This window comes from Aeromonas sp. R9-2 (assembly GCF_040908025.1).
GTDB lineage: Bacteria > Pseudomonadota > Gammaproteobacteria > Enterobacterales > Aeromonadaceae > Aeromonas > Aeromonas veronii.
The window spans coordinates 56,703-172,045 of record NZ_JBFOCX010000034.1; the positions used below are offsets into that span (position 1 = coordinate 56,703).

General features: G+C 60.0%; 97 protein-coding genes (2 of these 97 cut by a window edge). 42 read left to right on the top strand and 55 right to left on the bottom strand.

The window, feature by feature from the left end:
* On the top strand, window positions 1–484 hold the 3' portion of the coding sequence (locus tag AB5Y71_RS18595) for a DMT family transporter (RefSeq protein ID WP_100654282.1). The gene continues 416 nt to the left of window position 1, outside the view; the window shows 484 of its 900 coding nt (coding positions 417–900); its start codon lies off the left edge, out of view; it ends in the stop codon at window positions 482–484.
* Between the two features lie 76 nt (window positions 485–560).
* On the opposite strand, the gene AB5Y71_RS18600 is transcribed toward AB5Y71_RS18595, so the two are convergent.
* From AB5Y71_RS18600 to AB5Y71_RS18620, 5 genes are all read right to left on the bottom strand, one after another.
* Complete coding sequence (locus AB5Y71_RS18600) at window positions 561–1,256, bottom strand: response regulator (protein WP_111805413.1); 696 nt, start codon at window positions 1,254–1,256, stop codon at window positions 561–563.
* A 3-nt stretch (window positions 1,257–1,259) separates the two neighbouring features.
* Window positions 1,260–2,828: a sensor histidine kinase gene (locus AB5Y71_RS18605; protein WP_069526286.1), complete on the bottom strand. Its 1,569-nt coding sequence runs from the start codon at window positions 2,826–2,828 to the stop codon at window positions 1,260–1,262.
* A 17-nt stretch (window positions 2,829–2,845) separates the two neighbouring features.
* Window positions 2,846–4,396, bottom strand: a complete 1,551-nt coding sequence (locus tag AB5Y71_RS18610; protein WP_368172202.1) for an NAD-dependent malic enzyme — start codon at window positions 4,394–4,396, stop codon at window positions 2,846–2,848.
* A 23-nt stretch (window positions 4,397–4,419) separates the two neighbouring features.
* Window positions 4,420–5,736: a 2-hydroxycarboxylate transporter family protein gene (locus tag AB5Y71_RS18615; RefSeq protein ID WP_127008161.1), complete on the bottom strand. Its 1,317-nt coding sequence runs from the start codon at window positions 5,734–5,736 to the stop codon at window positions 4,420–4,422.
* A gap of 517 nt (window positions 5,737–6,253) precedes the next feature.
* Window positions 6,254–6,424: a hypothetical protein gene (locus AB5Y71_RS18620; protein WP_162838752.1), complete on the bottom strand. Its 171-nt coding sequence runs from the start codon at window positions 6,422–6,424 to the stop codon at window positions 6,254–6,256.
* 298 nt (window positions 6,425–6,722) lie between these two features.
* On the opposite strand from AB5Y71_RS18620, the gene AB5Y71_RS18625 reads away from it, so the two are divergent.
* The 5 genes from AB5Y71_RS18625 to AB5Y71_RS18645 all read left to right on the top strand — a co-directional run bounded on the left by AB5Y71_RS18625 (window position 6,723) and on the right by AB5Y71_RS18645 (window position 10,817).
* A complete protein-coding gene (locus AB5Y71_RS18625) occupies window positions 6,723–7,235 on the top strand; it encodes a MarR family transcriptional regulator (RefSeq protein WP_005349886.1) in 513 nt (170 codons plus the stop codon).
* A 1-nt stretch (window position 7,236) separates the two neighbouring features.
* Window positions 7,237–8,292: an HlyD family secretion protein gene (locus tag AB5Y71_RS18630; protein ID WP_368172203.1), complete on the top strand. Its 1,056-nt coding sequence runs from the start codon at window positions 7,237–7,239 to the stop codon at window positions 8,290–8,292.
* Entirely contained in the window at window positions 8,282–9,379 is a 1,098-nt protein-coding gene (locus AB5Y71_RS18635; RefSeq protein ID WP_204375403.1) for a DUF2955 domain-containing protein, read from the top strand. The genes AB5Y71_RS18630 and AB5Y71_RS18635 overlap by 11 nt, the downstream gene beginning before the upstream one ends.
* Window positions 9,380–9,589: 210 nt before the next feature.
* A complete protein-coding gene (locus AB5Y71_RS18640; protein ID WP_234898496.1) occupies window positions 9,590–10,318 on the top strand; it encodes an ABC transporter substrate-binding protein in 729 nt (242 codons plus the stop codon).
* Window positions 10,319–10,460: 142 nt separating this feature from the next.
* Window positions 10,461–10,817, top strand: coding sequence for an MliC family protein (locus AB5Y71_RS18645; RefSeq protein ID WP_069554536.1), 357 nt, complete (start codon window positions 10,461–10,463; stop codon window positions 10,815–10,817).
* A gap of 56 nt (window positions 10,818–10,873) precedes the next feature.
* On the opposite strand, the gene AB5Y71_RS18650 is transcribed toward AB5Y71_RS18645, so the two are convergent.
* From AB5Y71_RS18650 to nrdD, 4 genes are all read right to left on the bottom strand, one after another.
* Window positions 10,874–11,266 (bottom strand): TonB family protein, encoded by a 393-nt coding sequence (locus AB5Y71_RS18650; protein WP_005358848.1) that lies wholly within the window; start codon window positions 11,264–11,266, stop codon window positions 10,874–10,876.
* A 176-nt stretch (window positions 11,267–11,442) separates the two neighbouring features.
* Window positions 11,443–11,613 carry a YqaE/Pmp3 family membrane protein gene (locus tag AB5Y71_RS18655; RefSeq protein ID WP_005338440.1) on the bottom strand — a complete coding sequence of 57 codons (171 nt, stop codon included), beginning with the start codon at window positions 11,611–11,613 and terminating at the stop codon, window positions 11,443–11,445.
* A 64-nt stretch (window positions 11,614–11,677) separates the two neighbouring features.
* Window positions 11,678–12,187, bottom strand: coding sequence for an anaerobic ribonucleoside-triphosphate reductase-activating protein (gene nrdG, locus AB5Y71_RS18660; RefSeq protein WP_216979291.1), 510 nt, complete (start codon window positions 12,185–12,187; stop codon window positions 11,678–11,680).
* 100 nt (window positions 12,188–12,287) lie between these two features.
* Window positions 12,288–14,405, bottom strand: coding sequence for an anaerobic ribonucleoside-triphosphate reductase (gene nrdD, locus AB5Y71_RS18665; protein WP_021229151.1), 2,118 nt, complete (start codon window positions 14,403–14,405; stop codon window positions 12,288–12,290).
* A gap of 444 nt (window positions 14,406–14,849) precedes the next feature.
* Between nrdD and AB5Y71_RS18670 the strand changes: the two genes are divergently transcribed.
* Entirely contained in the window at window positions 14,850–15,824 is a 975-nt protein-coding gene (locus AB5Y71_RS18670) for an ABC transporter substrate-binding protein (RefSeq protein WP_005338444.1), read from the top strand.
* Between the two features lie 81 nt (window positions 15,825–15,905).
* On the opposite strand, the gene ligA is transcribed toward AB5Y71_RS18670, so the two are convergent.
* The 3 genes from ligA to AB5Y71_RS18685 form a co-directional block, all read right to left on the bottom strand.
* Window positions 15,906–17,912, bottom strand: coding sequence for an NAD-dependent DNA ligase LigA (gene ligA, locus AB5Y71_RS18675; protein WP_368172204.1), 2,007 nt, complete (start codon window positions 17,910–17,912; stop codon window positions 15,906–15,908).
* 99 nt (window positions 17,913–18,011) lie between these two features.
* Complete coding sequence (gene zipA / locus AB5Y71_RS18680) at window positions 18,012–19,181, bottom strand: cell division protein ZipA (RefSeq protein WP_368172205.1); 1,170 nt, start codon at window positions 19,179–19,181, stop codon at window positions 18,012–18,014.
* A gap of 15 nt (window positions 19,182–19,196) precedes the next feature.
* Complete coding sequence (locus AB5Y71_RS18685; protein ID WP_368172206.1) at window positions 19,197–22,571, bottom strand: AAA family ATPase; 3,375 nt, start codon at window positions 22,569–22,571, stop codon at window positions 19,197–19,199.
* 213 nt (window positions 22,572–22,784) lie between these two features.
* On the opposite strand from AB5Y71_RS18685, the gene cysZ reads away from it, so the two are divergent.
* Both cysZ and AB5Y71_RS18695 read left to right on the top strand, forming a co-directional pair.
* The gene (gene cysZ, locus AB5Y71_RS18690; RefSeq protein WP_005338455.1) at window positions 22,785–23,549 is read left to right on the top strand and encodes a sulfate transporter CysZ; all 765 of its coding nucleotides are present in this window, start codon (window positions 22,785–22,787) and stop codon (window positions 23,547–23,549) included.
* A 146-nt stretch (window positions 23,550–23,695) separates the two neighbouring features.
* A complete protein-coding gene (locus AB5Y71_RS18695) occupies window positions 23,696–24,310 on the top strand; it encodes a trimeric intracellular cation channel family protein (RefSeq protein ID WP_005338456.1) in 615 nt (204 codons plus the stop codon).
* A gap of 85 nt (window positions 24,311–24,395) precedes the next feature.
* On the opposite strand, the gene AB5Y71_RS18700 is transcribed toward AB5Y71_RS18695, so the two are convergent.
* From AB5Y71_RS18700 to AB5Y71_RS18715, 4 genes are all read right to left on the bottom strand, one after another.
* The gene (locus AB5Y71_RS18700) at window positions 24,396–24,647 is read right to left on the bottom strand and encodes a DUF3862 domain-containing protein (protein WP_139399564.1); all 252 of its coding nucleotides are present in this window, start codon (window positions 24,645–24,647) and stop codon (window positions 24,396–24,398) included.
* Between the two features lie 47 nt (window positions 24,648–24,694).
* A complete protein-coding gene (locus AB5Y71_RS18705; RefSeq protein WP_005338458.1) occupies window positions 24,695–25,240 on the bottom strand; it encodes a DUF882 domain-containing protein in 546 nt (181 codons plus the stop codon).
* Window positions 25,241–25,404: 164 nt separating this feature from the next.
* Window positions 25,405–26,889: a murein L,D-transpeptidase gene (locus AB5Y71_RS18710; RefSeq protein WP_368172207.1), complete on the bottom strand. Its 1,485-nt coding sequence runs from the start codon at window positions 26,887–26,889 to the stop codon at window positions 25,405–25,407.
* 92 nt (window positions 26,890–26,981) lie between these two features.
* The gene (locus AB5Y71_RS18715; protein WP_064337050.1) at window positions 26,982–27,746 is read right to left on the bottom strand and encodes an ABC transporter substrate-binding protein; all 765 of its coding nucleotides are present in this window, start codon (window positions 27,744–27,746) and stop codon (window positions 26,982–26,984) included.
* Window positions 27,747–28,062: 316 nt separating this feature from the next.
* Between AB5Y71_RS18715 and AB5Y71_RS18720 the strand changes: the two genes are divergently transcribed.
* The 5 genes from AB5Y71_RS18720 (at window position 28,063) to AB5Y71_RS18740 (ending at window position 33,557) form a co-directional block, all read left to right on the top strand.
* Window positions 28,063–28,608, top strand: a complete 546-nt coding sequence (locus tag AB5Y71_RS18720) for a hypothetical protein (RefSeq protein ID WP_041202288.1) — start codon at window positions 28,063–28,065, stop codon at window positions 28,606–28,608.
* 55 nt (window positions 28,609–28,663) lie between these two features.
* On the top strand, window positions 28,664–29,683 hold the full coding sequence (locus tag AB5Y71_RS18725) for a glycosyltransferase family 2 protein (RefSeq protein ID WP_088869916.1): 1,020 nt from the start codon (window positions 28,664–28,666) through the stop codon (window positions 29,681–29,683).
* Window positions 29,680–30,051, top strand: a complete 372-nt coding sequence (locus AB5Y71_RS18730) for a GtrA family protein (RefSeq protein ID WP_005338463.1) — start codon at window positions 29,680–29,682, stop codon at window positions 30,049–30,051. The genes AB5Y71_RS18725 and AB5Y71_RS18730 overlap by 4 nt, the downstream gene beginning before the upstream one ends.
* Window positions 30,051–31,217 (top strand): hypothetical protein, encoded by a 1,167-nt coding sequence (locus AB5Y71_RS18735; protein WP_005338464.1) that lies wholly within the window; start codon window positions 30,051–30,053, stop codon window positions 31,215–31,217. The genes AB5Y71_RS18730 and AB5Y71_RS18735 overlap by 1 nt, the downstream gene beginning before the upstream one ends.
* A 228-nt stretch (window positions 31,218–31,445) precedes the next feature.
* Window positions 31,446–33,557: an alpha-amylase gene (locus tag AB5Y71_RS18740; protein WP_106842415.1), complete on the top strand. Its 2,112-nt coding sequence runs from the start codon at window positions 31,446–31,448 to the stop codon at window positions 33,555–33,557.
* A gap of 75 nt (window positions 33,558–33,632) precedes the next feature.
* Here the strand turns inward: AB5Y71_RS18740 and AB5Y71_RS18745 are convergent, their stop codons facing one another.
* Window positions 33,633–34,259 carry a glutathione S-transferase gene (locus tag AB5Y71_RS18745; RefSeq protein WP_128836269.1) on the bottom strand — a complete coding sequence of 209 codons (627 nt, stop codon included), beginning with the start codon at window positions 34,257–34,259 and terminating at the stop codon, window positions 33,633–33,635.
* 170 nt (window positions 34,260–34,429) lie between these two features.
* Here AB5Y71_RS18745 and AB5Y71_RS18750 point away from each other — a divergent pair, with 170 nt between their 5' ends.
* From AB5Y71_RS18750 to AB5Y71_RS18765, 4 genes are all read left to right on the top strand, one after another.
* Window positions 34,430–35,074 carry a response regulator transcription factor gene (locus tag AB5Y71_RS18750; RefSeq protein ID WP_005338467.1) on the top strand — a complete coding sequence of 215 codons (645 nt, stop codon included), beginning with the start codon at window positions 34,430–34,432 and terminating at the stop codon, window positions 35,072–35,074.
* Between the two features lie 113 nt (window positions 35,075–35,187).
* On the top strand, window positions 35,188–35,784 hold the full coding sequence (locus tag AB5Y71_RS18755; protein ID WP_058059041.1) for a TetR/AcrR family transcriptional regulator: 597 nt from the start codon (window positions 35,188–35,190) through the stop codon (window positions 35,782–35,784).
* Window positions 35,785–35,866: 82 nt separating this feature from the next.
* Window positions 35,867–36,745: an alpha/beta hydrolase gene (locus AB5Y71_RS18760; protein ID WP_201947428.1), complete on the top strand. Its 879-nt coding sequence runs from the start codon at window positions 35,867–35,869 to the stop codon at window positions 36,743–36,745.
* A 112-nt stretch (window positions 36,746–36,857) separates the two neighbouring features.
* On the top strand, window positions 36,858–38,003 hold the full coding sequence (locus AB5Y71_RS18765) for a patatin-like phospholipase family protein (protein ID WP_005347843.1): 1,146 nt from the start codon (window positions 36,858–36,860) through the stop codon (window positions 38,001–38,003).
* A gap of 28 nt (window positions 38,004–38,031) precedes the next feature.
* Here the strand turns inward: AB5Y71_RS18765 and AB5Y71_RS18770 are convergent, their stop codons facing one another.
* Complete coding sequence (locus AB5Y71_RS18770) at window positions 38,032–39,984, bottom strand: monovalent cation:proton antiporter family protein (RefSeq protein WP_201947426.1); 1,953 nt, start codon at window positions 39,982–39,984, stop codon at window positions 38,032–38,034.
* A gap of 118 nt (window positions 39,985–40,102) precedes the next feature.
* Between AB5Y71_RS18770 and AB5Y71_RS18775 the strand changes: the two genes are divergently transcribed.
* Window positions 40,103–41,005 carry a GGDEF domain-containing protein gene (locus tag AB5Y71_RS18775; protein ID WP_005347848.1) on the top strand — a complete coding sequence of 301 codons (903 nt, stop codon included), beginning with the start codon at window positions 40,103–40,105 and terminating at the stop codon, window positions 41,003–41,005.
* Window positions 41,006–41,093: 88 nt separating this feature from the next.
* Here the strand turns inward: AB5Y71_RS18775 and tilS are convergent, their stop codons facing one another.
* Window positions 41,094–42,452 (bottom strand): tRNA lysidine(34) synthetase TilS, encoded by a 1,359-nt coding sequence (gene tilS, locus AB5Y71_RS18780; protein ID WP_368172208.1) that lies wholly within the window; start codon window positions 42,450–42,452, stop codon window positions 41,094–41,096.
* 180 nt (window positions 42,453–42,632) lie between these two features.
* Here tilS and AB5Y71_RS18785 point away from each other — a divergent pair, with 180 nt between their 5' ends.
* Together AB5Y71_RS18785 and AB5Y71_RS18790 are read left to right on the top strand one after the other, a co-directional pair.
* On the top strand, window positions 42,633–44,666 hold the full coding sequence (locus AB5Y71_RS18785) for a M13 family metallopeptidase (RefSeq protein ID WP_368172209.1): 2,034 nt from the start codon (window positions 42,633–42,635) through the stop codon (window positions 44,664–44,666).
* Between the two features lie 58 nt (window positions 44,667–44,724).
* Window positions 44,725–45,162 carry a PliI family lysozyme inhibitor of I-type lysozyme gene (locus AB5Y71_RS18790; protein ID WP_075115704.1) on the top strand — a complete coding sequence of 146 codons (438 nt, stop codon included), beginning with the start codon at window positions 44,725–44,727 and terminating at the stop codon, window positions 45,160–45,162.
* A gap of 76 nt (window positions 45,163–45,238) precedes the next feature.
* On the opposite strand, the gene pdxY is transcribed toward AB5Y71_RS18790, so the two are convergent.
* The 6 genes from pdxY to AB5Y71_RS18820 form a co-directional block, all read right to left on the bottom strand.
* Window positions 45,239–46,099 (bottom strand): pyridoxal kinase PdxY, encoded by an 861-nt coding sequence (pdxY, locus tag AB5Y71_RS18795; protein ID WP_158112075.1) that lies wholly within the window; start codon window positions 46,097–46,099, stop codon window positions 45,239–45,241.
* Between the two features lie 93 nt (window positions 46,100–46,192).
* Window positions 46,193–48,325 carry a lysine decarboxylase CadA gene (locus AB5Y71_RS18800; protein WP_368172210.1) on the bottom strand — a complete coding sequence of 711 codons (2,133 nt, stop codon included), beginning with the start codon at window positions 48,323–48,325 and terminating at the stop codon, window positions 46,193–46,195.
* A 77-nt stretch (window positions 48,326–48,402) separates the two neighbouring features.
* Window positions 48,403–49,737 carry a cadaverine/lysine antiporter gene (cadB, locus tag AB5Y71_RS18805; RefSeq protein ID WP_368172211.1) on the bottom strand — a complete coding sequence of 445 codons (1,335 nt, stop codon included), beginning with the start codon at window positions 49,735–49,737 and terminating at the stop codon, window positions 48,403–48,405.
* Between the two features lie 755 nt (window positions 49,738–50,492).
* Window positions 50,493–52,046, bottom strand: a complete 1,554-nt coding sequence (gene cadC / locus AB5Y71_RS18810; RefSeq protein WP_368172212.1) for a lysine decarboxylation/transport transcriptional activator CadC — start codon at window positions 52,044–52,046, stop codon at window positions 50,493–50,495.
* 392 nt (window positions 52,047–52,438) lie between these two features.
* The gene (gene yjeH / locus AB5Y71_RS18815; protein WP_236285291.1) at window positions 52,439–53,719 is read right to left on the bottom strand and encodes an L-methionine/branched-chain amino acid transporter; all 1,281 of its coding nucleotides are present in this window, start codon (window positions 53,717–53,719) and stop codon (window positions 52,439–52,441) included.
* A 101-nt stretch (window positions 53,720–53,820) separates the two neighbouring features.
* Window positions 53,821–54,720 (bottom strand): LysR family transcriptional regulator, encoded by a 900-nt coding sequence (locus AB5Y71_RS18820; RefSeq protein ID WP_368172213.1) that lies wholly within the window; start codon window positions 54,718–54,720, stop codon window positions 53,821–53,823.
* Window positions 54,721–54,875: 155 nt separating this feature from the next.
* Here AB5Y71_RS18820 and AB5Y71_RS18825 point away from each other — a divergent pair, with 155 nt between their 5' ends.
* Both AB5Y71_RS18825 and AB5Y71_RS18830 read left to right on the top strand, forming a co-directional pair.
* Window positions 54,876–55,898 carry an MBL fold metallo-hydrolase gene (locus tag AB5Y71_RS18825; RefSeq protein WP_368172214.1) on the top strand — a complete coding sequence of 341 codons (1,023 nt, stop codon included), beginning with the start codon at window positions 54,876–54,878 and terminating at the stop codon, window positions 55,896–55,898.
* A gap of 91 nt (window positions 55,899–55,989) precedes the next feature.
* On the top strand, window positions 55,990–56,709 hold the full coding sequence (locus tag AB5Y71_RS18830) for an ABC transporter substrate-binding protein (RefSeq protein ID WP_021229181.1): 720 nt from the start codon (window positions 55,990–55,992) through the stop codon (window positions 56,707–56,709).
* A 91-nt stretch (window positions 56,710–56,800) separates the two neighbouring features.
* Here the strand turns inward: AB5Y71_RS18830 and AB5Y71_RS18835 are convergent, their stop codons facing one another.
* Complete coding sequence (locus tag AB5Y71_RS18835) at window positions 56,801–58,093, bottom strand: HAAAP family serine/threonine permease (RefSeq protein ID WP_368172215.1); 1,293 nt, start codon at window positions 58,091–58,093, stop codon at window positions 56,801–56,803.
* Window positions 58,094–58,591: 498 nt separating this feature from the next.
* Between AB5Y71_RS18835 and AB5Y71_RS18840 the strand changes: the two genes are divergently transcribed.
* Together AB5Y71_RS18840 and AB5Y71_RS18845 are read left to right on the top strand one after the other, a co-directional pair.
* Window positions 58,592–59,530 (top strand): LysR family transcriptional regulator, encoded by a 939-nt coding sequence (locus AB5Y71_RS18840; RefSeq protein WP_064341744.1) that lies wholly within the window; start codon window positions 58,592–58,594, stop codon window positions 59,528–59,530.
* Window positions 59,531–59,603: 73 nt separating this feature from the next.
* Complete coding sequence (locus AB5Y71_RS18845) at window positions 59,604–61,016, top strand: MATE family efflux transporter (protein WP_139746490.1); 1,413 nt, start codon at window positions 59,604–59,606, stop codon at window positions 61,014–61,016.
* A gap of 116 nt (window positions 61,017–61,132) precedes the next feature.
* On the opposite strand, the gene alsS is transcribed toward AB5Y71_RS18845, so the two are convergent.
* Together alsS and budA are read right to left on the bottom strand one after the other, a co-directional pair.
* Window positions 61,133–62,803, bottom strand: a complete 1,671-nt coding sequence (gene alsS / locus AB5Y71_RS18850) for an acetolactate synthase AlsS (protein ID WP_005338504.1) — start codon at window positions 62,801–62,803, stop codon at window positions 61,133–61,135.
* A gap of 18 nt (window positions 62,804–62,821) precedes the next feature.
* Window positions 62,822–63,616, bottom strand: coding sequence for an acetolactate decarboxylase (budA, locus tag AB5Y71_RS18855; protein WP_005338506.1), 795 nt, complete (start codon window positions 63,614–63,616; stop codon window positions 62,822–62,824).
* A 108-nt stretch (window positions 63,617–63,724) separates the two neighbouring features.
* Between budA and AB5Y71_RS18860 the strand changes: the two genes are divergently transcribed.
* Entirely contained in the window at window positions 63,725–64,660 is a 936-nt protein-coding gene (locus tag AB5Y71_RS18860) for a LysR family transcriptional regulator (RefSeq protein ID WP_368172216.1), read from the top strand.
* 25 nt (window positions 64,661–64,685) lie between these two features.
* Here the strand turns inward: AB5Y71_RS18860 and tyrS are convergent, their stop codons facing one another.
* Window positions 64,686–65,885: a tyrosine--tRNA ligase gene (tyrS, locus tag AB5Y71_RS18865; protein WP_236347329.1), complete on the bottom strand. Its 1,200-nt coding sequence runs from the start codon at window positions 65,883–65,885 to the stop codon at window positions 64,686–64,688.
* Window positions 65,886–65,994: 109 nt separating this feature from the next.
* Between tyrS and AB5Y71_RS18870 the strand changes: the two genes are divergently transcribed.
* Both AB5Y71_RS18870 and AB5Y71_RS18875 read left to right on the top strand, forming a co-directional pair.
* Window positions 65,995–67,320 carry a peptidoglycan DD-metalloendopeptidase family protein gene (locus tag AB5Y71_RS18870; protein WP_368172217.1) on the top strand — a complete coding sequence of 442 codons (1,326 nt, stop codon included), beginning with the start codon at window positions 65,995–65,997 and terminating at the stop codon, window positions 67,318–67,320.
* Window positions 67,321–67,633: 313 nt separating this feature from the next.
* On the top strand, window positions 67,634–68,755 hold the full coding sequence (locus AB5Y71_RS18875; protein ID WP_368172218.1) for an anhydro-N-acetylmuramic acid kinase: 1,122 nt from the start codon (window positions 67,634–67,636) through the stop codon (window positions 68,753–68,755).
* A gap of 21 nt (window positions 68,756–68,776) precedes the next feature.
* Here AB5Y71_RS18875 and AB5Y71_RS18880 read toward each other — a convergent pair whose 3' ends face one another.
* On the bottom strand, window positions 68,777–69,649 hold the full coding sequence (locus AB5Y71_RS18880) for a hypothetical protein (RefSeq protein ID WP_368172219.1): 873 nt from the start codon (window positions 69,647–69,649) through the stop codon (window positions 68,777–68,779).
* Between the two features lie 1,174 nt (window positions 69,650–70,823).
* Between AB5Y71_RS18880 and AB5Y71_RS18885 the strand changes: the two genes are divergently transcribed.
* Entirely contained in the window at window positions 70,824–72,089 is a 1,266-nt protein-coding gene (locus AB5Y71_RS18885; RefSeq protein ID WP_368172220.1) for a RidA family protein, read from the top strand.
* Between the two features lie 72 nt (window positions 72,090–72,161).
* Here the strand turns inward: AB5Y71_RS18885 and AB5Y71_RS18890 are convergent, their stop codons facing one another.
* From AB5Y71_RS18890 to AB5Y71_RS18900, 3 genes are all read right to left on the bottom strand, one after another.
* Window positions 72,162–72,884: a PA1136 family autoinducer-binding transcriptional regulator gene (locus AB5Y71_RS18890; RefSeq protein ID WP_081042825.1), complete on the bottom strand. Its 723-nt coding sequence runs from the start codon at window positions 72,882–72,884 to the stop codon at window positions 72,162–72,164.
* Window positions 72,881–73,744: a glyoxalase III HchA gene (hchA, locus tag AB5Y71_RS18895; RefSeq protein WP_151286718.1), complete on the bottom strand. Its 864-nt coding sequence runs from the start codon at window positions 73,742–73,744 to the stop codon at window positions 72,881–72,883. The genes AB5Y71_RS18890 and hchA overlap by 4 nt, the downstream gene beginning before the upstream one ends.
* A 145-nt stretch (window positions 73,745–73,889) precedes the next feature.
* Entirely contained in the window at window positions 73,890–74,762 is an 873-nt protein-coding gene (locus AB5Y71_RS18900) for a LysR family transcriptional regulator (RefSeq protein ID WP_368172221.1), read from the bottom strand.
* Between the two features lie 135 nt (window positions 74,763–74,897).
* Between AB5Y71_RS18900 and AB5Y71_RS18905 the strand changes: the two genes are divergently transcribed.
* Window positions 74,898–75,926: an NAD(P)H-quinone oxidoreductase gene (locus AB5Y71_RS18905; RefSeq protein WP_368172222.1), complete on the top strand. Its 1,029-nt coding sequence runs from the start codon at window positions 74,898–74,900 to the stop codon at window positions 75,924–75,926.
* A 177-nt stretch (window positions 75,927–76,103) separates the two neighbouring features.
* Here AB5Y71_RS18905 and AB5Y71_RS18910 read toward each other — a convergent pair whose 3' ends face one another.
* Window positions 76,104–76,679: a hypothetical protein gene (locus AB5Y71_RS18910; protein ID WP_368172223.1), complete on the bottom strand. Its 576-nt coding sequence runs from the start codon at window positions 76,677–76,679 to the stop codon at window positions 76,104–76,106.
* A 147-nt stretch (window positions 76,680–76,826) separates the two neighbouring features.
* Window positions 76,827–78,818: a transketolase gene (gene tkt, locus AB5Y71_RS18915; RefSeq protein WP_005338517.1), complete on the bottom strand. Its 1,992-nt coding sequence runs from the start codon at window positions 78,816–78,818 to the stop codon at window positions 76,827–76,829.
* Between the two features lie 349 nt (window positions 78,819–79,167).
* Here tkt and metK point away from each other — a divergent pair, with 349 nt between their 5' ends.
* The 7 genes from metK (at window position 79,168) to ruvX (ending at window position 84,771) form a co-directional block, all read left to right on the top strand.
* Window positions 79,168–80,319, top strand: a complete 1,152-nt coding sequence (gene metK, locus AB5Y71_RS18920) for a methionine adenosyltransferase (RefSeq protein WP_033116068.1) — start codon at window positions 79,168–79,170, stop codon at window positions 80,317–80,319.
* A 68-nt stretch (window positions 80,320–80,387) separates the two neighbouring features.
* Window positions 80,388–80,915, top strand: a complete 528-nt coding sequence (locus tag AB5Y71_RS18925) for a SprT family zinc-dependent metalloprotease (protein WP_368172224.1) — start codon at window positions 80,388–80,390, stop codon at window positions 80,913–80,915.
* A gap of 74 nt (window positions 80,916–80,989) precedes the next feature.
* A complete protein-coding gene (locus tag AB5Y71_RS18930; RefSeq protein WP_368172225.1) occupies window positions 80,990–81,694 on the top strand; it encodes an endonuclease in 705 nt (234 codons plus the stop codon).
* A gap of 120 nt (window positions 81,695–81,814) precedes the next feature.
* The gene (rsmE, locus tag AB5Y71_RS18935) at window positions 81,815–82,546 is read left to right on the top strand and encodes a 16S rRNA (uracil(1498)-N(3))-methyltransferase (protein ID WP_019445235.1); all 732 of its coding nucleotides are present in this window, start codon (window positions 81,815–81,817) and stop codon (window positions 82,544–82,546) included.
* A gap of 51 nt (window positions 82,547–82,597) precedes the next feature.
* On the top strand, window positions 82,598–83,548 hold the full coding sequence (gshB, locus tag AB5Y71_RS18940) for a glutathione synthase (RefSeq protein ID WP_040066605.1): 951 nt from the start codon (window positions 82,598–82,600) through the stop codon (window positions 83,546–83,548).
* Window positions 83,549–83,750: 202 nt separating this feature from the next.
* On the top strand, window positions 83,751–84,305 hold the full coding sequence (locus tag AB5Y71_RS18945) for a YqgE/AlgH family protein (RefSeq protein WP_005349793.1): 555 nt from the start codon (window positions 83,751–83,753) through the stop codon (window positions 84,303–84,305).
* A 43-nt stretch (window positions 84,306–84,348) separates the two neighbouring features.
* A complete protein-coding gene (ruvX, locus tag AB5Y71_RS18950) occupies window positions 84,349–84,771 on the top strand; it encodes a Holliday junction resolvase RuvX (protein ID WP_005343821.1) in 423 nt (140 codons plus the stop codon).
* A 60-nt stretch (window positions 84,772–84,831) separates the two neighbouring features.
* Here the strand turns inward: ruvX and dtpB are convergent, their stop codons facing one another.
* The 3 genes from dtpB to AB5Y71_RS18965 all read right to left on the bottom strand — a co-directional run bounded on the left by dtpB (window position 84,832) and on the right by AB5Y71_RS18965 (window position 89,211).
* Window positions 84,832–86,337, bottom strand: a complete 1,506-nt coding sequence (gene dtpB, locus AB5Y71_RS18955; protein ID WP_139440042.1) for a dipeptide/tripeptide permease DtpB — start codon at window positions 86,335–86,337, stop codon at window positions 84,832–84,834.
* A 720-nt stretch (window positions 86,338–87,057) separates the two neighbouring features.
* Window positions 87,058–88,020, bottom strand: a complete 963-nt coding sequence (yidZ, locus tag AB5Y71_RS18960) for an HTH-type transcriptional regulator YidZ (protein WP_368172266.1) — start codon at window positions 88,018–88,020, stop codon at window positions 87,058–87,060.
* A gap of 18 nt (window positions 88,021–88,038) precedes the next feature.
* Window positions 88,039–89,211: an MFS transporter gene (locus AB5Y71_RS18965; RefSeq protein ID WP_368172226.1), complete on the bottom strand. Its 1,173-nt coding sequence runs from the start codon at window positions 89,209–89,211 to the stop codon at window positions 88,039–88,041.
* A gap of 364 nt (window positions 89,212–89,575) precedes the next feature.
* On the opposite strand from AB5Y71_RS18965, the gene AB5Y71_RS18970 reads away from it, so the two are divergent.
* From AB5Y71_RS18970 to AB5Y71_RS18980, 3 genes are read left to right on the top strand one after another with little or no spacing between them, the layout of a single operon-like run.
* Window positions 89,576–90,496 carry an AAA family ATPase gene (locus tag AB5Y71_RS18970; RefSeq protein ID WP_368172267.1) on the top strand — a complete coding sequence of 307 codons (921 nt, stop codon included), beginning with the start codon at window positions 89,576–89,578 and terminating at the stop codon, window positions 90,494–90,496.
* Complete coding sequence (locus AB5Y71_RS18975; protein ID WP_368172227.1) at window positions 90,496–91,491, top strand: DUF58 domain-containing protein; 996 nt, start codon at window positions 90,496–90,498, stop codon at window positions 91,489–91,491. Before AB5Y71_RS18970 ends, AB5Y71_RS18975 begins: the two co-directional genes overlap by 1 nt.
* Complete coding sequence (locus AB5Y71_RS18980; RefSeq protein ID WP_368172228.1) at window positions 91,478–93,493, top strand: DUF3488 and DUF4129 domain-containing transglutaminase family protein; 2,016 nt, start codon at window positions 91,478–91,480, stop codon at window positions 93,491–93,493. The genes AB5Y71_RS18975 and AB5Y71_RS18980 overlap by 14 nt, the downstream gene beginning before the upstream one ends.
* A 62-nt stretch (window positions 93,494–93,555) precedes the next feature.
* Here the strand turns inward: AB5Y71_RS18980 and AB5Y71_RS18985 are convergent, their stop codons facing one another.
* Window positions 93,556–94,986 (bottom strand): sodium:alanine symporter family protein, encoded by a 1,431-nt coding sequence (locus tag AB5Y71_RS18985; protein ID WP_064338541.1) that lies wholly within the window; start codon window positions 94,984–94,986, stop codon window positions 93,556–93,558.
* Window positions 94,987–95,687: 701 nt separating this feature from the next.
* Between AB5Y71_RS18985 and tal the strand changes: the two genes are divergently transcribed.
* Together tal and AB5Y71_RS18995 are read left to right on the top strand one after the other, a co-directional pair.
* Window positions 95,688–96,638, top strand: a complete 951-nt coding sequence (gene tal / locus AB5Y71_RS18990) for a transaldolase (RefSeq protein ID WP_139409993.1) — start codon at window positions 95,688–95,690, stop codon at window positions 96,636–96,638.
* A 160-nt stretch (window positions 96,639–96,798) separates the two neighbouring features.
* Window positions 96,799–96,981: a DUF3545 family protein gene (locus tag AB5Y71_RS18995; RefSeq protein ID WP_005338547.1), complete on the top strand. Its 183-nt coding sequence runs from the start codon at window positions 96,799–96,801 to the stop codon at window positions 96,979–96,981.
* A gap of 287 nt (window positions 96,982–97,268) precedes the next feature.
* Here the strand turns inward: AB5Y71_RS18995 and accA are convergent, their stop codons facing one another.
* The 16 genes from accA to tsf all read right to left on the bottom strand — a co-directional run.
* The gene (gene accA, locus AB5Y71_RS19000; protein ID WP_005338549.1) at window positions 97,269–98,219 is read right to left on the bottom strand and encodes an acetyl-CoA carboxylase carboxyl transferase subunit alpha; all 951 of its coding nucleotides are present in this window, start codon (window positions 98,217–98,219) and stop codon (window positions 97,269–97,271) included.
* A 15-nt stretch (window positions 98,220–98,234) separates the two neighbouring features.
* On the bottom strand, window positions 98,235–101,714 hold the full coding sequence (dnaE, locus tag AB5Y71_RS19005; RefSeq protein ID WP_368172229.1) for a DNA polymerase III subunit alpha: 3,480 nt from the start codon (window positions 101,712–101,714) through the stop codon (window positions 98,235–98,237).
* Between the two features lie 38 nt (window positions 101,715–101,752).
* Window positions 101,753–102,343 carry a ribonuclease HII gene (rnhB, locus tag AB5Y71_RS19010; protein WP_368172230.1) on the bottom strand — a complete coding sequence of 197 codons (591 nt, stop codon included), beginning with the start codon at window positions 102,341–102,343 and terminating at the stop codon, window positions 101,753–101,755.
* Between the two features lie 119 nt (window positions 102,344–102,462).
* Entirely contained in the window at window positions 102,463–103,602 is a 1,140-nt protein-coding gene (gene lpxB / locus AB5Y71_RS19015; protein WP_040098041.1) for a lipid-A-disaccharide synthase, read from the bottom strand.
* A complete protein-coding gene (gene lpxA, locus AB5Y71_RS19020; protein ID WP_201932693.1) occupies window positions 103,595–104,386 on the bottom strand; it encodes an acyl-ACP--UDP-N-acetylglucosamine O-acyltransferase in 792 nt (263 codons plus the stop codon). The genes lpxB and lpxA overlap by 8 nt, the downstream gene beginning before the upstream one ends.
* A gap of 5 nt (window positions 104,387–104,391) precedes the next feature.
* Window positions 104,392–104,853: a 3-hydroxyacyl-ACP dehydratase FabZ gene (fabZ, locus tag AB5Y71_RS19025; RefSeq protein WP_005338559.1), complete on the bottom strand. Its 462-nt coding sequence runs from the start codon at window positions 104,851–104,853 to the stop codon at window positions 104,392–104,394.
* A 24-nt stretch (window positions 104,854–104,877) separates the two neighbouring features.
* Window positions 104,878–105,897 (bottom strand): UDP-3-O-(3-hydroxymyristoyl)glucosamine N-acyltransferase, encoded by a 1,020-nt coding sequence (lpxD, locus tag AB5Y71_RS19030; RefSeq protein WP_005338561.1) that lies wholly within the window; start codon window positions 105,895–105,897, stop codon window positions 104,878–104,880.
* Between the two features lie 3 nt (window positions 105,898–105,900).
* A complete protein-coding gene (locus AB5Y71_RS19035; RefSeq protein WP_005338563.1) occupies window positions 105,901–106,413 on the bottom strand; it encodes an OmpH family outer membrane protein in 513 nt (170 codons plus the stop codon).
* Window positions 106,414–106,562: 149 nt separating this feature from the next.
* The gene (bamA, locus tag AB5Y71_RS19040) at window positions 106,563–109,094 is read right to left on the bottom strand and encodes an outer membrane protein assembly factor BamA (protein WP_368172231.1); all 2,532 of its coding nucleotides are present in this window, start codon (window positions 109,092–109,094) and stop codon (window positions 106,563–106,565) included.
* Between the two features lie 34 nt (window positions 109,095–109,128).
* Complete coding sequence (gene rseP / locus AB5Y71_RS19045; protein ID WP_236367483.1) at window positions 109,129–110,481, bottom strand: sigma E protease regulator RseP; 1,353 nt, start codon at window positions 110,479–110,481, stop codon at window positions 109,129–109,131.
* On the bottom strand, window positions 110,481–111,677 hold the full coding sequence (gene ispC / locus AB5Y71_RS19050; RefSeq protein ID WP_368172232.1) for a 1-deoxy-D-xylulose-5-phosphate reductoisomerase: 1,197 nt from the start codon (window positions 111,675–111,677) through the stop codon (window positions 110,481–110,483). The genes rseP and ispC overlap by 1 nt, the downstream gene beginning before the upstream one ends.
* Entirely contained in the window at window positions 111,677–112,534 is an 858-nt protein-coding gene (locus AB5Y71_RS19055) for a phosphatidate cytidylyltransferase (protein ID WP_026034918.1), read from the bottom strand. Before AB5Y71_RS19055 ends, ispC begins: the two co-directional genes overlap by 1 nt.
* A 27-nt stretch (window positions 112,535–112,561) precedes the next feature.
* Window positions 112,562–113,338, bottom strand: a complete 777-nt coding sequence (uppS, locus tag AB5Y71_RS19060; protein ID WP_005338574.1) for a polyprenyl diphosphate synthase — start codon at window positions 113,336–113,338, stop codon at window positions 112,562–112,564.
* A gap of 72 nt (window positions 113,339–113,410) precedes the next feature.
* Window positions 113,411–113,968: a ribosome recycling factor gene (gene frr / locus AB5Y71_RS19065; protein ID WP_033137948.1), complete on the bottom strand. Its 558-nt coding sequence runs from the start codon at window positions 113,966–113,968 to the stop codon at window positions 113,411–113,413.
* A 101-nt stretch (window positions 113,969–114,069) separates the two neighbouring features.
* On the bottom strand, window positions 114,070–114,804 hold the full coding sequence (gene pyrH / locus AB5Y71_RS19070; protein WP_005338577.1) for a UMP kinase: 735 nt from the start codon (window positions 114,802–114,804) through the stop codon (window positions 114,070–114,072).
* A 71-nt stretch (window positions 114,805–114,875) separates the two neighbouring features.
* A protein-coding gene (gene tsf / locus AB5Y71_RS19075) for a translation elongation factor Ts (RefSeq protein WP_005338578.1) crosses the window boundary here: on the bottom strand, window positions 114,876–115,343 show its 3' portion. Its footprint extends 414 nt past the window's final position; the window shows 468 of its 882 coding nt (coding positions 415–882); the start codon falls outside the window, past its right edge; the stop codon is at window positions 114,876–114,878.

Consider the following 115,343-nt stretch of genomic DNA (forward strand, 5'->3'; position numbering starts at 1 on the left):
TGGCAAAGGCGAACCGCTTGCCCTGCTCCATAACGGCATCAACCCGGGGGATGGCATGATGCTGCTGGGCTCCGCCAGCTACGCCCTTTACGGCCTCTTGATCCGCCGCTGGCAACTGCCGTTTGGCCCCTGGCTCAACCTCTACATGCAGATCCTGCTGGCGGTACTGCTGCTGGTACCGCTCGCTCTCAGCGCAGACTCGATGGCGGTGCCAGCCGAAGGATGGGGACTGGTGCTCTTCGCCGGGCTCGCCTCCTCCCTGCTGGCGGCTTACTGCTGGATGCGCGGCCTCGCCTGCATGGGCGCCGAGCGCACCTCGGTCTTTATGAACCTGATGCCGCTCTGTACGGCGCTGATCGCCGTCGTCGGCCTGGGCGAGCCAATCCACGGCTATCACCTGCTGGGTGGCGGGCTGATCCTAGGCGGGGTGATGGCCTCCCAGCTGAAGGGGCGTGCGCCGGTAGCCGAACGGGAAGCCGCCTGAAAACGTACATCATCCGGAAACAACAAGGGAGCCCATGGCTCCCTTGTTGTTTCTGCAATGTACACCAGTGCGCATCTCAACCGGCCCGGCGCCAGCGGTAGCGCCGCTCCGGTCGCCCCCGCTGACCATAGTTGAGATCCACATCCACCCGATCTTCCGACTCCAGATACTCCAGATAGCGGCGCGCCGTGGTGCGGCTGAGGGAGAGTCGCAACGCCACCGTGTCGGTGGAGAAGACGTTCTCCGGCTCGCCCGCCAGCAGATCCAGCACCTGACGCAGGGTGATGCTGTCGATCCCCTTGGGGGTGACGCGCATCTCCTTGATCTGGGAGCGCCCTCCCTTGCCCAGCAGCTTGTCGAGATCTTCCTGCTCCAGCCGACCCCGCTCGCACAGACGGCTGTGCAATTGCAGGATCTCATCCAGACTCTGCTGGATGCGAAACAGCCGCAATGGTTTGATGACGTAGTCATGAACCCCCAGATTGAGGGCCTGCTGGATGGTCTCCACATCCCGCGAGGCGGTCACCATGATGACATAGGCTTCGCGGTTGTGGCTGCGCAGGCGGCTCACCCACTCAAGGCCGGAGCCATCGGGCAGGGAGACATCCACCAGCAGCAGTTGGGGCACCACACCGGCCATCATGGCATCGGCCTGGGCCAGGGTGCCGGCCCGCCCCAGCAGGGAGAAACCGGATGTCGCCGCCACCAGTTCTGACAAGATGGCACCGATCCGATCGTCATCTTCAATAACAAGCGTGATTATTGGGTCCATGGCTCACATTAATTGGTTTTTATTCAAGTAGATACCAAACAGGGTGGTCTGCTCGGCGGTTCGCCGCCATTCTATCACACCCTCGTGCCGACCCACGGTCTCCTTGACCAGGAACAGACCCACCCCGTGATCGCCGCTCTGGCGACTCACCCCGTAATCGAACAGATGATCGGCCAGCTCCTCGTCGACCCCCTCGCCGCTATCCTCCACCTCGATCACCAGCCGCCGCCCTACATCGCACAGAGAGAGCAGCACCCGCGGTGGCCGCTGCTGGCGGTTGCGCCAGGCCGCCTGTAGGCCGTTGTCCAGCAGGTTGCCAATGAGGGTGATGAGATCGGCCGAGACCGAGGCCGGATACTCCGCCAGCGCCGAATCGGGATCTAGCTCCAGGGTCACCCCGAGCTCGCGGGCCCGGCTGAACTTGCCGAGAATAAGCCCCGCCACCGGCTTGTTGTCGATCAGCCGCAGCAGCTCCTGCAGCATGGTCTGGCACGCTTCGTTCTCCTGCTGGATCAGCTCCACCGCCTGATCCACATGGCCCAGCTGCAACAAGCCGGAGAGGCTGCTCAGCTTGTTGGCGAACTCGTGGCTCTGCATCCGCAGCATCTCGGCATACTGGCGCAAGTGGGTCACCTGCACCCCCAGACTGGCGGCCACCTCCGGACGGCTGAAGATCAGCAGCCGCCCCGGCGCCTTGCCCTGCACCGCCTGCCAGCGACCGACAAAGGACTCCCCCTGAATGGTGAAGCTCACCTCGCCCCCCTCCTGCTCCAGACAGGGGGCAAGGGGCGGCACCAGCTCCGCCAGCGACTGTCCCTGCAGGGCGTGGCGCCCGGTAACAGGCAGCCGCAACTGATAGCTGGCGGTACTGTTGATCATATTGATATTGCCGCGGCCATCGAGGGCGATGACCCCTTCGGTAATGTGCTCCAGTACCAGATCCTGCAGGGTAAAGCGGCGCACGATCGCCTCCGGCTCCAGATCGAGCAGGGTCTTGCGCAGCAGGTATTGCACCCAGAGCGCCAGCAGCAGGCCGCACCCCAGCACAGCCACGATGGCGCAGATGAGCAGGGCCACCCGCTCCATATAGATGCCCTCCACCTGCTGCATCAGGTAGCCCACCACCACGGCCCCCATGACCCGCCCATCCCCGCCAACCACCGGGGAGAAGCAGCGGATAGCCGGCCCCATGGTGCCCCGATCCTTGGAGCAGTAGCTGCGCCGCTCCTGCAGCGCGGGCCAGATATCCTCGCCGCGAAACTTCTGCCCCACCAGCTCGGGGTTGGGGTGGCTGAGGCGGCGACCATGCTCATCGGTCACCACCATATAGGTGGCATCGGTGCGGTTGCAGACCGCCTCCACGTAGTCGCGCAGGGTAGGATCACTCCCCTGACGCAGAGCTTCGACCACTCGGGTATCCGCCGCCATCACCCGTGCCAGATCGCTTCCCTTATCCTGCAGATTGCTCTCCAGCAGATGACGGATAAAGAGGGCCAGCAGACTGCCCAGAATGAGGATCAGCAGCAGGGAGAGCCCGAGAGAGAGGGTGACCAACTGGTGGCGAAGTTTCATGCACATACCTTAAAACGTCAGGACGCTGCCCAATAGTGCGGATGCCACCAGGTCTGGTCAATCAAAGGAGCCGGATCGCCGACAAAATCGGCCAACCCCTCCTCGCGGGCACAGAGTGCCACCGCTCTGGCGACGGCGCGGGCCACCTCTCCCACCTGCTCGATGGGGGGCAACAGCCGGCCCGCCACCAGCGGATAGGCGCCGACAGCCCGCACCGCGGCCAGCAACATGCCATCGCTGATGCGGCGCGCCTTGACCGCGCAGGCCCCGAGACCAATCCCCGGGAAGACATAGACGTTGTTGCACTGAGAGACCACCCGCCGCTCCCCGGCCACCGTTACCGGCGCAAAGGGGCTGCCGGTGGCCAGCAGGGCGCGGCCATCTGTGGCGGCCCACACCTGCTCGGGGGTAGCCTCGGCACTGCGGGTCGGGTTGGAGAGTGGCAGGATCACCGGCTGATCGCACACCTCCCCCATCGCCTGCAACACCTCGCCAGTAAAGAGGCCGCCCTGACCGCTCACCCCGATCAGCACCGCCGGGCGCACCTGACGGATGGTTTCCAGCAGTGAACTGCTCCCCTCCTCAACGGCGCGGGCAAACGGCTGTTGGGCGCGAGTCAGGTTGGGACGATCGCAGCAGACCACCCCATCCTGATCAAACAGCCAGACGCCATCGTGACTCCCTGCCAGCTGGGCCAGCATGGCGGCGATGCCGCAACCGGCAGAACCCGCGCCGACGATCAGTACCGGGGCATCGCACAGGGCGGTACCCGCCTGCTGCAACCCGGCCAGCACGCAGGCGGAGGCGACTGCCGCCGTGCCCTGAATATCGTCGTTGAACATGCAGAGCTCGTCCCGATAACGGGTCAGCAAGTTGGCGGCATGCTTGCCGGCAAAGTCTTCAAACTGCAGCACCACCTGCGGCCAGCGCTTGCGAATGGCGGCTACCACCTTGTCCATGAAGTGGTAATAGCTCTCGCCGTCAATGCGCGGGGATTGCCAGCCGAGGTAGGAGTCATCCTCCAGCAGCTCGGGGTTGTTGGTGCCCACATCGACACAGAGCGGCAGGGTGCGCGCCGGATTGATGCCGCCAGCAGCGGAGTAGAGCGCCAGCTTGCCGATACAGATCCCCATGCCGCCGATACCGAGATCGCCGAGCCCCAGCACCCGCTCGCCGTCAGAGATGACGATCACATCCACCTCCTGCTCCACCGACTCAAGGATGTCATCGAGATCGTCCCTGTCATGCCAGGAGAGATAGAGGCCGTGGCTGCGCAAATAGAGGTCGCTGTGGCGCTGACACGCCTCCCCCACCACCGGGGTGTAGATGATCGGCAGCAGCTCCGGCAGGTGGTGGCGCACCAGATCGTAGAAGAGCACCGGGTTGTCCTCCTGCAGCTGGCGCAGCAGCAGATGCTGGTCAAACGGACTCTGCATGGCACTGACCAATCGGTAGATCCGGCGCCGCTGCTGGGAGAGGGACTCCTCCTTGTGGGGCATGCGACCCCGCACCCCCTGACGCTTGCGTTCTGCATAGGGCAGGCTGGTGCCCATCATGATGTCGTTCATCTTGTTTGTTCCTCAATCCGGTATCAGGCAAGCAGGGAGATAAGAGCGGTCGCCAAAATCAGCATAACGGCGCCGCCGAGACGGGAGGAGATCTGGGCAAAGGGCATCAGCTTCATCCGCTGGGCCGCCGAGAGCACGGCTACGTCGCCGGTGCCGCCCATGTTGGCCATGCAGAGCCCGCCGGTGATGGCCGCCTCGATGGGATAGAAACCGATCATCCGACCCACCAGCGCCGCACCGAGTGCGCCACCAATCACGGTGACCATGACCAGCACGAAGTAGCTGATGGAGAAGGCGCTGATGAGCTCCGGAATACTGGTGTAGGCGACGCCTATCCCCACCAGCAGGGAGGGGGTCAGGTTGCTCACCACAAACTGATACCAGTCGGCTGCCGCCTGCTCATAACGGCGCGGCAGCAGGCCACTCACCTTGATAAAGGCGACAGCCAAAATCATCAGGGCGAAGGGGTGCATGGGGATAAAGTTGCCGAGCAGGGAGCCCAGCACAAACATGCTGGAGCTGATAAAGAGCCCCATGCCCAGACTCTGCAGGGTCGGTGCCTCGGCCTGCTCCTCGGCGATATTCTGGCTACTTTCCTTGACCATCAACTTGCCGTTGCCGGTCAGGGAGGGGTAGTGGCGGCCGAGCCGTGCCAGCAGGGAGCCCACCAGAATCGCCAGGGTGTTGGCGATCACCACCGCCGGTACCATGCGCGACAATAGATCCGCACTGGACATCTGCATCGGGCCGGAGAGGATCTCCACCAACGGCACCGCACCGGCGCCCATGCCACCGCCCATGATGGGCAGGCCGATCAGCAGCACCGCATTCTTGAAGCCATACCCCATCAGGGAGCCGACCAGACCAACGCTCAGCAGCGCTAGTGCGACGCCACCAAGAATGACCGGCAGGTAGCGCATGGCGGCATTTTTCAGCAAAGCGCCGCTCATACCGAACACGGAGCCAGTCACCAGACTGGCGATAAAGAAGTTGAGAAAGCCCCCCTCCTTCATGAAGTTGGTGATGACCTGCCCCGCCTGCACCGGCAGCAGCTGATATTCGAACAGGGCGGCGCCGCCGAAAATGGCGAGGATGGTGCCGCCCCCCAGATATTCACGGATCGGCATGATCCGCTCACCCAGCTCGGTCAGCAGGGTGCCCAGCACAAACATCAGTGCCAGCGCACCGACCATGCCCAGCGGCAGCGAGCCATTCCAGCCGGAAAAGAGAACGCAGGTCGCCAACCCCAGAAATATAAAGAGCGGCATACCGGCAATTTGTTGGCCGCCCATAAAGGCGGCCTTTTCTTGTGTGGTTTGTAGGGGTGAGAGGTTTTTCATTGTTATGTACTCTGCGTGTGATTGTGACCGCTACTTTATTGATCCCCCTCTCCCCTGTCGGTTAGCCAGACTGCAAAGCCATATAAAAACATTAAAAACTTAAACATCATGGTGCCGCCAACGAGCGCAGCACAATAGAACACCAGACATCCGATACCCGACCAAGTCAGGAAATAGGGTGATAAAACGAGCGAGCCCAATGGCGGATATTTGGGTGATCAGCAGTAATAACGATGCGATGATCTCCCCCCTTCGGGGAAATAACAGAGCCAGATGACAAGCTCTGCGACCATTTATCGCCACAGCTCCTGTGAGTGATAATCAGCGGGCAATGTCATCGCCATAACGCAAGTGCCACGGCGTGCCACACCAGGGTTTGAGTCGGCGTGCAGGAAGCACGCACGATGAAAAATGGTGAGGAGAAAGATGCAAAAAGGGGAGATTGAAATAGTGATGAGTCAAGCCAGCGAATACCAGAGCACTGGCTTGAACTCACAAGGATCACACACGGTCAGGTCTATTCTGCCAACAGCAATGGAATATTGGCGGGGTCAAAATCATGACTGATATCGGTACTTCTGATTGCGCCTTCCCGATTCACGCCATGGTGTGACTCTGCACCATATTCCCCATCACTCAACAGCGCTTCAATTGCCAGATACACACATCCACTGTCATATCCATCCACAACCCGTTTCCCCCTTGTTTTATAACCTCATCAATATTAGCGGATAAAAAAAGAGCTGCTCGCTGAAGCTGAAAATTTCATGAAAATAATCGCCAGATATCCTCCATTCACGGCGCAATATCCGAAGCGGCAAAAGAGTCTCGAGTGGATCAGCCCCGAAAATAATATCAGGGTCTCGAATGCTGCCAACTCGCACCAGCGAAAGATCCGACCAGAAACATGATCCGCATCACACTATTTACTTAGCCTGCTAAACAAGTATGATACTTAGCAGGCTAAGTACATTGAGGATGAGAAGATGACGGATCTGGAAAGGTTGCGCGAGCTGTCGCTCGCCGAGCAGATAGCGCGGATGCACCGGCTATGGCGTACTGCCGCCGACCTGGAGCTGGCTCCCCTTGGCCTCACCCATCCCCGCTGGACCGCGCTGTGGAAACTCTCCCGCATGGGAAACCATGTCAGCCAGAAGACCCTGGCCGAAGCCCTCGAGATAGAGCTTCCCTCCCTGATGCGCACCCTGGGCCAGCTGGAAGAGCAGGGACTGATTGAGCGCCACTGCTGCAGTCAGGACAAGCGGGCCCGCATCGTCTGCGTGACCCCGGCCGGCCAGACCCTGCTCGATCAGATCGCCGACCGCATCATGAATATCCGCCGGGAGCTGCTGGGGGGCATCGACGAGCAGACCCTGCAGCTGTTTGAAGCCACGGTGCAGCGGATCTCGGCCAACGCCCTCAGTAAAATTGAACAACACCACGACCGACAAGCCGGAGGCGATACAAGCCCTCCCGAGACCGACACAGAGAGAGAATAAGATGACCCCGGATCAACAATTTACCCGCTGGATCAAATGGTCCATGGCTGGCTTTGCCACCCTGTTTGCCTATTTTCTGATAGCCGACCTGCTGATGCCCCTCACCCCTCAGGCGATGGTGACCCGGGTGGTCACCAAGCTGGCCCCCCAGGTGAGCGGCAAGGTGATCGAGGTCGCCGTTCACAACAACCAGCAGGTCAAGAAGGGGGATCTGCTGTTCAGGCTGGATCCGGCCCCTTTTGAACTGGCAGTGGAGCAGGCCCGCCTTGCGCTGGCGCAGGCAGAGCAGCAGAACAGTGAACTGGATGCCGCCCTGACCGCTGCCGTTGCCGAGATCAACGCCAAGGAGACCCTGGCCAGCCAGAAGTGGCGCGAGGCTGAGCGGATCGATGCGCTGTACCAACGTCACATGGTTTCGCTGCAACAAAAAGATGAGGCTGACAGCGCCCTGCGCAGCGCCCAGGCCAACCTGCGCGCCAGTCAGGCCAAACTGGCCCAGATCAAGGCCAGTCGTGGCGTGACCGGTGAGGACAATCTGTTGCTGCGCCAGGCCCGCAACAAGCTGGCGCAAGCGCAGCTGGCCCTCTCTTACAGCCGGGTCCACGCGGATCAGGATGGCACCATCACCAACCTGCAGCTCAAGCCAGGCAGTATCGCCAGCGCGGGCAGCCCGCTGCTGGCGCTGGTGTCGGAACAGGTGGACGTCATTGCCGATTTTCGGGAGAAGAGCCTGCGCCATGTTGGCGAGCAAACCCGCGCACTGGTGGCCTTCGATGGCGAGCCGGGTCAGCTATATCCTGCTCGGGTGAGCAGTCTGGATGCCGGGGTGAGTGCCGGTCAATTTGATGCCAACGGTCGACTGGCGGCGCCGGTGGAGTCGGATCGCTGGGTACGGGATGCCCAGCGGATGCGACTGCACCTCGAGCTGGAGCAGCTCCCCGACCATCTGCCAGCCGGGGCGCGGGCCACGGTACAACTGCTGCCGGACAATGCCCTGACCGCCATGCTGGCACGGGGCCAGATCCACCTGCTCAGCCTGCTCCATTATGTCTACTAACCACGCCACTCACCCGTCGGCCAATACCGCCCCAGCCCACCCCGCCGGTGGTGCTGCCACCCACCTCTGGTATCGGCCCCTCACCGGCAACGAGCTGCGCCAGTGCTTGCGCATCGCCTTTGGCTGCACCACGGGCTTTCTGCTCTGCAAGCTGTTTGGCTGGAGTTATGGGGTCTTCTATACGGTCACACCTGTGCTACTGCTGGGGATGGTGCCTGTAATGAATGGTCATGCCGCGCGCCAGCTGATCGCGGCGGCGGTGGTCTGTGGGGTGGAGGTCGGGCTGCTGGGTGGGCTGTTTGGCAGCCATCCGGCGCTGATGACCCCCATCGCCTTCATGCTGTTTCTCTACCGTTTCGCCGCCATGTCGCGGGGCAGCCTGTTTCTGTTCGGGGCCAACGGGGTGCTGAGCCTCAGCATCATGCTGCACTTTGCCAGCTATCCGCAGACCGACCTCAACGACCTGATCCTCAACAATATCTGGGCCAGCGTGCTGTCGGTGCTGATCGCTTACCTGATGACCATGCTGATCCCGGATGTGGAGGCCAGACCCAAGCCCGCCTCGCCCCCCAAGGCACCGCACCGGATGCGCCATGAAGCCCTGCTGGGTGCCACGGTGGCCACCCTGTCGTTTCTGGTATTTCAGGTGTTTGACCTGCGCGACTCCATGTCTGCCCAGGCCACAACCCTGCTGGTGCTGTTCCCCATGCACTGGAACGGCGCGCTGAGCTATGCCCGCAAACGGGCGATGGGCACCTTGCTGGGTGTCACCTTCGGCTTGCTCGGCCAGCTGCTGCTCTATGACTGGTCAGGGCAACTGCTGCTTGTCGCCCCGTTACTGTGGCTCGGCGCCATGCTGTTCAGCCATGCCCACGTCAAGGAGGCGGGTGGTTCGGGTGTAGGCTTTGGCGCCCTCACTACCCTCGGCATCCTGTTTGGCCAGTACCTCACTCCGGGCAACGATCTGGTGTTCAGCGCCCTCTACCGGGTGAGCAGCATCCTGTTTGCCATTGTGGTCACCCTGTTGGCCTGCTACCTCGTCCACCGGTTGCTCAATCGCTTCGAGGCGACCCGCTTCGGTTATTGATTTCCTGTTGTAAGCACTGTTGTCAGCCCATGGATGAGCTCTCTTTCGCCCCGTCGCCTGCCGGGGCGTTTTTTCTCGCCCTCGTTTACCTCCCTCACCAATACTCCTGCCACTACAAGTCAGCGCAGAAGTGTGGCTATGCTTGTAAGGCTGCTGTCGATGAGGTGCACACTTATGGTTCCGTTGTTAAAAAAATGGCTGGTTTGTCTGATGCTGTTGGCTACCAGCCCGCTCGGGGCCACCCCGCTTGTCATTGGTGCCGAAGATGACTGGGCCCCCTACTGCGAGCGCGACAAGGACAATGAGGATGACCAGCCCCGCGGACTGGCGCCTGAGCTGGTCAAGGCGGTGTTCGCCGCCGAAGGGATCGAGATTGTCTTTCGCACCCTCCCCTTCGCCCGCTGCATGCACGATGCGAAAAGCGGCAAACTTGCGGGGTGCTTCAACGCTACTATCACCGAAGAGAACCGCTACCAGTACCACTGGCACGATACCCCCATGTTCGAGGAGGATCTTGCCATCTTCGCCCTCGCCAGCGAGCCGCAACGGGATCTCAAGCTCACCTCGCTGGAGGGCAAGCGGGTGGGTATCACCCTCGGCTACACCTACCCCACCGATTTTATGGAGAACCCCAGAATCACCCGCTTTCAGGCCAAATCCGATGCCCAGATCCTCGAGATGCTGGTACGTGGCCGGGTCGACTACATCCTGATGAACGGCATGCCGGGCTATCTCAAGATCCAGCAAAAACAGCTGACCGGCAAGGTGGTCAAGGTTGGTAAGCTCTCCACTGATGGCTTCTGGCTCGCCTTCTCCCGCCACCACCCGCAAGGGGAAGCGCTGGCCAAACAGTTCGAACAGGGGCTGCAGAAGATCAAGAACAACGGCATCTATGAGACGCTGATCCGCCAGTTTGAAACCAGACTTGGCCTCTACTGATTGACGATGCCTTCCTGATAGCGCCCCCTCATACTCGCGCGGTATGCCGGACAGCCAGCGACGCACCGAATGGCCCCGCGGATTGCACAATAACGGCAACCTGTTAGGCTCACGCCCGTATGACACCAATGGAGCTGTAATCATGAATAAGGCACATATGATGGCCGCTGGTGCGCTGGCCCTCGGCCTGCTCGCCGGCTGCAATCAGGGCAATACCCTCTCAGTCACTGGTGGCGAACCGGTCAGTTACCAGTGTGAGCAGGGCAAGAAGGTGCAGGTGCGCTACTTCTCTCTCTCCGACGAAAGCCTCAGCTTTATCAAGCTGTCACTGCCGGACGGCAAGGATTACACCCTGCCCCAAGCCATTTCGGCCTCCGGCGCCCGCTATACGGACGAACATGAGGCCGTTTGGTGGAACAAGGGGGATGAGGGCTTTGTCGAGCTTCGGGATCAGGATGGCGAGTGGCAGACCGCCTACAACGACTGCAAACAGCAATAAACGTGACCCCGGCCTGGCCGGGGTCTCTCTTTCTCTGGCATCAGAGTGGTGGGGGATCAATTGATCTCGATTTCGAAGCGGTTGGTCACCTCGACCGGAATGGCATCCGGGTTGCCCTCTGCCGGGCTGTAGCGGATCCGCGAGAGGGTCGCCAGCGCGCTCTGCTCCAGCTCGCCGGGGGGCTCGGCCGCCACCACTTCCGGCTTGACCGGCGTGCCGCTGGCGTCGATTTGATAGCGAACTTCCACATACCCCTTGACCGGTTTGGCCGGCAGGGCGGGCTCGTCATTGCCAAGCCATGACCACTGCTTCTCCTGAACCCAGTAGCTGGACAACTGCTCGAGAGGGATAGCGATCGGAGCGCGTTCGTGCGCTACCTCCTGACGGGATGAGCACCCCAGCAGCAGTGTCACTGCCAGACCTGACCATACTGCGACTTTCCACTTCATGTAACGCTCCTTGTTCTCTGCCGGTGCTTGTTGCCGGACTGCAGGGCGCTCAACGCGGCCCGCTTGGTCAGTCACCCATCCTAACGAAAAAGTATTCGTATGAACATTAACAAAAGGGCCAACCCCGAGAGGTTGGCCCTTTTATCGTCAATAAGCTCACTAACCATACGCTGGCATCAGCCGCGCTTGTCGCTCACCACCAACCAGAGCGCATGCACCATGCCCGGCAGACCGCCCATCAGGGTCAGCACTATGTTGATTAAAAAGTGCAGGCTAAAGCCCACCTGGATAAACGCGCACACAGGGGGCAGGAAAATGGCCAGCAGGATCTTGAGCAGATTGTTCATCTCGGCTCTCCTTTTCAAAAAAGTCGTCAGGATTGGAATGGGCTAACCATAAACATCCCGGACTTCAACTGCAAACCAGACAGGGAATTCGCTCACCCGCATCACGCCAGGCATTGAGATCGTGGATCTGCTGATTGCTGCTGCCACGCCAGAGCAGGCCGGGGTCTGCCAACGCCTTTTCAAACTTGCCATCCACCAGCACATCCAGCAAGGCCACCAGCTCGCGCTGGGCCTCTGACAGCTCGCCGAGCCGGTAGCCGGTCCAGCACCAGATATCCTTGCCCGGACACTCGGCGCGCACCCGTTTCACCAGCGCCAGCACGTGGGGCACGTTGGCAGGGTGGAGCGGATCGCCGCCGGAGAGCGACAGACCTCGCCGTTTGATGCGGCTGTCGTTGAGATCCGCAATGATGCGATCGCTCATCGCCTCATCGAACGGCTTGCCGCCATCGAGCCGCCAGGTGCTCTGGTTGTAGCAACCCGGGCACTGGTGCTCGCAGCCCGAGACAAACAGGGTGGCACGGGTGCCGGGGCCGTTGATCACATCGACCGGGTAGTATTGGTGGTAATGCATCGCTTGTTTCCTGCCTCGTTCACGGGACAGCGACATGACTGCCGCCCTCCAATGAAAATGGCCCCTTGAGTCAGGGGCCAGCTCTTCATCGCCTGTGCGCTTACATATGTTTGACGCGGCGCTTCACCTCTTCCTGCTTGCCCGCATTGAAGGGGCGCGCATCCGGGCTGCCGAGGTAGCCGCAGACACGGCGGGTCACCGACACCTTGGCGGGGTCGTGGTTGCCGCAGCGCGGGCAGGTGAAGCCCTTGGAGGTGCACTCGAACTCGCCGGTAAAGCCGCAGTCGTAGCACTCGTCGATGGGGGTGTTGGTACCGTAGTAGGGCACCTTGTCATAGCTGTAATCCCAGACGTTTTCGAGCGCTTCCAGGTTGTGCTGGATGTTGGGGTACTCGCCGTAGCAGATGAAGCCGCCGCTGGCGATGGGCGGATAGGGCGCCTCGAAGTCCAGCTTGTCGTACGGATTGACCTGCTTCTCCACATCAAGGTGGAAGCTGTTGGTGTAGTAACCCTTGTCGGTCACGCCGGAGACCACGCCAAACTCCTTGGCGTCGATGCGGCAGAAACGGGTGCAGAGGTTCTCGCTCGGGGTGGAGTAGAGGCTGAAGCCGTAGCCAGTCTCCTCTTTCCACTCATCAATGGCCGCCCTGAGACGGGCGATGATGGCGATGGCCTTCTGTTGCAGCTCGGCGCTGTCAAACAGGTGAACCTTGTCACCAAACAGGGCGTTTATGGTCTCGTGAACCCCAATATAACCGAGGGAAATGGAGGCGCGGCCGTTCTTGAAGATCTCGCTGACGTTGTCGTCCGCCTTCAGCCGCACGCCGCAAGCCCCTTCCATATAGAGGATCGGTGCAACCCGTGCTTTCACCCCATCCAGACGGGTGATGCGGTACATCAGCGCCTTCTTGGCGACCCGCAGGGAGGCATCGAGACGATCCCAGAAGTCCGCTTCGTCACGGGATTTCAGGGCGATGCGCGGCAGGTTGAGGCTCACCACCCCCAGGTTGTTGCGACCTTCGTGGATCTGCTCGCCATTCTCCTCGTAGGCACCGAGGAAGGAGCGGCAACCCATGGGGGTCTTGAAGGAGCCGGTCACTTTCACGACCTGGTCGTAGTTGAGGATGTCCGGATACATCCGCTTGGAGGCACACTCCAGCGCCAGCTGCTTGATGTCGTAGTTGGGATCGCCCTGCTTGTGGTTGAGGCCATCCTTGATGGCGAACACCAGTTTCGGGAACACGGCGGTCTTCTTGTTCTTGCCAAGGCCAGCGATACGGTTGCTGAGGATGGCACGCTGGATCATCCGCGACTCCCAGCTGTCCCCCAAGCCAAAGCCGAAGGTGACGAAGGGCGTCTGACCGTTGGCGGTGTGCAGGGTGTTGACCTCGTACTCCAGCGACTGGAAGGCGTCGTAGCACTCTTTCTCGGTGCGAGCCATGGCGTAGGCTTCCACATCGGCAATGCCCCACTCTTCGGCCACTTCACGGTGTTTCTGCCAGCTGATGGTCACATAGGGGGCCAGCACTTCGTCGATGCGGTTGATGGTGGTGCCGCCATAGATGTGGCTCGCCACCTGGGCGATGATCTGGGCGGTCACCGCCGTGGCGGTGCTGATGGATTTCGGGGTATCGATCTCCGCATTGCCCATCTTGAAGCCGTGGGTCAGCATCCCTTTCAGATCGATCAACATGCAGTTGAACATCGGGAAGAAAGGTGAGTAATCGAGATCGTGGAAATGCAGATCACCGCTCTCATGAGCCTGAACCACATCACGGGGCAGCATGTGGCTGGTGGCATAGTGCTTGGCGACAATACCGGCCAGCAGGTCGCGCTGGGTCGGGATCACCTTGGAGTCTTTGTTGGCATTCTCGTTGAGCAGGGCAGCGTTGGTCTGCTCGACCAGACCGCGGATCTCCTGCGCCAGACGGCCGCGCGCCTCGCGAGCCTGATCCCTGTCGTGGCGATATTCGATATAGGCACGGGCGATGGCCTTGTCGTCGGAAGCCATCAGGTGGTTTTCGACCCGGTTCTGGATCTCGTGGATATCAACTTCACCACGCCCTTCCAGCTCCTGACTCACAGCATTGGCAATGCGGGAGGCGAGTGCCGGATTGGCCTGATTGACCGCTTCCGCCGCACGGCTGACCGCCTCTGCAATCAGCTGGGCATTGAATGGTGCGCGACATCCGTCACGTTTGATCACAACCGGTTTCATGGATTTTCCCCGTTAAAAGGCCAGGCATTTGCCTCTGGCTCACCCTTGTTGGGCCCCCCTCCCGGCATCTCGTCCTGGACGCAAATAAATTCAGCCGAGGCTTGACAAGCCTGGGCTGAAGATAGGAAGGGAACAGCTTATACACAGCTTAATAACACAACATATAGGGATTAAAAACGAATGCGTCCCTATATGTGGTGTCTATTAGGCACCAAAGCGCAGCCTCATTTCTTGATCCAGAACAGGTTTTTCAGCGAGCGGGACAGTTCACGACCAACCCAAAATAGCCCCATTCAAATCCAACCTCAAGCAGGGTGCGGGCTGGCGTCCGATCCATCAACCCGAAAAAAATCGCCCCCCCGCAGCACCGGTTTCGAGATGACAGCACCAACCAAAACCGCCCATACTGAACAAGAACTCTCTCCCCTCGACAAGGGACAACCCATGCGCACCTCCCTGCTGTTGCTACTGCTATCCACCCTCTCTCTGCCGCTCTGGGCCGCCAACATTCTGGTGATCAGCAGCTACCATCCCGAATACCTGTGGGACCAAAGCTACAACAAAGGGCTGCTAGATGGCTTGCAGGGGGAGCACAAGATCACCCACTTCTATATGGATACCAAACGCCATCCACGGGAGAAGTTCGACGAAATCGCCCAGCAAGCCATCGCCTTTTATCTGAAGAGCAAACCGGATCTGGTAGTACTGGGGGATGACAACGCCATCAACTATCTGGCCAACGAGATCGCCTCGCTGGGTACTCCCGTAGTCTTTCTCGGCATGAACGAGAACCCCCGGCTCAAGGGCTTTGTCGGCCACCCCAAGATCACCGGCGTGCTGGAGCGCCCCCTGCTCAAGCGCAACATCAGCGAAATAAGCCAGATGATGGGGGGGCTCGACAAGGCACTGGTGCTATTTGATTCCAGCAATGTGGCCCTCACCGCCATCGAGGATGAATTCAAGACCCAGACCGAGCTGCGGGTCGGTCAGACCAGGATCAACAGCCAGCTGATGGGAGATTACAGCCTCTGGCAGGAGGCGGTGCTCAACGCCAAGAAGAACGGCTATCAGGCGATCTTCCTCGGCCTCTACCACACGCTGGTCGATGACAATGGCAAGCATGTGAGCGAAAAGACGGTGCTGGAGTGGACCAGCGCCAACACGCCGGTGCCACTCTTCTGTTTCTGGGAATTTACCGTCGGCAAGGGGATGGCCATCGGCGGGCTGGTGCTGGACGGCCACGATCAGGGGATACAGGCAGCCAGCCTCATCAACACCATACTGGCGGGCACCCTGCCCCGTACCATCTCCCCCCGCGCAGCCCTGCGCGGCGAATATGTCTTCAGCAAGAGCGAGCTGGCCCGCTGGCAGCTCACCGTGCCCGACAAATGGCGCCACAAGATCCTCTGGCGTGAGTGACCGCCGAAACAAAAAAGAGAACCCGGCCATGCCGGGTTCTCTTTTATCGGGTGCTGCGGTTAGCAGGCTTGGTGAGGGCTATCAGCCCTGCAGCGCCTGTTGCAGCTCCTCTTCGGTCCAGATGGTAATGCCGAGCTCCTGTGCTTTGGTCAGCTTGGAACCAGCCGCTTCCCCCGCGACCAGCACATCGGTCTTTGCAGATACCGAACCCGCCACCTTGGCCCCCAGCGCCTGCAGCGCCGCCTTGGCGTCGTTGCGCGACAAGGTGGTCAGGGTGCCGGTCAGCACGAAGGTCTTGCCGGCAAAGGGTTGCTCCGCGGCCTCTTTCTTCTCGATGGCCGGCCAGTGGATGCCGGCAGCCAGCAAGGCTTCCAGCACCTCCACGTTGTGGGGCTGACGCAGGAAGTAGTAGACATGCTTGGCCACCACATCACCCACGTCAGCCACTTCGAGCAGTTGCTCCACCGAAGCGGCGCGCAGTGCATCAAGGGTGAGGAAGTGGTTGGCAAGGTTGAGCGCAGTCGCCTCCCCCACTTCGCGGATCCCCAGGGCAAACAGGAAGCGCGGCAAGGTGGTACTGCGCGCAGCATCGATGGCGGCTACCAGATTGAGGGCCGATTTTTGCCCCATCCGCTCAAGACCGGCCAGCTGAATGGCGTTGAGGCTGAAGAGATCAGCGGGAGTCTTCACTAGCTCCTTGTCTACCAGCTGCTCGACAATCTTGTCGCCAAGGCCGTCCACATCCATGGCGCGACGGGCGGCGAAGTGCTTGATCGCCTCCTTGCGCTGCGCCTCGCAGAACAGGCCGCCGGAGCAGCGGGCAACCGCTTCCCCTTCCAGCCGCTCCACCGCAGAACCACAGACAGGACACTCGGTCGGGAAGAGGATCGCGCGGGCATCGCTTGGGCGCTGCGCCTCCACCACGGCGACGATCTGCGGGATCACATCCCCTGCCCGGCGCACGATCACGGTATCGCCAATCATCACGCCGAGGCGCTCAATCTCGTCAGCATTGTGCAAGGTGGCGTTGGAGACGGTCACGCCGCCGACAAACACCGGTTTGAGCTTGGCCACCGGGGTTACGGCGCCGGTGCGGCCGACCTGAAACTCGACGTTCTCAAGCAGAGTCATCTCCTCCTGGGCCGGGAACTTGTGGGCGGTCGCCCAGCGCGGGGCGCGGGCCACAAAGCCGAGCTCCTCCTGCAGGGCGATGGCATCCACCTTGTAGACCACACCGTCGATCTCGTAAGGGAGCTCGCCACGGCGGGCCAGAATGTCGTCGTGGAACGCCTGACAACCGGCGGCCCCCTCTTTGAGCTTCACCTCGGGACTAAGCGGCAGCCCCCACTCCTTGAGCTGATTGAGGCGACCAAAGTGAGAGTCACCGAGCAGCTCGCCGCCAACACCGACACCGTAAGCGTAAAAGCTCAGGGGACGGCTGGCGGTGATGCGTGAATCGAGTTGACGCAGGCTGCCGGCGGCGGCGTTGCGCGGGTTGACGAACACCTTCTCGCCCGCTGCCAGCGCCTTGGTGTTCATCGCCTCAAAACCGGCCTTGGGCATAAAGACTTCGCCACGCACCTCCAGCCGATCGGGCCAGCCAGAGCCCCGCAATGCGAGCGGAATGGCCTTGATGGTACGCACGTTCTCGGTGATCTCCTCACCGGTGGCGCCATCGCCCCGGGTGGCCGCCTGCACCAGCTGACCATCCACATAGAGCAGGCTCACCGCCAGACCGTCCAGCTTGGGCTCGCAGCAGAAGGTGAAACGCACTTCACGCTTGAGGCGATCGCTCATCCGTTGTTCAAACGCCAGCAGCTCTTCGCTGCTAAAGACGTTGTCCAGACTGAGCATGGGGATTTCGTGGCGCACCTGTTTGAAGGCGGTCAGCGGCTGACCGCCGACCCGCACGCTCGGGGAAGCCGGGGTTTTCAGCTCGGGATGCTCGGCCTCCAGCGCGATCAGTTCGCGCATCAGACGGTCGTATTCGGCATCCGGCACTGTGGGGTTATCCAGCACATAGTACTGGTGACCATATTCGGTAAGCAGTTCACACAATTGACGGTGGCGGGAGAGGGTGTCGCTCATGAAAAAGTCTCGAAGTGTGATTGAACATACGGCCGGGGTAGAAACAAAAATGCGGTACCAGGGTACCGCACTTTTTCTTCACTCGACCCGCATGGCGTATTAGTCGCGGCTGGCCTCGTAGGCAGCCAGCTCGTGACGGTAACGGGCAATGGTCTCGTCGCTCAGCGGGCTGCGATCCATATCTGTCAGCATGGCATCGAGATCGCTGGCCAGCTGATCGGCAGCCTGCAGCATGTCCTCGAAGGCAAACGCGGCATTGCTGCGCAGCGGCAGTTGCATGAACAGGGAGACACCCGGCGTGGTGAACTGTTCCATCCGGTACGGATTGAAGGTACCCGGCTTGACCATGTTGATCATGGAGAAGAGCACTTCACCCTTGCCGTTGGGATCTTCGTGACGGTGGAAAATATCCATCTCGCCAAACTTGAAGCCCAGCGCCATCAGGGATGAGAGCAGGGTTGCACCTTGCAAGTCGTGACCCGGACGGCCCATCAGGTTGATGACATAGACATCCTGCCAGATTTTCTCGACCGGCTGGGGGGCCATGCGCGGCTCTTCAACCACAGGTGCAGGTGCCACATAGGCCGGCTCTTCATACACAGGCTCGGGAGCCACATGACGGGGCTGCGGCTGATATTCCGGCTCGGGAGCACGCACCGGTTCGGCACGAACGGTGTCAGCGGTACGGACTATCTCTGCACGGGCACCAAAAGTCGGGGCGGTCGCGTAAGCGGGCTCGACCAGCGGCTCGTCATCCAGCGACTGCATCATGGGCTCGCGCTGGGGACGGGAACGGTAGACCGGGGTACGACGATTGACCTGAGCAGGTTTGCGCACCGGCGCGGCGGGCGCCTCGTCGATCTCCTCGGGCAGCGGTTCGTCGAACGCTTCCTCCTCTTCATAGACAGGAGGCGGCGGAACCGGGCGGGCAGCAGGCTTGCGCACTACGGGCGGCGGCAGATCGTCCTCGTCATCTTCATCATCAAAGGCGGGGACGGCAGGGCGACGACCGAATTCCGGCTGGCGGCTCTCTTCACTGCGCAGCTTGGGCTCGGCACGACGGCCACCACTGACCACGCGTACCTGGCCGATGCCATCGCTGTCGAAGGCGTCGTTATCACGATCCCGCGACTTGGAGTCCATCCGTCCAATCGGTTTCTCTTTGATCGGTGCCTGACGATTCTTTTTGTTGCTCCACAACCCGTGAATGAGCAATGCCGCAATAGCAATACCGCCCAGGGCAACCAAGATGTAACGCAATTCCTGCATTAGCTGCTTCTCTTTCTAGTTTTGCTCAGCCAAAGCGACGGCTTCACCGATATCGACCGACACAATGCGAGAAACCCCGGGCTCTTGCATCGTGACGCCAACCAGCTGCTCAGCCATCTCCATGGAGACCTTATTATGACTGATGTAAACGAACTGTACTGTGCTCGACATCTCTTTGACAAGAGAACAGAAGCGACCGACGTTCACTTCATCGAGCGGTGCATCCACCTCATCCAGCAGACAAAAAGGTGCTGGGTTGAGTCTGAAGATGGCAAAAACCAGCGCAAGCGCGGTTAACGCCTTCTCCCCCCCGGAAAGCAGGGCAATGGTAGCATTCTTCTTACCCGGAGGTCTCGCCATGATGCTCACTCCGGCCTCCAAAAGATCATCGGAGGTGAGCTCAAGCCAGGCACTGCCCCCACCGAACACTTTTGGAAACAGGGATTTTAAATCTTCGTTGACCTTATCGAAAGTGTCCCGGAACCGTATTTGTGTCTCTTTATCAATTCTTTTAATGGCTTGGCTCAAGGTTTCCAGCGCTTGCTCGAGATCCTGACACTGATTTTCAAGATAGGTTGCCCGGGTTTTCGCCTCTTCGTACTCCTCCAGCGCCGCCAGGTTGATGGCGCCGAGTGCCTCCACTTGCGCCTCCAGGGTCTGGATCTCCTGCCGCAGCTTGCCGCGATCAGCGGCGATCAGCACCGCCTGATCGAGATCTACCAGTCGAACACCCAGCTCTTCGAACTGCTCGTGCAACCCCTGTCGACGGGTGAGGTTGCGTTCGCGCTCAAGGCGCAGGGTTGCCAGCTTCTCTTGCAGAGTCACCAACTGCTTGTGATCGGCACTTCTGGCCTGCTCCAGCTCACTGAGCTGGCGCTCCAGCTCCGCAAGCCGTTGATGGCAGGCGAGCTGCTGCGCCTCAAGATTGCGCTGCTCAGCCAGCAGGGGCGCCAGATCCGGCACGGCCTCGCTATCCGGCCCTTTCAGCCCGGCCAGCTCCAGGCCGAGCCTCGCCAACTCCTCTTCGCCCAGGGTAATGAGTTGGCGCAGATTGCCCAACTCCAGTTGCAAACGCTGGCAGGTCGCTTGTTGCTGCTCGCGGCGCGCACGGGCCTCGTCGACCGCCCGCTCGCAGCGGGTCAGCAGCTCCTGCGCGAGCTGCAACCCTTGTGTCAGCGGCTCCCCCTGCTCCTGCAACTCGGCAAGGCGCGCCTCATCAAGTTCCAGTTGTTCACGAGCGCTGGCCAGTCGCTCTGCCTCTTCGGCCTGCTCCTGATCTAGCCGGATCAGCTCTTCGCCGAGCTGACCGAGCCGCTGCAACCGCTCCTGCCGCTGACCCTGTTGCAGACTCCAGGCTTCGCGCAGTTGTTGCCATTTCTGCTCTTGCTCGCGCAAGGTTCGCTGCGACAACTCCTGCGCACTGGCAAGCTGGGCACGCCAGGCATCGGCAGCCACAAGTTGCTCGCTCAACTGTGCCAGCCCCGCGGCAACCCTCTCCTGCTCGGTATGCAACCGCTCACGCTCACCGAGCAGTGCCATAGTGCCGAGCGCCGCGCCCTGCCCCAGATCTGCCCAGTTTGGCCCCAGCCAGTCGCCAGCAGGAGTCAGTACCGACTCACCGGCCGCAAGGCTTGGCTGGCGGGCCAATGCGGCCTCCCGGCTCTCCACCAACCAGATGACATTGAGGAAGGCGGGAATATGCTCGCCGCCCAGTTGCGCCGCCAGCGTACCGGCAACCGCCGGTTGCGCCGGGCCAATCCAGAGCCCCTCTTGCGCCAGATTGCACTCGTCCGCCGGCGTTGCGGTGAGCCAGCGACCCAGCACCTTGTCGAGTGCCTGTGCCCACTCGGGGGCCACCTGCAACCGGTCGGCCAGAGTCGCCCCCTCCATCTGTTCGCCGAGGATCTGATCCAGGGTCGCCAGCCGCGCCTCCAACTCCCGCTGCAGGCTCAACTGCTGGCCATGCTGCTGCTTGAGTTGTTCATGGGCGTCGACCGCCTGCGCCAGCTGCTCGATCAGCTCGCCATTGGCCGCCCGCGTCAGCTCCAGCTCACCACTCAGGGCATCGAGGGCCGGTTGCAGGTCATCGTCCTCAGCGCCGAGGGGGCCAGCGCGTTCATCTTCCAGCTTGAGGCGGGCCAGCCGGGTCTTGGCTTGCAACTCCTGCAAGCCACCCAACCGGGTACGAGTCTGGTTGAGCTGGCCCTGCAACCCGGCCAACTGTTGTTGCCACTGCTGCTGACGCAGGCGGGCCTGCTCCAGCTGCTCGCTGGCGTGCTGACGGGCCTCCTGCTGCTCGGTGAGCAACTGCTCACACTGCTCCAGCCGGGCACTCTCCTGCTCGGCGCGCAATACCCCTTCTGTCAGCTGATCCTGCTGGCTGGCAAGCTGCGCCTTGCGAGTGGCGATCCGCTCGCCCAGCGCCTCTGCACGGGCCTGCCAGTCGCGCCCCAGTTCACTCTGGTGCAGTTGCTGTTGCTCGAGACGGGCGATGGCCTGCCCGCCGAGAAAAATCTGTTGCTGACGGCTCGCCTGCTCGGCTTGCGCCTCTTGTCTGGCGACCGACAGGGTGACGTGGCGCCCCTCATCGGCGGTGCGCTTTGCATCGAGCGCCGCCAGCGCCTGCTCGACCTGCGCCAGTTCGGTTTTGGCCTCGCCAAGGCGCGTCTCCAGCGCCCACAACTCGGAGCCAATCAGCTCGGCGCGAGCTGCGCGCGAACGACTCTTGAGCTGTTTGTAGCGCTCGGCAGTTTCGGCCTGGGCTTTGAGGTGGTCAAGGCGCGAACCCAGTTCGCCGCGAATATCGCCGAGGCGCTCCAGATTCTCCTGAGTGTGGCGAATGCGCTGCTCGGTCTCGCGGCGCCGCTCCTTGTAACGGGAAACCCCGGCGGCTTCTTCCATAAAGAGCTTGAGATCGGCCGGACGTGACTCCACCAGTCGGCTGACAGTGCCCTGCTCGATGATGGCGTAACTGCGGGGGCCAAGACCGGTGCCGAGGAAGAGGTCGGTCACATCCTTGCGGCGGCACTTTTGACCGTTGATCTGATAGTGGTTGGAGCCATCGCGCAGCACTTCGCGGCGCACCGAAATCTCGGTAAAGCGACCGAACTCGCCGGGCACCCGGTTGTGGGGATTGTCGAACACCAGCTCGACCGAGGCGCGCCCGTGCGCACTGCGATTGATGGAGCCGTTGAAGATGACATCGGTCATGTTCTCACCGCGCAGATGGCGAGCGGAACTCTCCCCCAGCACCCAGCGCACCGCGTCGATGACGTTAGATTTGCCACAGCCATTGGGGCCCACCACGGCGGTCATGTCTGCCGACAGTTCGATGCGGGTCGGCTCGACGAACGACTTGAAGCCGGCGAGTTTGATCAGTTTCAGACGCATGGCGACCTGTATCAGTGGCTAAATAAAGAGGAGGCGGGCAGGTGACTTTACCAAATCCAGACCCGGCTTTGTTTGTAATATGCAGGCATCATCCCCATTCATGCCCGATTTTTGGTCGCCACGGCACGAAATAAGGAATAGTCGGCGACTTTACCAAATCAAAGGCTTGTTTGTAATATGCTGGCAGTTCTCCCATGCATAGATGGAGCTCACATGAGCCAATCACCCCATATGGTCAAAGATTCAATCAGCGGTGCAGACTACTTTCTGCGCGGTTTTTCCCTCATTCGCCAACCGGGCATCCGCACCTTTGTGCTGATCCCCCTGCTGGTCAACTTCGTGCTGTTTGCCGGGGCCTTCTATGCCCTGTTGCTGCAACTGGACGGCCTGTTCGCCTGGCTCCATCAGCAGATCCCCGCCTGGCTCGACTGGCTGGACTACCTGCTGTGGCCCATCGCCCTCATCACCATACTGGTGGTCTTCTCCTTTATCTTCAGCTCGGTCGCCAACTGGGTAGCCGCTCCCTTCAACGGCCTGCTGGCGGAGAAAGTCGAGCAGATCCTCACCGGCCAGCCAGCCAATGACAGCGGCATGCTGGATATCGTCAAGGATGTGCCACGCACCTTCGGCCGCGAATGGACCAAGCTGAAGTATTACCTGCCCAAGGCCATCGGCTGCCTGATCCTGTTCCTGATCCCGGTGGTAGGCCAGACCCTGGCGCCGGTGCTCTGGTTCCTGTTCAGCGCCTGGATGATGGCGATCCAGTATGTGGATTATCCGTTCGACAACCACAAGATCGACTTCATCACCATGCGCGATGCCTTGAAGCAGCGCCGCGGCAAGTGCCTCAGCTTCGGCGCTTTGGTGACCCTCTTCTCCGCCATTCCGGTGGTGAACCTCTTCGTGATGCCAGTCGCCATCTGTGGTGCCACCGCCATGTGGGTCGATCACTACCGGCAGGAGCAGTTGGGGCGCTAACCCTTGAACATTGATTAGAAAAAGGCACCCGAAACGGTGCCTTTTTCGCATTTAGCATGAATTAAATTAATGCATGCATTCGATAGCTTGTCCCATATGACACGAGTTGGTAGGATTCTGGCCTTTCTCGTTCCCTGGGATATCTCATGTTACATGCACTCTTCTTGGTTGGCTTGGTGGCCGAAGGGATGACCGGCGCGCTGGCCGCGGGTCGGCGACGGATGGATCTGTTTGGTGTGGTGATCATCGCCTCGGCGACGGCCATCGGTGGTGGCACCATCCGCGATGTGCTGCTCGGCCACTATCCGCTGCTCTGGATTGAGCATCCGGAATATGTGCTGCTGGTTGCCGCAGCTGCGATGGCGGGTGTGGTCTCCGCCCCCCTGATGCGCTACCTCGGCAAGCTGTTCATGGCCCTTGATGCCCTGGGACTGGTGGTCTTCTCCATCTTCGGTGCGGCCCGGGCGCTGGATATGGGCCACGGCGCCGGTATTGCCTGCATCATGGCGGTGGTGACCGGGGTCTTTGGCGGTGTGCTGCGGGACCTGCTCTGCCAGCGGATTCCACTGGTATTTCGTCGCGAGCTCTATGCAGCCATTTCGCTGATCACCGCAGCCCTCTACTGTCTGGCGCTGGATCAGGGCTTGCCGACCAACTGGGCCGCGTTCGGTTCCATCGGGATCGGCTTTGTGCTGCGGCTGCTGGCGGTACGCTTCAAGTGGGGTCTGCCTACCTTCAACTACCAGTACGCGACCCACTGAGTACGCCAGCTTCTGGCGAGTCGGGTTGGATTGCGAGCAACAAAAAAGCGCCCGAGCGGCGCTTTTTTCATGGACGGTCTGCGACTCAGTTAATCCCTTCCGAGCTGAAGAAGGTCGCCTTGTCGGCGATAAAGCGGATCTTGATGTTCTTCCCTTCCCCGCCCCAGAGGCAGCTCGTAGTGCCCAAGGCATCATCACAACGCTCCGCCTTGCCCAGAATGGTGCTGGCCTCGGCGTAACTCATCCCCATCTTCAACTGGTCGTAATTTTCACGGTTGAGCTTGCTGCAACCGGTCAACAACAGGGCGATCAGGCCGCAAATCACTATCTTTTTCATCGCTATCTCCTCTCTGGTGGGAAGAGCTTGGCAGTTTGCCAACCCCTTTACCAGCTGCGCACCGGGCCGGTATCGAGGTGAACGAAGTTATCACGGGGATAGTAACCAACCCCACCCACCTTGAGCTGGAGCGCCGCCTTGCGCAGATGGGCCAGCTGTACGCCGGGGATCCGCACATCCACCGCCTGCCCCAGGGTGTGGTAGCTGTGCTTGGCCACGCCGCGGCTCTTGTGGCGCTTCTGACGATTGGTCGCCGGGGCGCGATAGCCGGAGATCAGCTGGATTTCGCTGCGCCGGCCCAGCTTGTGCTGCAACAGAAACAACTGATCAAACAGCTTCTTGTCGATGTTGAACACTTCGTTGCGCCGGTAATCGCGGAAGATGTGGTTGAGCTCGGCCAACCCGTCGCTCAGATAGTGGCCATTCTCCCAATAGCTGGCGCGCACCCGCTCGCCGGTATTGAGATTGAAGAAACTGAGTTCACGCCCGGTGGTACTGCGGCTGGCCAGTGCAGGGAAGGAGATCAGCGAGCTGCCCAGCAGGCAACCGGCTCCCAACAACAGGCGACGTCGACTTATCTCTTGTTCCAGCATAAGGGGTTCGTCCATCGCAGATTCAAGCGAAAACAGTTGAATAAGATCACTGATTGAATGTGATACAGGCGCTTGAAACTACCCTCCGGCGGGGGGCCGTGTCAAACCTCAATCGCCCATAGAAAAGCCCGACACAGGCCGGGCTTTTCACTCTGTGGCAGGGATCACAGCAGGCGGCTCTGGAAGCTGACCCGATCAAATCCGTAGATGTCGTTGCGCAGTTGCTGGCGACCATTTTCGTCGATCCAGCTGCTCCAGTAGACGGTAAAGACCGGGATCGGCGTGGTGAGCGGCAACCATTTGGTCTGGCTCTCCTTGAGGATATTGGCCACCTTGTCCGGCTGATAGCGGGAGTCCGCCAGCAACAGCTCGGCCAGATCGTCCGCATGTTCCACCCGGATGCAGCCCGAACTGAAGGCGCGCGCCCCCTGTTCGAACAGCGCCTTGCGCGGGGTGGAGTGCAGATAGATGGCGTCATTGTTGGGCAGGTAGAACTTGTATCGCCCCAGGGCATTGTGATCCCCCGGCTTTTGCCGCAGGCGATAGGGGAAACCGGCGGCCAGCGCCTGATGCCACCCCTCTTCGGTGAACTGGACCGGATTGCCCTCGCTGTCGATCACCTCGAACTGCTCGCGACTCAGATAGGCGGGATCCCGACCCAGCTTGGGCAGGATGTCCTTGCTCAGGATGGAGCGCGGCACATGCCAGGAGGGGTTGAGCACGATGGAGCGAATTTCGCTGGCCAGAATGGGGGTGGCGCGCTGCTCCTTGCCGACGATGACCCGGCTGGTAAACACCTCGTTGCCGGACTCCACCACGCTCAGGCGGTAGTCGGGAATATTGACCAGCACGTAGCGGCCACCGGCGAGTTGATCCACCAGATCGCGACGCCACAGGTTACGCAGCAGCAGGCTGGCGCGCACTTGCGGGCCGGTATTGAGCCAGGAGCGGGTCTGACGACCGATAATGCCGTCCGCGGTGAGACCGTGACGACGCTGGAACTGCTTGATGGCCTGCTCGGTATCACCATCGTAAATCTGATCACCATGGCTCGGGGCGCTGTCGCCCAGCTCGTTGAGCATGGCGCGGATTTGGCCGAGCTCGGCGGAGCTCTCTCCGGCACGCAGGGTCGGCATATCGAGGGTCGGCCACTTGCTGGCCATCGGCATTGCCAGCAGTTTGTGCACTTTGGCCCGCACCGCCTCGTATTCCGCAACCTGAGGGCGCAGGGATTTCACCTGGGTGAGTAGGTCATCATCGCTGGGTTGGGTCACTACAGGGCGGTTCAAATCGAGCTTGAGGGTCTTCATCTGCTCGCGCGAGACCAGATCCATCCCCCGCCAGGCGTGCTGGAAACGACTGAGCTTGGCAAAAATGTCGTCATAGATGGCGCCACGCTTGTCTGCAGGGGTGGCCTGCAGACGCTTCCAAAGCGTGAAAAAATCGGGATGCAGCTGGGCAAGCACAGCCTCTTGCAACTGCTGCTCCAGCTCGACACGGGCCTGTTCGGCCTGACTGCCCTGATACCAGTCGTGTCCGGTTTCACTGGCCGCCACCACGACTTGTGCTTCGGACGCATGTACCGCGCCAGCGGGCAAACATCCCAGCCACACCAGATTGGCAAGGGCCAGCCAATACTTCATCCCCATGGGTACCTCAAAACGGTTTGTTCACTCTGTCAGGCCTGACAAGCAGACCCGATGCTCAGGCCGCTCATGATGCGTGAACGGCCAATACTTTGCTAGCGCCCGGGGGCATAACGCTGCCAGATAATGTCATACGCATCTGTCTCCTTGAACCGCGCCAACGCCTGATTGAATTGTTGCAAGAATTGCGGCGAAAAGCTGCGCTTGCCCAACATAAAGAAGCTCGGCGATTCAGATACCACCATGGGGTGACTGGTGAACAGACCGCTCATCCCCTCCTTGTTAAGGGCGCTGGGGGTAGCCAGCATGTCACCAAGGAAACCGTCGATCCGGCCGCGGGCCAGTTTCTCATAATTCTGCTGGTCGCTCACCGCACTCACCTGTTTGGCATAGCGAGCGAGCAGCGACATCACTTCCTCACCATAGAAGTACTCTTTGGTAACGCCGAGGGAGTAACCACTGGCCAGCCAGCTCGCCAGATCCTGCTCGGGGTAGTGGCTACCCTTGCGGACCCACAGCAAGGTGCGACCCGGATTGTAGGAGTCGGAAAACCAGGCATAACGAGCGCGCTCATCATTGATATTCGCCTCCATCGCCATGTCTATCTCGCCATGCTCCATCTCGTGAAGTACCCGCTTCCAGGGCAGCTCCACATAGTGGACCTTGCAGTGCATGGAAATGAGCACAGCCGTCAGCACCTCGGCGGCATAACCGCGCACCTCTTGCGGTGAATCGGCTTCGTAATAATGGTAGGGGGGCCAGTTATCGTAACCGACCTGAATTGGCTCGGGACACAGGGCCCTGGCCAATGCCATTGGCGCCCATAATCCAAGCAGCAGACAGCAAGAGATCCACTTCATATGTCATCCTTGACGAATAAGTGAGTCATCATAAATCGCCCCCTGCAAAATGGCGATAGAGGCCAGATGACTATCGCATCCGCTAGAAAATGACGCAGCAAAGCGCTTCTATTTGCCAAATGCCCTGCCGGAGCGCCACTGGCAACCTGTGCCCCGCCAGGCCTGTTTAACCGGGAAACAGCAACGTTTGGAACAGGGGTAAAAAGGGGTTAATATGTGACCAAATATTTTTTTGTGATCCACTATGCTTTTTTTGCAATTGGATTAGCATATGCGCGACATAGGCCTACCCATTCTGTCAGGCATAGAGAGTGATATGACGTACAAAAAGTTCGGTTTTTTGACTGCCATTCTGGCGTTAAGCGGTTTTTATCTTTACACCCTCTATCTGGCTGCTCACCCCAACGTGAGCCTGGCCTACAAACTCTATTATCTGGAAGGCAAGACTCGCTTCTGGGAACACAACTCCAGCATGACCTATCAGCCGGGTAACGAGCTCAATCTGACCAAACCGAGCCGCTTCCTCTCCAGCGAAGGCTGGGCCAAGAAGCCGAGCGACGAAGGTACCCTGCTTAGCGGTCAGGGTGGCCTCTATTTTGTGCTGCCCAAGCAGGCGGCCAATCCGGATCAGCTTACCGTACAGGCCCGCATCAACAGCCCGGAAGCCGGTGCCCTGTTGAAAGTGGCGCTGGGTCACGACTTCACCACCACGGTGAAACTGGCCAAAGCGGGCATCAACGAAATCCGCCTCAGTCTGCCCGGTGACTCGCTCACGGCAGATCCCAAGCGCCCCAATTTTCTGGCGCTCTCGGCACCTACTCCCATCAATGTGCAGTCGGTACGTTTGACCGTAGCCCAGTGATCCTTGCCCCGAATACTATTTTATAAAAACAACTATCCCAAATAAGGACGTTCTTATGTCGCATCCAGATTTTCGACTCTCTCTGGTCGTTCCCGTTTACAACGAGGAAGAGAGCATCGATGCCTTCATCAACGCGATAGACAACGAACTGGCCCCGCTGAAAGACCAGCTTGAAATTGTATTCGTCAACGATGGCAGCCGTGACCGCACCCGCGAAGTGGTCGAGCAGGCCATCGCCCGTGATCCGCGCGTGACCCTGGTCAACCTGGCACGCAACTTCGGTAAAGAAGCCGCCCTGACCGCCGGTCTGCATCAGGCCAAAGGGGATGCCATCGTGCCGATGGACGTGGATCTGCAAGACCCGCCCGCCCTGATCCTGGAGTTCGTCAAACTGTGGCAGACCGGTGACTATGACACCGTCTACGGCATCCGCGTCGATCGCAGTGCCGATACCCCGATGAAGCGCCTGACTGCCGGTGGCTTCTACCGCTTCTTCAACGCCCTCTCCACCAGCACCAAGCTGCCGGAGAACGCCGGTGACTTCCGCCTGATCGACCGTCGCGTGGTCGAGGCGATCAAGCTGCTGCCGGAGCGCAACCGCTTCATGAAGGGTCTGTTTGCCTGGGCCGGTTTCCGTGCCGTTGGCGTCCCCTACGAGCGCCCTGCCCGTCACGCCGGTGAAACCAAGTTCAACTACTGGAAACTGTGGAACTTCGCCCTCGACGGTCTGCTCAGCTTCTCCAGCTGGCCGCTGCGGGTCTGGAGCTATGTGGGGGTCAGCGTCTCGCTGGTTGCCTTCCTCTATATCCTGAAAATCATCACCCAGGTGATCTTCTTCGGCATCGACGTGCCCGGTTACGCCTCCTTGATGTCCGTAGTGCTGTTCCTCGGCGGTATCCAGCTGCTGTCGCTCGGCATCATAGGCGAGTACATCGGCCGCATGTTCGTGGAAGTGAAACAGCGCCCGGTCTACCTCATTGAAGGGGTCTATGGCCAGTATGCCAAGCAGGATGCGGCCAAACCGCAGAGCGCTGACAGCAACCAGCAAGAGCAGCAGGAGCAAGCGCCTCAATGATCTCCCGCGAGGAATTCTGGCGGCTGGTACGTTTCGGTTTTGTCGGCGGGGGAGCTACCCTCGTCGACCTTGGCACCTCCATCGCACTGTTTCATACCTGGCCCACCATCTCGGAGCACCTGGTTACCACGTTGGCTTTTGCCATCGCGTTCTGGTTCTCCTTCTTTGGTCACCGCTACATCACCTTCCAGAAGCAGGGAGCCGCCAGCAAGTTTCTGCTGGTTGCCCTCTTCTCGCTGGCGGTGCGTAACCTGATCCTGAGCGGCCTGCTGTTTGCGGGGCTCTCCGGTCTGCTGCCGGTGGTCATCGCCACCCTGACCGTTACCGTCCTCACTTACGTTCTCTCTCGCGTCTGGGTTTTTGCCTGATGAATGATATGACCAATACTGCCCCGCTCACCGGGGCTGCACTCCCCTATCGCCCGTCACTGCGCATCAGCGGTCGTGACTGGCTGATGATCATCGCCGCCTTCATGCTGAGCCGGGTGGCGCTGTATGGCATGGGCTACTTCGGGGTCCAGCTCTATGGCTCCCCCGACATCGGCCCGCTGCAGGCCTATTGTCAGTTCGACTGCGTCTGGTTCCAGCGCATCATCGAAAACGGCTACGACCTCTACCCGCGCTGGCTGAGCAAGGGCAATGCGGCCAACTGGGCCTTTATGCCGCTCTACCCGATGGTCTCCGGTGCCATCTCCAACCTGTTCAATGTCGAGAGCCTGATCGGCCTCATCATTGTTACCAATATCTCCTTCTTCGCCAGCCTGCCGCTGATGCTGCTGGTGTTGCGTCAGCTCAAGCTGGGGGACGATACCGCCCGCTTCGGCGTCTGGCTGCTCGCCTTCTCCCCCTTCTCCGCCTACTTCGTCTCCGGTTATACCGAGTCGACCTTTATGGCGCTGATGCTGGGGATGTTCCTGTTCGCCTATCGGGAGCAGTGGTTGATGGTGGCCGTGCTGGGGGTCTGTATCTCCGCCACCCGCAACCTGGGGGTAATGATGGTCTTCCCGGTGCTGATCCTGGCGCTGCAAGCCTACGGCTGGCGGGAATTTTTCCGCTTCACCGAGCGCGCCTTCAAGGTGGTGTTCACCCTCTGGATGATCCCGTTTGGCCTGTTTGCCTACATGGTCTACCTCTATCACCTGACCGGTGATGCCTTTGCCTTCAAGCACATTCAGGTGGCCTGGGGTCGCTACATGGACAGCCCGCTGGACTGGTGGCTGAGCGGTTTCGAGCTGGGCGGCCGCAAGGCTTACCTCTCCATCATGGTGATCTTCGGCTGGTGCCTGAACGGTTACCTGTTCAGCCAGAAGCGCTGGGCGGAAGCGACCCTGATGTTCATCTGCTGCACCATCCCGCTGATGACCGGCCTCAACGCCATGCCGCGCTATATGTTCGGGCTCTACCCGACCCTGCTGGCCATCATTCTGCTGACCCATCGCTGGCCCGCTATCCGCCCAGCAGTGCTCTGCATCAGCGGCATGGTTGCCTCCTTCATCGCGGTGGCCTTCGTCAACTTCAAGTTCTTCACCGTCTGATGTGACGACGATGCCTGACACACCAAATGCCGGTCACCTGACCGGCATTTTTTTATGGCCGCTATTTTTATCGACAGAGCGTCCCTCTCCTCTCCGTCACACTTTCCTCGTCTTGAAAACGTAACCATTTGAACTGATGTCACAAATCGGCGTTTTGCTGATCCAAGGCGCGCTTTGCTGCTCCTAGAATGGGCCCTTGTCCGAACTGCCTTGCTCAAGGAATGGCTTATGCGTCGTGCTCATTACTTATCCCCTCTCTGGCTCGCCCTGCTGGCCGCCCCTCTGTTCACCCAACAGGCGATGGCCGCCCCCGAGGTTCGCCTCTATGTGGATGGTCAACCGGTAGCGGCACCGATCGCGCTGGACAAGGGCACGGTGGAGCTGACTCACCCTCTTGCCAAGGGGAGCCACCAGATCCGCATCAGCGACGCAGACAACAGTTGCGGCACCAGCTTTGGCCCGAGCGAGAGCAAGCCACTCCTCTTCGGCACCGCCCAGCCGATGGACAAATGCAGCAAGGAGCAGAGCTTTACCCTGCGGGTGATGCTGGCGGGGGAGTATCAGTTCAGCTTCAACCCGGATACCCCGAGCCTCAAGGTGTTGCGGGCGACCAAGAAGAGCGAATTCAAACGCCAGCCACCACAAGAGCCCTGCATCAACTGGGATGGCGGCCCGGTCACGGTGTCGCTCAAAGGGGTCTGGCCCGACGGCACCCGACTGCGGGATGCCTACTCGAAACAGGAGGCAGTGGTCAAACAGGGCAAGCTGACCCTGACCCCGAGCAAAGAGAGCGGCGGCCTGCTGCTGCTCGAGCCGGTCAAGGCAGCCAAGCCAGCACCGTTCAGCTGGGATCAGGCGAGCGTCTATTTTCTGCTGACCGACCGCTTCAACAACGGCGACACCGCCAACGACCACAGCTTCGGCCGCCAGAAGGATGGTCAGGATGAGGTAGCCACCTGGCATGGCGGTGACTTCAAGGGGCTGACCGAGAAGCTCGACTACATCAAGAGCCTCGGCATGAACGCCATCTGGATCACCCCCATGGTGGAGCAGGTTCACGGCTTCATTGGTGGCGGCGAGCAGGGCAACTTCCCCTTCTACGCCTACCACGGCTACTGGGCGCTCGACTTCACCAAGATTGACCCCAACTACGGCGATGAAGATAGTCTGAAAACCCTGGTGGATGAGGCCCACAAACGCGGCATGCGGATCATCCTCGACGTGGTGATGAACCACGCCGGTTATGCCACCCTCGCCGATCTGCAAGATCTGGGGCTCACCGAACTGACCCAGAACAGCGGCAAACTGCCGACCGTCTGGAACCAGTGGCGACCGAGCGGCGGCCTCAACTGGCATGGCTACAACCAGTTCATCAACTATCAATCATCCGCGTGGAACAAGTGGTGGAGCGGTGACTGGGTGCGCGCCGGTCTGCCCGGCTACCCGCAGCCCGGCACCGACGATGTCACCGGCTCGGTGGCGGGGCTGCCGGACTTTCTGACCGAATCGACCAAACCGGTAGGGCTGCCGCCGTTGCTGGCCGCGAAAAAAGACACCCTCGCCAAGGCGCTGCCCGATGCTACCGTGAGTGACTATCTCATCGCCTGGCACACCGACTGGGTGCGCCGCTTTGGTATCGACGGCTTCCGCGCCGACACCGTCAAGCATTTGGAGCCCGAAGTGTGGGCCAAGCTCAAGCAGGCGGGCACCGCTGCACTCAAGGAGTGGAAGACCAACAACCCGAGCAAGGCCCTCGACGATCTGCCCTTCTACATGGTGGGTGAGGTGTGGGATCACGGGGTGGCCAAGGATTTCTGGTATCAGAACGGTTTCGACTCCCTGATCAACTTCGACTATCAGCGCGAGTTCGCCCTGCCCCAGGCCCAGTGCATGGCCAGCGCCGAGCCCACCTATGCCAGCTACGCCAGCCGCATCAATCAGGATCCCGAGTTCAACGTGTTGAGCTACATCAGCTCCCACGACACCAAGCTGTTCTTTGGAGACTATCAGGATGTGCCGCTACAGCGCCGGGTCGCCAACAGCTTTATGCTGCTGCCGGGCGGCATCCAGCTCTACTACGGCGACGAGTCCGGCCGGGGGCTCGCCAAAGATGGCGGGGTGTTCGATCAGGCGCTGCGCTCGGACATGAACTGGCAGGAGCTGGCCAGCGGAGACAAGGCCGAGCTGGTCAAGCACTGGCAGCAACTGGGCCAGTTCCGCGCCGCCCATCCGGCCATTGCGGCAGGCAGCCACCAAAAACTCTCGGATGCCCCCTACGCCTTTGTGCGGGAGAAGGGGGATGACAAGGTGGTGGTGGTCTTTGCCGGCCGGCAGAAGTAACACTTGAGCCACATTCACCAGCAGCAGAGAGGGGAGCCACTGGCTCCCCTCTCTCGTTTATCTATCTGCCACGGTTCACTGTGACTGGCGCGCTGCCACCGGCCACTGCAAGCGCGCCTTGAGCAACATCTCTTGCCACAGGGGCCAGGCCAGCAGCGCCTGCTGATAGGCTCCGGCCTGACCGGGCAACAGGATGCCGTAGCTGGCCAGCCGATAGGCCATCACCGCATAGAAAGCATCGACAATGCCCGCCTCGCCAAAGTAGAAGGGGCCCCGCGCCTGCGACCAGATCTCCTGCAAACGGGCCAGCTCACCGACCGCTTCCACCGGGGGATCGATACGGGTTGGCGCACCAAGAAAGAAGGGGAGCAGAGAACGGATCTGCCGAAATCCCGCATGTAGCTCGGCGCAGAGGCTGCGAGCCAGTGCCCGCTCGGCCAGCAAAACCGGATAGAGCTGACGGTCGGGACAGAGCTCGTGAACATATTCGGCGATGGCCAGCGAGTCGTGAACCCGCACGCCGTCGTGTTCGAGCCAGGGCACCAGACCGGCCGGTGCCAGCCGCTTGAGCCGCGCCAGCGACTTGGCATCCTCCAGATCGAACACCTGCTCCTGCCACGTCAACCCGCTAATGGCGAGCACCAGTGCCGCCCGCATCGCCCAGGTGGAGCCGGTGCCCACCGCCAATACCAAGGATCCCATCTGTTGCCTCCTGCATGAGTTGCCAGCGACCGGCCGATCTGCCCTGATGGCAAAACATCCGATGGTCGCTTCACATTTGCGCACCGGCGGGTTTGACCCTCTTGGTGAGCGATGCTAGTTTGATTTTTCAAAACAATCAGTTAGCAACAATGTGAGCCATTAACCGAAATATGGACAGCCAATTTACCATCGTCATCGCAGATGACCACCCCCTGTTTCGGGGCGCCCTTTACCAAGCGGTGCACATGGCCATCAACGACGCTCAATTGCTGGAAGCGGACTCCATCGACAGCCTGACCAGCCTGCTCGGCGAGCACCCCGAAGTTGACCTGTTGCTGCTCGATCTCAAGATGCCGGGGGCCAACGGCTTCGAGGGGCTGGCCCACCTGCGCGGCCAGTATCCCGACCTGCCCATCGTGGTGGTCTCCGCCTCGGAAGATGCGGCCATCATCCAGCAGGTGCTGCGGCTCGGGGCGCTCGGCTTCATTCCCAAGTCGGTGCCGATGAAGGAGCTGGTCAATGCCCTCAATACGGTGATCGGGGGGGATAACTGGGTGCCGGAAGGCATCTCGCTCCATCCTGAATCGGAAGACGGCCCCGATTTCGCCAGCAAGCTGGCCAGCCTCACCCCCCAGCAATACAAGGTGCTGATCATGCTGCGCGATGGCAGCCTCAACAAGCAGATCGCCTGGGAGCTCAACGTCTCCGAGGCCACCATCAAGGCCCATATCACCGCCATCTTCAGAAAACTGGGCGTCAAGAACCGCACTCAGGCGGTTATCGCCCTGCAACAGCTCGATATCAAGGAGAGCTGAACCCCGCGCGCAGTGACACGCGCGAGACGACATAGCCAGCCATGCTGGCTATTTGTTGCTCGACAATTAGCACGATCGTACTTTATGCTGCCAGCGCCAACGAGGAGAGAGTGATGAGCAAGGGGCGCCTGACCCGGGAAACCATTTTGCAGACTGCCTTTGAGCAGGCGAGCCAGCAAGGGCTGGAGAGCCTGACCATCGGCTCGCTGGCCAGCGCCTGCGAGATGTCCAAAAGCGGCCTGTTTGCCCACTTTCAATCCCGCGACAATCTGCAGATCGCCGTGCTGGAGTACGCCGCCGAGGTGTTCCGGCTGCGGGTGATCCAGCCGGTACGCCAGCAGGAGCACCAGAGCCAGCACGACAAGCTGATCGCCCTGCTGCGCGCCTGGCAGGCGTGGAACCACTGCTTCGCCGGACGCTGCATGTTCCTCGATGCCTGGACCTCGGTGCAGGATGGCCATGAGCAAGAGAGCCCTGTGCAACAAGCCGCCCGGCAACTGGTGCGCTTCTGGCTCGACTATCTGGCCCGTCAGGTGGTGCAGGGTCAGGCCGCAGGCGAGTGGCGACAGGAGATGGATCCCTGGCGCGCCGTTTACCGCCTCTATGGCCTCTATCTGGCGGATCAGGTGTTCAACGACCTCGAACTGTGTCAGGATCCGGCCCGCCACTTCTGGCCCGAAGTGGACGCTCTGCTGAGCAGCTGGCGCTGATGTTTTGGCATCCGTTCAACACGACTTTTTAAAAACCGATAAAAAAGCACGACCGTTCGCACACAAAAACCACAGGATGACCATGAGCAGCAAGATCTACTTCAACACCCGCCGCTTCAGCCCGAGCAAATGGCTGCTGGGGATCGGCACCCGGTTGCACCACAGACTCGCCCCCACCCATGCCAAGCGTACCGCTAGCAAGTTGCTGCTCACCCCCCAGCGCAACCAGCGGGGTGGCCACGAACCTGCCGGTCTGGTGAAGCAGGCCGTCCATACCAGCGAAGGGGTATTGATGAGCTATCGGCTCGGTCAGGGGCCGCTGTGGCTGCTGATGCACGGCTGGTCCGGCAGCGCCAGCCAGTTCTATCCGCTGATGAGCCATATCGCCGCACAGGGTTTCACCGCCATTGCCTACGATCATCCGGCCCACGGCCAGAGCGCAGGCAATACTGGCCACCTGCCCCGCTTCGTACGCGCCTTCGACGAACTGGCGACCAAGCTGGCCAGCGAAGTAGGTCAGCTGCACGGGGTCATCGCCCACAGCATGGGGGGCGCCGTCACCCTCTCCAGCCGTCAGCCGGGTATCGATACCCTGCCGCTGCTGTTGATTTCGCCGGTGCTCGACTATGTGCCCCAGCTCTACGGTATGGTGGCACGCTCCGGCTACTCCATCCGGCTGTTCGATGCGGTGGTCAAGGAGATTGAGCAGGAGTACCAGCACCCCTTGAGCACGGTCGATCCGCTGGGCCGACTCGCCAGTCGCAGCGGCGCGGCGATGATCGTGCACGACGAGGAGGACAGATTTGCCCCGCACGGCGATTCCTTGCGGGCCAGTCAGGATGGTCATACCCGGCTGGTGAGCACCCGGGGACTGGGCCACGGTCGCATCCTCGCCAGCGCTCCGGTATTCGCCGCCTTTGATCAGCTGGCACGGCCGGGAAATCCCCAGCGGGTCCTTTGAAAAGCGGCCATGAAAAAAACGGGCAAGCGCCCGTTTTTATATTTGATACAGCGCCTTATAGTTAATTTGTCAGTGGGAACATTCTTGTCAGCACACAATAAGGCGCCAGCATATGGCCAGACCCAATACAGCGTTGTTGCTCACCGGTGGCGGTGCTCGCGCCGCCTATCAGGTCGGAGCCCTCAAAGCGATTGCTGAGCTCTACCCGCGCAATCTCGGCATCCCTTTTCCCATCCTGTGTGGCACCTCGGCGGGGGCCATCAATGTCACCGCACTGGCCTGCTACGCCTCCTGCTTCCATCTGGGGGTGCGCAAGCTGGAGTGGGTCTGGCGCCGCTTCGAGACTCACCACATCTTCGATTTTCACCCGGGGCGCCTGCTGTGGCGGCTGATGTACGAGGGGTCGGCGGGGCTGATCAATCCCCACACCAACCACGCCTTTCACCTCTTTGACAACGCGCCGCTGCACCGCCTGCTGGATCAACTCATCGACTATCACCGCATTGATGACAACATCCTCTACGGCAGTCTGGAGGCGCTGGCCATCACTGCGTCCGATTACGATGACGGCCTCTCCACCACCTTCTTTCAGGGGCGGGCCGACCACCATCCGTGGGAGCGGGCCAGACGGCGCGGGGTACGCACCGTGCTTACATCGGAACACCTGCTCGCCTCCTCGGCGCTCCCCTTTGTCTTTCCAGCCACCCGGATCGGCGAGAAGTTCTACGGCGACGGTTCCATCCACCAGCTGAGTCCGCTCAGCCCCGCCATCCATCTGGGTGCAGAGCGGATCCTGCTGATCACCCTGGATCCGCCAGCGCACTCGGCGCCGACCCATCATCACGGCCATCTCACCAGCTCCAATATTGCCAGCCATCTGCTCGATACGGTCTTTACCGACACCCTCAACTCCGATCTGGAGCGGCTGTGGCGCATCAACCAGACTCTGGATCTTATCCCTGAGCGGGAGCGCAATCGCCTCAAGCTGAAACGGGTGGAGACCTGCGTGCTAAAACCGAGTCAGGATCTCGACACCATCGCACTGGCCTACCTGCGCAAACTGCCGCTAAAGTTGCGCCGCCTGTTGCGGGTGCTGGGTGTGAAGGGGGATGAGACCAGCAGTCTGGCCAGCTTTTTGATGTTCTATCCGGGTTATTGTCAGCAGCTGATCAAGCTGGGCTATCAGGACACCCTGAGGGAGCGGGAGCGGGTCGTCGCCTTCCTCGATATCGAAGGGCTACCAAAAGAGCGGGAGTAAAGGGGGCGGCCGATGAGTGCAAGGGGACTCAGCGCCCCTCCAGCAAACGCTGCTCCGCCTGCTCCATCGCCACCACGGTACCAAACAGGATCAGCCGATCACCGGCCGCCAGCACCAGCTCGGGTCTGGGTTCCAGACTCTGATCCCCGCGCTGCACCTCCTTGATCCGCACCTCATCAAGCGGCAACTCGCGCACTTCACGGCCTACCGCCCACGCCTGATCGTGCAGCAAAAGCGGATGGAGGCGTTCGAGCAGCTGATCTGCCTCCAGATTACTGGCACTCTGATCCCCCCAGTAGAAGCCGTGCAGGAAGCGATACTGGCTGCTGCGCTCCAGCTCCATCCGGCGGATCACCCGACCGATGGGGATATCGCAGTTGAGCAGCAGGTGGGAGACCAGCATCAGGGCCCCCTCTTGGGATTCGGGGATCACCTCAAACGCCCCCGCCTGCTTGTACTGCTCCAGAAAACTGTCATCCCGGGTACGTACCAGCACCTTGAGATCCCCCGCCAGTTCGCGGATCAGTGCCAGCATCGCCTCCACCCGCTTGCGATCATCGAAGGTGATGATCACCAGCCGCGCCCGCAACAACCCGGCGGCCAGCAGAATATCGCGGCGGCTGGCATCGCCGAAGGCCACCTGCTCCCCCGCCAGCTTGGCCTCGCTCACCCGCTCGGGGTCGAGGTCTAGGGCCAGAAAGGGGATCTCCTCGATCTTGAGAAAGCGGGCACAGGTCTGCCCCGCCCGGCCAAAGCCGGCGATGATGACATGCTGGTTTTTGCTCAGGCCCGACTGTGCCACCTCGGAGCGAGTCAGCAGCGCCGGATCGGTGAGGCTGCGGGCCAGCGAATGGGCCTGGGTCACCAGCCAGGGGGTCATGGCGATGGAGATGATGCCGATGCCGATCAGCAGGGAGACCAGTTGCTGATCCAGCAAGCCGTGGTGGAGCGCCAGCGCCAGCAGCACGAAGCCGAACTCCCCCACCTGACTGAGCATGATGCCGGCGGCCATGCTGTCGCGCTTGCGCTCCCCCATCAGCCGCCCAGCCAGCAGCACCAGCAGGGATTTGCACAGCACCAGCAACACCACGCAGATCAGCACCTGCCACCAAGCCCGCGCCACCAGTTCCCAGTCCATGGCCATGCCGATGGTGATAAAGAAGAGCCCCATCAACACGTCGCGAAAGGGCTTGATGTCTACCTCAAGCTGATGACGGTAGTGGGACTCCCCCAGCATCATCCCCGCCAGAAATGCCCCCAGCGCCATCGACAGCCCGAGCGAATGGGTCATGTAGGCGGCCAGCAGCGCCACCAGCAGGGCGCTCAGCACGAACAACTCGTCGGAGCGGGCCCGCGCCACCTCGTGAAACAGCAGCGGCAGAAACCACTTGCCCACCGCCAGCAGAGTGAAGAGAGCAAACAGCCCCTTGAGGGTGGCCCAGGCGATCTCGGCGGCCAGCGCACTCCCCTGCACTTCCGGCTGGGCGAGAATAGGGATCATCACCAGCAGGGGCACCACTGCCAGATCCTGAAACAGCAGCACGCTCACCCCCAGCTGGGCGCGGCGGGTATGGAGCTGCTTCTGCTCGCCAAGCTGCTTGATCACCACTGCCGTCGACGACAGAGCAAGCGTCCCCGCCACCACCAGCGACTGGGCCAGACTCAGCCCCCACCACCAGCCGATGGCGAAGAAGAGCAGTGACGTGAGCAGCACCTGCAACATCCCCACCCCCAGCACCAACCGGCGCATCGCCAGCAATTTTGGCAGGGAGAACTCCAGCCCCAGCGAGAACATCAGAAAGACGATCCCCAGCTCGGCAATGGTCTGCATGATCGACTGGCCGGTGATCACCGCCAGCCCGTGGGGGCCGAGCAAGACGCCGGCAATCAGGTAGGCGAGGATGACCGGCAAGCCGAGGCGCCGGAAAGTTGCCACCAGCAGGACGGCGGCGAACAGCAGGATCAACAGGTCGGTGTACAAATTTCCCTCTCCTTTTATCGACTTAAGCTTAGTCAGCCGATCTGGCGGGCAGGAAAGATATATTGGGCATGCCAATTGCAGGGAGGAGACAGTAGTCAGGTGTTACAGGTGGAAGACCATGGAAAATACGTCGTCACTTAATGGCTTTAGCCATGGCATCGAGCAGTGGGTTCGCCAGATGGAGCGGCTCACGCCGTTGCCCAGCGTTGAACGCAACCAGTTGCTCGAGCAGTTGTTGGGGCAGAGCGATCTCGGCGGTCTGCTGACAACTTTTGCCGATCGTGCGGCAAGAATTGTCAGGATCCACGGTCTCTACCTCGATTGTGGCCAGCCCCATGTGCTGATCCAGCACCCGCCGCTGGCCACCCTCAACCTGCACAACTATCCGTTCGAGCTGCGCGGTCAGCATGGCCAGCTGCTCGGCCAGCTCCACTACGAGCTGGAACATCCGCTGAGCGGCAGCCAGCAACGGGTACTGATGCAATACCATCAGCTGCTCTGCCTGCTGCTGCCCCTCTATCTGCGGCTGGAAAAACTGGATCAGCTGGTCCGGCTCGATCACCTGACCGGCCTTGGCAACCGCTCCTACTTTGACGAGGCCATCGGCCGCGCCATCGAGCAGCACAGCCGCGAGCCCCACGGTCTGGTGCTGGTGCTGCTGGATCTCGATCGCTTCAAGCAGATCAATGACACCTGGGGCCATCCGGTGGGGGATCTGGTGCTGAGCCGATTCGCCCAGCTGCTCAAGGGGTGTATCCGCAGCACGGATCAAGCCTTCCGGCTCGGGGGTGATGAGTTCGCCCTGCTGCTGCAACCGGCCGAACCCGAGGCGTGGCGCCCGGTCTGGCTGCGACTGCAGCATATGTTGATGACCAACAAGGAGCTCAGCACCTTCTCGGTCGGATGCAGCCTTGGCGCCGCCAGCTGGCAATCCGGGGTCGATGTGCCGAGCCTCTACGAGGCGGCCGACAGTCACCTCTACGCCCGCAAGAAAGCAGGCAAGGCCAGCCCTAACGAATAATCCCGAACTCTTCTTTGCTCCGGCACATGCGCGCCATGTGACCGGAGCTTCTTTTTTGGGGCTAATCCCCCCTCACACCGAGATCACCTCAGGCAAGATCCTGCTCGGGCAGAACCGGGGCTGCATCGCTCCCCTGCCAGTGACAGACCAGCCCGGCCCCCTGCGCCATAAAACCGTCGCAGATAAAGAGCCCCACCACCGCCGCCGCCTGCTCGCCATAGTAGAGGATGGGGATACGCCCCCGCTGCCACGAAGGCACCCCATACTCCTGCAGCAGCTTCTTCATCCGCCGACTGCCAGTTCGCCCCACCGGTTTGAGGGGGATCCCGGGCGCTACCTGAAAACGCACCGAGAGGGGCTCGTCCGGCCGGGGGGAACGCAACAGATCCTCGCCGTGCTCCGCTATGCGCACCACCAGCTCGCCCACCCCGTCCGGCAGGGTCAGCGGCTCGCCCACTGTGACCGGCAACACCTGATGACAGGGTTGTAGATCAGGGCTCACCAGATAGAGTCGCTCCTGAAAACGGCGGCAGCTCTGGCGTCCCCAGTTGAGCTGGGGATTGGCATCGCCGCGCGCCAGCGCTACCTCCTGCCAGAGCCGGGCAAGCTGCTCACGGGATGGCATCTCCCCCCCCTGACGGCGGATCCAGTAGCGCAGCAGGTTGTTGCGCCGGGTAGGAGAAAGGGCGTGCAGCGGGCCGATATGGAGCGCTTCCCCCTCGCCCGCCAGCTGCCAGTCGCTCTCGGCCAACTCATCCAGCAGCGCCTCCTGCTCGGCGCACAGGGCCATGCTGCGTGCCGCGGTCTGGGCCATGGCGGGCCAGCGCGCCTTGAGCTGGGGGATAAGCGTCTGGCGCAAAAAGTTGCGGTCATAGCTCACGTCCAGATTGCTCTCATCCTCCACCCAGCCAAAGGGGAGGCTCGCCGCCGCCTCGGCCAGCTCGGCGCGACTCATATCGAGCAGCGGACGCAGCAACAGGCCGCCAGCAAAGGGCTGGCTTGGCAGGATCCCCGCCAGTCCACGCAGACCGGCGCCGCGCTTGAGGGCCAGCAGCAGGGTCTCCAGCTGATCGTCCTGATGGTGGGCGGTGAGCAGCCACTCCCCCTCCCGCATCCGGGCGGTCAGCCGCTGGTAACGGGCGGTGCGCGCCTGCGCCTCCAGACTCTCGCCATTGCCACGGGCCAGAGTCACCCGCTCGACCAGCAGCTCCACCGCCAATTGCTGACACACGGCTTCACAATGAGCGACCCACTCATCGGCATGGGAACTGAGGCCGTGGTGCACGTGCAGGGCGCGAAGTGGCAGGCCGTGCTCGCGGGCATACTGCGCCGCCAGTACCAGCAGCAGGGTGGAGTCGAGGCCGCCACTGAAGGCCACCAGCAGACCGGTGGAACCTTCCGGCGCTGGCATAGTCAGACAAAAGCGAGAATAAAGATGAGAAATCATAGGCTTCCCCAAAACGGACCGGCCGATCTTAGCAGAGTCGGGCTTATCAAGCTGCAACCCTGCTGCTAGAGTGAGGCTCGCCCGCCCTCTCCACCAGGCTGGCCGCAAGGCGGTCGCACAACCGGTTGGAGCAAGGAAGATGGGCAGGGAAGCAAACAACCCGAATTGGAATCAAACAAGATGAACAATAAGAAAAGCTTACTGGCCGGCCTGATTGGACTGGCCCTGCTGGCTGGCTGCAGTCAGGTACCGCAAGACTCCCCCAAACACTCCGGGCTGGCGCTGGCCAATATGGACACCCAGGTCAAACCCGGCGATGACTTCTTCCGCTACGTCAATGGCAAGTGGCTCGCCACCGCCAAGATCCCCGACGATCGCCCCGCCGATGGCGCCTTCTACATGCTGCGGGACAAATCCCTCGCCGATGTGCGGGTGCTGGTCGAGGGGCTGGCCAAGCAGGAGGCCGCCACCGGCACGCCGACCCAGCAGATCCGCGATCTCTACGCCAGCTATCTGGATCAGGCAGGCCGTGACGCCAAGGGGCTCACCCCGCTGGCACCGGTGCTTGCCGATATCGACCGGATCGATGATCAGGCTGCGCTGGCCCGCGCCTTTGCCCAGTCGGGCCGCATGGGCGGCGGCGCGCCGTTCGGCATCTGGATCGACGCCGATGCCAAGTCTCCCGACCGCTATGCGGTCTACCTCTATCAGGGGGGATTGGGGCTGCCGGATCGGGACTACTACCTCAAGCAGGATCCCGAGAGTCAGGCCCTGCGCCAGAAGTACCAGCAGCATATCGCCGCCATGCTGAGCCGCCTCGGTGAGTCTGACCCGAGCGGCAAGGCCAAACGGATTCTTGCCCTCGAAACCCGGCTCGCCACCATCCAGTGGGACAACGTCGCCCTGCGGGATCGGGAGAAGAACTACAACAAGCGCTCCGCCAGCGAACTGGCACGGCTCGCCCCCCATCTCGACTGGCAGGCCTATCTCAATGCCGCGGGCATTGCTGGCCAGCCGGAGCTCATTATCGGTCAGCCAACCTATCTGAGCGCGCTGGATCAGGTGATGGCCCAGACCCCCATCGCCGACTGGCAGGCCTACCTCAAGTGGCAACTGTTGACCGACTACGCCCCCTATCTCGACAGCGAGACCGACCGCGCCAACTTTGCCTTCTACGGCACCACATTGAGCGGCACGCCCAAGCAGCGCGCCAGCTGGGAGCGGGCGCTCGGGGTGCTGAACGATCATCTGGGTGAAGCGGTCGGCCAGCTCTATGTGGCCCGCTACTTCCCGCCTGCGGCCAAGGAGCGGATGGAGCAGCAGGTGGAGAACCTGCGCACCGCCTACGGCCAGAGCATCAAGGAGCTCGACTGGATGTCGCCCGAGACCAAGGCGCAGGCCCTCGAGAAGCTGGCCAAGTTCCGCCCCAAGATCGGCTACCCCGACAAGTGGAAGGATTACAGCGCCATCGCCATCAAACCGGATGATCTGGTGGGCAACCTGCAACGCTCGCAAGCCTTTGAATACGCAGACAGTCTGGCGCGCCTCGGCAAACCGGTCGACCGGGACGAGTGGCACATGTCGCCGCAAACGGTGAACGCCTACTACAACCCGAGCAACAACGAGATCGTCTTCCCAGCGGCCATTTTGCAGCCCCCCTTCTTCGACATGACGGCGGATGATGCGGTCAACTACGGCGCCATCGGCGGGGTGATCGGCCACGAGATGGGCCACGGTTTTGATGATCAGGGGGCCAAATCCGACGGCGACGGCATGATGCGCGACTGGTGGACACCGCAGGATCTCAAGGAGTTCCGCTTCCGCACCAGCCGTCTGGTGGCCCAGTACAACCGCTTCGAGCCGATCAACGGTCAGTTCGTCAACGGCCAGTTCACCCTGGGGGAGAACATCGGCGATCTGGGCGGCCTCACCATCGCCCACAAGGCCTACGAGCTGTCGCTCGATGGCAAGGAGGCGCCGGTGCTGGATGGCTTTACCGGCGAGCAGCGCTTCTTCCTCGGCTGGGCGCAGGTGTGGAAGGGGATGTATCGCCCCGAGCTGATGCAGATGCTGCTGCGCTCCGACCCCCACTCGCCCCCCGAGTACCGGGTCAACGGCGTGGTGCCGAACATTCCCGCCTTCTACGAGGCATTCAACATCCAGCCGGGGGACAAGCTCTATCTGCCACCCCAGAAGCGGGTGAAGATCTGGTAGCAACATCACGGCGGGCTCCCCGGGAGCCCGCACTCAAGAGACAGCAAGAGGTTGCAAGATGAACAGAGCATTGATCATGGCAGGGCTGCTGACCCTGCCGCTGGCGGCACAAGCCGAAGAGGGATTTAGCAAGCAACTGACCCTCCCCTCCGGGCAGGTGATCCGGGTGGCGCAGGGGGTCGGTGAGCCCACCTCCATCGGCAGCTATGACGTGCGGCTCTATTCGGGCCAAAACGCCCAGTTTCCACTGGATGAGTTTCAGGATGGCAAGGTGATGGCCCGCAACGGCTTTATCCGGGAGCTGAAACTGGTCGATTTGAATGGCGACAAGCAGCCCGAGCTGGTGGTCATCATCGAGAGCGCCGGCAGCGGCAGCTATCAGGATGCCGATGCCTACACCGTCAGCCCGCAAGGGGAGCTGGAGATCTTCAACCAGGTCAAGGAGCTGGAGCCCAAAGAGGATGTGGTCAAGGCGCTCAAAAGCCCGCAGGACTAAGCCCTCTCCCGACATCTGACATATAAAAAGCCCTGATGATCAGGGCTTTGTTGTTTCTGCTGTTGGCGTAACCAGCTCAGAGGCGGGTCGCCCGGATGGAGACCTGCGGCAGCGCCATTTCGTGCTGGGCCGCCACCAGTTGTAGCTCGTAAGCTCCCGCCAGCCAGGTGCGGGCCAGCACGGCATCAACGCTGGCGTTGGTAAGTTCGAACGCCGCTACCGGGGTACAACCGGCCAGCAGATTGGCCAGCATGGTGGCGCTCAGCAGATCCCCCACCCCGATGGGGTGGCGAGCAAAAGGGTAGAGCGGGCGGGAGAGGTGAAAAGTCCCCTCCTCGCACACCAGCAGCATCTCGAAGCGGTCCATGGCAAAACCGGCCTTGCCCAGATGTTTGACCATCACCAGCTTGACCCCTTGCGCGCGCAGTTGCTGGCACGCCTCGATGGCCTCCGGCACATTGCGGATATCGCGGCCGGTGAGCTGTTCCAGTTCCAGCAGATTGGGAGCCAGCATATCGGCGCAGGCCAGTGCCCGATGTTTCAGAAAATCGGCGACGCCGGGTGCCACTATGCACCCCTTGTCGGGGTGACCCATCACGGGATCACAAAAATAGAGTGCGGCCGGATTGAGCGCCTTGAGCCGGGCTACCGCCGCCAGGATCTCCTCCCCCTGTTCGGCCGAGCCGAGGTAACCGCTCAAGATCGCATCGCACTCGGCCAGCACACCGATCTCCGCCAGGCCGTTTACCAGCTGACGGATATGGCCGCCGGGCATCACCATCCCCTGCCAGCCTTCGCGGTATTGGGTGTGGTTGGAGAACTGCACCGTGTTCATCGGCCACACCTCGATCCCGAGGCGACGCATGGGAAAAACGGCGGCGCTGTTGCCGGCACAGCCAAAGACTACGTGGGATTGAATGGAGAGCACTCGCTTCATGGTTGGCGACTCACGCAATAAGAACAGGAGTTCCGGAGGGAAAAACGGGCCTTGCGGCCCGTTGTTGTCACTTTCGACTGTTGTCACTGTCGATTAACGCAGCACCTTGACGGTGTAGCTGCCATCGGCCTGACGATAGAGGCCGTGGATGTCGGTCTCGAAGCCCGGGTAGTGGGCACCGATCTCGCACAGCATCTCGAGGAACTCGAGCACCGGCAGAGAATCCTGGGTCACCATCTCGCCCGGCAGTACCAACGGAACTCCCGGCGGGTACGGCAGGATCATGTTGGCGCTGATGCGGTCAACCATGTCACGCAGCGGCACTTCCACCACGTTGCCGGCCAGCTCTTGCTGCCATGCGGCGTGCGGAGTCATCTTCATCTCCGGCAGTACGTCGAACGCCTTGAACATCAGCTCCGGCAGACGGTACTTGCTGGTCAGCTCGTGAATGCGCTGCGCCAGCTCCTGGATGCGCATCCCTTCGTAGAAGCTCGGGTCTTCACGATAGAGGCTCGGCAGTATGCTCTTGATGGTCAGGTTCAGATCGTAGCCACGCTTGAACTCGGTCAGGGCGCGCAGCAGTTGCATCGCTTTGGACTGATCGATACCGATGGAGAAGAGGAACAGCATGTTGTAGGGGCCGGTCTTCTCGACCACGATGCCGCGCTCGTCCAGGAACTTGGAGACCAGAGAGGCAGGGATGCCCTTCTCCAGCAGCTGGCCGTCACGACCCATACCCGGAGTCAGCAGAGTGACCTTGATCGGATCCAGGTACATGTGGTTGTCATCGATGTCCTTGAAGCCGTGCCAGTCATCTTTCGGATCCAGCTTCCAGCACTCGACGGTCTCGATGTTGTCCGGCTGCCATACGTCGAAGAACCAGCCTTCGCTCTGGTCACGCAGACGCTTGATCTCTTTGCGGAAGGAGATGGCGCGATCGATGGAGTCCTTGATCAGACGCTTGCCGGTGTTGCCACGCATCATGGCAGCAGAGATCTCGGTAGAGGCCACGATGCCGTACTGCGGCGAGGTGGAGGTGTGCATCATGAAGGCTTCGTTGAAGGTCTCTTCCTCCACGTCACCCTTGATGTGGATCATCGAGGCTTGGGAGAAGGCCGCCAGCAGCTTGTGGGTGGACTGGGTTTCGTAGAACACCTTGCCCGGCATGGCTTCGCCGCTCATGCCGCACTTGCCTTCATAGATCGGGCTGAAGTTGGTGTAAGGCACCCAGGCACTGTCGAAGTGGATGTAAGGAGTATCCAGCGCTTCCTTGATGAAGCCGGTGTTGTAGAGCAGGCCATCATAGGTAGAGTTGGTGACGACGGCGTAACGGGGAGCCTGAGCACCCGGTGTCGCGGCAACCTTGGCAGCGATGGTGTCGCGGCTGAATTCGCTCTGCGGGATACCACCCAGAATGCCGTAGGCGTTGCGGGTCGGACGGAAGTAGATCGGCGTCACGTCGTTCATCATCATCAGGTGAGTGAGCGACTTGTGGCAGTTACGGTCAACCAGCACTGTGCTGCCGGCCGGCGCGGAGTACATGCCGACGATCTTGTTGGCAGTGGAGGTCCCGTTGGTAACGATATAGGAGCGATCGGCGTTGAAGGTACGGGCGATGTACTCTTCGGCTTCCTTGTGCGGACCTGAGTGATCCAGCAGGGAGCCCAGCTCCGGCATGGAGATGGAGACGTCAGCCTTGAACGCGTTCGGACCGTAGAAGTCATAGAAGATGCTGCCGGCCGGGCTCATCTGGAAGGCGGTACCGCCCATGTGACCCGGAGTACAGAAGGTGTATTTACCCTCTTCCACGTACTTGAACAGTGCCTTGGTGAACGGCGGCAGGATGGCGTCCTGATACTCCTGAGTGGCCTGACCCATCTTGAGGGCGATGTCGTCAGCCATGCCGAGACGGTACTCGAAGAAGTGCACGTTCAGACGCAGGTCGGTCAGGTGAATATCCAGGGTGGACTGGTCGTTGGCAAAGGCGAAGATCGGCAGCTTCTCGTTGCGATCGTGGATCTCCTTGCACAGACCCAGGGAGTATTTGTCCCAGTCGAAGATGGCGCCGCAAACACGGGGGTTCTTCTCAATCAGTTTCAGCAGGTCGGCGACGTCGACCGGATAAACAACCTCGAAACCCTTGCGCTCGAGGGAGGCTTGCAGCTGGCGAATGGGTTCTTCTTTAAAGAAAACGCCCAGGTGGTTGAGGATGGCAATGATATTCATCGTAATGCTCCACACGTGATGGGGCGCTCTCCATCAGGGATGGTGAGTGAAGAGCGCTCGGAGGATAAAAGGGGAAATCAGTTGCTGGGTTGCTCGTTGAGCAGGGCGTCGTGCTGACGCAGACCCTGTTTTTTGGCGTAGAACATCAGGATGATGAGCGATACCACAAAGGTAGCTGTGAGGTTGGAACCCTTGGCACCCATCAGGGCCACCAGACAGAAGACACAGGCCACACCGGAGAAGATCATCGCGCCGATGCTGCGGGAGGTCATGCCTTCGAAGCGAATGAGGTTAATGCTGGAGTAGAAGTAGGGCAGCATGGTCAGCAGCACTGCATCTGTGGTCAGCACGTTGAAGAGATCGGCTGCGTGAGCGGACTGGGAAGTGAAGGCGGTCAGGCCAACCATCAGGGCAGTCATCTTGAGGGAGCCCAGGATCAGACCCTTCTTGGCTACGCCGTTCTTGTCCACTTCGCCATAGATTTTCGGGAAGTGGCCGTCGTTGGCGGCACGCTTGCCCGCCTCGCCTACCAGCATCATCCAGGAACCGAGCGAGGTGAAGCAGGCCAAAGCGGTGAAGGCAGAAACAAACGGCGCAGACCAGCTACCGAAGATGGCGGAAGAGGCCATGGCAAACGGGGCGCCGGAAGCTGCCACTTCACCGGCCGGGAACATGCCGCTGATAACCTGGGTAGAGAGGATGTAGATAACACCCGCGATACCGGTACCCAGCATGGTAGCGAGCGGTACGGTGCGCTTGGGGTTCTTCACCATGCCGGAAGAGACGGCGGCAGATTCAACACCGACGAAGGACCAGAGGCAGATCAGCACGGCGCTGATGACCGCATGCAGGTCGCTGCCGCTGGTGGTGTTCCAGTTCTGGCTGTAGACGGTGGCATCAAAATGACCCCAGCCCATCACCGCAGTACCGACAACCGGCAGCAGGATCAGCACCAGACCCAGGGTACAGAGTCGGCTCACCCAGCTACCGCCAAGCAGGTTGACGAAGGTGAAGATCCAGACGGCAGCGATGGTGGCTGCGGCGGCCGGAATTGGGCTATTGAGAATGGGGAAGAAGACCGAGAGGTAGGAGACGCCGGTAATGGCGATGGCCAGGTTACCGATCCAGTTGGCGTGGTAATAAAGCACACCGGTCTGGAAACCGAACACCGGAGAGATCTCGCCAGCGTAAGCAATGGGGCCACCCTCTTGCGGGTTCTTGGTAGCAAGGCGGGCGAAGACAAAGGCGAGGCCCATGGCGCCTACCAGACAGATTGCCCAGCTAAAGACAGAGATGGAGCCGATGGTGGCCAGTGCCGAAGGCAGCAGCGCGATGCCACTCCCCATCATGTTGCCGGCCACCACACCTGTACAGGCGATAAGGCCAATCTTCTTGCTCGTATCTAGGGACATAAGATCTCCGGTTCTATAAAAGGTCGGGTCGTCACATACACATTTGGCGGAACGCCCCGCCAAAGAATGGGCACAGACTAGGCCTCTCATCCCCGGAAAACATAAAGACCAGCTAACGGATAAAAATATGAGGCAACTTTTTTCGCCGCCTCGTCACTTTTGATAAAAACCATTTAAAAACAGTAAATTGACATCACATCACACAGCCGTCTTGATAAAACCTTGATATCCTTCCGCCCAATTTTTTCCCCTTGATAACCCCCTTATCTCGCCGCCTTGATATTTTTGGCCAGATAAACCCGGGATAAAGCAGCTCCCATTACGCCCCCCTGCCCTTGCGGCCATTTGGAAGCCCTGCTGATCATCACCCTGAGTGGCCGCTCACCTCCTGCTTTCCCCTTCGCTCGGCTCATCACAATCCAAACTCAGAGGTAAAGCGCAACGGCGATAACCGGTAAGCAATGAGAAATGGGTCGAGACAGACAGCTTATCCCGCCGCCAACCATGAGCAGATGTCACAAGCTGCACACGGCGTGAAGCCGAACAAACGCGAGTGCAGCGAATGCCGCGGGCAAGACAAAGGCAAAGGGGGATAGTGGGGAGCTGCGGGGGATAAATCGGGCCGCACCAGAGCGACTATCCCCGGTGGCAAACAAGCAGGATTGAGACAAGCAGAAACCGCACAGGCCGCCCGAAGGCAGCCTGTGGATGAGGTCGGCAACCGCACCGACCCAGGGAGAACCAAAACTGCGATGTTAGAAGAGCTTCACCTTGCTCTGGCCCAGCGCATTGAACAGGGCTGGGGTGAGGCTCTCCATATTGCTGTAGAAACCGAGCTGCTGGCAGAGCAGATAGGTCTGCTCGGTCGCCTCCATCAGAAAGGCCTGACTGTAGGCATCCCCCGCCGCCTCGGGGCGGCCATCCAGCTCCGCCAGCTTGCCCTGCAGTATGTAATAGAGCACCGAGCGGCCGCGACTCGCCGCCTTCTCCAGCAGATAGTTGGCCTGCTGTTGCTGCCCGTTGAGGATCGCCTGCAGGGTCAACGCCTCCCACACCCGAGCAGGGAGAGCGCCGCTGTTTTGCACCACGCTGGCGAGATGAGTGCCAATCCCCTGCAGCCGCTCGCTCTCGGATTTACCCGCCAGGGTGGCCAGCGCCTCGCCCGCCAGATAGCGCTCCGCCAGCAGCAGCGGCTGATCCGGATGGGCAATCAGCGCCTGCTCCAGCAGATCGATGCCGCGCTTGAGGGCGACCGGATCCCGGCTGTTGATGTAGTACTGCGCCTCCATCATCGCCATCAGGGAGGCATCATCGGTCGGCCAGCCCATCCCCGGCTCGGCATCGGGCTGGTCGAGGGCGCGCAGCAGATCCTGGCTGCTCGCCTGCAACACGCCGTGCACACTGTGGCGACTGAGCTGGTACTGATGGCTGAACAGCACCCGGTTGGTGTTGATATTGCGATACTCCAGATCGAGATAGGTGCCGCGCGGCTGGCGGGTGACCCGCACACTCAGCTCCTTGCCGGGCATGATGCCCCCCATCAGAGTGGTGGCACCGTACTGCACCCGCAGCGGCGTAGCCACGGCCACCTCCCCCATCAGGGCGCGGGTAATGCCGTCGGCGAGGCGCACGTTCTCGTTGTTGTCATCCATGCCGGAGTGAAAGCGGAACACCAGCAGATTGGGATCCAGCATGGCATGCACCTGGGGGCTGGTGTGCTGGTAGCTGAGCATGCTGACAATGGCGATCAGCACGATGGCAACGAAGATATCGAAACTCACCATCTTCCAGCGGCTGCGAGCATCCTTGGCATGGGTGGAGATGGCGCGGGTCAGGGGCCCGGCGGGAAAAGGGGCGACATTGGGCTGTGCATCATCATCATGCTCAGCCACGGGCGGGCTCAGATCGGAGAGCGTCGGGTTGTCGGAGAGAGCGGTATTGACCGCAGGAGCAGGCTGCTCGTCCGCCATCACCACAGAAACCACCTGCAGCGGCCGCACCGATGCCACCAGCTTGTAGCCGCGCTTGGGTACGGTGACGATATAGTCGGTCGCATCGGTGCGACCATCTTTGAGGATCTTGCGCAGTTCGAAGATGGACTGGGTCACCACCTGATCGGTCACCTCGGCGCCATCCCACACCTCGTTGATCAAGGCATCGCGGCCAAACACAGTGCCGGCATTATGGGCCAGAAACCGCAACAGGTTGACCAGTCTGGGTTCGAGGTAGACCTCGCGGTCGGGGCGACACAGCATGTTGTCGTCAACGCTCAGGGTCCAGTCGTGGATCTCAAAAACCGATTCGCTCATGATTCACTCGCTGCAGATGGTGACAATGCACGATGAGAGAGACGCAAAACCCGGGCTGACTGAACGGAACAAGGCGCTATCACCACAGGTGACAGATAAAAAGAGAACCGAAGCAATCACATCTCTGAGAGTCAGTCTGGCCAGGCCATCCTGTTTACGTCTGAAGGGCATCCTTGCGGGCATTCCGACCACCGGGATCGGAAGGGATCACTTTAAGCAAAACGGGAGCTGGATCCCACTTTTTTTGGCTATAAATCGCCGTTGAGTTGATCCGACACCGCACTTTTCGGCAAATAGCGTGCCAACCAGTATTCATATGAACATCCCATATGCCGGAATCAAAAAGCCCTGAACATCAGGGCTTTCTCATTTCTTCGACCATCGGGGAGACATTACTTCGCCAGCGGGAGCGCATCCTGCTGACGACTGCGGCGCAGATGACGCCGCCACAACGAGAAGCTGCCGTAGCCAAGACTCAGCACCACCGCATAGAGCACCTGAGTGGCGAGCGCCACCAGCACCAGAGCGCAAAGCAGCACGCTTATCCCCGCCAGCCCCTTGCCCACCCCGCCGAGCAGACGCCAGCCCGCCGCCATGCAGAGCAGGTAGACCAGCACGAAGTTGCCGTTGGCGTAGCGGATCAGCTCATCAAGGGGCAGTCGCAGCCAGATGATGAGGGTGATGCAGAGCAGACAGATGGCGAGCACCAGAGTGAGCGCCCGCAGCGGCGCGCCGCGCGCGGTGAGCACGGCCAGCGAGGGGGGCAACTTGCCTTCCCGCGCCATGCTCCAGATCAGCCGGGCAAAGCCCTGAATGTAGATATTGATGCTGGCAAAGCAGGAGAGGTAGCCGAGCACCGCCACCAGCCACTTGGCGGTGGGGCCGAACAGCAGCGCCAGCAGGGAGGGGATGGCGGTGGCGTTTTTCGCCTCATCGCCGTAGAGGCCATATTTGAGCACCACCAGCGAGTGGATCCAGTAGATAAGCCCCGCCAGCAGCACCCCGCCGAGCAGGGCGATGGGGTAGTCCCGCTCCGGCCGCTTGAACTCCTCCCCCATATGGGCAAAGGCTTCCAGCCCGACAAAACACCAGAACATCACCGCCAGCGCGGTAGCCATAGGGGGCCACTCATCCGCGCTCGGCAGCGGTCGGGCCGCATCGCGCCAGCTCACCTCCCCCTTGAACCAGATAAGCAGGGTGAGCCCCAGAATAGCCAGAGCTATCAACAGTTGCAGGTTGCCGGAGGAGCGCGCCCCGCGCAGCCCCAGCAGAAAGACCCCGAGCAGGGTGAGCAGCTGGATGGCCCAGAGGGTCCACTCCCCCATCTCGAACAGGGCGTGCCAGAAACCGGCGGCAATCATCAGGGCGGCAGGCAGCCCCACCGGCAGCACAGCCAGAAACAGAAAGGCGGAGAAGCGCTCGGCGCCGTTGCCAAAGGCGAGGCCGATCAGATGCGGCGCGCCGCCAGCATGGGGATAGCGACGGCCGAGGCGAGCGAAGGTAAAGGCGATGGGCAGCACCAGCGCAATCAGCAGCAACCAGGCCCAGAGCGAGGCCCCACCCGCCAGCGAGGCGGCGGTCGCCGGTACCACGAAGATCCCGGTGCCGAGCAGCGAGGTGGCGAGCAGCCCCATCCCCTGCCAGAGCCCGAGATCCTTTTTCAACCCAGACATATCCTTTTGTCCTGACTAAAAAAACATCCCGCCATGTTAGGCCTGCTCCGCCCCTTTGTTAAGTACGATGGTTAAGCGTGGGGGCGAGAATATGCAGCCTTTTATTCAGGCTCGGGCCCAGCTTGCAGGGATTCGGCCAGAAAATCCCCCAACAGGGTGATTTTGAGCACCTGCCGTCGCGCCGCCGGATAGATGAAGTAGAGGGTCTTGGCCGGGCTCTGATAACGGCCAAGCAGCGGCAGCAGACGCCCCGCAGCGATATGCTCACGCACCTGTTCGGCTGGCTGCAAGGTGATGCCAGCCCCCGAGAGCGCAGCCGTCAACAAGGCTGGCCAGTGATTGATGCGCAGGCGCGAGGCAACCCGCACCTCCTCGCTCTGACCATCCTCGCCAACAAACTGCCAGCGCTCGTGCACGCCCCAGTTGCCGTGCAGACACTGGTGGCGGGCAAGATCGGCCGGATAACGAGGCACGCCGTGGCGATTGAGGTAGTCGGGCGCCGCGCAGAGGCGGTAGTGCTGGTTCAGCAGCGGACGGGCGATCAGCGCCTCATCCTGCGGGCGCAGGGTGCGGATGGCGGCGTCGAACCCCTCCTCCACCAGATCGACCCAGCGCGGGGTGAGCTGCAGATCCAGATCCAGCTTGGGGTAGCGGTCGAGAAAAGCGGGCAGCAGCGGCACCAGCCGGTGGTGGCCAAAGCTTAGGGGAGCGGCGATGCGCAGCCGTCCGGCCGGCTCGGCCAGCAGATTCTGGGTGAGCGACTCGGTCAATGCCATCTCCTCCAGCACCCGCTGGCAGCGAGCCAAAAACAGCTGCCCCAGTTCGGTGAGGGTCTGCTGGCGGGTGGTCTTGTGAAACAGCTTGCCCCCCAGCCACTGCTCCAGTCCCAGCACATGCTTGCCCACCATCTGGGCGCTGCTCCCCTCTTCGCTCGCCACCGCGCTGTAGGAGCCGAGATCCACTACCCGGGTGAAGATACGCATGCTGGTCAATCGGTCCACAACCCCTCCTCTGACCTTCATTCAAGGCGATTTGGCCCGCGACAAGGGCACTAATTCACAACCAAAAGTTTAGTAAGAAATGGATTTTAGCCAATTTATTCAACTTTTAGTTGCCAATACAGTGATGCCGTCCCTTCCCCACAGGATAAATTCCCATGAAAAGTACCTATCTGGCCGCATTACTGGTCGGTCTGCTGGCCAGCGGCGCCAGTCAGGCTGCCGAGAGCAGCTTTATCAGCAACCACGACCATGCCCCTGTCTCAGCAACTCAAGCCCAGCCCGATATCTTTCGGGTCAGCCTGCTCGGCACCGGCACTCCGGTACCCCAGATCAGCCGGGGCGGTTACAGCACCCTGGTCGAAGCGGGCAACCAGAAGCTGGTGTTCGATTTTGGCCGCAACTCCGCCACTCGCCTGTGGCAGCTGCATATCCCCATCGGCCGGGTCAACGCCTTCTTCCTCACCCACTTTCACTCCGACCACACCAACGGGCTGGCGGCTCTCTGGCTGACCGGCTGGCTGCAACCGGCCTATGGCCAGCGCCACGCGCCGATGGAGCTCTACGGCCCCAAAGGCACCACAGCTCTCGCCCGTGGCTTGCAGCAGGCCTACGCCACCGACATCGCCACCCGGGTCAAGGATGAGGGAACGCCGCTGGACGGGGGGGAGATCAACAGCCACGAGGTTACCGCCGGGGTGGTCTACAACCATGACGGGGTCAAGGTGACCGCCTTTGACAACGACCACGGGGTCAACATCAAGCCATCGTTTGGTTATCGCATCGACTACCACGGCCACAGCGTGGTGCTCTCCGGCGATACCCGCTACAGCCCCGAAGTAGTAAAGCAGGCCAAAGGGGCCGATCTGCTGGTGCACTGCGTCTCCATGACCTCTGCCGAGCAGATGAAGGCCAACCCCGGCTACAAGGCGATCGCCGGTCACCTCGCCTCCCCCGAGCAGGCGGCCCGGGTAATGAACGAAGCCAAACCGGCGCTGACCGTGTTCAGCCATATCGGCCTCAACGGCAAAATCAGGGTCAAAGATCTGGCGCAGGATCTGCGTGCCCGCTACACGGGCCCCTTCGTCATCGGCAACGACCTGATGCAGATTGATCTGCCCACCACGGCCTCCGGCAAGGGCTATGCCCTCTGGCAGTCGGAGAATATCGACAATAAATAGCTGGCACGGATGCCGGTCAGCCATGGCCGGCATCCGCAATCAACACCGGGGGCTATCTTTAAGGGGTGTTTGACCACAAGGAGTTATCCCTATGAGCCTGAAATGGAAGCACCTCGCCCTGGCCACTCTTCCCTTGTTCGGCATGACGGCCGCGCAGGCGGCGGTGTTGACCAGCCTTGAATGGCCCCCTTACACCAGCGCCAGCCTCCCTGAACAGGGCAAGAGCAGTCAGGTGGTGACCGCAGCCTTTGCCCTGGCTGGCGACCCGCTGACCATCAAGTTCTATCCCTGGCAACGGGCCGTGGACGAGGCGACCAACAACCCCGAGGTACTGGGTTATTTCCCCGAGTATCTCGACCCCAAGAGCAGTTGCCTCTTCTCCGACCCCATAGGTAACGGCCCTCTCGGCTTTGCCCAGCGAGCCGATCAGCCGGTCACCTGGCAGAGCCTTGATGACCTCAAGGGCAAGAAAATTGGTGTCGTCACCGGCTATGTGAATACCACCGAGTTCGACGAAAAAGTGGCCAGCAAGGCACTCTCGGCCGATGCCACCAGCTCGGACAGCCAGAACCTGCTCAAGCTCGGCAACGGTCGGCTCGATCTGGCGGTTATCGACCAGAATGTGATGACCTATCTGCTGGAGAGCGATCCCCAACTCAAGGACGTTGCCGCCAACCTCGGCTTCAACGGCAAGATCCTCGAGGACAAATCCCTCCACGTCTGCTTTACCAACTCCGCCAAGGGGAAAGAGGCGCGGGACAAATTCAACAAGGCGCTGGCCAGCGATGAAGTGAAGAAGCTGATGAAGTAGCGATACCGCATCCGCTCGCCGCCCCAAACAGCCATAAAAAAAGCCGCCTCTTGCGAGGCGGCTTCTTCATTCAACTTGGTAACCGGAGTTATCAGGCAATCAGCTTGTAGATGATACCGGACATGGCGATCAGGCCGATGATGGTCACGAAGCCGTTGCTGATGTTGCCAGCGTATTTGCACATGGCCGGAACCTTGGTGATGGCGTACATCGGCATCAGGAACAGCAGCATTGCGATGATCGGGCCGCCCAGGTCTTCAATCATGCCGAGGATGCTCGGGTTGATGGTAGCGATGGCCCAGGTGGTCAGGATCATGAACACGGCAGTGACTTTGTTCAATTGCTTGGTGTCAACGTTCTTGCCCTTCTCGCGCAGCGCCTTGGCCATCAGGCCGTTCATGCCTTCTTGCGCACCCAGGTAGTGACCCAGGAAGGATTTGCTGATGGCAACCATGGCGATCAGCGGAGCCACAGTACCGATAACCGGGTTATCGAAGTGGTTGGCCAGGTAGGACAGGATGGAGATGTTCTGTTCTTTGGCAGCAGCCAGGTCAGCCGGGGAGAGGCTCAGTACGCAGCTGAATACGAAGAACATAACGGTCATCACCATCATGACGTGGGCGCCCAGCAGGATGTTGCTGCACTTCTTCTCGGCACCTTCACCGTAACGACCTTTGTTGTCCACCGCGAAGGAGGAGATGATCGGGGAGTGGTTGAAGGAGAACACCATTACCGGGATAGCCAGCCACAGGGTCTTGATGAAGTCACCGTTGAAGGCGTCGGACAGGGCCGGAGCTTCAGTGATGATGGCACCGTTCCAGTGCGGGATCAGGTAGAACGCCAGACCCATCAGGGTGAGCACGAACGGGAATACCAGCACGCTCATCGCTTTGACGATAACCTGGCCGCCCAGACGAACAACCGCCATCAGACCGAGGATCAGGGCCAGTGACAGAACGGCACGGGGAGGTGCAGACATACCCAGCTGGTGAACAATCACGCTCTCGACGGTGTTGGTGATGGCGACTGAATACATCAGCACGATCGGGTAGATGGCAAAGAAGTAGAGCAGGGTGATGAATTTGCCTGCGGTCTTGCCGAAGTGCTCTTCTACTACTTCAGTGATGTCGCCATCACGGGTAGAGCCGGACAGCACGAAGCGGGTCAGACCACGGTGAGCAAAGAAAGTCAGCGGCAGCGCTAGGATCAACATGGCAACCAGCGGCCACAGGCCACCTACACCGGCGTTGATTGGCAGGAAGAGCACACCGGCACCGATCGCGGTACCGTACAGACCCAGCATCCAGACCACATCGGCCTTGTTGACGCCGCGGGAGGTGTTGCTGGCTAAACGACCATCAGCTGCAATATTCATGTCAGACATACGTTGTTCCTGTCATCTAGGAAAATGGGATTCTTGTTTGGTCGGGCCTTGGCCCGGTTCCATCTCCCTGGAACGCCTGCTGTCCGTCCTTGATATTAACCTCTCGCCCCCCGGCAACCTGGCCATCACTCCTTGTGACAACAGGATTGCAACAAACAACAGTGCGAGATTTTGACCCTGAGGGTCGGCGCCCGTCTCACTTAACAACCGATTAACGTGCGCCACTCTTGATGGGCTGACTTTAATTAAATGCCCTTATTAATCACAGCGTTTTTTTGAATTAATCAACCAAAGTTTGATTTTGGTCGCCTTTCGGACGACCAAGATCACACTCAAGGCGCCTTATTGTGAGTTTTTTTTAACAATTCAACTTAGTTTCACTGGAATCAATGGCCTGCGAGCAGCTACATATTTGCAACAAGCCACCCGTTTAGCGCGGATTGTGTGCAGCACGGCCTTGGCGTACCCTTGTGACTCACGCCTTTTTGTTGATTGATGATGACCATTACCCGTACCGATCTCGCCGAACTGGCGGTGTTTGCCGCCGTCGCCCGTCACCGCAGTTTCAGCAAGGCCGCCCTCGAACTCGGGGTCTCCGCCTCCGCCCTCAGCCACAGCCTGAAAGGGCTGGAAGCCCGTCTGGGGGTGCGGCTGCTCAACCGCAGTACCCGCGCCGTGGTGCCGACCGAAGCGGGTCAGCGGCTGCTCAAGCAGCTGCTCCCCACCCTAAATACTCTTGAAGAGGCGCTTTGCGAGCTGGCCCGCAACAGCGACGAGCCGGTAGGGCGACTCAAGCTCTGCGCCCCCCGCGGCGCCATCGACAGTCTGCTGGCACCTGTGCTGATCGACTATCTGGCCCGCTATCCGCGGATGCAGGTGGAGGTAGTGGAGCAGGAGCTGATGCCCCGGCTGATTGAAGATGGCTACGATGCCGCGCTCTTTTATGGCGATCTGCTGCCCAAGGAGATGATCGGCATCCCCCTCGGCCCGCCCCAGCGCTATCTGGTGGTGGGCTCCCCGGCCTATCTGGCGGAGCACGGTACACCGGAACACCCGAGCGAGCTGAGCCGCCACGCCTGTATCGGCTATCGCCTCACTCCGCACCATCACTATCGCTGGGCCTTTGCCGCCGATGGCACCATGCTGGAGATCGAAGTGACCGGGCCGCTCACCACCAGCACCCCGGCTCTCTATTTGGGCGCTGCCGAGGCGGGGTTGGGACTGGCCTACTGTCTGGAAGAGGAAGTGAGCCAGAAGGTCGCGGAAGGGAAACTGTTCACCGTGCTGGAGCCCTGGTGCCCCACCTTTGCCGGCTTCTACCTCTTCTATCCCAGTCGGCATCAGCTGGGCAGCGGGCTGCGCATCCTGATCGACATGCTCAAGGCGCACTACCAAAACCCCGGATTAGTGAGTAATACTCAGCAATTCATCAAGTGAAACCCTGATTATCACCAAATAAGTATTAATCTAGACTAGCTGTTCGATAATCGAACTCCCCGAGAGAACAGATATGTCTGCCTATTTAACACTGCGGCAACGGGCCATGACCCGTCGCTTCTGGGCTTACGCCCTCCCCTCCATTCTTGCCATGCTGGTCTCGGGGGCCTACTACCTCATCGACGGCATCTTCGTCGGCCACTATGTCGGTGCCGCTGGCCTCGCCGGGATCAACCTGGTCTATCCGGTCATCATGGTGCTGATTGGTCTGGCCGCCATGATCAGCATGGGGGCGGCCACTGCCATCTCCTTCCAGCAAGGGGCGAAAAACGACACGCTGGCCCGTCAGGCGCTGGTCAACGCCCTCTGGCTGCTGGCCGGACTCGGGGGCGTTGCGCCGGTGCTGCTCTATTACACCCACACCGATATCCTGCTCGGGCTGGGGATTGAACAGGGCACCGAGACCTGGAAACAGGCGAGTGACTACCTCACCTGGATTGGCGGCGGTACCCTGCTGCTGGCCAGCAATCTGGCGGTCCCCTATCTGCTGCGCAACGATGGCCGCCCGAAGCTGGCCATGGTGCTGGTGAGCAGCGGCGCCGTGCTCAATATCATCCTCAACTACATCATGGTGGGTCGGCTGGGGCTGGGATTAATCGGTACCGCGCAGGCCACCCTGATGGCAGAGGGTGCGGTGAGCCTGATCGGCCTTGGCTACTTCTTTACCCCCTGGGCGCGGCTTCGCCTCAGCTGGCGGGATCTGGTGCCCAACCTCCCCGCCATGCCGCACCTGCTCTTTACCGGTCTGCCGAGCCTGATTGCCCAGTTCAACCTCGGGCTGCTATTGATGCTGCACAACAGCCAGCTGATGGTGTATGGCAATGTGAAGGATCTGGCGGGCTTTACCGTGGCCGGTTACACCGAAGCGGTCTTTATCGTCATTCTGCAGGGGCTGGCGTTCGGCATTCAGCCGCTCATCAGCAAGGCGGCAGGGGCCAAGCGCCATCGCAACCTCAAGTACCTGATGGAGATGGGGCTCAAGTTCACTTTTATCTACGGCATGCTGGTGTGGCTCACCATCCAGCTGCTGCCGGGACAGGTCGCCATGCTCTATACCGGCGACAAGGATCCCGAACTGCTGGCCGCCGCCATCAGCAGCCTGACCCTCAACCTCGGCGCCATTCCGCTGGAGGGGATCATCATGTTCGGCATCGTGCTGCTGCAATCCATGGCACGTACCCGTCAGGCGCTGGTCATCTCCATCGCCAAAACCGTATTGCTGCTGCCGCTCATCTTCCTGCTGCCGCAACTGTGGGGGCGTGATGGGGTGCTGATGGCCCAGCCCGCCACCGTGCTGCTGCTCACCCTGCCGCTCTGCTGGCTGCTGTGGCGCGAGTGGCTGCGCCTGAAGATGGCCTGCGCGCCAAAAGCCAAACAGCGCCCACAACCGGCCCGCGCACGCGCCGCCGTCCAGCTGGCCCGTTAAGGCCACCAGTCCCGCAAAACAATAAAAAAACCGGCATCCATTGATGCCGGTTTTTGCTATATGGGCGGGTCTGCCTGCCCTTACACGGGGATTCAGGCCAGCACTGCTGCCCACACTTATGCCAATACTTCTGGCCTGAGCTGGGCCATCAGCCCCGGGTTGTCGGAGTAATCCACCGGGATCGCCACCACCGCAGGCCCCTCCACCGCCAGCGCGGCCCGCAGGGTGGCACGCAGCTCGTCGGCCGAACGCACCGCAAAACCTGCCGCCCCGAACGATTCGGCATAGCGTTTGAAGTCGATGGGGCCAAAAGAGACGCCGGAGGTGCGGCAATATTTCTGCTGCTCCTGCATCGCGACCATGTTGTAGCCGTTATCGACCCAGATGATGTGAACGATATTGCTCTTGAGCCGCACCGCCGTCTCCAGCTCCATGCTCGACTGCATGAAGCTGCCATCCCCCGATACCGAGATCACCTTCTCTCCCGGCCGCACCAGCGCCGCGCCGATGGCCCACGGCAGGGCGACCCCCATGGTCTGCTGGCCGTTGGAGATCAACACCTGACGGGCACGGAAGCTGTAGAGGTAGCGGGCAATCCAGATATGGAAGCTGCCCATGTCGACGCAGAGGGTCATGTCGTCGCGCACCAGATCCTGCAGCTCGCGCACGATACGCAAGGGGTGAACCGGATTGCCGTGCAGATCGTCGGCCCGCATCGCCAGTCGCAACCGCTGCTGGCGAACCCCTTGCAGCAGCCGATCCACCTCGGGAGGACGGATTTTCGGATTGCCCATGATGCGGGTCAGCTGCAACAGGTTGGCGCGGATCGACCCCACCAGCTCGGCGGTCGGGCAGTAGCTGCTGTCGATATCGGCAGGTAGCACGTCGATATGGAGGATGCGCCGCTCCCTGTCGCCATTCCACAGCACGGGGTCGTACTCGATGGGGCTGTAGCCGATGCAGATCACCAGATCGGCCCCTGCCAGCAGCTGATCCCCCGGCTGGTTGTTAAAGAGCCCCACCCGTCCGGCAAAATCATCGAAGTGGCAGCTGTCCACCACCCCGGCAGCCTGATAGGTACCGGTCACCGGCAGCCGCGCCTTGTCGAGGAAGGCGCGCACTGCCTCGGCATTTTCCGGCCGGCTCGCCATCAGGCCGAGCAGCACCACCGGATTCTGGGCGTTGCGCAGCAGGGTCAATGCCTGCTCCATATTCTGTTCGTCGGCGCAGCCCGGCTCCGGCACTTCCCGAGGCACCAGCACATTGCCCTGCACCGGCTTGTTGATGATGTCCATCGGCAGGCTGACAAACGCCGCCCCCGGCCGTCCCAGCTCGGCGGCGCGAAAAGCGTTGGCCATCACTTCCGAGATCGCCGCCCCGCTGTTGACCTGAGCGCTGAACTTGGTGACCGGGCGGCAGAGGTTGACCGTATCCATGCTCTGATGAGTGAGCTTGAGGCCGTCGGCACGGCGCACCGCACCGCCCAGCGCCACCATGGGGTCCCCCTCCGAGGTGGCGGTCGCCAGCCCGGTAATAAGGTTGGAGCAACCGGGGCCCGAGGTGACCAGCGCCACCCCCGCCTTGCCGGTGAGGCGCCCCACGGCGGCCGCCATAAAGGCGGCGTTCGCCTCGTGGCGCACCACTATGGTCTCGATGGGGGAGTCCTCCAGCGCATCGAACACCCGGTCAATCTTGGCACCCGGGATCCCGAACACCTGCTTGACCCCTTGCGCCTCCAGATGACGAACCACCAGCTCGGCACCGCACTTCCACTGTCTGTTTTCCATGATATTGCTCCTTGTCTATCAGCCTTCGGCAGCCTGAATGGCGCGATCGAGATCGGCGGGGTTGAGGTCGGCCTGCCGGAAAGCGGGATCCGATGGCAGGGCCAGATTGAGGTGACGCACCACAGAAAGTCGCAGGGTGCCGTGGGCCATGGTGTAGTCGAGCAGATGGCCGCCCCCCTTGCGATCGGCGGTGATCATGTGCTCGTGAAAGCCCGCTACATTAACTCCCTGCACGAACGGCGGGCAGCGAAAGCCCACCAGAGTTCCCGCCACCGCGGCAAAGCGGAACAGCGGCTGCTGTTCGATAGCTTCCAGCATGGGGCGATAGGGGGGCTCCTGACGCGGCACGGTTCGTACCTTGGCCGTTTCAAACTGGCCGTCGAGGCGCAGGGCGACGAAGACGTTGTCGGATCCCACCAGCCGATCCACCCACTGGTGGATCTCGTCACGGCTGAGGGGATGGTCGAAGCGACGCTCCAGACAGGGGCGAAAATGGGTCATCACCGCAAAGGGGGTCTTCTGATCGGCGCGGGCGGGCCGGGCCGAGCCATCGGAGCGCAACTGGTGGATCTGGCGCTCGAAGGCGATCAGCTCACCATCGAGGTGATTGAAGGTGCCGAGGCCAAAGTCGCCGTGGCGCAGCAGCTCGCTCATGGTGGTCTCCCCTTCATAGACCCCCGCCAGCAGGGCGCTCATCAGGGAACTCTGGTAGATCTCGCCACCGTCATGCTGCCTGCGCCAGCGGGAAAACTGCTGGCTCACTTCGAGGGCACAGCTGCACCCGGCACTGTCAGATGTTGCAATATGTTCCATTCGGGTTTCACCTCCACCGTGAATCCTGTTAGCGTTCGGATCCAATGGTGACTTGGTTCACATTTCAACACCAATACGCTGATCCCATGACTTTGAGACTCAATCGATATGGAACTTCGTACGCTCCGCTACTTCATGGCCGTTGTTGAAAAGCAGAATTTCACCCGCGCAGCCGAATCACTCAACATGGCCCAGCCGCCGCTGAGCCAGCAGATCCGCAAGCTGGAGGAGACCCTGGGCACCCCGCTGCTGCGCCGTTTGACCCGCAGTGTCGAGCTGACCGAGGCGGGCGAGAGCCTCTATCGGGATGCGGCGCAGATCCTGGCGCTGGCCGATGCGGCAAAACTGAAGGTAAAGCGGATTGCCCGGGGCGAGCAGGGGGCACTGCGGATCGGCTTCGCCGGGTCCACCGTGCTCCACCCTGCGGTGCTAACCCTGTTGCACGACTATCGGGAGCGCTACCCCGAGGTAGCCCTCAGCCCGCAGGAGGGCACCATGCCGGCACTGGTGGAGGCGCTGCGCAACGATCGGCTGGACGCCGCCATCTTGCGGCTCCCCTGCCGCGGTAGCGAGGGATTTGCCCACCACCTTATCGAGCAGGAGCCGCTGCTGATCGCCCTGCCGACCAGCCACCCCAAGGCCAAGCCGGGCCCCTTGCCACTGGCCTGCCTGAAGGACGAGAGTTTTATTCTGTTTCCCCACGCCATCGGGCCCGGGCTCTATGACGGCATCGTGGGTCTCTGCCGAGAGGCGGGCTTCGAGCCGATACTGGGGCCTGAATGTCCGCAAGTGATCTCCACCGTCGGCATGGTGCAGGCGGGCTTTGGCGTGACTCTGGTGCCCAGCTCGGTGGCGGCGCTGCGCCCGCTCGGGGTCAGTTATCACCCCATTGAGGGCAACGGCATGATGACCAGTATCAGTCTGGCGACACGGCCGCATCCAGGTAGTGCCGTGCTGCGGCACTTTATCGCCCAGATCCGTGCCGCCCAGATACGACAAGGCCTCCCGAAGGAGGCCCTGTTGAACAAGCTTGAACAGGTTTGATGGCCAGCTTGCCTGATGCGACTGCTTATTTGACAGTCACGCGGGCAAACTTGCGCTTGCCGACCTGATAGACGGCGGTACCGGCACCGATGAGTGCCTTGCCATCTTCCAGCTTCTCGCCATCCACCTTGACCGCGCCCTGCTTGATCATCCGCAGCGCTTCGGAGGTGGTGGCCACCAGATCGGCCTCTTTCAGCAGGTTGGCAATGGCCAGACCTTCGCCTTCCAGAGCCAGCTCGATTTCCGGCATCTCGTCCGGGATGGCGTTCTTGGAGAAGCGCTGGGTGAAATCTTCGTGGGCCGCTTCAGCCGCCGCTTCGTCGTGATAACGGGCGATGATCTCTTTGGCCAGCCAGATCTTCACGTCGCGCGGATTGAGAGTACCGGCAGCGATACCTGCCTTGAACTCTTCGATTTCAGCCAGCGGACGGAAGGAGAGCAGCTCGTAGTAGTTCCACATCAGATCGTCGGTGATGGACATGATCTTGCCGAACATCTCGCCCGGAGCGTCGTGGACGCCGATGTAGTTGCCTGCGGACTTGGACATCTTCTTGACGCCATCCAGACCCACCAGCAGCGGCATCATCAGCACGCACTGGGTCGCCATGCCGGCATCTTTTTGCAGCTCGCGGCCCATCAGCAGGTTGAACTTCTGGTCGGTACCACCCAGCTCGACGTCCGCCTTCAGCGCGACCGAGTCATAGCCTTGCAGCAGCGGATAGAGGAATTCGTGAATCGCGATGGATTGGCCGCTGGTGTAGCGCTTTTTGAAGTCGTCGCGCTCCATCATGCGGGCCACGGTCTGCTTGGCCGCCAGCTTGATCATGCCGGTCGCACCCAGCTCGCTCAGCCAGGTCGAGTTGTACTCGATGCGGGTCTTGGCCGGGTCGAGGATCTTGAACGCCTGCTCCGCATAGGTGAGGGCATTATGCTTGATGGCCTCTTCGGAGAGCGGCGGACGGGTGGCGTTCTTGCCGGAGGGGTCACCCACCATGGCAGTGAAGTCACCGATCAGCAGGATCACTTCATGGCCCAGATCCTGGAAGGTCTTCAGCTTGTTGAGGATCACGGTATGACCCAGGTGAATGTCGGGGGCGGTCGGGTCCATGCCCAACTTGATGCGCAGCGGGCGCCCTTCCTTCAACTTGGCGACAAGTTCTTCTTCAACCAGAATTTCTTCCGCTCCGCGCTTGATCTCGGCTAGCGCCACCTCGAGCTGGGACATTTTTTGACTCTCCATCACGATTCCACAGGGCCAAACATATTACTGGAATGGCGGGCCAATTGGAAAGGCTGTAAAATCCGTCCATTCTGCCCGACTTCATCTGCTTCTCATGGTTATTTGGCACGCCTTCAACGCACTCCCCCACTGGCACCGCAAGATGGTGCTGATCTTGAGCATCATGATCATGATGCTGGCTGCCTGGCCAAGCGAACAGGCTGTGGCAACACGGGTCGATGAAAACGGCAACGAGATTGCCCTGCGGGAACCGACTAACGACAACGCGCTGAACGACGAGCTGACTGCCGAAGCCGCCCAGCCCGTTACCCCGCCCAAGCCGCGCTATATCACCAAGCAGGTGAAGGTACGCCGTGGCGACAACATGGGAGTCATCTTCCAGCGCATTGGCCTGAGCACCACGGATCTGCACCTGATCGACCAGCTCGAGGGCAGCGATCCCCTGCGGATGCTGCAACCGGGGCAGGAGCTCACCTTCAAGCTCACCGAGAACGGCGAGCTGCATAGCCTCTATTACCCCCACAGTCTGGAGCAGGCGCTCAAGGTGAGCCGCAAGGAGGAGACCTTTGTCGCCCGCAACGTCAAAATCGCCCTCGACACCCGCGAACAGGTGAGCAAGGGCGAGATCCGCTCCAGCTTCTGGGGCGCCGCGGTGGATGCAGGGATGACCGAAGATCAGATCATGGACTTGGCCGCCATCTTCGGCTGGGACATCGACTTTGCCCAGGACTTGCAGCCGGGGGACAGCTTCCGGGTGGTCTATGAAGACAAGTTCCGCGACGACGAGCGGGTCGCCTCCGGCGATATTCTGGCGGCGGAGTTCGTCAACCAGGGCACCGCCTACCGCGCCGTGCTCAATGAAGATGGCAACTACTACACCCCGGAAGGGAAGGCGATGCGCAAGAGCTTCCTGCGTGCGCCGGTCAACTTCAAATACATCAGCTCCAACTTCAACCCGCGCCGCCTCCATCCGGTGACCGGCAAGATCCGCCCCCACAACGGCATCGACTATGTGGCGCCGGTGGGCACCCCCATCATGGCGGCGGGCTCAGGCAGCGTGGTGGCCGCCGGTTACAACCAGTTCAACGGCAACTACGTCTTTATCAAGCATGCTGGCAACTATGTGACCAAGTACCTGCACCTCTCCAAGCGCACCGTCAACAAGGGGCAGCGGGTTAAGCAGGGCCAGACCATCGGCACTCTGGGTGGCACCGGCCGCGTCACCGGCCCGCACCTGCACTACGAGTTCGTGGTGGGCGGCATTCACAAGAACCCGCGCACCCTCACCCTGCCGCAGGCAGAGACCCTGAGCGGACGCGAGCTGGCCAACTTCAAAAAGCTGGCGATGCCGCAACTGGCCAAGCTCGACAGCCCCGAGCTGCAGCTGGCCCAGAACAAGCGGGATAGCCGCGGCAACTAAGCCATCAGGGCTGGCAGGGTGAAGGCCCTGCCAGCCCCTTTTATTGAACCCGCGCCAGCCAATCAGATTGAAACGAGTCCACTTTCGGACATAAGATGAGATGGAACACCGGGAGCGGCATGTGGCACGGAAGCAAGGGCTTATCTATCCTGTCTCTCTCACTCTTTTTCCGGTCCGCATTGAGGATGCAACATGGTTGAGCGTTATATCGGTCTGATGTCAAAGATCACGCCATGTGGCATGGGATGAAAGCCGTTCCCCTCTTCACCCTCTCTGCACACCGTATTTTCGAACAGCAATGTAAGGAGACACCATGGCTGAGCGCTATATCGGTCTGATGTCGGGAACCAGCATGGACGGCATTGATGCCGTGCTGGTGATGATCGCCGGGGATGAACTGCGGGTCGAAGCGGCGCTTTGTCACCCCTGGCCGCAAGAGACCGCATGCACGCTGCATGCCCTCTGCCCCCCGGGCGACAACGAAATCGACCGCATGGGTGCGGCCGATAATCTGGTGGCGCGAGAGTTTGCCGCCGCCACCCACGCGCTGCTGGCCAAGGCGCGGCTTGAGCCCAAAGATATTCGCGCCATCGGCAGTCACGGCCAAACCATCCGCCACCGTCCCCAGCTTGGCTTTACCCTGCAGATCGGCAATGCCGCCCTGCTGGCGGCGCTAACCGGCATCGACGTTATCGCCGATTTTCGCACCATGGATATGGCCCTCGGCGGTCAGGGGGCGCCGCTGGTGCCCGCCTTCCATCAGGCGCTGTTTGCCAAACCCGGCGCCCTGCGAGTGGTACTGAACCTCGGCGGCATCGCCAATATCTCGGTGCTGCCGGGCAATCCGGGCGGGGTATATGGTTTTGATACCGGCCCGGCCAACACCCTGCTCGATGGCTGGTATCGCCGCCATCAGCCCCACGGCGGCAGCTATGACGCCGGTGGCAAATGGGCCGCCAGTGGCAAGCCCATCCCGGCCCTGCTGGAGAAACTGCTGGCTCACCCCTATTTCGCAGCCCCCGCCCCCAAGAGCACCGGACGGGAGATGTTTACCCTCGATTGGCTCGATGGGGAGCTGGCAGGCACTTCATACGCCCCCGTGGATGTGCAGCGCACCCTGCAGGCGCTCACCTGCCACAGCATCGCCAGCCAATTGCCCGCCCGGCCCGAGTCAGTCGGTGCCAGCCAGCCGAAAGCCGAGCTGTTTGTCTGCGGCGGCGGCGCCCATAACGCCCCCTTGCTGAAGGAGCTGGCCAGCCTGCTGCCTGCATGGCGCATCGCCAGCACTGCCGAGCTGGGCCTTGCCCCCGACTGGGTGGAAGGCGCTGCCTTTGCCTGGCTGGCCATGTGCTTTGTCCACCGCAAGCCGGGTAACCTGCCCGCCGTCACCGGCGCCAGCCGTCCGGCTGTGCTGGGGGCGCTTTATCCTGCCTGAGTGATGACAAGGGGCTGCGGATCAGTGTGCCCCCTTGAACAGACGCACAACCTGTTGCCGGATCGGTGCAAACAGCGGGGGCTTTGGCGGCTCCAGATTGATATGGCGCCGCCCGGCACGGGTTTCACAGCGAAGCAGATTCTGGATGTAGTGATGGTGGGAGCGATGGATCAGCTGTGAAGCCTGATACGCCCACAGTCTGGGCACGCCCCACAGGGTGCTGGCAATCGCCCCGACGATGCAGAAGAAAGCGGGCTCCTGAATACCCATCCGGCTGGCATTCTCCAGCGCCTCCTTGAGCGAATTGGAGTGAGCAATACAGGTCATGATATTGACCATGAAGGCGTCGTAATCATCCTCCCCACCCTTGCCAACGCGCGCCGTCAGGGTCGCCGCGGGCTGATAGCCAAACTGATAGCCGATATTTTCCAACACCGTATTCCGCTGGCGGATCACCTTGCCATAAAACATCAGCATCACCATGCAGTCGATCGCCTTGCACAGCGCCTCGTAGTGGGGATGACTCTTCTTGGGACGCGGCGCCGTGGCGAGGGCCAGCTCTTCAGATATGGCCAAGAGGCCCACAGGTACGGCGGTGCTGACAAACGAGAGGTCGATCGACAGCTCCAGCCCCTCCTCCCCTTCCATGCGGGCCACAATCACATATTCACCAAACAACCGACGCTGGCGCTCGATAAAGGCGCCAAAGACCAGATCACGAAACTGCTTTTGCGGATAAGGGGTATCGAGCAGGCTCTCGATGGTCATGATGGCGGCGGATACCCGGCCGCGCAGTCGATAATCGGCAGGAATGGGAAAGCTCTTTCCCAGGCGAGGAGATAACCGCTGCCCAGATGTTTGACAATACATATCGCCCAGAACGAAACCCAGCATAAATCCTCCACAGTCAGGTAATGATGATCGCGACGCGATCTCGCTTGCCAATCCTGGGCAATGGCCTGCCGGTGCATCGATGCTCTCCGTCAGGGCTCCTTGACCACCTTATTAATCATACGATTAATAGCGATTGAAAAAAGCGACCTGACTCGCAATCACGCCACTAATTAACAGTTTCATCAAGAAACCATAGGAAGCGGTCGATAAATCCATTTTTTGACGCATTTCCCTTTAAAAACAGCATATTGAGCTTTATTCCTGCGAAATCATCTGAACTGTTCCCGAGCCCTGAAAACCATCCCAATCATCACAACCAGCCACAGATAAGAGGGAGATCAGACAAAGCCGCAAAAAGTGGAAAAACCTATGACGCGGGGCAACCCCACCCATCGGGGGATGCAACCGGCGTGAAGAGACGCGTATTGCCACCACCGCCCCTCATCCAACGCCACCTCTCATCCAGCACCACAGCTCCCGCACACCGTCACGCCAACGCCAACGCCAACGCCATGATCCTCACTCCTGTGCAGCCGGGGCAGATCCGCCGTGCAAATTCATGGCATAGAATTTTATGGCGTTAATAACAGATCTCGGCTGCCAGCAAGGCGTCATCGAGTATGCCGAAATTATCATTAACAGAGAGGAATGCAAAAGCCGTGAATTATATTCCAGAGGTATCTTTAATAAGGTAGATATGCATATTCACGGGAATTTTCATAGCCCCTTAAAAGAGCTGAAAACAGATATCCATGCACCATAATATGCATTATTTGCACATCGGCGCATAATATTAACCCTTTATTTACACGCCAATATCCCGAAGAGGGGGAGAGCAAACCCAGTCAGGGCAAGGCTGTCCGCCGGTTTGGCACCATTTGCGCACAAATTGGCTCCTATTTCGGGTGAATTGAATAGCAATATGATTAAATTTGCACCCATTGAGCCATCTCATAGAAATGCAATCAGCGGTTTGCAACCCCTGATAGCCACTCATAGAATCGCAGCGTCTGAAATATCTACCCTGTCCTCTTCTCCCTTATTCCTCTCAGTAATTGAGTGGATCACAAATAATAACCGGGGATGCCGTCGCTGGCGCAGTGGCCGTGACGCACAACAAGATGGGGTAAACCTGTACCTGAATGAACAACAAATATTAAAAAGAGGCATATCTATGAGTGGCACCATCATCAAGTCAGCAAGAAATACCCCCCATGCACCCCAGGATCTGGGCCCCTGCACCCAAACGGTGGCGTTTTCTCATTACAACAATATCTCCGCCCAGCTGCCGGTCGATCCCGCCACCGGCAAGATGGTGAGCGGTGATGTCACCGCGCAGGCAAGACAGTGCCTGAGCAACCTCAAGGCAATCATCGAGAACATCGGCCATGTGATGGACGATATGGTCAAAGCGACCATCTTCCTGAAAGAGATGGCCGATCTGGAGGCGGTCAACGCTGTCTATCGCGAATTCTTCCCGGGCTATCTGCCGACCCGCACCACCCTTGCCGTCGCCGCTCTGCCGCTGGGCGCGCTGGTGCAGATCGATGCCATCATCTCCAACGACGAAGGTACCTTCCCACAAGATCCTTGCCCGCTGGTGAAACTCGCCCGCAATAGCGACAAGGTGCCACACAATCCGCTCTCCACCCACACAGTGGCCTTCTCCCACTACAACAATATCGGCGCCCAGCTGCCGGTCGATGCGGCCTCGGGCCAGCTGGTCGCCGGTGGCATCAAGGAGCAGGCGGGCCAGTGCCTGCGCAATATCAAGGCGGTGCTGGAGAGTATCGACGTGCCGTTTGACGATATCGTCAAGGTCACCGTCTATCTGACCGATCTGGCCGATCTGGAAGCCGTCAACGAGGTCTACACCACCTTCTTCCCCGACTCCGCCATCGCCCGCGCCGTGGCCTATCTGCCTGCCCGCTCTGTGGTCAGTGCCGCCGCCCTGCCCATGGGGGCGCTAGTGCAGATGGATGCGGTCATCTCCCACGGTGACGGCACCCCGCCGCAACTGGTGGAAGACAGACACAATCTGGTGATCCGCCCGCGCAATACCGACAAGGCACCGCGCAGCCCGCTCCATTGCCAGACCGTCGCCTTCTCCCACTACAACCATCTCTCTGCCCAACTGCCGATAGACCCCGCCACCGGCAAGATCCTGGCTGGCTGCATCAAGGAGCAGACCGCCCAGTGCCTGAGCAATATCAAAGCGATTGTGGAGAGCATCAGCCATGTGATGGACGATATCGTCAAGGTCAATATCCAGCTCGGCAATATCGCGGATCTGGATGCGGTCAACGCCGTCTACACCAAATACTTCCCGGGCTACCTGCCTGCCCGCACCGTATTCGGAGTCAGCGAACTACCCGCTGGCGCCCTGGTACAAATTGATGCGGTAATGTCCAATGCGGAAAGCACCCCGCCGCAGGTGTAATGTTGCGGGAAATAAAAAAGAGACCGGCTGATGGCCGGTCTATTTTTACATGCCAGACAAAGGGATGGCCCCTCAGCCCTCGATATCGCGGTTCCTGATCGCCACTCTGACCGCCTCTGCGGTAGTGGCCACCCCCAGCCGACGGCGGGCACTGCGCAGATGGTTCTCGACCGTGCGCACCGAAAGCTTCAGGGTGGTGGCGATATCGGCATGGCGCCAACCCCGGGAGACCCACTCCAGCACTTCGCGCTCGCGCCCAGTGAGGCCACGCTCGTGACCCGCTACAGGCATCTCCATCAGGCGACGAGCTGCATGAAAAGCCGCCGCCGCGATCAGCGCAAGGCCAACCCGAGCGGGAGCGCTGGCATCGATCTGATCGCCACCAAAGCTCATCGCCCCTTCCAGTCCCAACGGCCCATAGACGGGAACCTGCAAGCCATGTCGGCCCGGCCCCTCAGGCTGGCGAACGATACGGTACTGCTCGCCAGCAGCGCCAACCGTTTTGCTCCAGAAGAAGGGCTGGTCTCGCTCCCTGATATGCATCGCCATCGGGCACTCGCGCATATAGGCATGCAGGTCGACCGCCTCGCCGCTCTCCAGCCACTCCCCCTCCAGCCAGTAGAGATGCTCGACCACCCCCTCCTCGCTGGCACTGATGGAGAAGAGCGCAAAGCGGTGATACCCCAGCGGGGTGGCAAAGGCGCGCACCAGTTGCTGGATCTCCTCCAGCCGCTGGCACCCTTCCAGCGCCACCGCGACCTGCAATGCATTCGCTGGCGATGACGACAACCTCATCGCTTGGCAACCGCCTCCAGCAAGGTGGTGGCGGCCAGCTTGCCGAGGTTATTACCAGCCAGCGGGCTGTCACCGGTCAGCAGATTGCGATCCCGGCACACCTCTCCCGAAATGCCGTTGTTGACGATCTCAAAGCCAATCTCTTTGAGTTTCTCGCCAAACTTCCAGGTAAGGTGGCCAGGCATATAGCCAATTGCCGGGGTCTGGGCATCCAGCTCATCGGGGAAAGCGCAGATCTTGTAGCCCGCGAAGGTCTCTGGATTGGCCACCGCCAGCAGCGCAGCAGGCCCGTGACAGAGGGAGATGATGAAGCGATCGTTGGCCATCGCCCACTCCAGCAGCGCTTTCACCTCGGCACTCTGCGGCAGCCCCATCAGGGCGCCGTGCCCGCCGGGAATAAAGACGCCGATATAGTCGGAGTCGGCGGCCAGCGCATCTTTCAGCAAGTCGGCCAGCTTGGCCGGTTGGCGGAACTGCGCCTGATATTTGGCATAGAGTCCCAGCACCTCTTCGTCTTCGCCGGGCATGGCCCACCACTCGAACTTGACCGGATTGCCGGAGAGGGTGGCCATATCAAAGGCAAAGCCCGCCTTGTCGAGGTGATACATGGGCAGCAGGGTTTCGACCGGATGGTTACCGGTGGAAAACAGGGTGCCGTTGTCGGTGGGCAGATAACGCTCATCGGCCCCGATCAGCAGGATCTTCCAGCGCCCCTCCCGATAGGGAGCGGGATAGTCAGCCCCGGCAAGGTCAGATTTGCGCGAGGTGAACTGGCTCAGGGAGTAGGGCGATGGGAAGAAGGCATTCTGCTCTGCCGGATCCGGGGTCGGTTGTTTATCGTCAACAAGCATATCGGTCATGGGTCAGGCTCCAGTAGTGGTGGACTCGGTCTCACAGTATTGACTGTCAGAGACCAAGTAAATGAGGGTTTTCCCTCAACCGCCATGACTATGGCAAGAGGTGTGACCATGCTGCGACAAAACCTGAACAGAATCCCCGCCAGACTTAGGCCATCGCGGCAAATGCCCTGACGATGGCATCCATGACCGCCCTGACCCGCGCGGCATGCTGCACATCCTGATGGGTCACCAGCCACACATCGTAGGATTGCTGTAACTGCCGCTCGGGCCAGACCCGCACCAACCCGGCTTGCTCGGCAAGCGGAACCGCTACCTCGCCAAGTCCCAGCCCCATCAACAGGGCCTGACGCAGCATCAGGCTGGTATTGACTCCCGCGGCGACCGTGGCCCCCTCGGCCGCCTCTTCGAGCATCATTGGCGAGCGAGCGCTCTGCCAGTGGGGCTCATACACCACCAGCGAATGGCCCGCAAAACCGGTGCCCGCTTCGGGAATGCCATGGCTAGCCAGATAGTCGGCGGAGGCATACAACCCGACCGGCCAAGAGGCCAGCTTGCGGATAATCAGGTCGGGATTGTCCGGCTTCACCGTCCGGATCGCGATATCCGCTTCCCGCAGGGACAGATTGACTACCTGGGTCGAGGTATTGAGGATGATCCTGATATCGGGATAACGCTGATGCAGCTCGGTCAGGGCCGGTATCAGAAAATCCATCCCCAGGGTGTCTGTGGTCGCCACACTGACCTCCCCAACCAGGCGGTTGTCGACCCCTTGCGCCGCCCGCACAAAATCAATGGCTGCCAGCTCCATCTGCTGGGCGCTGGCCAGCACTATCTCTCCGACATGAGTCAGCACATACCCTTTGGATGTGCGGAGAAACAGCGTGGCCGCCAGACGATGCTCCAGTGCGGCAATCCGCCTGCCAATGGTGGCCTGATCGACCCCGACCACACGGGCGGCGCCCCTCAGGCTCCCCTCCCGATGCAACGCCAGAAAAATTTTCGCATCATCCCAGTTCATTACGACTCCCGGTTGAAATGCATTTTTGCATTACAGATGAGGGATAATACTGCGTTTATTCATCAGCAATCTCCACTATCTTGGTGCTCATCCCACTCGGGGAACCTCATATCACCTCGTTACAAGGAGCCGCTGATGCATAACGCCTATTCCATTCCCGCCACCATGAGCGCGGTAGAAATTACCCAGCCCGGTGGCCCCGATGTCTTGCAACTGACCACCCGCGCCACACCAGCGCCCAAGCCCGATGAGGTTTTGATCCGGCACTATGCAACCGGTATCAATGGGCCGGATGTGATGCAGCGCAAAGGGCTCTACCCGCCTCCGGCAGGAGCATCGGATATTCCCGGGCTGGAGGTCGCCGGGGTCGTGGTCGCCAAGGGGGAGCAGGTGGAACATCTCAAGGTTGGCGACAAGGTCGCCGCACTGATTTCGGGTGGCGGCTATGCCGAGTACAGCGTCGCCCACCAGAGCAATGTCCTGCCTCTGCCGCCCGGATTGAGCTTTGCCGAAGCCGCGGCACTGCCGGAAACCTTTATGACGGTCTGGTCAAATATGTTTGAACGGGGTCAGTTTAAAAAGGGAGACATTATCTTGATCCATGGCGGTGCCTCCGGCATCGGCACGACCGCCACCATGCTGGCCAAGGCATTTGGCGCCGCAAAAATCATCACCACGGTCGGCTCACCCGAGCAGCAGGCCGCCAGCATCAAGCTGGGCGCGGATGTGGCCGTGCTCTACAAGGAGGAGGATTTTGTCGAGGCAGTGCATGCAGCCACCGATGGCCATGGCGCCGACATCATTCTCGATATCATTGGCGGGGAGTATGTCGCGCGCAACTATGCGGCGGCCGCCATCAATGGCCGCATAGTCCAGATCGGCATTATTGCGGGCGCCGCCCCCAATCTGGATCTGTTTCCCATGCTGCAAAAGCGGCTGACCCATATCGGCTCTACCCTGCGCTCGCGGACACCGCAGGAAAAAGCCGAGCTTATTGCCCAACTGCAAACTCATGTCTGGCCATTTATCGAACGTGGCGAGGTCAAACCGCAGGTTTACCAGACCTTCCCGCTGCATGAGGCCGCCGCAGCCCACCATTTGCTGGATTCAGGCCGTCATATCGGCAAGCTGGTATTAACCATGGAGCCGTTGTCGTCAGATTGATAAAGCCCATAGTGGAGCAGGCCTAGGTGGATGCGGTGATATCCAACGCGGAAAGTACCCCGCCGCAGGCGTAAGGGGTGCGATAAATAAAAAGAGACCGGCTGAGAGCCGGTCTCTTTTTATGTAACATGTGAGGCATTATTTTTATGGCATCGTCTAAAGAACGCGAACGTCCGATTACGCTTCGCTAATCGAACCTACGAGGTTATAACTACTATATATATAATCCCATGCGATTAGTGATTCATGAAGACACTTATATGCATCTAATAAAAACTGTCCATTTTCATCATTTACACAGGCTTTAATTTTCACACAATCTCTATCTTTAGGCACAATAAAGTATTTCCCCTCCAATCGATAAATAACTGAGACTAATTCAGAATTAACCAAGATGCTTTGTACAACTGAAAGCTGAGCAAACTTCCCACTCCGGCTTTTTCTAAGCCCACCGTGCTTTAGACCATTTGCTATATCAGAACAATACGTCAAACAGCTATGCTTGTTAATTTCACTTTCAAGCATTTCTTTGCTAATACTTGGGTTTATATTTATTAACTCAGCTATAAGCAGGTCTTTTATTGACCAACACCAAACAAATGCTGATTCGATATCATCTTGAACTTGGATAAGGGGTTTTATTCCATTAACAATGAAACTATGATTATTAAAATCAACTATATTTTCAGGCCATTCTAGATTTGATGATTTACTGATATATCGTGAAACCCTTTGCTTTAATTGATTACTCAAAGAGATGCTCCCTATTTTTAACGGTAAACCATATTAAAAAATAATAATTCACATCCTGCTACTCACAGTTTCTTCAGTCAAAGGTTGTTCAACAAAAAACGCCTCCATAGGGAGGCGCTTTTCAATTCAGTTCCAAGTAATCAGCTATTACAGGGACTCTGCGGTCGCAACCACGTTTTCCACAGTAAAGCCGAATTCCTTGAACAACAGCTCGGCCGGTGCGGACTCACCGAAGGTGGTCATACCGATGATCTTGCCGCCGAAACCGACGTACTTGTACCAGTAGTCAGCGATGCCGGCTTCGATGGCCACACGCTTGGTGACGGAGGACGGCAGGACGGACTCTTTGTACTCGGCAGACTGGGCGTCGAACACGTCGGTAGAAGGCAGAGAGACCACGCGCACGGCACGGCCCTTGGCAGTCAGCTGCTCATAGGCGGCAACGGCCAGTTCCACTTCGGAACCGGTGGCGATCAGGATCAGCTCCGGAGTACCGGCGCAATCCTTCAGCACGTAGCCACCCTTGGCGGTGTCGGCCAGCTGCTGGGCAGTACGATCCATCTGGGCCAGGTTCTGACGAGAGAAGATCAGAGAGGTCGGGCCGTCGGTACGCTCGATGGCGTGTTTCCAGGCGATGGCAGATTCAACCTGGTCACACGGACGCCAAGTGCTCATGTTCGGAGTCAGACGCAGGGAGGCGATCTGCTCAACCGGCTGGTGAGTCGGGCCATCTTCACCCAGACCGATGGAGTCGTGGGTGTAAACGAAGATAGCGCGCTGCTTCATCAGGGCGGCCATGCGCAGGGCGTTGCGGGCGTACTCCATGAACATCAGGAAGGTGGCGCCGTAGGGGATGAAACCACCGTGCAGGGCGATACCGTTCATGATGGCGGACATGCCGAACTCGCGTACACCGTAGTGGATGTAGTTGCCGGAGGCATCGTCGTTGGTCAGAGACTTGGAGCCGGACCACATGGTCAGGTTGGACGGAGCCAGGTCGGCAGAGCCGCCCATGAACTCCGGCAGCAGCTTGCCGAACGCTTCCAGAGAGTTCTGGGACGCTTTACGGGTTGCGATCTTGGCCGGGTTGGCTTGCAGGGTTTCGATGATCTTGGCGGATTCAGCAGCCCAGTTGGCCGGCAGTTCGCCAGCGGTACGGCGCTTGAATTCGGCAGCCAGCGTCGGGTGAGCTGCTTCATAGGCGGCGAACTTGGCAGCCCAGTCGGCTTCCAGTGCAGCACCCTTCTCCTGAGCGTTCCACTCGGCAGCGATATCGGCCGGGATAACGAACGGGGCGTGGTCCCACTTCAGGAACGCGCGAGCCGCGGCGATCTCGTCGTTGCCCAGCGGTGAGCCGTGGCAGTCGTGAGAACCGGATTTGTTCGGAGAACCGTAACCGATGATGGTGCGGCAGCAGATCAGAGTCGGCTTGCCGGTCTCGGCCTTGGCGGCTTCGATGGCGGCATTGATGGCTTCCGGGCTGTGACCGTCAACAGCCGGGATTACGTGCCAGCCGTAGGCTTCGAAACGCTTGACGGTGTCGTCGGTGAACCAGCCTTCTACGTGACCGTCGATGGAGATACCGTTGTCATCCCAGAACGCGATCAGTTTGCCCAGTTGCAAGGTACCTGCCAGGGAGCACGCTTCGTGGGAGATACCTTCCATCAGGCAGCCGTCGCCCATAAAGGCGTAGGTGTAGTGGTCAACGATGTCGTGGCCCGGCTGGTTGAACTGCTCAGCCATGGCTTTTTCGGCGATCGCCATACCAACGGCGTTGGTGATGCCCTGACCCAGCGGGCCAGTGGTGGTTTCAACGCCCGGTGCATAGCCGTACTCCGGGTGACCCGGGGTGCGAGAGTGCAGTTGGCGGAAGTTTTTCAGATCGTCGATGGAGAGGTCATAACCGGAGAGGTGCAGCAGGGAGTACAGCAGCATGGAGCCGTGGCCGTTGGAGAGAATGAAACGGTCGCGGTCGGCCCACTTGGGGTTGTTCGGGTTATGTCTGAGGTGGCTACGCCACAGCACTTCGGCGATATCCGCCATTCCCATGGGGGCGCCCGGGTGACCGGAGTTGGCTTTTTGAACGGCATCCATACTCAATGCACGAATGGCATTGGCAAGCTCTTTACGAGAAGGCATCTGAATCTCCTGCGATTGCTTCATTTGATGGCCAAGATTAAGGCGCGTTATTGTCCCAGCAGGGCGCGCGGCGTGCAAATATTATCTGGATGAATAAAGTGGCTTTGGGAGGACAATCGCTTTTCTTGCCCTCTATTGACCAAAGCAACCAGAGAAAAACGTTTGATTTCCATCCCTTTCGGGATAGGAGAGCACCGCTTGTGACCCATTGGACACTGCGCGACAAAATAGTGCTGGCAATCGGGGGGGGCGCTAATTAAAATAGACGTCCAGATGTAGATACCTCTACACCATCCTATTCATCCGGTTATTGCTGTGGCGATAACCCAGACAAGCTGAGACTCTTATCATGGCAAAGCTGTTTACTTCCGAGTCGGTCTCCGAAGGCCATCCCGACAAGATTGCGGACCAGATCTCCGATGCGGTACTGGACGCCATCCTCAAGCAAGATACCAAGGCACGCGTTGCCTGCGAGACCCTGGTCAAGACCGGCATGGTCATGGTGGCCGGCGAAGTAACCACCTCTGCCTGGGTTGATATCGAAGAGATCGTGCGTGATACCGTACGTGAAATCGGCTACACCCACTCCGACATGGGCTTCGATGCTGACTCCTGCGCCGTGCTGAACGCCATCGGCAAGCAGTCCCCGGACATCAACCAGGGCGTTGACCGCAGCGATCCGCTGGAGCAGGGCGCTGGCGACCAGGGCCTGATGTTCGGCTACGCCACCAACGAAACCGACGTGCTGATGCCCGCTCCCATCACCTACTCTCACCTGCTGGTGAAGCGTCAGGCTGAAGTGCGCAAAAATGGCACCCTGCCGTGGCTGCGTCCGGATGCCAAGAGCCAGCTGACCTTCGCCTACGACGACGCAGGCAAGATCATCGGTGTCGATGCCGTGGTTCTGTCTACCCAGCACGCTGAATCCATCAGCCACAAAGATCTGGTTGAAGCAGTACGCGAAGAGATCATCAAGCCGGTGCTGCCGGCCGAGTGGGTCAACAAGGACACCAAATACTTCATCAACCCGACCGGCCGTTTCGTTATCGGCGGCCCGATGGGTGACTGCGGTCTGACCGGTCGCAAGATCATCGTCGACACCTACGGCGGCATGGCCCGTCACGGTGGTGGTGCCTTCTCCGGCAAGGATCCGTCCAAGGTTGACCGTTCTGCAGCCTACGCCGCCCGCTACGTTGCCAAAAACATCGTTGCCGCCGGTCTGGCCGATCGCTGTGAAATCCAGATCTCCTACGCCATCGGCGTGGCCGAGCCGACCTCCATCAGCGTGGAAACCTTCGGTACCGCCAAAGTCGCCGAAGATCTGCTGGTCAAGCTGGTGCGCGAGCACTTCGAACTGCGCCCGTATGGCCTGATCCAGATGCTGGATCTGAAGCGCCCGATCTACCAGGCTACCGCCGCCTACGGTCACTTCGGTCGCAACGAGTTCCCGTGGGAGCAAACCGACAAGGCCGAGCTGCTGCGTTCTGCCGCTGGCCTGTAAGGCTCGCTGTTGTGATAAAAGGGGAGCCTGGCTCCCCTTTTGCTTATCCGCTATCTGACGAGATGTTGATGTCTGCCACTCCTGCCCAGCTTGTCGCCCTGCTGCAACAACGCGTAGAAGCCTGCTTTGTGCAGGCCGAGGCGCGCCTTGGCCGCACCTTCCCCCGCCCGCGGATCTACTGCAACATGCGGGGCCGGGCGGCAGGATCGGCGCGGCTGCAAACCTGGGAGCTGCGCTTCAATCCCGCCCTCTATCAGGCCAACCAGCAGGCGTTTCTGGATGAGGTGGTGCCCCACGAGGTGGCCCATCTGCTGGTTTACGCCCTGTGGGGTGAAGGTCGCGGCAAAAACCGGGTCTTGCCCCACGGCCACCAGTGGCAGTCGGTGATGCGGGAAGTGTTCGGCCTTGAGCCCAGAACCACCCACAGCTTCGATCTGGCGGTACTGGCCCAGCGCACCGTGCCCTATCACTGTCACTGCCAGCAGCATCAGCTCTCTATTCGCCGCCACAACAAGGTGGTGCGTGGCGAGGCCCGCTATCACTGTCGTCGCTGCAAGCAGCCGCTGGAGCGGGAACGGCCGGAGCCAGAGCAGTAAGCCAGCTTGTGTCGCGCCCCTGTGGTAGGGTGCCCGCCATCGTTCGTCAATCACCCCGTTTTGCAAGGAATCCCATGCGTTTCATCTCCTCCCTCGCCCTGACCCTGCTGGCCGGTTTGCCGCTGCTCAGCGCGCCTCTGCACGCCCAGACCTTTCGCGAAGCCAAGCAGGATCTGGTGAAGCTCTATCGCAGCCAGCCTGCGGTCACCACCTTCTACTGCGGCTGCGACATCGACTATCAGGGCAAGAAAATGAGCCCGGATCTGGCCAGCTGCGGCTATGAGCCGCGCAAGCAGGCCAAGCGCGCCGCCCGCATCGAGTGGGAACACGTGGTCCCCGCCTGGGAGTTCGGCCACCAGTTGCAGTGCTGGCAGGATGGCGGCCGCAAAAACTGCGAAAAAGCGAGCCCCGAGTTCAACAAGATGGAGGGGGATATGCACAACCTCTTCCCCGCCATTGGCGAGGTGAACGGCGATCGGGCCAACTACCGCTTCTCCGACTGGAACGGCACCCCGGATCAGTACGGCCAGTGCCAGATGCTGGTGGATTTCAAGGATCGTCGGGTGCAGCCGCCTAAGGGGCCGGTACGGGGCCAGATCGCCCGCGCCTACCTCTACATGAGCCAGCAGTATGGGCTGCGTCTGGCAGCACAACAGCGTAAACTGTTTGAAGCCTGGGATCGCCAGTACCCGGCAGAGGGCTGGGAGTGCGAGCGCAACCGCCGCATCGGCACGCTGCAGGGCAATACCAATCCCTTTATTGAAAAGCAGTGCCAATAACCCCATTTGACCAGGGAGGGGGAACGCCCCCTCCTATCCTGAACCCCTTCCCTACTGCTGCGTGAGCCTTGCTCGCCGCAGGATATAAAGGGTTTCCAAGCAAGAGACTGACAAGCAGCCATGCGCATTCCACGTATCTATGAACCGGCCACCCTGCAAGTTGGCCAGACCATCGCCCTGTCGGAAGACGGCGCCAACCATATCGGCCGGGTACTGCGCATGCAGCCGGGCCAGCAGCTCGAGCTGTTCAACGGCGATGGCAATCAATACCCCGCCACCATCGCCAGCGTCGGCAAGAAGTCGGTGGAAGTGACCATCGACCGCTGCGACGCCCAGTCGGTGGAGTCACCGCTGGCCATTCATCTGGGTCAGGTGATCAGCCGTGGAGACAAGATGGACTTCACCATCCAGAAATCGGTGGAGCTGGGCGTCACCTGCATCACCCCGCTCTTCTCCGAGCGCTGCGGCGTCAAGCTGCCGGCAGACCGCTTGGAGAAGAAGCGCGAGCAGTGGCAGAAGGTGGTGATCAGCGCCTGCGAACAGTGCGGCCGCAACGTGGTGCCAGAGGTGCGCATGCCGATGGAGCTGGACGCCTGGCTGGCAGAAGAGACCAAAGAGCTCAAGCTCAACCTGCACCCGCGCGCCGAGTACAGCATCAACACCCTGCCCGTTCCCGAGCACGGCGTGCGCCTGCTGATTGGCCCGGAAGGGGGCTTGTCGAGCGACGAGATCGCCCGTACCGTGCAGGAAGATTTCAAAGAGATGCTGCTGGGGCCGCGGGTGCTGCGCACCGAAACCGCCGCCCTGACGGCGATTACTGCGCTGCAGTGCCGCTTTGGCGATCTGGCCTGAAGCAGGTTTTAAGAATCTCACTAGCAATCGAGCCACAAGAAGGATATTCGGATGACCATTAAACTCGGCATCGTGATGGACCCCATCTCGGCCATCAACATCAAGAAAGATTCCAGCTTTGCCATGCTCGAAGAGGCGCAAAAGCGCGGCTATGAGCTCTTCTATCTGGAGATGAAGGATCTCTACATGGAAGCTGGTCGCGCCTTTGGCACCATGCGCCCGCTCACCGTCAAATATGACTATGCCGACTGGTACACGCTGGGCGAGGTGGTGGATCAGCCCCTCTCCAACCTAGATGTGATCCTGATGCGCAAGGATCCGCCGTTCGACACCGAATTTATCTACGCCACCTACATGCTGGAGCGGGCCGAGGATGAGGGTTGCCTTATCGTCAACAAGCCGCAGAGCCTGCGCGACGCCAACGAGAAGCTCTATACTGCCTGGTTTGCCGAGCACACCCCGACCACGCTGGTAACCCGCCGCGCCGACAAGCTGCGCGCCTTCCACGCGAAGCACAAAGACGTCATCCTCAAACCGCTGGACGGCATGGGCGGCGCCTCCATCTTCCGCATGAAGGAAGATGATGCCAACGTCGGCGTGATTATCGAGACCCTGACCGCCCACGGCAGCCAGTACTGCATGGCGCAGACCTATCTGCCCGCCATCAAGGATGGCGACAAGCGGGTACTGGTGGTGGACGGTGAGCCGGTGCCTTACTGCCTGGCGCGCATTCCGGCGCAAGGTGAGACCCGTGGCAATCTGGCGGCCGGTGGCCGTGGTGAGGCACGTCCCCTGAGCGAAGCTGACTGGGCCATCGCCCGTGCAGTTGGCCCGACGTTGAAAGAGAAGGGGCTTATCTTCGTCGGCCTCGACATCATCGGCGATCGGCTGACCGAGATTAACGTCACCAGCCCGACCTGCATTCGCGAGATTGAAGCGGCCTTCGATGTTCACATCACCGGCATGTTGATGGATGCCATCGAGCGTCGGCTGGGCAAATAATCGCCAGACAGGCTAAACCGGCCTGTTCAGGGGTAACCCACCCCCGACAAGCCAGGAAACAGAGAGGGTGGCCCGGCGCCACCCTCTCTGTTTCAAGACAATCCGGAAAGGGGCGGGATCTCGCCCAGCCCAAAAAGCGGTTTTTCCCATGGGGATCAACTGCCATAATTGACCTCAAATACCTTTGCACTATTTGGCCTCTATGCAAACACTGCAAAATCACTTCCTGCTTGCCATGCCAAGCCTGACGGATCCCTATTTCGAGCGCTCGCTGGTCTATCTGTGCGAGCACAACGAAGAGGGCGCCATGGGACTGGTCGTCAACATTCCGGTGGAGATGTCGCTGGAAACCATGCTGACCCAGCTCCAGCTCAATCCGCCCAACAACCCGGAACTCAAGCAGCCGGTGCTGCAAGGGGGGCCGGTTCACGCCGATCGCGGCTTCGTGCTGCACAGCTTCCGCCCCGGTTTCAACTCCACCCTGCAGGTGGGGGATGAGATGATGGTGACCACCTCCAAGGATATTCTGGAAACCCTGGGTACGAGCGAGGCTCCTGCCCATTGGCTGGTGGCCCTTGGCTATGCCGGCTGGAGCGCCGGGCAGCTGGAGCAGGAGCTGGTGGATGGCGCCTGGCTGGTGATCCCACCCAATCCGGCTCTGGTGTTCAAGACCCCCATTCACAAACGTTGGCAGCAAGCTGCCGCCAGCATAGGGGTGAACCCGGTTCACCTCTCCAGCGATATCGGCCACAGCTGATCGGCTGGCCCGCTCCGCTCTCTATTTCGAGGATTTATCAGTTATGTCATCACGCAGCATCATGGGCTTTGACTATGGCACCAAGAGCATTGGCGTCGCCATCGGTCAGGAGCTGACTGGCACAGCCCAGCCTCTGCGCGCCCTCAAGGCCAACGACGGCATCCCCAACTGGGACGAGATTGAGAAGCTGCTCAAGGAGTGGCAACCGGACCTGCTGGTGGTCGGTCTGCCGCTGAACATGGATGGTACCGATCAGGAGATCACGGTACGGGCCCGCAAATTCGGCAACCGGCTGCATGGCCGTTTCGGCAAGCCGGTGGAGTTCAAGGATGAGCGACTCACCACCACCGATGCCCGCGCCCGGCTGTTTGAGCGAGGCGGCTATCGCGCGCTGGAAAAAGGCAGTGTGGACGGGGTATCAGCGCAGCTGATCGTCGAAGCCTGGATGGAAGAGCAGTACAACTAAGCCATCAACAGCAAGGCAAGGGTCGCAGCCCTTGCCTTGTCTCGCACTATCCTCCCCTCATTACGCCTGTGATTGTCCCGCCACCAGCCCCTCGGCCTCTGTCGGCGTCGCATTCATCATCCGGTTGAGCCAGGGCACCATCAGCCCCATCACCACCGCAATCAGCAGGGTCGCCATCCCGATCTTGCCAAATACGCCGGTGTAAATGGGCAAAGTTTGCAGCGGATCCGTCATCCCTTGCGGCACGGCGGTAAAAGTCGCCACATAGCCACCCAGCAGGGACGCCATCGCCTGAGTCAGGAACCACATTCCGAGAATGAAGCCCATCAACCGTTGTGGCACCAGCGCGGCGACCATCGCCAGCCCCAGCGCACTGATCATCAGCTCGCCCAGACTCTGGAACAGGTAGATAAGCACCATAAACCAGGGGGAGGTAAGCCCCTGCTCATCGGCAAACCACCAGCCGGATGCAGCCGCCGTCAGAAAGCCCAGCGAGCAGAAGAACATCCCGAGGGTGAACTTGAGCGGCATGGTGAGATCCCGCCCCTTGCTGCCCATTCGGGTATAGATCATCGCGAGTACCGGGCTACCCACCACCACCCAGAAGGGGTTGAGCGCCTGGAAGCTGATGGGGTTGACGCTCATGCCCAGCATCTCGTGGTGCATGTTGTTGATGGCAAAGAAGTTCAGAGACGTCGGCATCTGGGCGTAAAGCACATAGAAGAGCACCGCCTCCAGCATCAGCACGAAGGCCACATACATCTTGTTGCGGCCCACTGTGTCGAGCCTGAATGCCTCGCGGAAGAAGAAGATCACCACGGCGATGGTCACCGTCATCAACACCATGTTGGCGATCACCACGTGGTGCATCAGCCAGGCGCAAAAGAAGACCATGGCTACCGAGCCCAATATAACCAGCAGCAGCTTGCTGTAATTAAGTGGCAGGTGATCCGGCGCGGAGCCAATATCCTTGACCATATTGCGGCAAGCAAAGAAGGTGAGCAGCGCAATAATCAGCCCCACCCCGCACAGGTTATAGGTCACTGTATAGCCGTAGTGATCGGCAATCACCGGCGCGAGCGAGAGGGAAATAAGGGAGCCGATATTGATCGACATATAGAACAGGGTAAACGCCCCATCCAGCCGCGGATCTTTTGGCTGGTAGCATTTTGACAGCAGGCTGGCCGGATTGGCCTTGAACAGACAGTTGCCGACTGCAATGGTGCCCAACGCATAGAAAATCAGGTCGGGATTGTAGATAGAAAGGCCGGTCATAAAGTAGCCTATCACCAGCACCACGGCCCCCAGCACCATGGTGCGCTTGGTGCCGAGCACATGGTCACCGACATAGCCACCGACCGAGATCAGGCCATATACCAGCGCCGAGAAGGCACCGAAGGTAATAAAGGATTGCTCTTGGGAAAATCCCAATTGCTGTACAAAGAAAACAGCCAGGATCCCCTGCACGCCGTAATAACCGAAGCGCTCCCAGAGTTCGACGAAAAATATCATAAAGAAGGGTTTGGGTTGTTGTAACAACCCGGTCGGTGCTGTTGCTGGACGCATATCAACCTGCCTTTGCTGAGATTTATTTTTATTAATCTGGTGGTGGCTGCCGCACTATTTTTTGCCCGCCATCGCTATAACGGAGAGCACAGTCAGCCTGCCAATCTGGCTATTTTCGGGTGCACGCGCCCCGTTCGATGAAAGGTGTTTTTCATCTAGCCGGTTTCAATTACGGGTTATCGGGGGATGGTGAGTGGCGTCTCCCGGTACAGTTACCGGCTCCGGGTTCTACCTTTGCGGCATCCCTTTACTCAAGCCGGTTTATCAACCTTGATACTTATTCCCCTCTGCTCCGTCACTCATGGCTGGTGGCCAGATAGCCGGGGCATGACACGGCCACAGACGACCTGTGGGGCTGGCTCACGCTGCGCTCTACTGGCCATCACACTGCACAGGCGCTATCTAACCCCGCCATTCCAAGGGGGTGTCATGCTATATCACTGCAAATACAGGAACTTAATGGTCGATCACACTTTAAAATTGACCATCAGTGAAGTTTTCTAATGAAACCACATGAATTTTTTTCGTGAAAAGAACTTCACTCGAGACGTGCAATCACTGCCAATCTGTGCATAAAGAGAGTTGAATGGCACACAGCTTGAACCCGTGCCCCCCAGCGCGGCACTTCAGTCGTGCCAAAGCCTGCTCATCCGGGCGATACGACAACAAAAAGCCGGAGCAGATGGCTCCGGCTGATCGATGCGCACCATCACGGCCACATTAGCGTGGCGATTCGTCGTTGTAGAGTCGCCGGATCTCGTTGCGCAGCCACATCACCTTGGCATCCTGATTGTGCCGTTTGTGCCACAGCAGGATGAAGGCGATCTCCAGCTGGGCGTAGAGCTTCTCGGGCAGCGGCAGCGGCATGGCGATCAGATTGCCATGATGCCGACTGGCATAACCACCGCAGTAGGAAGGGGCCACCGCAATCAGCTCGTGACTCGACTGGGAGGCAATATGCAGCGCCTGCTCGAAGCTGGAGACCATGATGGGCACCTCCCGCTTCAGCCCCTCGTCCTCCAGCAGACTGTCGAGAGCCCAGGTATCGTTCGCTTCCCACACCATGCTGATCTGGGGGCAGGTCAGAAAATTCTCCAGCGACCACTTCTGCTGGAGCAAGGGGTGATCCTTGCGCAGGAACACCACCGGGCGATCGGTGAACAGCACCTCGTGATCAATGTAATAAGGCAAGCGGTTGACCTTGGCCAGAGAGCGGCCATGGGTCTCGCGGGCGCAGAAGCCGAGATCCGCATCACCGTTGACGATGTCGTTGAGGGAGTGGTGATCCCACCCCAGCATCCTGACCACAGAGTTGGGGTACTTCTGGTAGATGGTCATGGGCAGATCGCTCAGGAAGCTGATGTAGAAGGGGGACTCCATCACCAGCGTGAAACGGGCACCATCGGGGATCGCCTCGCTATTGAGCGAGGTGATGCTGTCGGTGAGCTGGAACCAGAGCTTCAGCTCCTCCTCCAGAGTCAGGGAGAGGTTGGTGGGCTGCAACCCCTGCCGCACCCGCACAAACAGGGGATCGTCAAACCACTCCCGCAATTTGGCCAGAGACTTGCTCACCGCCGACGGAGTGACACAGAGCTTTTTGGCCGCCCCTGCCACACTGCGCTCCTGCATCAGGTACTTGAACACCACCAGCAGGTTCAAATCGAGTTCACCCAGATTGCGCATATCCCCTCTCATCTTCCATCAGCCCTGCGACCGCGCTTCACGAAGCGCGAGCCATGGTAACAGCCCTTTGACAGCCAGGTAACTGAGCAGTGCCAGCAGCAGGGCGCAGATCAGCATCTCGGTCGGGGCAAAGCCAAGTTGACCCAACAGCCAGATATAGAGGCCGGAGAGGCTGATCTGCATGATGCAGAGCACGGCGCTGGCAAACGCCACATTGTGCTGACAACCATCGAGCGCCTCCCCCATCGCCACCCCGAAGCCACAGGAGAAGCCGACACAGACCAGCGCAAACCCCGGCAGCAACAGATAGATATCGCCCCCCGCCTGCCAGCTGCCGAGCAGTGAGCACGCCGCCAACAGATAGGCGAGATGAGACACCGCCAGCACCTTCTGTTTGCCCAGCCAGCGCAGCAGCAGCGGAGTCAGGAAGGAGGTGGACATACTCACTCCGGCCATCACCATCATCACGATGGAGTACTGCTCGGTAGTGAAGCCAAACTCCTTCATCAGGATCAGCGGCGAAACGCTGACATAGACCAGAATGGCGGTCACGCTGGCACTGGTCAGCAGGGAGAGCAGCATAAAACGCGGCGAGCGCAGCAGGGCAAATGGCAGCGCAGCACCACTGCCCGGTTGCCGCGCCGGGCGAGTCTCCTTGAGCAGAAGCAAGTTGACCAGACCGCTGACGGCCGCCACCAGCGCCATCGCCACGAAGATCCCGCGCCAATCAAAATGTGACAGGATGAGGTAACCGAGCACCGGCGCCAGCACCGGGATCACGCAGATGACCCCGTTAATCATCGAGAGCGCCATCGCCAACCGCTCCTCACTCAGCACATCCCGCAGCACGGTAAAGGTCATGATATAGAGCGCCCCCGCCCCGACTCCCTGCCAGAAACGGCCGAAATAGAACTGGCCAATCCCCTCCGCATTGCCTGCCACCAGCGAGGCGAGGACAAAAATCAGGGCGCCCCCGAGCACCACCCAGCGCCGCCCGAAGTGATCGGCAATCATCCCCCCCAGTAGCACGGTCGCTGCCATGCCAAACAGATAGATAGAGAAGGCGGTGTGGATCTGCGCCTCGCTCGCCTGCAGGGTATCGGCAATCTGGGGCACAGCGACCAGATAGAGATCGATCCCGACCGGATAGAGAATGATCATCAGAAAAGTGCACAACAAGAATACAGGCATGAACGCTCCATAACAGATTGGCGTGCCGATGCCTGCCAGATCACAGTGACAGGCGAACAATGGCGGGGCCAAGGTGGTGACAAAGCTAGCAACGCAGCGCGTCGCAATGGGGCAACTATATGGGCGCCCACCGCTCTCACCTAGTGAAGAGATGGCGATCGGTACATTCCAATCAGGAAATATTGTATTGAGTTACGTGCCATAGCGGCCATATTGAATCAAGCAGACTCAGCAATAAACCGGGTCACCTCCCGCTCATTACCATCCCTGCGCTGCACTTTACCGCCCGTCTGTTATCTGCCTTCGCCCTTGCGGGCGTATAAGCTGTAGGTGCGACGCAATACAGGGAATGTGTATGAAGGGAATGAAGAGAGAAGAGCAGATTGCCGGGCTGCTGGCGGCACTGGAGCAAGTCATTCTGGGCAAGCCGCTACAGCTGAAAATCGCGCTGGTGACCCTGCTGGCGCGCGGTCATTTGCTGATCGAAGATCTGCCCGGCATGGGCAAAACCACCCTGGCCCACGCCCTGGCGCAGGTGCTGGGGCTGGCATGCAGGCGGATGCAGTTCACCGCCGATCTGCTCCCCGCCGACCTGCTGGGGCTTCAGATTTTTGACCCCCAGCAACAAACATTTCGCTTTCACCCCGGCCCCATCTTCACCCAGGTTCTACTGGCGGACGAGATCAACCGCGCCAGCCCCAAAGTACAGAGCGCCCTGCTGGAGGCGATGGCCGAAGGCAAGGTGAGCATCGAGGGCCACACGCACCCACTCCCCGATCCGTTTTTCGTCATCGCCACCCAGAATCCGGCGGATCAGGCGGGCACCTATCCACTGCCGGAGTCCCAACTCGACCGCTTCGCAGTGCGACTCTCGCTGGGTTTTCCGCCGCGAGAAGCGGAGCGCCAGTTGCTGCGGGGCAACCAGCCGAGCGGCCCACTACCCGCCATGCTGAATACCGCAGAGCTGGCTGCCCTGCAAGCGGAAGGTGATGCTATCCATGTTTCCGATGCCACCCTCGACTACCTGCTGGCGCTGGTGCACCAGAGCCGCTTTGATGGGGATCTGCCACAGCCCCTCTCCCCCCGTGCAGCCCAGACCTTGCTGGCGGTGAGCCGGGCCTGGGCGCTGGTTGCGGGACGGCGCTTTGTCACGGTGGAGGATGTGCAGGCAGTCTTTCCCTATGTGGCCGAGCATCGGCTGCGGGGCAGCTTTGGCGTACAGCACGGCGAAGCCTGTCCCCTTAGCCAGCGGCTGCTGGCCAGGGTCGATCCGGACAATCCCTGATGAGCAAATTGCTAAACCGTTGGCAGCAGTGGCGAGCCCGCTGGCAGCGACGCTGGCTCGACCGCCGCATTCCCCCGGCCCGCCAGATCACGCTGGGTACCCGCAGCCTCTTTATCCTCCCCACCCGCATGGGGCTGCTCTATCTGCTGGTGCTGCTCGCCATCTATCTGCTAGGCACCAACTACCAGAACAATCTGGTGCTGCTGGTGGCCTACTGCCTCGGCAGCCTGTTTATGGCAGCCATGTGGCTCACCCACCGCAACCTGCTGGGGCTGGAGCTGCTGGGTGGGCCGCTGGTGCAGGGGGAAGCGGGTAGCCAGCTTCCTATCCGCATCTTGGTGCAAAGCCCGCGCCCGGTGCAGGCACTTCACTTTAGCCTCAACGAAGGGACCCTCTGGCTGGCACAGGCCGACGCGGTGCCCAGCACAGTTATCCTGCCGGTATCGGGCTCGCGCCGTGGGCCACTGCACCTTGGTCGATTGCGGGTCGAGAGCCGCTACCCTCTCGGCCTGTTTCGCTGCTGGTCCCTGCTGGACTTGCAACTGGAGGGCTGGCTTTCCCCCAAACCGGCATTCGGGGCGCTAAGAGGGGAGCATGCGACCGAAAGCGAGGGACATCAAGGCCAGCCCGCTCCGGCCACTCTCGGTGACTTTGATACCCTGCGAACACATCAGGCCGGTGAGCCACTGAGCCGGGTCGCCTGGAAGCAACTTGCCCAAGGGCGCGGCCTGCTGACCAAACAGTTCCATGAACCACAGCAGGATGACACTCACCTCACCTTACAGCGGGTCGCAGGCGGGGATCTGGAGCAGCGGCTGGCGGTGCTGGCCTGGTGGTGCGCCGATTACGGCAAGCGGGGCATCCCCTTTACCCTGACACTGGTAAACCAGACGCTGGGGCCCGATAGCGGCGCCGCCTTTGCGCAGTGCTGCCTGCTGGCACTGGCCCGATTCGATGCCACACCACCGAAGAGCACGCCCGATGCTGCTCGATAACCGCCGCCTGTTGCCACTCATCGCCCTGCAACAGTTGCTGCTGGTCGCGGCGCTCTGGCCCCAGTTGCAGCTCTGGGTGGTGGCGGTAAGCGCCGCTACCCTTGGCGTCCGGGCCATGATGCTGTGGCGCGGCTGGCCGCCCCTACCTGCCCGCTGGTTGGCGCTGCTGGCCATCACAACCGTGGTGTTGCTGGGGTTGCAGTGGCGCACATTGGGCACCCTGCCCGCCCTGATCAATCTGCTCTGGCTCGGCTATAGCCTGAAGATGATCGAGGTTCGGCGCGAGCGGGATATCGAGCTGGTGCTGCTGCTCGCCTTCTTTCTTATCGCGCTGGCGCTGGTGCAGCGACAGAGCATCGGCTGGACGGCCGGAATGACAGTAGCGCTCTGGCTGGCAGTGACCGCGCTGGTGGCCGCCGTCGCCCCCGAACAGAAAAGGCCATGGCGCAGTGCGGGTGGTACCCTGCTGCTGGCGCTTCCCCTGCTTATCACCCTGTTTATACTGCTGCCAAGACTCCCCCCCCTCTGGCAGATGCCCACCACCAGCCGCGCCCTGTCGGGGCTCTCGGAAGAGCTGGCCCCCGGCGATATCAGCGAACTGGTCAACTCCTCGGAACTGGCGTTTCGGGTCACTTTTGCCGATGGCCCGCTCCCTGTCCGCGAGCACTACTTTCCGGTGATGCGCCAAGAAGTTTTCGATGGTCAGCGCTGGTTGCTGAGCCCCGAGATCAGGGCGTGGCAACGGACAGTGCCGGTGCAGACCGGGCTCACCCTTCTGGCATCCTCTTCACAAGCCAGTACTCAACTGGCAGATAACCCGTTACCCGCCGGGAGCTACGAGGTGATCGCCGAGCCCCAGCGCCACCGCTGGGCCTTTGCCCTGAATGATCCCCGTCTGCTGGCGGGCCCTGTGCTGCTTACCCCTCTCGACACCCTCTATCGTCAGGGGAGCGGCGAGGCGGCGATCCGCTATCGCATTGGCCGTGGCGAAGCGCTGCCCGAGGATGACCACCAAGCTGCCCAGCGCAACCTGCAACTGCCAGCCGGAGGCAACCCGAGAGCGCGCGCCCACGGCCAAGGGCTGGCTGCGCGCTATCCGGATCGCGCAGCGCTGGTCGCCGCCCTGCTCGAACAGTTTCGCAGCCAATCCTATTACTACACCCTGACACCACCACGACTTGGCAGTGACGGGGTGGATGAGTTCCTGTTCGATACCAGGCAGGGCTTTTGCGGCCACTACGCCATGGCGACCGCTTTCGTACTGCGCGCCGCCGGTATTCCGGCACGGCTGGTCACCGGTTATCTCGGCGGCGAGTGGAATCCCAGAGGCAACTATCTGGCGGTACACCAGTTCGATGCTCATGCCTGGGTGGAGTATCTCGATGAAAGAGGAGTATGGCGGCGAATCGACCCCACTGCGGCAGTGGCACCGGAGCGCATTGAAGGTGGCGTGAGGGAGGCGCTGAGCGACGAGTTTACCGCTGCCGACCCCCTCGCTTTGCAGCGTTATCGCAACTGGGCCCTGCTCAATCAGCTGCGCTGGTGGGGCAACAATATCGACTACCAGTGGAGTCGCTGGGTGATTGGTTACGATGCGGGTCAGATCTGGCAACAAATCGGCCTGCGCTGGCCCGCACTGGCGGGACACACACCCTGGTTGATCCTCGCCAGCCTGATGCTGGTCGCCCTGCTGGTGAGCCTGCCCCTGCTGTTGCCCGCCCGCCTGCCGCCAGAGCGGCGTATCTGGCAGCCCCTGCTCAAACGGGGCAAACGCAGTGGCTATCCACCCCAGCCCGCCGAGAGCATGGGGGCATGGTGCGAGCGGCTGGCACGGCTGCGTCCCGACCTTGCCCACCCCTTGTTGCAGGCGGCCTGGCTCTATCGCAGTTGGCGTTATGCGCCCCTCAACGAACGGCAACAAGGGCGCTGCTGGCGCCAGTTACGACGGCGTGTCAGACAGCTCGCCCAGCGCTGGGATCAACAGCCAACGAGTGCGCCATAAAAGAAGGGGGAGCCACCGGCTCCCCCTTCAGGTTTTAATCAAGAGGTTTGATTCACCGCTTGTTACTTTTTGGTCGGATTGTCCCAAATCCCCTCTTCCAGCTGGGAGCGGATCTCGGGGTATTTGTTGGCATCGAAGGTGGGCACCTTGCCCAGCCGGAGCTGGTCGTTGTAATCCTTGGCCAGCTTGATGGCGACGCTGGAGAGCAGCAGGATCGCCACCAGGTTGACGATGGCCATCAGACCCATGGAGACATCCGCCATCGCCCACACGATCGGCAACTCACCCACGGCACCGAACATCACCATCCCCAGCACGAACACCCGGAACAGCATCAGGCCACCCTTGTGGTTGTGCTCGAGGAACACCAGATTGGTCTCGGCATAGGAGTAGTTCGCCACGATAGAGGTGAAGGCGAAGAAGAAGATGGCCGCAGCGATAAAGATGTTGCCACCGCTGCCAATCTGGGAGGAGAGCGCCCGCTGGGTCAGCTCGACACCGGTCACGCCGGAGCCCGGCTCAAACTGACCGGACATCAGGATGATGGCGGCGGTACAGCTGCAGATGACGATGGTGTCCATAAAGACCCCCAGCATCTGCACATAACCCTGTGAGGCCGGGTGCGGCGGATAGGGAGTGGCAGTCGCCGCAGCGTTGGGCGCAGAGCCCATCCCCGCCTCGTTGGAGAAGAGACCGCGCTTGATACCGTTGATCATCGCCTGGGAGATGGCATAACCCAGCGCACCCGAGCCGGCCTGCTCAATCCCGAAGGCGGACTTGATGATCACCATGAAGACATGGGGCAACTCGGTGATGTTCATCGCCACGATCACCAGCGCCAGCAGGATGTAGGCCAGTGCCATAAAGGGCACCACCAGCTCGGCAAAACGGGCAATGCCACGAATGCCGCCGAAGATAATCAGGCCGGAGAGCGCCACCAGCGCCAGACCGCTGACCCAGTCAGGAATGCCAAACGCCACCTTCATCGCCAGACTGATGGAGTTGGCCTGCACAGCGTTGAACACCAGACCAAATGCCAGGATCAGGCAGAGCGAGAAGACCACCCCCATCCAGCGCATGCCAAGGCCTTTCTCCATGTAGTAGGCCGGGCCACCACGGTAGTTGCCATCCTCATCCTTGACCTTGTAGAGCTGGGCCAGAGTGCTTTCAACGAAGGCGGTCGCCATGCCGATAAAGGCAATCAGCCACATCCAGAAGATGGCGCCGGGGCCACCCAGATAGATGGCGACAGCCACACCAGCCAGGTTGCCGGTGCCGACACGGGCGGCAAGGCTGGTACAGAGGGCCTGGAAGGAGGAGATGCCCGCGTTGTCCGATTTACGGCTGTTTTTCAGCACGGAAAACATGTGGCCAAAGTGACGGATCTGGATAAAACCCAGGCGGAAGGTGAAAAAGATACCGACCCCGATGAGCAGGTAGATGAGCACGGCTCCCCACATCAGGTCGTTTAGCATCGCAATCAAGGTGTCCATAATTCTCTCGTTGTTATTCACATCCATGGCCAGTCTGCGCTGACCGTTTTCTGTCTGTCGTTTAATTAGCGTTTCGCTAAAGGGGCGGAATCTAGCACAGCGGGAGAGCCCGGAATAGTGATCCCGGTCACGCGAGACACAAAAAACGAACGGTAAAAGCCCATAAAGCTCCATTTAAATCGCAAACTTTCAACAAACTCAATAATTCAATCAGACAGGCCACCATTAAGCGCCATAAGAGAACCATTTTGATATATCCCTGATGAGCTATCCGAAAACGCAAACGCTTGCATGAAATGGCTTTCAAACGGAGACATTTCGCCAAACGTTTTCGCTGTAATTAAATTTCAAGTACGTAGCGAGATAATTTATGTGATCGACGACACAAATATGGATATTGGCTAAAAAAGTTCAGCTGAAAGCAAACCGGAGCAAGGTCGGGAGGAAATGTAAAAAACCTTACTAATCATATAGTTTCAAGCCATAAAACGGGATAGCTCAACAGCCTGAATGTTTAACAACCAAGCGCCCCTATTGCAGGATGCAGCACATCAGTATTAATTAGGCAGGCAATGACGATGGGCCGCCCCCATCGCGCTTTTCTGAGCCTGAGGCACCAAGATCCTGTAATTTTATTTCAGAACCACCGTCTCAAGCCCGCAACCCAGGGATTACTCCCTCATTAAGAGATGATATTCGCTATGGCCGATAAATTAACCCAGCTGAAAGCCCTGACCACTGTTGTTGCCGACACCGGTGATATCGAAGCCATCAAACGCTATCAGCCCATCGATGCCACCACCAACCCCTCTCTGGTTCTGAAGGCCTCCGAGATCCCCGAGTACGCTCCGCTGATCGAAGACGCCATCAACTGGGCCAAAGCCCAGAGCCAGGACAAGGCACAGCAAATCATCGACGCGGGCGACAAGCTGGCCGTCAACATCGGTCTGGAAGTGCTGAAGATCGTTCCGGGCCGTATCTCTACCGAAGTGGACGCCCGTCTCTCCTTCGATACCGAAGCCAGCATCGCTAAGGCCCGCAAACTGATCCGTCTTTACAACGAAGCCGGCATCAGCAACGACCGCATTCTGATCAAGCTGGCCTCCACCTGGGAAGGGATCCGTGCCGCTGAAGTACTGGAGAAAGAGGGTATCCAGTGCAACCTGACCCTGCTGTTCTCCTTCGCCCAGGCCCGTGCCTGTGCCGAAGCCGGTGCCTTTCTGATCTCCCCGTTCGTAGGCCGCATCCTCGACTGGTACAAGGCCAAGCACAACCGTGACTACACCGCCAGCGAAGATCCGGGCGTGGTCTCCGTCACCTCCATCTACAACTACTACAAGCAGCACGACTACCCGACCGTCGTGATGGGCGCCAGCTTCCGCAACACCGGCGAGATCCTGGAACTGGCCGGTTGCGACCGCCTGACCATTGGCCCGGCCCTGCTGGAAGAGCTGAGCAAGACCGAAGGCGCCGTGGTACGCAAACTGGACTACACCGGTGAGCGCAAGGCCAAACCGACTCCGATGACCGAAGCCGAATTCCGCTGGGAACTGAACCAGGATGCCATGGCTCACGAGAAGCTGGGCGAAGGTATCCGCATGTTCGCCATCGACCAGGGCAAGCTGGAAACCATGCTGGCAAGCCGCCTGTAATAGGTTCTTTTTTCTGATAAAAACCGGGCCCCCACCAAGGGGCCCGGTTTTTTTTCATGGGCTTTTTTAGCGCTGTCATAGAGTCGTCACGAAAACGTTTTAATTTCAGATTCGTTATGTTATACGGGTGGTGAAAACGATAAAAACCAAGGAGGGAGCCATGGAAATGTTCAACTTCGATTATGACGAGGTGGTTGAACTCGGTTCGCGTAGCCGCGGGACAACGGGAAAAAAACGTAAATGGCGTGAAATCGAGGCGTTGAAAGACAAACATCGCCTGCAGAAGGAGCTGCAATCCATCGATATCGCCTATGAAGGTCTTACAGACGAGATTGAACTGTAATACTGCCAGACACCTGTAAAAGCGCTCCGCACAGCCGGGGCGCTTTTTTATGCCGCAATCGGATGATCAAGCGGCTTGTCATGCCACCGCTAGCAATGCCAAAGGATGCTGCAGGCTAATGACAGCCATCACCAATAACATGGCATACCAACCCTGCCCCTCACCCGCGAAGACTGAGCTGTGCCGTTTCAGGGCACGTTGGGGCACTCACCTGAATTACAGAACAACCGCAATAAAAAGCCCCCGTCGATGACGGGGGCCTGAATACTCGGGGCTGACGGCTGCGCTTAGCAGTAGCCGTAGCCCAGCAGACGCTGGTAACGCTGCTCCAGCAGTTGCTCGGTATCGAGCGGACGCAGTGCGTCCAGATCCTGCTTGATGCGGGCCTTGAGGTTTTTGGCCATCTTCTCCACATCGCGATGGGCACCGCCGAGGGGCTCGTCGATCACATGGTCGATCAGCTTGAGCTCTTTCAGACGCTGGGCAGTGATCCCCATCGCTTCGGCAGCCACGGAGGCCTTGTCAGCGCTCTTCCACAGGATGGAGGCACACCCTTCCGGCGAGATGACGGAGTAGGTGGAGTACTGCAGCATGTTGACGCGGTCACCCACGCCAATGGCAAGCGCACCACCGGAGCCACCCTCACCGATCACGGTGCAGACCACCGGCACGGTCAGACCGGCCATCACTTTCAGGTTGCGGGCAATCGCTTCGGACTGGCCACGCTCTTCGGCACCGACGCCGGGGTAAGCGCCCGGGGTGTCAATAAAGGTGATGATCGGCATCTTGAAGCGCTCGGCCATCTCCATCAGACGCAGGGCCTTGCGGTACCCTTCCGGACGCGGCATGCCGAAGTTGCGCTTGATCTTCTCTTTGGTCTCGCGACCCTTCTGATGACCAATCACCATCACCGGCTCACCGTCGAGACGGGCGATGCCGCCGACGATAGCCTTGTCATCGGCATAGGCGCGATCGCCAGCCAACTCGTCGAAATCGGTGAAGATATGCTCGATATAGTCAAAGGTGTAGGGGCGCTGGGGATGACGCGCCATCTGGGATACCTGCCAGGCACCCAGATCACCGAAGATCTTCTTGGTCAGCTCTTCGTTTTTCTTCTCCAGCCGGCGGATCTCGTCTTTCAGATCCACGGCGTGATTGCCTTCACTCACATGTTTGAGTTCATCAATCTGCGCCTGCAACTCGGCAATCGGCTGTTCAAAATCCAGAAAAAGACTCATAGGGCCTTAGAACCTCTAATCAAAAACCAATTCAACCCGCTCTCGTCCAAGCAGGACTCGCAAGTCATCTATCAGTTGATCGGTGGGCGTCACCCGCCACTCGGTACCGAGCGTCAATCGCACCCGGGAGCCGGGGCGACGATAGTTTACCTGAACCGGACAGACTCCGGCACGGGCGGGCTCCAAAATCTCGCACAAACGCGGGAAAAAGCGATCATCAATCCGCTGTTCATCGAGGGAGATGCGGATTGCTCTGGCAAAACGCTCCCTCGCATCGTTGATATCCAGTAATTCTCGAGCCGACATTTTAAGGCCACCGGAGAAGTCATCAAAGCTGACCTGTCCAGAAACCACCAAAATGCGGTCTTTTTGCATCAATTCTTCATATTTTTCCAGTGCTTCACTGAACAGGGTCACATCGAGGCGACCGGAACGGTCGTCCAGGGTGAAGATCCCCATCTTGTTGCCACGCTTGGTTACCATGCTGCGGGCCGCGATCACCAGCCCCGCCGCCGTGGTCACGGTATCACGGGAGGTGGGATGCAGATCGCACAGGCGACCCGAGGTATAACGACGCAATTCGCTGCTGTACTGGTTGATGGGGTGACCGGTGAGATAGAGCCCGAGGGTCTCGCGCTCCCCTTCCAGCCACACCTTGTCAGGCCAGTGCGGCACGTTGGCAAAGGCCTTCTTGACGTCGTCAATCTCTTCGGTGAGCACGCCGAACATGTCGACCTGCCCCACCGCCTGCGCCTTGGCGTGCTGCTCGGCGGCACGCATCGCCTCCTCCAGCGTCGCCATCAGGGCGGCGCGGTGGGGGCCGAGCCGATCCATGGCGCCGGAGAGGATCAGCTTCTCCATCACCCGCTTGTTGAGCTTCTTGATATCGACCCGGTTGCAGAAGTCGAACAGATCGCGGAACGGACCGTCCTGATCCCGGGCGCTGAGGATAGCGTCGATAGGGCCTTCACCGACCCCTTTCACCGCCCCGATCCCGTAGACGATATGGCCATCTTCGTTGACCGAGAAGCGATAGCGGCCGGTGTTCACATCCGGCGGGATCACGGTGAGCCCCATCCGCTGGCACTCGTCCACCAGGGTCACTATCTTGTCGGTGTTGTCCATATCGGCGGTCATCACCGCCGCCATAAACTCGGCCGGGAAGTGGGTCTTGAGCCAGAGGGTCTGGTAGGAGACCAGCGCATAGGCGGCGGAGTGGGATTTGTTGAAGCCGTAGCCCGCAAATTTCTCCACCAGATCGAAGATCTTCATCGCCAGTTCGCCGTCGACGCCATTCTTGACGGCGCCCTCCTCGAAACCGGCCCGCTGCTTGGCCATCTCCTCGGGCTTTTTCTTACCCATGGCACGGCGCAGCATATCCGCGCCACCGAGCGTGTAGCCCGCCAGGGTCTGGGCAATCTGCATCACCTGCTCCTGATAGAGGATGATGCCGTAGGTCGGTTCCAGAATCGGTTTCAGGCTCTCGTGCTGCCACTTCTCGTCCGGATAGGAGATCGCTTCATTACCGTGCTTGCGGTCGATGAAGTTATCCACCATGCCTGACTGGAGCGGGCCCGGTCGGAACAGGGCCACCAGTGCGATCATGTCTTCGAAGCAGTCGGGGCGCAGTCGCTTGATGAGATCCTTCATGCCGCGGGATTCCAGCTGGAATACCGCCGTGGTCTCGTAGCGCTGCAGCAGGTCGAACGACTTCTTGTCATCGATGGGGATGGCGGCAATGTCCACCGGCGGCTTGCCCTCTTTGGCAAGACGCGGGTTTATCATGCCGAGCGCCCAGTCGATGATGGTGAGGGTCCGCAGACCCAGGAAGTCGAACTTCACCAGGCCGGCGTACTCCACGTCGTTCTTGTCGAACTGGGTGACCGGGTGATGGCCTTCGTCATCGCAGTAGAGCGGCGCAAAGTCGGTGATCTTGGTGGGTGCGATCACCACGCCACCGGCGTGTTTACCGGCGTTGCGCACCACCCCTTCCAGGCGGCGGGCCATATCGATGAGGTCTTTGACCTCCTCATCCTGCTCGTAGAGCTCGGGCAGCTTGGGCTCAGCCTCGAATGCCTTGGCGAGCGTCATGCCCGGATCCGGCGGGATCAGCTTGGAGATGCGATCTACAAAGCCGTAAGCGTGGCCCAGCACCCGGCCTACGTCCCGCACCACCGCCTTGGCAGCCATGCTGCCGAAGGTGATGATCTGCGACACAGCCTCCCGACCATACATGTCGGAAACGTGCTCGATCACCTCGTCGCGCCTGTCCATGCAGAAGTCGATGTCGAAGTCGGGCATGGATACCCGCTCGGGGTTCAGGAAACGTTCGAACAGCAGGTCAAATTCCAGCGGGTCGAGGTCGGTGATCTTGAGGGCGTAAGCCACCAGAGAACCCGCCCCCGAGCCCCGGCCCGGGCCAACGGGAATGCCGTTGTCCTTGGACCACTGGATAAACTCCATCACGATGAGGAAGTAACCCGGGAAGCCCATCTGGTTGATCACTTTCAGCTCGATGTCGAGACGCTCGTCATACTCGGGACGGCGCTCGGCCCGCACCGCCGGATCCGGGAACAGAAACTCGAGACGCTCCTCCAGACCCTCTTTCGACTTGGCCACCAGAAAATCTTCGGTAGTCATGTCGCCGGTCGGGAAGTTGGGCAGGAAGTACTCGCCAAGACGCACCGTCACGTTGCAGCGCTTGGCGATCTCCACCGTGTTTTCCAGCGCTTCGGGGATGTCGGCAAACAGCTCGGCCATCTCCTCCTGACTGCGCAGGTACTGCTGGGGGCTGTAGCGACGGGGGCGGCGTTTGTCCATCAGGGTATAGCCATCGTGGATGGCGACCCGGATCTCGTGGGCGTCGAAGTCATCGGCGTTGAGGAACACCACCTCGTTGGTGGCGACCACTGGCAGCTCGAACTCGGTGGCGATGGCCACCGCCATGTGCAGGTAGACCTCTTCGTCGGGTCGACCGGTACGCAGCAGTTCGAGGTAGTAGGCATCGGGGAAGTGGGTCTGATAGAAAGCGACACACTGCTCGGTCATCTGCCGGTTGCCCTTGAGCAGGAACTTGCCCACATCCCCCTCGCGGCCGCCGGAGAGGACGATCACCCCCTTGGCATGCTCGGCGAGCCAGCTCTTGTCGATAACCGGCCGCCCCTGCACATGGCCGCGCTGGTAACCGCGGGAAATAAGCAGGGTGATGTTCTGGTAGCCGTCGTTATCCATGGCGAGCAGGGTGAGACGGAACTGCTCGTCGCCGAGCTCATCGCTCTGCACCCAGAAGTCGGCACCGACGATGGGTTTGATCCCCTTGCCGTGGGCTGCGCCATAGAAGCGCACCAGACCGCACATGTTCATCTGATCGGTCAGCGCCAGTGCCGGCATGTTGTTGGCCGCCGCCGCCCCGACGATGGGGTTGATCTTCTGCAGGCCATCGACCATGGAGAAGTCGGAGTGGACTCGCAGGTGGATAAAACGGGGGTCAGCCATCGTCATCTCCTCTCGCTGCTCAAACTAAATGGCATGGTCTACTCGATCCCCAGTGCGCGACGCACCGGCTTGAAGCTCTTGCGATATTCGGGCAACGGGCCACGCTCGGCCAGAATGGCGAGGTGCTCCGCAGTCGGATAACCCTTGTGGCGGGCAAAGCCGTACTCGGGATGACGGCTGTCCAGCTCGGTCATCTCGCCGTCGCGGGCCACCTTGGCGAGGATAGAGGCGGCGCTGATGGCGGCCACCAGGCTATCGCCCTTGACCACGGCGCGCGCCTCCATCGGCAATGCCGGGCAACGGTTGCCATCGATAAAGACCAGCTCGGGCGTCACCTTCAGTCCCGCCACGGCGCGCTGCATCGCCAGCATGGTGGCATGCAGGATGTTGAGCTCGTCGATCTCCTCCGGAGTGGCGCGACCGATGGCCCAGGCGAGCGCCTTCTCTTTGATCTCGTCAAACAGCGCCAGCCGCTTCTTCTCGGAGAGCTTCTTGGAGTCGTTGAGCCCCGCGATCGGATTGGCGGGATCGAGAATGACCGCAGCGGTGACCACGTCACCCACCAGCGGACCACGGCCCACTTCGTCCACACCGGCAACCAGCTTGTCGTCAGGAATATCGATCATCATCTTGTAGCCTTGAATCAAAACAGGCCCCGTGGGGCCTGACAGGGGTCGACTGACGCGGCATCACCGCTCGGAAAACGGATTAACGGGCTGCGCGGCGCAATCGACGGTCCGAAATAGCGTTATCTGCCGAGCAGATCCGCCACCGCATCGGCGGCCTGCGAGTCGGCATTACAGCGGATCAGCTGGTGCAGCTCGGTGAAGGTGTTGACCAGCGCACTGTTGTCGTGCTCGAAATATTTGCTCACCTCTTCCACCAGATTCTCCGGAGTGCACTCGTGCTGGATGAGTTCCGGCACCAGCATGCGCCCGGCCAGCAGGTTGGGCAGAGAGACAAATTCGGTCTTCACCAGTCGCTGGGCCAGCCAATAGCTGAAGGGCTTGAGTTTGTAACCCACCACCATCGGTTTTTTCACCAGCATGGCTTCGAGCGCCGCAGTGCCGGAGGCCAGCATCACCACGTCAGCGGCGATCATCGCCTCGCGGCCCTGTCCTTCCAGCAGCACCATGTCGAGACCCGGCGCTACCTCGGCCTTGATGGCCATAAACTGCTCGCGCCGTTTCTGGTTGACCAGCGGCACGATAAAACCGAGATCCGGATAGCGCACCGTCAGGTGTTTGCACGCCTCGAGAAACAGGGGGGACATAAAGCCCACTTCTGCGGTGCGGCTGCCCGGCAGCACCGCCAGCCAGCGGCGATTGGCATCGATACCGAGATTGCGACGCACGGCAGCCTGATCCGGCACCAATGGAATGTCATCCGCCATGGTGTGACCGACAAAACGGCAAGGGGCGTCGAAGCGGTCGTAGAAGGCTTTCTCGAACGGCAGGAAGGCGAGCACCATGTCGGTAGCGGCCTTGATCTTGTGAATGCGGTTCTGGCGCCAAGCCCACACCGAGGGGCTGACATAGTGAACCGTCTTGATACCGGCGCGGCGCAGTTTCAGCTCCACTCCGATATTGAAATCCGGTGCATCCACGCCGATGAAGATATCGGGCGGATTGGCAATAAAGTGGCGCAACAGTTCGCGACGGACTTTGAGGATGCGCGGCAGACGGCCCAGCACCTCGGTGATCCCCATGACGGAGAGCTCTTCCATCTCGAACAAGGCCTTGACGCCGAGGGCCTGCATCCGCGGCCCGGCGATCCCTTCGAACTGCGCATCCGGGTAACGGGCCTGCAGCTCGCGCACCAGACCGGCAGCCAGAATGTCGCCGGAGACTTCTCCGGCGACGATACCGATACGAACCGGATCAGGCACGGATGATCCCGCGCTCGTTATCTTTGAGGAAGTCCACATAGAGCTGGACGGCCGGTTCGGTTTGCGCCATCTCGATCAGCACCGGCAGCACCTCTTCGATGGTCTTGCCGGAACGGAAGATCTCTTTGTAGGCACGCTTGACGGCAGAGATGGCCTCGGCGCTGAAACCGCGGCGACGCAGACCTTCGGAGTTGACCCCGAACGGCTTGGCGTAGTTGCCGGCGGCCATCACGTAGGGCGGCACGTCCTTGTTCAGGGCAGCGCAGCCACCGACGAAGGCGTGGGAACCGACGCGGCCGAACTGGTGAATGGCGGAGAGACCACCGAAGATCACGAAGTCACCGATCACCACGTGGCCCGCCAGGGTCGCGTTGTTGGCGAAGATGCAGTTGTCACCGATGATGCAGTCGTGGGCAACGTGGACGTTGACCATGAACAGGTTGCCACTGCCCACCTTGGTCAGGGATTGATCCTGAATGGTGCCACGGTGGAAGGTGCAGTTCTCGCGAATGACGTTGTTGTCGCCAATCTCGAGGAAGGTGCGCTCACCGGCGTACTTCTTGTCCTGGCAGTCCTCACCGATGGAGGTGTGCTGGAAGATCTTGTTGCCACGACCAATCTTGGTCGGGCCCTTGATCACCACATGGGAACCTACCCAGGTGTTGTCACCGATTTCCACCTCGGCGCCGATGACAGAAAAGGGGCCGATTTCAACCCCTTTACCGATCACGGCAGACTCATGGACGATGGCAGTATCATGAATGATGGCAGTCTGGTCGATCACGTGTGTTAAACCTCGCGTTTGGCGCACATCAGCTCGGCGGTACAGACCACTTCACCGTCGACGGTGGCGACACCGGTGAACTTGGCAATACCGCGACGCTCTTTCAGGAACTCCACGTCCAGCACCAGTTGGTCACCGGGGCCGACCGGACGCTTGAAGCGAGCGTTGTCGATTGAGGCAAAATAGTAGAGTTCGTTGGGAGACGGCTTGCCCACCATGGTAAAGGCCAGGATACCGGTGGCCTGTGCCATCGCTTCCAGGATCAGTACGCCCGGGAACACCGGCTTGGCCGGGAAGTGCCCCTGGAAGATCGGCTCGTTGAACGAGACGTTCTTGATGGCGCGCAGGGTTTTGCGCTCATCGCTGATCTCGTAGTCGTCTACACGATCCACCATCAGAAACGGATAACGGTGGGGCAGCAGATCCATGATTTCCTGGATACCCAGGCTCTTCTTTTCAGTAGTCAAAACAGTACCCTATACCAATCGTGATTATTCTTGATCCAGCTTCTTCTCAAGCTTGCTTAACCGCTTGTGCATCTCTTCGATACGCATCACCCGGGCGGCGGTCTTGCGCCACTCTTTATTGGTTTGCAGAGGGATGCCGGAAGAGTAGACACCGGGCTCGGTAATGGGTCGCATCACCATGGCCATACCGGTGACGGTGGCCTGGTCGCAGATCTCCATATGCCCGTTAAAGACGGAAGCGCCACCAATGATACAGTATTTGCCGACCTTGAGACTACCAGCCATCACGGTAGAGCCCGCCACGGCGGTGCCGTAACCGATCTCCACGTTGTGGGCGATCTGGCACTGGTTGTCGATGATGACGTTGTCAGCGATGCGGGTATCTTCCAGCGCACCGCGGTCAATGGTGGTACAGGCACCGATCTCAACCCGGTTGCCAATGGTCACACCGCCGAGCTGGGGGATCTTGATCCACTCGCCACGCTCGTTGGCATAACCGAAACCATCGGCCCCGATCACTGTGCCGGATTGAACCAGACAGTCGGTGCCCATGGTCACATTGTGATAGAGGGTGACGTTGGCCCATAGCCGGGAGCGGGCTCCCAGCCGGGTGTTCTTGCCAACAAAACAGCCCGGGCCAATGCGTACATCGTCACCCAGCACGACGCCGGATTCGATCACTGCATTGGCGCCGATAGCCACTCTCTCGCCCAGTTGCACGTCAGCCGCGATAACGGCGCTCGGATGAATATCCGTGGCCGGCTGCGGGGTGGTGTCCAGCAGTTGGGCTACCCGGGCAAAGCCCACATAGGGATCTTTGAGCACCAGGGCATTGGTGGGACAAAATGGCAGATCCGCTTCGGTAATGAGCACGGCGGTCGCCTTGCTCTGCTCCAGATAGTGCCGGTACTTTTTGTTGGACAGGAAGGTGATATCCCCCTCCCCGGCCTTTTCCAGTGTCGCTACCTTGCGGATTTCCAGGGTTCCGTCGCCATGGACCTGGGCCCCCAGTTGCTGGGCCAGCTGTGCGAGAGTGAATGCCATCAATTAGTTGCTCTTGCTTACCTGAGAAATAACCTGGCCGGAGATGTCCAGCTTGCTGGCGGCATACGGGGCGGCATTGCGCTCCAACACCAGATCGTAACCATTGCTCTTGGCGATGGAATCGATGGCAGCCTGCACCTTGGTCAGGATCTTGTTGCGCTCTTCGGACTGACGGCGGCCGTTGTCCTGCTCAAAGGCTTGACGCTTCTGGTTGAACTCCATCTGCAGCTTGGCCAACTTCTCCTGGTTCTGCTTCTTCTGCTCGGCGCTCATGAAGGCTTCATCCTTGCGGAACTTCTCGACCAGCTTCTGGCCTTCCTGTTCCAGCTTCTGCAGCTCACGCATACGCGGCTCGAATTCACCTTTCAGCTTGGCTGCAACGGCTTCACGCTGGGGCAGCTTTTGGAAGACTTCGCCCATATCAACCACGGCGATCTTGGTCTCAGCGAAGGCAGAACCCATGCCGGCAGCCATCAGTGCAAAGCTCAAACCAGCTACTTTCAACGCTTTATTCACACTTACTCCTTGTTCCCTCATGGCGAGGGCTACCTGATTTACCCGATTATGCAAGCGGCGTTAGGACCGTCTTGTTACCTGGTGAGGCACGCATACCGCGCGTCCCATCATTGAAGACCCCCACCGCATGGGTGGGGGCGAAACTCTGCTTAGAAAGTACGACCGATGTTGAAGGAAAAGACTTCGGTGCGATCCCCTTCATATTTCTTGATCGGCTTGGCCAAGGCAAACACCAGCGGGCCCATCGGCGAGAGCCACTGCAGGGAGACACCGGCAGAGACCCGGATATTGCCCGGGCTGGAGTAGTCTTGGCTCAAGTAGTTGCAATCTGCCCCAGCGGTACAAGGATATGCCCCGTTGGCAAAATCGGTGCTCCAGACGGTACCTGCGTCCATAAAGACGGTGGAACGGATCTGCGGACGATAGGTCTCGGAGACGAACGGGGTCGGGAAGACCAGCTCCAGTGTTGCAACGGCCAGAGCGTTACCGCCCACCGAGGTGTCGGAACCTTCATAACTGCCGGTCTCACAAGGTTGACTGCCAGTACAAGTGCCAACCCCCGGTTTGTTGTAGGTCTTGTAAATCGCCTTGGGACCAATGGTGTTGCTCTTGAAGCCACGTACCGTATCGAAACCACCGGCATAGTAGTTCTCGAAGAACGGCAGCATGGGGTCATCGCCATAGCCGTTACCGTATGAGACGCGCCCCTTGCCGATCATCACCCAGTTATGATCCGCATCGAGCGGGAAGTAGTGGGCATCTTCGGCGGAGAGCTTGTAGTACTGCAGCTCCATGCCCGGCACGGTCACCTTGGCGTTGACACGCTGGCGGTCACCGGCTGTCGGGAACATCCCCTTGTTTAGGGTGGAGCGGGTCCAACCAGCGGTCACATCGATGGTCACGAAGTCAAGATTGGAACCATCCTGTGAATAGAGATTCCAGAACTGATCCATCTGCACCGACTGGCGGTTATCGTTCCACTGATCCCAGCAATAGGTATTGCCGTCAGTATCCGGATTGTCCTTTAGACATTCCTGATAGTTCTGGCTATTGAATGAGGGGCGACTCAGCTTGGTGCTCTCGATACCGGTACTGAAGTCGAGACGGTTGAACTCGTTGACCGGGAAGCCGCTGGAGAGACGGAAACCGATGGTTTCGTTCTCGTAATCGACGATATCGGCATCATCGGCGCGGAACTGGTTGTAGTAGACCCGACCACCCAAGCTGACACCATCTACGGTGAAGTAGGGGTCGTTGTAGCTCAGGTCAACGTTCTTGGAGTAGTCGTTGGTGCTGGCGTTGATGGAGACCGTTTTACCGGTACCCATAAAGTTATTCTGAGAGATCCCCGCCTGCAGGCTCAGACCCGATTCGGTACCGTAACCGATACCGGCGTTGATGGAGCCTGCTGGCTGCTCCTTGACCTTGAAGTCGAGGTCAACCAGGTCATCGTTGCCCGGCACCCGCTTGGTGTCCACTTCGACGCTCTCGAAGTAGCCAAGGCGGTTGAGACGGCTCTTGGACTGCTCGATGTTGTCGGAGGAGAGCCAGGTGCCTTCCATCTGGCGCATCTCGCGACGCAGCACCTGGTCTTCGGTGGTGGCGTTACCGCTGAAGTTGATGTTGCGCACATAGACACGGGGGCCAGGCTCAACGTTGACGATCAGCTCGACTTCCTTGGTCTTGTCATTGACCTGTGGGAAGGTGACCACTTTCGGATAGGCGTAGCCGTAACGGCCGAGGAACTTGGAGAGCACCTCTTCGGTATGAGTCACCTGACTGGCAGAGTAAATGCTGCCGGCAGCGATCGGGATCAATCCCTTCATCTCGCCACCGCGGTCGATCAGGTCACCCTTGAGCTGGACACCGGAGACCTTGTACTGATCCCCTTCCTTGATGTTGAGGGTGACGTAGACGCCCTTCTTGTCGGGGGTCATGGAGACCTGGGTAGACTCCTGCTGGAAGCGGATATAGCCGCGATCCATGTAGTAGGAGCGCAGGGTCTCGATATCGCCGGCCAGTTTCTGCTTCTGATAGCGCTGATCGGCGGTGAAGTTCCACCAGGGCACTTCGTCGCGCAGGGAGAGCTGGGCAATCAGCTTCTCTTCAGGGAAGACGCTGTTGCCGACGATGTTGATCTGCTGGATCTTGGCCGCTTCCCCTTCCACGAAGGTGAACTTGAGGTCGACGCGGTTGCGCGGCAACGGGGTGACGATGGCCTTGACCTTGGCGGAGTATTTACCCACGCCATAGTAGAAATCTTCCAGTCCCTTCTCGAGGGAAGTGAGTACGGTGCGATCCAGCGGATCACCCACACGGATACCGGAGGACTCCAGACTCTGGGTCAGTTGCTCCTCTTTGATATCCTTGTTGCCGGCAAACTCGATGCTGGAGATGGTCGGACGCTCCTTGACCATCACCTGCAGCACCTGGCCGTCACGGTAAACCTTCACATCCTCGAAGTTACCCGAGGCATAAAGCTTTTTGATGGCGCTGGCCAGAGCCACGGAGTCGACGGTATCACCGACCCGGATCGGCAGGTTCAACAGTGCGGCACCCAGGGTCACCCGTTGCAGACCTTCGACCTGGATATCTTGCACCACAAAAGAGGCAGGGGCCGCCTGGGCCAGGAAACTGGCACCCAGCAGGCAACTCAACACCAATGCTTTTTTAACAGCCATTTTGTTCTTATGTGTCCTTGTTGATGCTCTGGCCTCAGAGGCGAGCGAAATCGTTAAACAGCGCAATGCCCATCAATAACATCAGAATGGCGGCGCCGATCCTGAAACCCACTTCCTGTATTTTCTCTGATACCGGCTTGCCGGTGACCGCTTCGATCAGGAAATAGACCAGATGGCCACCATCGAGCACCGGCAGGGGGAACAGATTGATAATTCCCAGGTTGACGCTGATCAGCGCCAGAAAACTCAAGAAATAGACCAGACCATAGTCGGCACTGCTGCCGGCGCCCTTGGCAATGGAGATGGGGCCACTCAGGTTGTCCAGCGACACGATGCCACCGATCAACTTGCCAATCATGTCAAAGGTGAGCGTGATCAGGCTCCAGGTCTTGTCCGCGCCATGCCACAGCGCCTGCAAAGGCCCATACTGTAACAGAATTCGATATTCATCCGGTAATGGAACCAGTTGTGGCGAGAGACCGACGAATCCTACCAGCTTGCCCTGCACCTTGCGGCTATCCGGGGTCAGGGTCACGTTGAGATCACTGTTGTTGCGCTCAACCACCACTTGCAGGGGTTCGCCCGGTGCCTGCTGCACCAACTCGACAAACTGGGCCCACGCGGTAATAGGCTGATCGCCAACCTGTTTGATACGGTCACCGACCTGCAGCCCCGCCTTTTCACTGGCACTCTTGGCCACCACGGCAGCCACGACTGGCAGCACTTTGCCACTCAGGGGGACAATTCCCAAGCTGCCGATGGGCGACTCTTTATCCGAATCGAAGGTCCAGCCGGTCAGCGACAAGGTTTTATCGGTGGCATAGCTGGTATTGGGTGCCTGCACCTTGAGAGTCACAGCATCGTCACCCAGATGGCTGATAAGAGCGTAGGTGACGCTCTCCCAGTCACCGGTCTGCTCATCGCCGACCCCGACAATCTCCATCCCCGGCAGCACACCCGCCTCGGCAACGATGGATGCCGGACGCACTTCACCGATCACCGGCTTGACGCTCGGCACCCCGATGATAAACATCAGCCAGAGGGCAAACAGGGCAAACACGAAGTTGGCCATGGGACCTGCGGCGACAATCGCCATTCGCGCCCAGACACTCTTGTGGTTGAAGGCATACTGCTCGTCACCGGGTTTGAGTTCGTCGACCCGACCATCCAGCATCTTGACGTAACCACCGAGGGGGATCAGCGCCAGCACATATTCGGTGCCATCCTTACCCATCCTGCGCCAGATCGCCTTGCCAAAACCGATGGAGAAGCGCTCAACCTTGACGCCACAACGACGGGCCACCCAGAAGTGACCAAACTCGTGCACTGCGACCAGCAGGCCCAGCGCAACAACAAAGGCACCGATATTCCACAACACACCGCCCATCAGCCAAGCTCCTCAATCAAAGTGTGAGCACGGGCTCTTGCCGCACCGTCCAGGGCAAACAGATCATCGAGCGAGCCGATGGCGCTGCTCTCCAGCGCCAGCATCACTGCCTCGTTGATCCGGGCAATATCCATAAAACCGATGCGCCCGGCCAGGAAGGCGGCAACCGCCTCCTCGTTGGCTGCATTGAGCGCAGTGGTCGCCGCTTGTCCCTTCTGGCAGGCATTGATGGCCAGCGCCAGACAGGGGTAGCGATCATAATCAGGCCGGATAAAGCTGAACTCTCCGACACTGAAGAAATCCAAAGGTTCCACACTGGAGGGGATGCGATTGGGATAAGCCAGCGCATGGGCGATGGGGGTACACATATCCGGATTGCCAAGCTGAGCCAGCACGGAGCCATCCTTGTACTGCACCATGGAGTGGATCACCGACTGCGGGTGGATCACCACCTGGATCTGCTCGGGCGCCGCATTGAACAGCCAGCGCGCCTCGATGTACTCCAGCCCCTTGTTGATCATGGTGGCGGAGTCGACCGAAATCTTGGCCCCCATCGACCAGTTGGGATGCGCGATGGCCTGCGCCGGTGTCACCTTGGCCAGCTCGCCGATCTCGGTGTAACGGAACGGGCCGCCGGAACCGGTCAGCAAAATCTTGCTGATCCCCGCCGCCGCCAGATCGCAAAAACCGGGCTGGCGCTGCACGGCAGTCGGCAGACACTGGAAGATGGCATTGTGTTCGCTGTCGATGGGCAGCAGCTCGGCGCCATGCTCGCGCACGGCTTCCATGAAGAAAGCACCGGACATCACCAGCGCCTCCTTGTTGGCCAGCAAAATACGCTTGCCGGCACGTACCGCGGCCATGGTCGGGGCCAGACCGGCCGCCCCCACAATGGCGGCCATCACGCTATGGGCATCGGGGTGAGCGGCCACATCGCAGAGGGCTGCTGCACCAGACATGACCCGGGTCGCACTGCCGTGCGCTTTCAGACGGGCAGCCAGTTCACGGGCGGCATCCTCATCGACCATCACGGCAAAACGGGGGGAGAATTCGAGGCAGTCCCGCAACATGGCATCCACGTTGCGGGCGGCGGTCAACGCCAACACTTGCCAACTGCCCGGGTTATGGCGCAGCACTTTCAGGGTACTCTGACCGATGGAGCCGGAGGCCCCCAGAATAACCAGTGACTTGTGCATCAAAACTCCTGACTGAGTAGCAGATAACTGAGCAGAAACACCGGCAGGGCGGCGGTCAGGCTGTCGATCCGGTCAAGAATGCCGCCATGACCAGGCAGCAGAGTGCCGGAGTCCTTGATGCCTGCTTCGCGCTTGAACATGCTCTCGGTCAGATCGCCGAGTACGGAGGCAAGCACCGCCAGCAGAGAGCAAAACAGCACGGTGATCATCTTGGCAGGAACAAATCCCATCGACCAGGTAACGCCGATGGCCAGCAGGCTGGCGGTAAAGAGGCCGCCACACATCCCTTCGATGGTTTTGCCCGGACTCACAGCCGGTGCCAGCTTGTGCTTACCGAACGCCTTGCCGAAAAAATACGCGCCAGAATCTGCCGCCCAGACCAGTCCCATCACGAACAACAGGATCCAGGCGCCCATCATGGGGTCATGGTAAAAGTTGTAACCACGGATGGCGACCAGCGACCAGAAGAAGGGAACCAGGGTCACCAGACCAAACAGCGACTTGAGCCAGATAGACTCTTTCCACAGCTTGGCGCTTTGGGGATAGCGCAGCACCAGCAGCAGACCCAGCAACCACCAGCTTACCGCGGTCCATAGCACGCCCATCACGAGGGGGTGCAGGTGGGGCGTCCAGAGTTGCTCCACCGGCAGCCAAAAGAGGCTGGCACCGAGCAACAGACAAAATACGATGGGTAACCATTGTTGCGGAGCAGCAGAGACAAACCCACTCCATTCGCGACTGGCCAACAAAAACACCAGCGCAGCCAACAGGGCAAAAAATTTCAATGGCAGAAAGAAGAGCGCCCCCAACACCAGGGGGATCAACATCAAAGCAGTAATAATTCGTTGTTTTAGCAAAAGAAACCTCTCTCTTGGGAGCGGGGTTTAGCCGGTCTGCTGCTCGGCGATCAATTCCCGTATCTGTTCACCCGTGCAACCGAAGCGACGCTCGCGGGCAACGAAAGAGGCAACCGCCTCACTGAACTCGGCCTCGTTGAAATCGGGCCACAATACCGGGGTAAAATAGAGCTCGGCATAGGCGAGCTGCCATAACACAAAGTTGCTGATGCGATGATCGCCACCGGTGCGGATCAACAGGTCCACGGGTGGTAGATCGGCCATGCAAACCTCGCGGGTCAACATGGATTCATCAATGTCGTCAGCGGCCAGTTCACCGGCCGCCACTGCTTTAGCCAGCTTGCGGGCCGCCTGGGCGATATCCCACTGGCCGCCATAGTTGGCCGCAATGTTCAGGGTCAACCCCTTGTTATTGGCGGTCAAGGCCTCCGCCTTGGCGATTTTGGCCTGCAACCGCTCACTAAAGCGAGCAGTATCGCCAATCACCTTGAGCCGGATCCCGTTGTTGTGCAGTTTCTGCACCTCACGACCCAGCACTGTGATGAACAGTTCCATCAAGGCACTGACCTCCCCTTCCGGGCGGCGCCAGTTCTCGCTGGAGAATGCAAACAGGGTCAATGCCTCGATCTTGGCACGCGCAGCAAAGGTAACGGCCTCGCGCACTGACTTGACGCCCGCCTTGTGGCCATAAACCCGCATCTTGCCTCGGTTCTGGGCCCAGCGACCGTTACCATCCATGATGATGGCGACGTGACGGGGTAAAGACGAGTTGGCACAATCACCCAACGCAGCCAAAAGCGACATGTAATTCTCCCACAAAGACAAAAGCGCCGTGCAGGGGCACTACACGGCGCTCGTAATATACCTTTCAGACGGTTAGATTTCCATTAGCTCCTTCTCCTTTACGGCAAGGGCCTCATCGACCAGCTTGACGTAGGAGTCGGTCAGTTTCTGGATCTCTTCCTGAGCGCGACGGTCGTCGTCTTCGGAGATCTCTTTGTCCTTCAGCAGCGCTTTCAGGTCGGCGTTGGCGTCACGACGGATGTTGCGCACGGCAACACGGGCATTTTCCGCTTCGGCACGGACGATCTTGGTCAGGTCACGACGACGCTCTTCGGTCAGCGGCGGCAGCGGCACGCGCAGAGTCTGGCCATTGCTGGACGGGTTCAGGCCCAGATCGGAGGTCAGGATCGCCTTCTCTACCGCCTGGATCATGGAGCGGTCAAAAATGGAGATGGAGAGGGTGCGAGCATCTTCTGCCACGACGTTGGCCAACTGTTTCAGCGGAGTGGCAGCACCGTAATACTCAACCTGGATGCCGTCGAGCAGGCTCGGGTGAGCGCGGCCGGTACGGATCTTGGACATTTGAGTCTTGAGCGCTTCTACGCTCTTGCCCATACGGTCCTTGGCGTCGTTTTTAATCTCGTTGATCACAGTGGTTTTCCTTTTGGCGAACGAGCCGCTACACGGCCCGTGTCTATCTTATTTACTGACGTGATGGATAGGATAAGAGCGCCAGGTGGCTCACTTTTATCTTATTTACCAACGTGGTGGATCAGAGTGCCTTCCGGTTCACCCATGACAACCCGGCGCAGGGCACCCGGTTTGTTCATGTTGAACACGCGGATCGGCAGATCATGGTCACGTGCCAGGGTAAAGGCAGCAAGATCCATCACCTTGAGCTCTTTTTCAAGAACTTCATCATAACTCAGTTCATGATACAGCACGGCATCCGGATTCTTGACCGGATCTTCGTTGTATACACCATCAACCTTGGTGGCTTTGAGCACCACGTCAGCTTCGATCTCGATCCCGCGCAGGCAAGCCGCAGAATCGGTAGTGAAGAAGGGGTTGCCGGTACCGGCAGAGAAGATAACGACTTTGCCAGCACGCAGCTGGCTGATTGCCTCGGCCCAGCTGTAGGAGTCGCAGACGCCTTGCAGGGAGATGGCAGACATCAGACGGGCATTCACATAAGCACGATGCAGGGCATCACGCATGGCCAGACCGTTCATCACGGTTGCCAGCATACCCATGTGGTCGCCCACCACGCGGTTCATGCCCGCTTTGGCAAGACCGGCACCACGGAACAGGTTGCCGCCACCGATGACCAGACCGACCTGAACACCCAACTCAACCAGTTCTTTGATCTCTTGGGCCATCCGCTCCAGCACCGCCGGATCAATGCCGAAACCCTCGGATCCTTGCAGGGCTTCACCACTCAACTTCAGAAGAACACGTCTGTATGCAGGTTTGGGATTGGTACTCATGTCACTGATTCCTGGTCATATAAAGACCGCGACATAAGTCGCGGTCTGGGGAAACGGAAAAACCGGTTCGATTAGGCCTTTTGAGCGGCCGCGATTTGGGCTGCAACTTCAGCAGCGAAATCGGTCTCTTGCTTCTCGATGCCTTCGCCCACTTCGAAACGGGTGAAGGAAACAACGTCAGCGCCTTCTTTCTTCAGCAGCTCAGCAACGGTCATGGAAGGATCTTTCACGAACGGTTGACCAGTCAGGGAAACCTCACCGGTGAACTTCTTCATGCGGCCTTCAACCATCTTCTCAGCGATCTCTTTCGGCTTGCCGGAGTTGATGGCGATGTCGATCTGGATTTCGCGCTCTTTGGCAACGACTTCAGCAGACACGTCTTCAGGCTTGACGAATTGCGGGCTGTTGGCAGCAACGTGCATGGCCAGATCTTTGGCCAGCTCGGCAGAACCACCGGTCAGCTTGGTGATAACACCAATGCGGGAACCGTGAACGTAGGTACCCAGGTTGTCACCTTCAACCAGCATCACGCGACGCAG

Bases quoted from the DNA above. Each gene is read 5' to 3' on its own strand.
- AB5Y71_RS18600 (WP_111805413.1), bottom strand. From the start codon at position 1,256: ATGGACCCAATAATCACGCTTGTTATTGAAGATGACGATCGGATCGGT.
- AB5Y71_RS18605 (WP_069526286.1), bottom strand. From the start codon at position 2,828: ATGAAACTTCGCCACCAGTTGGTCACCCTCTCTCTCGGGCTCTCCCTG.
- AB5Y71_RS18610 (WP_368172202.1), bottom strand. From the start codon at position 4,396: ATGAACGACATCATGATGGGCACCAGCCTGCCCTATGCAGAACGCAAG.
- AB5Y71_RS18615 (WP_127008161.1), bottom strand. From the start codon at position 5,736: ATGAAAAACCTCTCACCCCTACAAACCACACAAGAAAAGGCCGCCTTT.
- AB5Y71_RS18625 (WP_005349886.1), top strand. From the start codon at position 6,723: ATGACGGATCTGGAAAGGTTGCGCGAGCTGTCGCTCGCCGAGCAGATA.
- AB5Y71_RS18630 (WP_368172203.1), top strand. From the start codon at position 7,237: ATGACCCCGGATCAACAATTTACCCGCTGGATCAAATGGTCCATGGCT.
- AB5Y71_RS18635 (WP_204375403.1), top strand. From the start codon at position 8,282: ATGTCTACTAACCACGCCACTCACCCGTCGGCCAATACCGCCCCAGCC.
- AB5Y71_RS18640 (WP_234898496.1), top strand. From the start codon at position 9,590: ATGCTGTTGGCTACCAGCCCGCTCGGGGCCACCCCGCTTGTCATTGGT.
- AB5Y71_RS18645 (WP_069554536.1), top strand. From the start codon at position 10,461: ATGAATAAGGCACATATGATGGCCGCTGGTGCGCTGGCCCTCGGCCTG.
- AB5Y71_RS18650 (WP_005358848.1), bottom strand. From the start codon at position 11,266: ATGAAGTGGAAAGTCGCAGTATGGTCAGGTCTGGCAGTGACACTGCTG.
- AB5Y71_RS18655 (WP_005338440.1), bottom strand. From the start codon at position 11,613: ATGAACAATCTGCTCAAGATCCTGCTGGCCATTTTCCTGCCCCCTGTG.
- nrdG (WP_216979291.1), bottom strand. From the start codon at position 12,187: ATGCATTACCACCAATACTACCCGGTCGATGTGATCAACGGCCCCGGC.
- nrdD (WP_021229151.1), bottom strand. From the start codon at position 14,405: ATGAAACCGGTTGTGATCAAACGTGACGGATGTCGCGCACCATTCAAT.
- AB5Y71_RS18670 (WP_005338444.1), top strand. From the start codon at position 14,850: ATGCGCACCTCCCTGCTGTTGCTACTGCTATCCACCCTCTCTCTGCCG.
- ligA (WP_368172204.1), bottom strand. From the start codon at position 17,912: ATGAGCGACACCCTCTCCCGCCACCGTCAATTGTGTGAACTGCTTACC.
- zipA (WP_368172205.1), bottom strand. From the start codon at position 19,181: ATGCAGGAATTGCGTTACATCTTGGTTGCCCTGGGCGGTATTGCTATT.
- AB5Y71_RS18685 (WP_368172206.1), bottom strand. From the start codon at position 22,571: ATGCGTCTGAAACTGATCAAACTCGCCGGCTTCAAGTCGTTCGTCGAG.
- cysZ (WP_005338455.1), top strand. From the start codon at position 22,785: ATGAGCCAATCACCCCATATGGTCAAAGATTCAATCAGCGGTGCAGAC.
- AB5Y71_RS18695 (WP_005338456.1), top strand. From the start codon at position 23,696: ATGTTACATGCACTCTTCTTGGTTGGCTTGGTGGCCGAAGGGATGACC.
- AB5Y71_RS18700 (WP_139399564.1), bottom strand. From the start codon at position 24,647: ATGAAAAAGATAGTGATTTGCGGCCTGATCGCCCTGTTGTTGACCGGT.
- AB5Y71_RS18705 (WP_005338458.1), bottom strand. From the start codon at position 25,240: ATGCTGGAACAAGAGATAAGTCGACGTCGCCTGTTGTTGGGAGCCGGT.
- AB5Y71_RS18710 (WP_368172207.1), bottom strand. From the start codon at position 26,889: ATGGGGATGAAGTATTGGCTGGCCCTTGCCAATCTGGTGTGGCTGGGA.
- AB5Y71_RS18715 (WP_064337050.1), bottom strand. From the start codon at position 27,746: ATGAAGTGGATCTCTTGCTGTCTGCTGCTTGGATTATGGGCGCCAATG.
- AB5Y71_RS18720 (WP_041202288.1), top strand. From the start codon at position 28,063: ATGACGTACAAAAAGTTCGGTTTTTTGACTGCCATTCTGGCGTTAAGC.
- AB5Y71_RS18725 (WP_088869916.1), top strand. From the start codon at position 28,664: ATGTCGCATCCAGATTTTCGACTCTCTCTGGTCGTTCCCGTTTACAAC.
- AB5Y71_RS18730 (WP_005338463.1), top strand. From the start codon at position 29,680: ATGATCTCCCGCGAGGAATTCTGGCGGCTGGTACGTTTCGGTTTTGTC.
- AB5Y71_RS18735 (WP_005338464.1), top strand. From the start codon at position 30,051: ATGAATGATATGACCAATACTGCCCCGCTCACCGGGGCTGCACTCCCC.
- AB5Y71_RS18740 (WP_106842415.1), top strand. From the start codon at position 31,446: ATGCGTCGTGCTCATTACTTATCCCCTCTCTGGCTCGCCCTGCTGGCC.
- AB5Y71_RS18745 (WP_128836269.1), bottom strand. From the start codon at position 34,259: ATGGGATCCTTGGTATTGGCGGTGGGCACCGGCTCCACCTGGGCGATG.
- AB5Y71_RS18750 (WP_005338467.1), top strand. From the start codon at position 34,430: ATGGACAGCCAATTTACCATCGTCATCGCAGATGACCACCCCCTGTTT.
- AB5Y71_RS18755 (WP_058059041.1), top strand. From the start codon at position 35,188: ATGAGCAAGGGGCGCCTGACCCGGGAAACCATTTTGCAGACTGCCTTT.
- AB5Y71_RS18760 (WP_201947428.1), top strand. From the start codon at position 35,867: ATGAGCAGCAAGATCTACTTCAACACCCGCCGCTTCAGCCCGAGCAAA.
- AB5Y71_RS18765 (WP_005347843.1), top strand. From the start codon at position 36,858: ATGGCCAGACCCAATACAGCGTTGTTGCTCACCGGTGGCGGTGCTCGC.
- AB5Y71_RS18775 (WP_005347848.1), top strand. From the start codon at position 40,103: ATGGAAAATACGTCGTCACTTAATGGCTTTAGCCATGGCATCGAGCAG.
- tilS (WP_368172208.1), bottom strand. From the start codon at position 42,452: ATGATTTCTCATCTTTATTCTCGCTTTTGTCTGACTATGCCAGCGCCG.
- AB5Y71_RS18785 (WP_368172209.1), top strand. From the start codon at position 42,633: ATGAACAATAAGAAAAGCTTACTGGCCGGCCTGATTGGACTGGCCCTG.
- AB5Y71_RS18790 (WP_075115704.1), top strand. From the start codon at position 44,725: ATGAACAGAGCATTGATCATGGCAGGGCTGCTGACCCTGCCGCTGGCG.
- pdxY (WP_158112075.1), bottom strand. From the start codon at position 46,099: ATGAAGCGAGTGCTCTCCATTCAATCCCACGTAGTCTTTGGCTGTGCC.
- AB5Y71_RS18800 (WP_368172210.1), bottom strand. From the start codon at position 48,325: ATGAATATCATTGCCATCCTCAACCACCTGGGCGTTTTCTTTAAAGAA.
- cadB (WP_368172211.1), bottom strand. From the start codon at position 49,737: ATGTCCCTAGATACGAGCAAGAAGATTGGCCTTATCGCCTGTACAGGT.
- cadC (WP_368172212.1), bottom strand. From the start codon at position 52,046: ATGAGCGAATCGGTTTTTGAGATCCACGACTGGACCCTGAGCGTTGAC.
- yjeH (WP_236285291.1), bottom strand. From the start codon at position 53,719: ATGTCTGGGTTGAAAAAGGATCTCGGGCTCTGGCAGGGGATGGGGCTG.
- AB5Y71_RS18825 (WP_368172214.1), top strand. From the start codon at position 54,876: ATGAAAAGTACCTATCTGGCCGCATTACTGGTCGGTCTGCTGGCCAGC.
- AB5Y71_RS18830 (WP_021229181.1), top strand. From the start codon at position 55,990: ATGAGCCTGAAATGGAAGCACCTCGCCCTGGCCACTCTTCCCTTGTTC.
- AB5Y71_RS18835 (WP_368172215.1), bottom strand. From the start codon at position 58,093: ATGTCTGACATGAATATTGCAGCTGATGGTCGTTTAGCCAGCAACACC.
- AB5Y71_RS18840 (WP_064341744.1), top strand. From the start codon at position 58,592: ATGACCATTACCCGTACCGATCTCGCCGAACTGGCGGTGTTTGCCGCC.
- AB5Y71_RS18845 (WP_139746490.1), top strand. From the start codon at position 59,604: ATGTCTGCCTATTTAACACTGCGGCAACGGGCCATGACCCGTCGCTTC.
- alsS (WP_005338504.1), bottom strand. From the start codon at position 62,803: ATGGAAAACAGACAGTGGAAGTGCGGTGCCGAGCTGGTGGTTCGTCAT.
- budA (WP_005338506.1), bottom strand. From the start codon at position 63,616: ATGGAACATATTGCAACATCTGACAGTGCCGGGTGCAGCTGTGCCCTC.
- AB5Y71_RS18860 (WP_368172216.1), top strand. From the start codon at position 63,725: ATGGAACTTCGTACGCTCCGCTACTTCATGGCCGTTGTTGAAAAGCAG.
- tyrS (WP_236347329.1), bottom strand. From the start codon at position 65,885: ATGTCCCAGCTCGAGGTGGCGCTAGCCGAGATCAAGCGCGGAGCGGAA.
- AB5Y71_RS18870 (WP_368172217.1), top strand. From the start codon at position 65,995: ATGGTTATTTGGCACGCCTTCAACGCACTCCCCCACTGGCACCGCAAG.
- AB5Y71_RS18875 (WP_368172218.1), top strand. From the start codon at position 67,634: ATGGCTGAGCGCTATATCGGTCTGATGTCGGGAACCAGCATGGACGGC.
- AB5Y71_RS18880 (WP_368172219.1), bottom strand. From the start codon at position 69,649: ATGCTGGGTTTCGTTCTGGGCGATATGTATTGTCAAACATCTGGGCAG.
- AB5Y71_RS18885 (WP_368172220.1), top strand. From the start codon at position 70,824: ATGAGTGGCACCATCATCAAGTCAGCAAGAAATACCCCCCATGCACCC.
- AB5Y71_RS18890 (WP_081042825.1), bottom strand. From the start codon at position 72,884: ATGAGGTTGTCGTCATCGCCAGCGAATGCATTGCAGGTCGCGGTGGCG.
- hchA (WP_151286718.1), bottom strand. From the start codon at position 73,744: ATGACCGATATGCTTGTTGACGATAAACAACCGACCCCGGATCCGGCA.
- AB5Y71_RS18900 (WP_368172221.1), bottom strand. From the start codon at position 74,762: ATGAACTGGGATGATGCGAAAATTTTTCTGGCGTTGCATCGGGAGGGG.
- AB5Y71_RS18905 (WP_368172222.1), top strand. From the start codon at position 74,898: ATGCATAACGCCTATTCCATTCCCGCCACCATGAGCGCGGTAGAAATT.
- tkt (WP_005338517.1), bottom strand. From the start codon at position 78,818: ATGCCTTCTCGTAAAGAGCTTGCCAATGCCATTCGTGCATTGAGTATG.
- metK (WP_033116068.1), top strand. From the start codon at position 79,168: ATGGCAAAGCTGTTTACTTCCGAGTCGGTCTCCGAAGGCCATCCCGAC.
- AB5Y71_RS18925 (WP_368172224.1), top strand. From the start codon at position 80,388: ATGTCTGCCACTCCTGCCCAGCTTGTCGCCCTGCTGCAACAACGCGTA.
- AB5Y71_RS18930 (WP_368172225.1), top strand. From the start codon at position 80,990: ATGCGTTTCATCTCCTCCCTCGCCCTGACCCTGCTGGCCGGTTTGCCG.
- rsmE (WP_019445235.1), top strand. From the start codon at position 81,815: ATGCGCATTCCACGTATCTATGAACCGGCCACCCTGCAAGTTGGCCAG.
- gshB (WP_040066605.1), top strand. From the start codon at position 82,598: ATGACCATTAAACTCGGCATCGTGATGGACCCCATCTCGGCCATCAAC.
- AB5Y71_RS18945 (WP_005349793.1), top strand. From the start codon at position 83,751: ATGCAAACACTGCAAAATCACTTCCTGCTTGCCATGCCAAGCCTGACG.
- ruvX (WP_005343821.1), top strand. From the start codon at position 84,349: ATGTCATCACGCAGCATCATGGGCTTTGACTATGGCACCAAGAGCATT.
- dtpB (WP_139440042.1), bottom strand. From the start codon at position 86,337: ATGCGTCCAGCAACAGCACCGACCGGGTTGTTACAACAACCCAAACCC.
- yidZ (WP_368172266.1), bottom strand. From the start codon at position 88,020: ATGCGCAATCTGGGTGAACTCGATTTGAACCTGCTGGTGGTGTTCAAG.
- AB5Y71_RS18965 (WP_368172226.1), bottom strand. From the start codon at position 89,211: ATGCCTGTATTCTTGTTGTGCACTTTTCTGATGATCATTCTCTATCCG.
- AB5Y71_RS18970 (WP_368172267.1), top strand. From the start codon at position 89,576: ATGAAGAGAGAAGAGCAGATTGCCGGGCTGCTGGCGGCACTGGAGCAA.
- AB5Y71_RS18975 (WP_368172227.1), top strand. From the start codon at position 90,496: ATGAGCAAATTGCTAAACCGTTGGCAGCAGTGGCGAGCCCGCTGGCAG.
- AB5Y71_RS18980 (WP_368172228.1), top strand. From the start codon at position 91,478: ATGCTGCTCGATAACCGCCGCCTGTTGCCACTCATCGCCCTGCAACAG.
- AB5Y71_RS18985 (WP_064338541.1), bottom strand. From the start codon at position 94,986: ATGGACACCTTGATTGCGATGCTAAACGACCTGATGTGGGGAGCCGTG.
- tal (WP_139409993.1), top strand. From the start codon at position 95,688: ATGGCCGATAAATTAACCCAGCTGAAAGCCCTGACCACTGTTGTTGCC.
- AB5Y71_RS18995 (WP_005338547.1), top strand. From the start codon at position 96,799: ATGGAAATGTTCAACTTCGATTATGACGAGGTGGTTGAACTCGGTTCG.
- accA (WP_005338549.1), bottom strand. From the start codon at position 98,219: ATGAGTCTTTTTCTGGATTTTGAACAGCCGATTGCCGAGTTGCAGGCG.
- dnaE (WP_368172229.1), bottom strand. From the start codon at position 101,714: ATGGCTGACCCCCGTTTTATCCACCTGCGAGTCCACTCCGACTTCTCC.
- rnhB (WP_368172230.1), bottom strand. From the start codon at position 102,343: ATGATGATCGATATTCCTGACGACAAGCTGGTTGCCGGTGTGGACGAA.
- lpxD (WP_005338561.1), bottom strand. From the start codon at position 105,897: ATGGCATTCACTCTCGCACAGCTGGCCCAGCAACTGGGGGCCCAGGTC.
- bamA (WP_368172231.1), bottom strand. From the start codon at position 109,094: ATGGCTGTTAAAAAAGCATTGGTGTTGAGTTGCCTGCTGGGTGCCAGT.
- rseP (WP_236367483.1), bottom strand. From the start codon at position 110,481: ATGGGCGGTGTGTTGTGGAATATCGGTGCCTTTGTTGTTGCGCTGGGC.
- ispC (WP_368172232.1), bottom strand. From the start codon at position 111,677: ATGCACAAGTCACTGGTTATTCTGGGGGCCTCCGGCTCCATCGGTCAG.
- uppS (WP_005338574.1), bottom strand. From the start codon at position 113,338: ATGTCGCTTTTGGCTGCGTTGGGTGATTGTGCCAACTCGTCTTTACCC.
- pyrH (WP_005338577.1), bottom strand. From the start codon at position 114,804: ATGAGTACCAATCCCAAACCTGCATACAGACGTGTTCTTCTGAAGTTG.